Source organism: Paenibacillus thiaminolyticus (genome assembly GCF_007066085.1).
GTDB lineage: Bacteria > Bacillota > Bacilli > Paenibacillales > Paenibacillaceae > Paenibacillus_B > Paenibacillus_B thiaminolyticus.
Genome location: NZ_CP041405.1, coordinates 461374 through 576716 on the forward strand (window position 1 = coordinate 461374; position 115343 = coordinate 576716).

105 protein-coding genes, 5 pseudogenes and 1 other annotated feature (2 of these 111 only partly in view) are annotated in these 115343 nt (G+C 45.5%); of the genes and pseudogenes, 63 read left to right on the plus strand and 47 right to left on the minus strand.

Annotated features, from left to right (window positions below):
* Positions 1 to 492: the 3' portion of a 3-oxoacyl-ACP reductase FabG gene (fabG, locus tag FLT43_RS01950; RefSeq protein ID WP_087443586.1), read on the plus strand. It extends 288 nt beyond the left edge of the window; the window shows 492 of its 780 coding nt (coding positions 289-780); its start codon lies off the left edge, out of view; its stop codon occupies positions 490 to 492.
* Positions 493 to 685: 193 nt separating this feature from the next.
* On the opposite strand, the gene FLT43_RS01955 is transcribed toward fabG, so the two are convergent.
* Positions 686 to 1480 carry a helix-turn-helix transcriptional regulator gene (locus FLT43_RS01955; protein WP_164776609.1) on the minus strand — a complete coding sequence of 265 codons (795 nt, stop codon included), beginning with the start codon at positions 1478 to 1480 and terminating at the stop codon, positions 686 to 688.
* A gap of 308 nt (positions 1481 to 1788) precedes the next feature.
* On the opposite strand from FLT43_RS01955, the gene FLT43_RS01965 reads away from it, so the two are divergent.
* The 7 genes from FLT43_RS01965 (at position 1789) to FLT43_RS01995 (ending at position 8100) form a co-directional block, all read left to right on the plus strand.
* The gene (locus FLT43_RS01965) at positions 1789 to 2169 is read left to right on the plus strand and encodes a VOC family protein (protein WP_087443584.1); all 381 of its coding nucleotides are present in this window, start codon (positions 1789 to 1791) and stop codon (positions 2167 to 2169) included.
* Between the two features lie 208 nt (positions 2170 to 2377).
* Positions 2378 to 3967, plus strand: a complete 1590-nt coding sequence (locus FLT43_RS01970) for a multicopper oxidase family protein (protein ID WP_087443583.1) — start codon at positions 2378 to 2380, stop codon at positions 3965 to 3967.
* 115 nt (positions 3968 to 4082) lie between these two features.
* Complete coding sequence (locus FLT43_RS01975; protein WP_087443582.1) at positions 4083 to 4289, plus strand: hypothetical protein; 207 nt, start codon at positions 4083 to 4085, stop codon at positions 4287 to 4289.
* A 427-nt stretch (positions 4290 to 4716) separates the two neighbouring features.
* Complete coding sequence (locus FLT43_RS01980; protein ID WP_087443581.1) at positions 4717 to 5424, plus strand: response regulator transcription factor; 708 nt, start codon at positions 4717 to 4719, stop codon at positions 5422 to 5424.
* The gene (locus FLT43_RS01985) at positions 5421 to 6830 is read left to right on the plus strand and encodes a sensor histidine kinase (protein ID WP_087443580.1); all 1410 of its coding nucleotides are present in this window, start codon (positions 5421 to 5423) and stop codon (positions 6828 to 6830) included. The genes FLT43_RS01980 and FLT43_RS01985 overlap by 4 nt, the downstream gene beginning before the upstream one ends.
* 121 nt (positions 6831 to 6951) lie before the next feature.
* Complete coding sequence (locus tag FLT43_RS01990) at positions 6952 to 7461, plus strand: C40 family peptidase (RefSeq protein ID WP_244194264.1); 510 nt, start codon at positions 6952 to 6954, stop codon at positions 7459 to 7461.
* Positions 7462 to 7650: 189 nt separating this feature from the next.
* Positions 7651 to 8100, plus strand: coding sequence for a hypothetical protein (locus FLT43_RS01995; protein WP_087443578.1), 450 nt, complete (start codon positions 7651 to 7653; stop codon positions 8098 to 8100).
* A gap of 68 nt (positions 8101 to 8168) precedes the next feature.
* Here the strand turns inward: FLT43_RS01995 and FLT43_RS02000 are convergent, their stop codons facing one another.
* Positions 8169 to 9461: a hemolysin family protein gene (locus FLT43_RS02000; protein ID WP_087443577.1), complete on the minus strand. Its 1293-nt coding sequence runs from the start codon at positions 9459 to 9461 to the stop codon at positions 8169 to 8171.
* 209 nt (positions 9462 to 9670) lie between these two features.
* Positions 9671 to 9955 carry an endonuclease/exonuclease/phosphatase family protein gene (locus FLT43_RS30735; protein WP_115057888.1) on the minus strand — a complete coding sequence of 95 codons (285 nt, stop codon included), beginning with the start codon at positions 9953 to 9955 and terminating at the stop codon, positions 9671 to 9673.
* 169 nt (positions 9956 to 10124) lie between these two features.
* Between FLT43_RS30735 and FLT43_RS02015 the strand changes: the two genes are divergently transcribed.
* The 5 genes from FLT43_RS02015 to FLT43_RS02040 all read left to right on the plus strand — a co-directional run bounded on the left by FLT43_RS02015 (position 10125) and on the right by FLT43_RS02040 (position 16175).
* The gene (locus FLT43_RS02015) at positions 10125 to 10700 is read left to right on the plus strand and encodes a TetR/AcrR family transcriptional regulator (protein WP_087443576.1); all 576 of its coding nucleotides are present in this window, start codon (positions 10125 to 10127) and stop codon (positions 10698 to 10700) included.
* Positions 10701 to 10716: 16 nt separating this feature from the next.
* Positions 10717 to 12144, plus strand: coding sequence for a serine hydrolase domain-containing protein (locus FLT43_RS02020; protein WP_087443575.1), 1428 nt, complete (start codon positions 10717 to 10719; stop codon positions 12142 to 12144).
* A gap of 540 nt (positions 12145 to 12684) precedes the next feature.
* Positions 12685 to 13983 (plus strand): helix-turn-helix domain-containing protein, encoded by a 1299-nt coding sequence (locus FLT43_RS02030; RefSeq protein ID WP_087443574.1) that lies wholly within the window; start codon positions 12685 to 12687, stop codon positions 13981 to 13983.
* A 334-nt stretch (positions 13984 to 14317) separates the two neighbouring features.
* Positions 14318 to 15124, plus strand: coding sequence for a helix-turn-helix transcriptional regulator (locus tag FLT43_RS02035; protein WP_087443573.1), 807 nt, complete (start codon positions 14318 to 14320; stop codon positions 15122 to 15124).
* Between the two features lie 79 nt (positions 15125 to 15203).
* Positions 15204 to 16175: a proline dehydrogenase family protein gene (locus tag FLT43_RS02040; RefSeq protein ID WP_087443572.1), complete on the plus strand. Its 972-nt coding sequence runs from the start codon at positions 15204 to 15206 to the stop codon at positions 16173 to 16175.
* Between the two features lie 257 nt (positions 16176 to 16432).
* Here the strand turns inward: FLT43_RS02040 and FLT43_RS02045 are convergent, their stop codons facing one another.
* Entirely contained in the window at positions 16433 to 18751 is a 2319-nt protein-coding gene (locus tag FLT43_RS02045; protein ID WP_087443571.1) for a glycoside hydrolase, read from the minus strand.
* A 304-nt stretch (positions 18752 to 19055) separates the two neighbouring features.
* On the opposite strand from FLT43_RS02045, the gene FLT43_RS02050 reads away from it, so the two are divergent.
* From FLT43_RS02050 to FLT43_RS02100, 11 genes are all read left to right on the plus strand, one after another.
* Complete coding sequence (locus FLT43_RS02050) at positions 19056 to 20033, plus strand: polysaccharide biosynthesis protein (protein WP_087443570.1); 978 nt, start codon at positions 19056 to 19058, stop codon at positions 20031 to 20033.
* The gene (locus FLT43_RS02055; protein ID WP_087443569.1) at positions 20030 to 21139 is read left to right on the plus strand and encodes an undecaprenyldiphospho-muramoylpentapeptide beta-N-acetylglucosaminyltransferase; all 1110 of its coding nucleotides are present in this window, start codon (positions 20030 to 20032) and stop codon (positions 21137 to 21139) included. The genes FLT43_RS02050 and FLT43_RS02055 overlap by 4 nt, the downstream gene beginning before the upstream one ends.
* Positions 21123 to 21479, plus strand: coding sequence for a hypothetical protein (locus FLT43_RS02060; protein ID WP_087443568.1), 357 nt, complete (start codon positions 21123 to 21125; stop codon positions 21477 to 21479). The genes FLT43_RS02055 and FLT43_RS02060 overlap by 17 nt, the downstream gene beginning before the upstream one ends.
* A gap of 234 nt (positions 21480 to 21713) precedes the next feature.
* Positions 21714 to 22361, plus strand: coding sequence for a response regulator transcription factor (locus FLT43_RS02065; protein WP_087443567.1), 648 nt, complete (start codon positions 21714 to 21716; stop codon positions 22359 to 22361).
* Entirely contained in the window at positions 22354 to 23745 is a 1392-nt protein-coding gene (locus tag FLT43_RS02070) for a HAMP domain-containing sensor histidine kinase (protein WP_087443566.1), read from the plus strand. Before FLT43_RS02065 ends, FLT43_RS02070 begins: the two co-directional genes overlap by 8 nt.
* Positions 23746 to 24058: 313 nt before the next feature.
* Positions 24059 to 24730, plus strand: a complete 672-nt coding sequence (locus tag FLT43_RS02075) for a lipoprotein BA_5634 family protein (protein ID WP_087443565.1) — start codon at positions 24059 to 24061, stop codon at positions 24728 to 24730.
* An 18-nt stretch (positions 24731 to 24748) separates the two neighbouring features.
* Complete coding sequence (locus FLT43_RS02080) at positions 24749 to 25120, plus strand: hypothetical protein (RefSeq protein ID WP_087443564.1); 372 nt, start codon at positions 24749 to 24751, stop codon at positions 25118 to 25120.
* Positions 25121 to 25486: 366 nt separating this feature from the next.
* Positions 25487 to 26407, plus strand: coding sequence for a hypothetical protein (locus FLT43_RS02085; protein ID WP_115057887.1), 921 nt, complete (start codon positions 25487 to 25489; stop codon positions 26405 to 26407).
* Positions 26408 to 27238: 831 nt separating this feature from the next.
* Positions 27239 to 29140 (plus strand): putative thiazole-containing bacteriocin maturation protein, encoded by a 1902-nt coding sequence (locus FLT43_RS02090; RefSeq protein ID WP_087443561.1) that lies wholly within the window; start codon positions 27239 to 27241, stop codon positions 29138 to 29140.
* Positions 29137 to 31086: a TOMM precursor leader peptide-binding protein gene (locus FLT43_RS02095; protein ID WP_087443560.1), complete on the plus strand. Its 1950-nt coding sequence runs from the start codon at positions 29137 to 29139 to the stop codon at positions 31084 to 31086. Before FLT43_RS02090 ends, FLT43_RS02095 begins: the two co-directional genes overlap by 4 nt.
* A gap of 42 nt (positions 31087 to 31128) precedes the next feature.
* Complete coding sequence (locus FLT43_RS02100; RefSeq protein ID WP_087443559.1) at positions 31129 to 32721, plus strand: SagB family peptide dehydrogenase; 1593 nt, start codon at positions 31129 to 31131, stop codon at positions 32719 to 32721.
* A gap of 88 nt (positions 32722 to 32809) precedes the next feature.
* On the opposite strand, the gene FLT43_RS02105 is transcribed toward FLT43_RS02100, so the two are convergent.
* Positions 32810 to 33232: a hypothetical protein gene (locus FLT43_RS02105; RefSeq protein WP_115057886.1), complete on the minus strand. Its 423-nt coding sequence runs from the start codon at positions 33230 to 33232 to the stop codon at positions 32810 to 32812.
* A gap of 387 nt (positions 33233 to 33619) precedes the next feature.
* Between FLT43_RS02105 and FLT43_RS02110 the strand changes: the two genes are divergently transcribed.
* The 4 genes from FLT43_RS02110 to FLT43_RS02125 are packed head-to-tail and all read left to right on the plus strand — an operon-like array spanning position 33620 to position 36361.
* A complete protein-coding gene (locus FLT43_RS02110; RefSeq protein ID WP_174818236.1) occupies positions 33620 to 33952 on the plus strand; it encodes a GntR family transcriptional regulator in 333 nt (110 codons plus the stop codon).
* On the plus strand, positions 33949 to 34815 hold the full coding sequence (locus tag FLT43_RS02115; protein ID WP_087443555.1) for an ABC transporter ATP-binding protein: 867 nt from the start codon (positions 33949 to 33951) through the stop codon (positions 34813 to 34815). Before FLT43_RS02110 ends, FLT43_RS02115 begins: the two co-directional genes overlap by 4 nt.
* A complete protein-coding gene (locus tag FLT43_RS02120; protein WP_087443554.1) occupies positions 34808 to 35434 on the plus strand; it encodes an ABC-2 transporter permease in 627 nt (208 codons plus the stop codon). The genes FLT43_RS02115 and FLT43_RS02120 overlap by 8 nt, the downstream gene beginning before the upstream one ends.
* Positions 35435 to 35488: 54 nt before the next feature.
* A complete protein-coding gene (locus FLT43_RS02125; protein WP_087443553.1) occupies positions 35489 to 36361 on the plus strand; it encodes a CPBP family intramembrane glutamic endopeptidase in 873 nt (290 codons plus the stop codon).
* Between the two features lie 185 nt (positions 36362 to 36546).
* On the opposite strand, the gene FLT43_RS02130 is transcribed toward FLT43_RS02125, so the two are convergent.
* The 3 genes from FLT43_RS02130 to FLT43_RS02140 are packed head-to-tail and all read right to left on the minus strand — an operon-like array spanning position 36547 to position 38733.
* Positions 36547 to 37317, minus strand: a complete 771-nt coding sequence (locus FLT43_RS02130; protein ID WP_244194263.1) for an alpha/beta hydrolase family protein — start codon at positions 37315 to 37317, stop codon at positions 36547 to 36549.
* Positions 37318 to 37947 carry a GNAT family N-acetyltransferase gene (locus tag FLT43_RS02135; protein ID WP_087443552.1) on the minus strand — a complete coding sequence of 210 codons (630 nt, stop codon included), beginning with the start codon at positions 37945 to 37947 and terminating at the stop codon, positions 37318 to 37320.
* A 12-nt stretch (positions 37948 to 37959) separates the two neighbouring features.
* Complete coding sequence (locus FLT43_RS02140) at positions 37960 to 38733, minus strand: MerR family transcriptional regulator (protein WP_087443551.1); 774 nt, start codon at positions 38731 to 38733, stop codon at positions 37960 to 37962.
* A 175-nt stretch (positions 38734 to 38908) separates the two neighbouring features.
* Here FLT43_RS02140 and FLT43_RS02145 point away from each other — a divergent pair, with 175 nt between their 5' ends.
* The 5 genes from FLT43_RS02145 to FLT43_RS02165 all read left to right on the plus strand — a co-directional run bounded on the left by FLT43_RS02145 (position 38909) and on the right by FLT43_RS02165 (position 45395).
* The gene (locus FLT43_RS02145) at positions 38909 to 39307 is read left to right on the plus strand and encodes a BlaI/MecI/CopY family transcriptional regulator (protein ID WP_087443550.1); all 399 of its coding nucleotides are present in this window, start codon (positions 38909 to 38911) and stop codon (positions 39305 to 39307) included.
* 44 nt (positions 39308 to 39351) lie between these two features.
* Positions 39352 to 41601 carry a M56 family metallopeptidase gene (locus FLT43_RS02150; protein WP_087443549.1) on the plus strand — a complete coding sequence of 750 codons (2250 nt, stop codon included), beginning with the start codon at positions 39352 to 39354 and terminating at the stop codon, positions 41599 to 41601.
* 214 nt (positions 41602 to 41815) lie between these two features.
* A complete protein-coding gene (locus FLT43_RS02155) occupies positions 41816 to 42214 on the plus strand; it encodes an SRPBCC family protein (protein WP_087443548.1) in 399 nt (132 codons plus the stop codon).
* A 251-nt stretch (positions 42215 to 42465) separates the two neighbouring features.
* Positions 42466 to 44715 (plus strand): ATP-binding cassette domain-containing protein, encoded by a 2250-nt coding sequence (locus FLT43_RS02160; RefSeq protein ID WP_087443547.1) that lies wholly within the window; start codon positions 42466 to 42468, stop codon positions 44713 to 44715.
* A gap of 86 nt (positions 44716 to 44801) precedes the next feature.
* A complete protein-coding gene (locus tag FLT43_RS02165; protein ID WP_087443546.1) occupies positions 44802 to 45395 on the plus strand; it encodes a YdeI/OmpD-associated family protein in 594 nt (197 codons plus the stop codon).
* A 940-nt stretch (positions 45396 to 46335) separates the two neighbouring features.
* Here FLT43_RS02165 and FLT43_RS29630 read toward each other — a convergent pair.
* The 8 genes from FLT43_RS29630 to FLT43_RS02190 all read right to left on the minus strand — a co-directional run bounded on the left by FLT43_RS29630 (position 46336) and on the right by FLT43_RS02190 (position 53989).
* Positions 46336 to 46854 carry a hypothetical protein gene (locus FLT43_RS29630; protein WP_181823476.1) on the minus strand — a complete coding sequence of 173 codons (519 nt, stop codon included), beginning with the start codon at positions 46852 to 46854 and terminating at the stop codon, positions 46336 to 46338.
* A gap of 21 nt (positions 46855 to 46875) precedes the next feature.
* Positions 46876 to 47169: a hypothetical protein gene (locus FLT43_RS29635; RefSeq protein WP_181823475.1), complete on the minus strand. Its 294-nt coding sequence runs from the start codon at positions 47167 to 47169 to the stop codon at positions 46876 to 46878.
* Positions 47170 to 47190: 21 nt separating this feature from the next.
* The gene (locus FLT43_RS29640) at positions 47191 to 47475 is read right to left on the minus strand and encodes a hypothetical protein (RefSeq protein ID WP_181823474.1); all 285 of its coding nucleotides are present in this window, start codon (positions 47473 to 47475) and stop codon (positions 47191 to 47193) included.
* Positions 47476 to 47496: 21 nt separating this feature from the next.
* Positions 47497 to 48852, minus strand: coding sequence for a hypothetical protein (locus FLT43_RS29645; RefSeq protein WP_181823473.1), 1356 nt, complete (start codon positions 48850 to 48852; stop codon positions 47497 to 47499).
* Positions 48853 to 50473: 1621 nt separating this feature from the next.
* Positions 50474 to 51214 (minus strand): methyltransferase domain-containing protein, encoded by a 741-nt coding sequence (locus FLT43_RS02175; protein WP_087443544.1) that lies wholly within the window; start codon positions 51212 to 51214, stop codon positions 50474 to 50476.
* Positions 51215 to 51231: 17 nt separating this feature from the next.
* Entirely contained in the window at positions 51232 to 51873 is a 642-nt protein-coding gene (locus tag FLT43_RS02180; RefSeq protein WP_087443543.1) for an acetyltransferase, read from the minus strand.
* Complete coding sequence (locus tag FLT43_RS02185) at positions 51870 to 53009, minus strand: DegT/DnrJ/EryC1/StrS family aminotransferase (RefSeq protein ID WP_087443542.1); 1140 nt, start codon at positions 53007 to 53009, stop codon at positions 51870 to 51872. The genes FLT43_RS02180 and FLT43_RS02185 overlap by 4 nt, the downstream gene beginning before the upstream one ends.
* A gap of 113 nt (positions 53010 to 53122) precedes the next feature.
* Positions 53123 to 53989, minus strand: a complete 867-nt coding sequence (locus FLT43_RS02190) for a glycosyltransferase family 2 protein (protein WP_087443541.1) — start codon at positions 53987 to 53989, stop codon at positions 53123 to 53125.
* A gap of 219 nt (positions 53990 to 54208) precedes the next feature.
* Here FLT43_RS02190 and FLT43_RS02195 point away from each other — a divergent pair, with 219 nt between their 5' ends.
* The 6 genes and pseudogenes from FLT43_RS02195 to FLT43_RS02220 form a co-directional block, all read left to right on the plus strand.
* On the plus strand, positions 54209 to 55738 hold the full coding sequence (locus tag FLT43_RS02195) for a glycosyltransferase (RefSeq protein ID WP_087443540.1): 1530 nt from the start codon (positions 54209 to 54211) through the stop codon (positions 55736 to 55738).
* A 275-nt stretch (positions 55739 to 56013) separates the two neighbouring features.
* On the plus strand, positions 56014 to 57108 hold the full coding sequence (locus tag FLT43_RS02200) for a phosphotransferase enzyme family protein (protein ID WP_174818212.1): 1095 nt from the start codon (positions 56014 to 56016) through the stop codon (positions 57106 to 57108).
* A gap of 332 nt (positions 57109 to 57440) precedes the next feature.
* Entirely contained in the window at positions 57441 to 60029 is a 2589-nt protein-coding gene (ppsA, locus tag FLT43_RS02205) for a phosphoenolpyruvate synthase (RefSeq protein ID WP_087443539.1), read from the plus strand.
* A 249-nt stretch (positions 60030 to 60278) separates the two neighbouring features.
* A complete protein-coding gene (locus FLT43_RS02210) occupies positions 60279 to 60521 on the plus strand; it encodes a radical SAM family protein (RefSeq protein WP_244194262.1) in 243 nt (80 codons plus the stop codon).
* 75 nt (positions 60522 to 60596) lie between these two features.
* The gene (locus FLT43_RS02215; protein ID WP_087443538.1) at positions 60597 to 61340 is read left to right on the plus strand and encodes a YheC/YheD family protein; all 744 of its coding nucleotides are present in this window, start codon (positions 60597 to 60599) and stop codon (positions 61338 to 61340) included.
* A gap of 25 nt (positions 61341 to 61365) precedes the next feature.
* Positions 61366 to 61540 (plus strand): annotated as a pseudogene (locus FLT43_RS02220) (transposase); the annotation flags it as partial.
* A gap of 252 nt (positions 61541 to 61792) precedes the next feature.
* On the opposite strand, the gene FLT43_RS02225 reads toward FLT43_RS02220, so the two are convergent.
* The 7 genes from FLT43_RS02225 to FLT43_RS02255 all read right to left on the minus strand — a co-directional run bounded on the left by FLT43_RS02225 (position 61793) and on the right by FLT43_RS02255 (position 67220).
* Entirely contained in the window at positions 61793 to 62713 is a 921-nt protein-coding gene (locus FLT43_RS02225) for an MBL fold metallo-hydrolase (RefSeq protein ID WP_164776555.1), read from the minus strand.
* 35 nt (positions 62714 to 62748) lie between these two features.
* Positions 62749 to 63351, minus strand: coding sequence for a hypothetical protein (locus FLT43_RS02230; protein ID WP_087443536.1), 603 nt, complete (start codon positions 63349 to 63351; stop codon positions 62749 to 62751).
* Between the two features lie 18 nt (positions 63352 to 63369).
* Entirely contained in the window at positions 63370 to 63759 is a 390-nt protein-coding gene (locus FLT43_RS02235) for an alpha-helical endospore appendage domain-containing protein (protein ID WP_087443535.1), read from the minus strand.
* 64 nt (positions 63760 to 63823) lie between these two features.
* Complete coding sequence (locus tag FLT43_RS02240; protein WP_087443534.1) at positions 63824 to 64126, minus strand: alpha-helical endospore appendage domain-containing protein; 303 nt, start codon at positions 64124 to 64126, stop codon at positions 63824 to 63826.
* A gap of 296 nt (positions 64127 to 64422) precedes the next feature.
* Entirely contained in the window at positions 64423 to 64734 is a 312-nt protein-coding gene (locus tag FLT43_RS02245; protein WP_087443533.1) for an alpha-helical endospore appendage domain-containing protein, read from the minus strand.
* A gap of 261 nt (positions 64735 to 64995) precedes the next feature.
* Positions 64996 to 66108: a glycosyltransferase gene (locus FLT43_RS02250; RefSeq protein WP_244194261.1), complete on the minus strand. Its 1113-nt coding sequence runs from the start codon at positions 66106 to 66108 to the stop codon at positions 64996 to 64998.
* Positions 66105 to 67220 carry a glycosyltransferase gene (locus tag FLT43_RS02255; protein ID WP_244194260.1) on the minus strand — a complete coding sequence of 372 codons (1116 nt, stop codon included), beginning with the start codon at positions 67218 to 67220 and terminating at the stop codon, positions 66105 to 66107. The genes FLT43_RS02250 and FLT43_RS02255 overlap by 4 nt, the downstream gene beginning before the upstream one ends.
* A gap of 396 nt (positions 67221 to 67616) precedes the next feature.
* Between FLT43_RS02255 and FLT43_RS02260 the strand changes: the two genes are divergently transcribed.
* A complete protein-coding gene (locus tag FLT43_RS02260) occupies positions 67617 to 68444 on the plus strand; it encodes an alpha-helical endospore appendage domain-containing protein (RefSeq protein WP_176588898.1) in 828 nt (275 codons plus the stop codon).
* 34 nt (positions 68445 to 68478) lie between these two features.
* Here FLT43_RS02260 and FLT43_RS02265 read toward each other — a convergent pair whose 3' ends face one another.
* Together FLT43_RS02265 and FLT43_RS02270 are read right to left on the minus strand one after the other, a co-directional pair.
* Positions 68479 to 69942, minus strand: a complete 1464-nt coding sequence (locus FLT43_RS02265) for a glycosyltransferase (RefSeq protein WP_087443528.1) — start codon at positions 69940 to 69942, stop codon at positions 68479 to 68481.
* Between the two features lie 21 nt (positions 69943 to 69963).
* Complete coding sequence (locus FLT43_RS02270; RefSeq protein WP_164776559.1) at positions 69964 to 71448, minus strand: glycosyltransferase; 1485 nt, start codon at positions 71446 to 71448, stop codon at positions 69964 to 69966.
* Between the two features lie 228 nt (positions 71449 to 71676).
* On the opposite strand from FLT43_RS02270, the gene rfbH reads away from it, so the two are divergent.
* From rfbH to FLT43_RS02310, 9 genes and pseudogenes are all read left to right on the plus strand, one after another.
* Positions 71677 to 73002: a lipopolysaccharide biosynthesis protein RfbH gene (rfbH, locus tag FLT43_RS02275; protein ID WP_174818213.1), complete on the plus strand. Its 1326-nt coding sequence runs from the start codon at positions 71677 to 71679 to the stop codon at positions 73000 to 73002.
* The gene (rfbF, locus tag FLT43_RS02280) at positions 72999 to 73778 is read left to right on the plus strand and encodes a glucose-1-phosphate cytidylyltransferase (RefSeq protein ID WP_087443525.1); all 780 of its coding nucleotides are present in this window, start codon (positions 72999 to 73001) and stop codon (positions 73776 to 73778) included. Before rfbH ends, rfbF begins: the two co-directional genes overlap by 4 nt.
* 4 nt (positions 73779 to 73782) lie before the next feature.
* A complete protein-coding gene (gene rfbG / locus FLT43_RS02285) occupies positions 73783 to 74904 on the plus strand; it encodes a CDP-glucose 4,6-dehydratase (protein ID WP_087443934.1) in 1122 nt (373 codons plus the stop codon).
* On the plus strand, positions 74901 to 76685 hold the full coding sequence (locus FLT43_RS02290) for a thiamine pyrophosphate-binding protein (protein WP_087443524.1): 1785 nt from the start codon (positions 74901 to 74903) through the stop codon (positions 76683 to 76685). The genes rfbG and FLT43_RS02290 overlap by 4 nt, the downstream gene beginning before the upstream one ends.
* 112 nt (positions 76686 to 76797) lie before the next feature.
* Positions 76798 to 77985: a glycosyltransferase family 2 protein gene (locus tag FLT43_RS02295; protein WP_087443523.1), complete on the plus strand. Its 1188-nt coding sequence runs from the start codon at positions 76798 to 76800 to the stop codon at positions 77983 to 77985.
* Positions 77986 to 78004: 19 nt separating this feature from the next.
* A complete protein-coding gene (locus FLT43_RS02300; protein ID WP_087443522.1) occupies positions 78005 to 79099 on the plus strand; it encodes a glycosyltransferase family 2 protein in 1095 nt (364 codons plus the stop codon).
* 472 nt (positions 79100 to 79571) lie between these two features.
* Positions 79572 to 80030, plus strand: coding sequence for a cupin domain-containing protein (locus FLT43_RS02305; RefSeq protein ID WP_087443521.1), 459 nt, complete (start codon positions 79572 to 79574; stop codon positions 80028 to 80030).
* A gap of 18 nt (positions 80031 to 80048) precedes the next feature.
* Positions 80049 to 80170, plus strand: a pseudogene (locus FLT43_RS30740) (RHS repeat-associated core domain-containing protein); the annotation flags it as partial.
* Between the two features lie 662 nt (positions 80171 to 80832).
* Positions 80833 to 81195: pseudogene (locus FLT43_RS02310) on the plus strand (IS110 family transposase); the annotation flags it as partial.
* On the opposite strand, the pseudogene FLT43_RS02315 reads toward FLT43_RS02310, so the two are convergent.
* Positions 81187 to 81444, minus strand: a pseudogene (locus FLT43_RS02315) (IS1380 family transposase); the annotation flags it as partial. The pseudogenes FLT43_RS02310 and FLT43_RS02315 overlap by 9 nt on opposite strands.
* Positions 81445 to 81672: 228 nt before the next feature.
* On the opposite strand from FLT43_RS02315, the gene FLT43_RS02320 reads away from it, so the two are divergent.
* On the plus strand, positions 81673 to 82119 hold the full coding sequence (locus tag FLT43_RS02320) for a hypothetical protein (protein WP_087443933.1): 447 nt from the start codon (positions 81673 to 81675) through the stop codon (positions 82117 to 82119).
* 16 nt (positions 82120 to 82135) lie between these two features.
* Here the strand turns inward: FLT43_RS02320 and tnpB are convergent, their stop codons facing one another.
* The gene (tnpB, locus tag FLT43_RS30745; protein ID WP_369124654.1) at positions 82136 to 82291 is read right to left on the minus strand and encodes an IS66 family insertion sequence element accessory protein TnpB; all 156 of its coding nucleotides are present in this window, start codon (positions 82289 to 82291) and stop codon (positions 82136 to 82138) included.
* A 345-nt stretch (positions 82292 to 82636) separates the two neighbouring features.
* Here tnpB and FLT43_RS02330 point away from each other — a divergent pair, with 345 nt between their 5' ends.
* Both FLT43_RS02330 and FLT43_RS02335 read left to right on the plus strand, forming a co-directional pair.
* Complete coding sequence (locus FLT43_RS02330; RefSeq protein WP_087443519.1) at positions 82637 to 82873, plus strand: hypothetical protein; 237 nt, start codon at positions 82637 to 82639, stop codon at positions 82871 to 82873.
* Between the two features lie 15 nt (positions 82874 to 82888).
* The gene (locus FLT43_RS02335; RefSeq protein ID WP_127510956.1) at positions 82889 to 83194 is read left to right on the plus strand and encodes a hypothetical protein; all 306 of its coding nucleotides are present in this window, start codon (positions 82889 to 82891) and stop codon (positions 83192 to 83194) included.
* A gap of 305 nt (positions 83195 to 83499) precedes the next feature.
* Here the strand turns inward: FLT43_RS02335 and FLT43_RS29175 are convergent, their stop codons facing one another.
* Positions 83500 to 83751, minus strand: coding sequence for a hypothetical protein (locus FLT43_RS29175; protein ID WP_181823472.1), 252 nt, complete (start codon positions 83749 to 83751; stop codon positions 83500 to 83502).
* Positions 83752 to 83830: 79 nt separating this feature from the next.
* Between FLT43_RS29175 and FLT43_RS02345 the strand changes: the two genes are divergently transcribed.
* From FLT43_RS02345 to FLT43_RS02365, 5 genes are all read left to right on the plus strand, one after another.
* Positions 83831 to 84157, plus strand: a complete 327-nt coding sequence (locus tag FLT43_RS02345) for a hypothetical protein (protein ID WP_127510957.1) — start codon at positions 83831 to 83833, stop codon at positions 84155 to 84157.
* 486 nt (positions 84158 to 84643) lie between these two features.
* Positions 84644 to 84887: a binding site (T-box leader), on the plus strand.
* Positions 84888 to 84996: 109 nt separating this feature from the next.
* Positions 84997 to 86877, plus strand: coding sequence for an alanine--tRNA ligase (locus FLT43_RS02350; RefSeq protein WP_164776569.1), 1881 nt, complete (start codon positions 84997 to 84999; stop codon positions 86875 to 86877).
* Positions 86878 to 87324: 447 nt separating this feature from the next.
* Positions 87325 to 88677, plus strand: coding sequence for a tyrosine-type recombinase/integrase (locus FLT43_RS02355; RefSeq protein WP_087443515.1), 1353 nt, complete (start codon positions 87325 to 87327; stop codon positions 88675 to 88677).
* The gene (locus FLT43_RS02360) at positions 88677 to 90809 is read left to right on the plus strand and encodes a site-specific integrase (RefSeq protein ID WP_087443514.1); all 2133 of its coding nucleotides are present in this window, start codon (positions 88677 to 88679) and stop codon (positions 90807 to 90809) included. The genes FLT43_RS02355 and FLT43_RS02360 overlap by 1 nt, the downstream gene beginning before the upstream one ends.
* Positions 90748 to 91236: a hypothetical protein gene (locus tag FLT43_RS02365; RefSeq protein ID WP_127510985.1), complete on the plus strand. Its 489-nt coding sequence runs from the start codon at positions 90748 to 90750 to the stop codon at positions 91234 to 91236. The genes FLT43_RS02360 and FLT43_RS02365 overlap by 62 nt, the downstream gene beginning before the upstream one ends.
* Before the next feature lie 56 nt (positions 91237 to 91292).
* On the opposite strand, the gene FLT43_RS02370 is transcribed toward FLT43_RS02365, so the two are convergent.
* Complete coding sequence (locus FLT43_RS02370; RefSeq protein ID WP_087443512.1) at positions 91293 to 92288, minus strand: DGQHR domain-containing protein; 996 nt, start codon at positions 92286 to 92288, stop codon at positions 91293 to 91295.
* Positions 92289 to 92432: 144 nt separating this feature from the next.
* Between FLT43_RS02370 and FLT43_RS02375 the strand changes: the two genes are divergently transcribed.
* On the plus strand, positions 92433 to 92792 hold the full coding sequence (locus tag FLT43_RS02375) for a helix-turn-helix domain-containing protein (RefSeq protein ID WP_087443511.1): 360 nt from the start codon (positions 92433 to 92435) through the stop codon (positions 92790 to 92792).
* A gap of 511 nt (positions 92793 to 93303) precedes the next feature.
* Here the strand turns inward: FLT43_RS02375 and FLT43_RS02380 are convergent.
* The 4 genes from FLT43_RS02380 to arsD form a co-directional block, all read right to left on the minus strand.
* Entirely contained in the window at positions 93304 to 95877 is a 2574-nt protein-coding gene (locus FLT43_RS02380; protein WP_087443510.1) for an AAA family ATPase, read from the minus strand.
* Between the two features lie 335 nt (positions 95878 to 96212).
* Complete coding sequence (locus FLT43_RS02385) at positions 96213 to 96644, minus strand: protein-tyrosine phosphatase family protein (RefSeq protein WP_164776667.1); 432 nt, start codon at positions 96642 to 96644, stop codon at positions 96213 to 96215.
* 11 nt (positions 96645 to 96655) lie between these two features.
* Positions 96656 to 98416: an arsenical pump-driving ATPase gene (gene arsA, locus FLT43_RS02390; protein ID WP_087443509.1), complete on the minus strand. Its 1761-nt coding sequence runs from the start codon at positions 98414 to 98416 to the stop codon at positions 96656 to 96658.
* Between the two features lie 18 nt (positions 98417 to 98434).
* Entirely contained in the window at positions 98435 to 98830 is a 396-nt protein-coding gene (gene arsD / locus FLT43_RS02395) for an arsenite efflux transporter metallochaperone ArsD (protein ID WP_087443508.1), read from the minus strand.
* A gap of 156 nt (positions 98831 to 98986) precedes the next feature.
* Here arsD and FLT43_RS02400 point away from each other — a divergent pair, with 156 nt between their 5' ends.
* Genes FLT43_RS02400 through gshAB form a run of 5 tightly spaced genes read left to right on the plus strand, consistent with a single transcriptional unit; the run spans position 98987 to position 104591 of the window.
* A complete protein-coding gene (locus tag FLT43_RS02400; RefSeq protein WP_174818237.1) occupies positions 98987 to 99307 on the plus strand; it encodes an ArsR/SmtB family transcription factor in 321 nt (106 codons plus the stop codon).
* 14 nt (positions 99308 to 99321) lie between these two features.
* The gene (arsB, locus tag FLT43_RS02405; RefSeq protein ID WP_087443507.1) at positions 99322 to 100380 is read left to right on the plus strand and encodes an ACR3 family arsenite efflux transporter; all 1059 of its coding nucleotides are present in this window, start codon (positions 99322 to 99324) and stop codon (positions 100378 to 100380) included.
* 19 nt (positions 100381 to 100399) lie between these two features.
* Positions 100400 to 100822, plus strand: coding sequence for an arsenate reductase (thioredoxin) (gene arsC / locus FLT43_RS02410; protein WP_087443506.1), 423 nt, complete (start codon positions 100400 to 100402; stop codon positions 100820 to 100822).
* 59 nt (positions 100823 to 100881) lie between these two features.
* Positions 100882 to 102225, plus strand: a complete 1344-nt coding sequence (locus FLT43_RS02415; protein WP_087443505.1) for an MATE family efflux transporter — start codon at positions 100882 to 100884, stop codon at positions 102223 to 102225.
* A 26-nt stretch (positions 102226 to 102251) separates the two neighbouring features.
* On the plus strand, positions 102252 to 104591 hold the full coding sequence (gene gshAB / locus FLT43_RS02420) for a bifunctional glutamate--cysteine ligase GshA/glutathione synthetase GshB (RefSeq protein WP_087443504.1): 2340 nt from the start codon (positions 102252 to 102254) through the stop codon (positions 104589 to 104591).
* 863 nt (positions 104592 to 105454) lie between these two features.
* On the opposite strand, the gene FLT43_RS02425 is transcribed toward gshAB, so the two are convergent.
* The 14 genes and pseudogenes from FLT43_RS02425 to FLT43_RS02490 all read right to left on the minus strand — a co-directional run.
* Positions 105455 to 105742 carry a hypothetical protein gene (locus FLT43_RS02425; protein ID WP_087443503.1) on the minus strand — a complete coding sequence of 96 codons (288 nt, stop codon included), beginning with the start codon at positions 105740 to 105742 and terminating at the stop codon, positions 105455 to 105457.
* A 4-nt stretch (positions 105743 to 105746) separates the two neighbouring features.
* Positions 105747 to 106745 (minus strand): DMT family transporter, encoded by a 999-nt coding sequence (locus tag FLT43_RS02430; RefSeq protein ID WP_164776447.1) that lies wholly within the window; start codon positions 106743 to 106745, stop codon positions 105747 to 105749.
* Positions 106746 to 106970: 225 nt separating this feature from the next.
* The gene (locus FLT43_RS02435) at positions 106971 to 107726 is read right to left on the minus strand and encodes a response regulator transcription factor (RefSeq protein WP_087443502.1); all 756 of its coding nucleotides are present in this window, start codon (positions 107724 to 107726) and stop codon (positions 106971 to 106973) included.
* A 7-nt stretch (positions 107727 to 107733) separates the two neighbouring features.
* Positions 107734 to 109041 carry a histidine kinase gene (locus FLT43_RS02440; protein WP_244194258.1) on the minus strand — a complete coding sequence of 436 codons (1308 nt, stop codon included), beginning with the start codon at positions 109039 to 109041 and terminating at the stop codon, positions 107734 to 107736.
* Positions 109042 to 109151: 110 nt separating this feature from the next.
* Positions 109152 to 109433, minus strand: a complete 282-nt coding sequence (eutM, locus tag FLT43_RS02445; RefSeq protein WP_087443500.1) for an ethanolamine utilization microcompartment protein EutM — start codon at positions 109431 to 109433, stop codon at positions 109152 to 109154.
* Between the two features lie 105 nt (positions 109434 to 109538).
* The gene (locus FLT43_RS02450) at positions 109539 to 109820 is read right to left on the minus strand and encodes a BMC domain-containing protein (RefSeq protein ID WP_087443499.1); all 282 of its coding nucleotides are present in this window, start codon (positions 109818 to 109820) and stop codon (positions 109539 to 109541) included.
* A gap of 12 nt (positions 109821 to 109832) precedes the next feature.
* On the minus strand, positions 109833 to 110480 hold the full coding sequence (locus tag FLT43_RS02455; RefSeq protein WP_087443498.1) for a phosphate propanoyltransferase: 648 nt from the start codon (positions 110478 to 110480) through the stop codon (positions 109833 to 109835).
* Positions 110480 to 111952, minus strand: a complete 1473-nt coding sequence (locus FLT43_RS02460; RefSeq protein ID WP_087443497.1) for an acetaldehyde dehydrogenase (acetylating) — start codon at positions 111950 to 111952, stop codon at positions 110480 to 110482. Before FLT43_RS02460 ends, FLT43_RS02455 begins: the two co-directional genes overlap by 1 nt.
* Before the next feature lie 561 nt (positions 111953 to 112513).
* Positions 112514 to 112777, minus strand: a pseudogene (locus FLT43_RS30750) (BMC domain-containing protein); the annotation flags it as partial.
* Positions 112778 to 112791: 14 nt separating this feature from the next.
* Positions 112792 to 113448 (minus strand): cupin domain-containing protein, encoded by a 657-nt coding sequence (locus FLT43_RS02470; protein WP_087443495.1) that lies wholly within the window; start codon positions 113446 to 113448, stop codon positions 112792 to 112794.
* Between the two features lie 43 nt (positions 113449 to 113491).
* The gene (locus tag FLT43_RS02475) at positions 113492 to 113698 is read right to left on the minus strand and encodes a EutN/CcmL family microcompartment protein (RefSeq protein WP_240765062.1); all 207 of its coding nucleotides are present in this window, start codon (positions 113696 to 113698) and stop codon (positions 113492 to 113494) included.
* 43 nt (positions 113699 to 113741) lie between these two features.
* Entirely contained in the window at positions 113742 to 114062 is a 321-nt protein-coding gene (locus FLT43_RS02480) for a BMC domain-containing protein (RefSeq protein WP_087443494.1), read from the minus strand.
* Positions 114063 to 114902, minus strand: a complete 840-nt coding sequence (gene eutJ / locus FLT43_RS02485; RefSeq protein WP_087443493.1) for an ethanolamine utilization protein EutJ — start codon at positions 114900 to 114902, stop codon at positions 114063 to 114065.
* A protein-coding gene (locus FLT43_RS02490; protein WP_087443492.1) for a cobalamin adenosyltransferase crosses the window boundary here: on the minus strand, positions 114860 to 115343 show its 3' portion. The gene runs 221 nt beyond the window's last position; the window shows 484 of its 705 coding nt (coding positions 222-705); its start codon lies beyond the right edge, outside the window; the stop codon is at positions 114860 to 114862. The genes eutJ and FLT43_RS02490 overlap by 43 nt, the downstream gene beginning before the upstream one ends.

A 115343-nucleotide genomic window follows, 5' to 3' on the forward strand; every position in this document is an offset into this window, starting at 1 on the left:
AATGCGACGATCGAGGAGATGACCGGCGAGCATTGGGATCAGGTGATGAACACGAATGCACGCGGGACGCTGTTTTCCCTTCAAGCCTGCCTGCCCTTTCTGAAGAAAGCGGAATACGGCCGGATCATTGTTACCTCCTCGATTACGGGGCCGGCCACCGGCTATGCCGGATGGTCGCACTACGGCGCAAGCAAAGCCGCTCAGCTTGGATTCATGCGCAGTGCGGCGCTCGAGCTCGCGCGCTACAACATTACAATTAACGCCGTCATGCCCGGCAACATAATGACGGAAGGCTTGGAAGGCCTTGGAGATCATTATCTGCAGGCGATGACGGCGTCCATCCCGCTCAAGCGGCTTGGAAGCGTCGAAGATATCGCTTACGCCGCTCTTTTTTTGGCTTCGAAGGAGGCTGGTTTTATTACGGGCCAGACCATCATCGTGGATGGCGGTCAGATTATTCCAGAGAGTCTGGAAGCGATGGTGCATACCTGATTCGATTCCTATAGGATACCGTTCATCATGAGCCACTGCTGGCCGAGCTTAATGTAATCATCATATACCCTATGTATAAGTGGACATCCGTTTTAGAAAAACGGTTTATGTCCACTTTTTTTGTGAAGCTGAATTGGAGTAGGGGCCTTGGGAGGACCAAGTATCCTATATTACCGTGGATGCCTTGCTGTACTTAATCCACGCGAAATACCTGATATTGCTTCCGGTACTCTCCGGGCGTGAACGATGTATGGCGTTTGAACAGACGAGTAAAATAATTGTGATCCTGGAACCCGCATTGTTCACCGATTTTGCTGAGGGGCAGCTCCGAATGCGTCAGCAGCCGCTTGGCCCGATCAATCTGCACATGATGTCTGTATTGCAGCGGGCTCATCCCCGAATACTGCTTCAAGCATCGCGCCAAATAATCGAAATGATAGTGCAAGTCGCGCTCCATCTGTCCAGAGTCGAAGGGAAGCTCCAAGCGGTTCGCCAAGTAGGAAGCCACTTTTTCGCCAAGAAAATAGGATCGGGCTTGCGGACTGCTCTTTCTCATCCCAGTTTGCAACTGAATGAGAAGCTGGCCCAACAAAATATGCAGCTCGAAGGAACGGTACTGTGTAAGCACGCGGTGCAAGTTCAGCATTTCTGTCATTAAAGGCACGACCGTCCGCAAATCTATGGCCGCAAATTTAGGAATATCGATCATGGCCGGATGGGATTCTGTATCCTGATCCGTCCGCTTCAGCAACGGCTGCTGCCAGTTGATTTTCTCCGCCAGCATCGGCTGTGAGGGCTGCGGATATTGAAAATGAATCCAATATACCTCGGTTTCTGTCTCGGTCGGACGGTATCCCCGATGTACCTTTCCAGGCTCCAGAACCAGCAGCATGCCTTCCTCTACATCATATTTAATTCCGTTTTCAGATCCGACGATGGAGCTGAGATCGGCGGACTGGGTACTGGATAAAATCCATGAAGCGAACAATCATAACGTCTCATTCCTATTAAATGGAGCACCCAATCAGCAAGGCTTGTTGGACGTAAATGTTTTGGAGCGCTTTCAAGAAATCGGAGAACGATACCGGCAGCCTGCAGATCTCGATTCAATTCCGGAAAGCTGGTTAATTAGAAAGTGAGAACGAAAAAAAATCGAAGATTTATCTTGTTATTTGCCCATGATAATAGTACTCTACCAACGATTCAGATAAGCTACTATTGGGTATAAGAAACCTTGGCGATGGAAAGGATTAGGAGCATCGGGTTGGTCTTTACCTAGATAAGGGAGTGAAGTCTGTGGTTAGTAAGCTTGGCCAAGTTATGTTGTATGTGAGTAACCAAGATGAGGCAGTGGATTTTTGGACAGGCAAATTAGGCTTTCATGTTATTTCTGAAGAAAATAACGGTCAAGGTATGAGGTGGATTGAAATTGCCCCGACAAAGGATGCGGAAACAAGCATCATTTTGCACAATAAGGAATTCGTAGCGAAAATGTCACCTCGATTACATCTTGGTACACCGTCTTTAATGTTTTTTTCGGAGAATCTGGATGAATTACATCGTGACTTATCAACTAAAAATATCAAAGTCGGTGACATTGTAACGATGCCTTCCGGCAAAGTATTTAACTTTGCCGATAATGAAGATAATTACTTTGCGGTAATGGAAAGAAACTAAATGACTTAAGTCATTATAGAGTCCAGCGGAAAGCATAAGCGTCAAAGAGCATCTTCTCCCACGAGGAAGAGATGCTCTTGGCTTTTTCGGGAGCAAGATACATAGGCCGGTTTACACGTGATATTTAAAAATTTTGATATCTTCACCGTTTCCACATAATTTCTGGTTACAGTATGAAATATCAGAATATGAAGTGGAGGTATGTGTGATGAAAGGTAAAGTAAAAATAATCCTTGCCATCGGTGTGATTAGCATCGTGATGGCTGGCTGTGCTAGTTCTACTGATAAAGATGCGATGGAGGAATTGGATTCTTCCCAAATGAACGTGGAGAGCACCCAGACACAGGGCTCAAATAATACGGGCAACATCATGACGAATGAAACGACGAGGGTAGATGGCAAGGAGTATACCATCACGGCGCAAGCGAGCAATTTGAAGGTATCCGATGACAAGACTCTGCCTGTATGGACATTCAATAATTCTGTACCCGGTCCGGAGATTCGTGTCACCGTGGGAGACACGGTAAAGATCAACCTAAAGAATGAGCTCGAAGAACCCGTTTCCATTCATTGGCACGGTTACCCTGTACCGAATGATATGGATGGGATTCCAGGCGTTACCCAAGATGCTGTTGTTCCAGGCAAAACGTTTACGTATGAGTTTAAGGCTACCGTTCCCGGTACCTATTGGTATCATTCGCACCAAGATAGTGTCAATCAGCTTGATAAAGGGCTCTACGGTGCCCTGATCGTGGAAGATCCGAACGATAGCTACGATCGGGATTACACCCTTGTATTGGACGAATGGATAAGTTCAGGCAGCACGGATAGGGAAGGCATGGATCATGGCAAGATGGACATGGGAGATATGAAGGGCATGGATCACAGTCAGATGAATAGGAGTGGCATGGGAAGCATGGAAGGTCATGATATGAGCATGTACGACCTGTACACCATCAATGGAAAGACTGGCGATGCCATTGATAAGCTAATGGTTAAAGAAGGCGAGAAAGTTCGAATCCGCCTGATCAATGCTGGATATCTGACGCATACGATGCATTTGCATGGACATGAATTCAAGGTAGTTGCCTCAGATGGTCAACCTGTAAATAGCCCTGCGGTGATTACGGATCAAGGGATTGCCATCGCTCCAGGTGAACGTTACGATCTTGAATTTACGGCGAACAATCCTGGGTCTTGGCTGCTTGAAGAGCATGGCAGGGATGACAAAGTGAACAACATGAGAGCCGTTATTGCGTACGAAGGCTCTACGGTGCACACCGATGCTTCTAACGCATCCGAATCGTTGCCGCAATTCGATCTGATGAAATACGGTAAACAAGCCGAAACCAAGTTCTCATTGAATGAATCCTTTGATCAGGATGTTCTTCTGAATCTGAATACAGAAATGAAGAACGGAGAGATGGTCTATACCATAAACGGCAAGGTATTTCCTGATACTGATCCCATTAAAGTTAATAAAGAGGAAAAGGTAAAGGTCACCTTCGTGAACCAATCGAAGACCGATGATCATCCCATGCACCTGCACGGACATTTCTTCCAAGTGCTAAGTAAAAACGGACAACCTCTAGAAGGGGCACCTGTCATTAAGGATACCCTCAACGTGAAGCCAGGCGAGGAATATGTGGTTGCATTCGAAGCGGATAATCCGGGAGATTGGATGTTCCATTGCCATGAACTGCACCACGCGTCAGCAGGGATGGTTACGGATGTAAAGTATAGTGACTATCAAAGCAACTATACCCCTGACCCGAGTGTCGGCAATAAACCAGAATAATATGGACGGTCCATTTCAGCTACATCGATCCTTCGTGGTATCAACACGGAATCCACACATTTTTAATCTACAATTCAAGTATACAAATACTTTCTAGCATAGGGAGGCGTAAAAGATGGATTGGACATGGTTATTGCTACTGGCTTGTCCCATCATGATGGTTCTGATGATGTTCGGTATGATGCGTGGAGGTCACGGACACGGACATGGGGATCATGGAAAAGGGACTTCGGAGGATATGCAAAAGATGCAAAGAGAGCTGGACGAAGTAAAAGCTCAGAATGAGCGAATGAGAAAAGATATTCAAAACTTGACTCGATAAGATCGTCCGCCAAGGAGGAATGAACATTGAATTGTTGTGGAAATCATAATCATGGATACAGCAACGCCAAACATCCAACCCACGATGGACAGGGTTCAAAATCACATCATTGGATGATGACATTATGTTGTGTACTTCCAGTTGTGCTTGTTGTCATGACCGTCCTGATCAATGCATATCGGGGTGAACCAACAAATTATCTGCTTATGGGCATCCTGTTGATTTGTCCACTTTCCCATATGATTTTCATGCCATTAATGAACAAGATAAGTAATCGAAACACATCAGATTAACGATTGGAATGCCGTTTGCTTGATGCTGACGGCATTTCGTTTGCTGGGGATGATTTCATTCCCGCTTCATCTTGAATGCAGTGTCTGGATCGTTTACATTGGGGTTACCAGTAACACACGAAGCAGGTGAACAGATGGCTAAAATTCAGGTACTTGTCGTAGATGACGAATGGAATATGCGGAATCTGCTTCGCATTTATCTCATGAAAGAGGGCTTTGAAGTCAGGGACGCTTCGTCTGGTTATGAAGCCCTGTCGATGATGAAGCAGCATTCGTTCGATCTTCTGATATTGGATGTAATGATGCCAGGCATGGATGGTTGGCAGGTGTGCAAAGCTATTCGAGAAACGGAAACGATGCCGATCCTGATGCTTACGGCTCGATCGGAGACCAAAGATAAAGTCCATGGACTCGGGATAGGAGCCGATGATTATGTAACGAAACCATTTGAACCTGAAGAGCTATTAGCACGTGTCTTTTCGTTATTGAGACGTTCTATGATCAATGAAGCACACAAGCTTCAAGGATCGACCATCAAATTTCATAACCTCAGAATAAATGCAGAAGCTCGTGAAATTCACATTCATGAAGAAAACGTTGATTTTACGCCTAAAGAATTTGATTTACTTCTCTATCTAGGGCAACACAGTCAACGCACATTTTCACGAGAAGAACTGGTGGAACGATTATGGGGATATGAATATACGGGGGATGCCCGTGTCGTGGATACTCATATCAAAAATATTCGTGAAAAGCTTCAACGCGCTGGACTTGGCTATGATCCGATACAAACAGTGTGGGGTGTGGGCTATAAATTCTCGCCAGCCGGAGGGGACAGATGAGACGGAATCGAATTGGGATGAAACTCGGACTCGTCATCGCTTCGATCGTTTTTATCGTCCTCCTGTTTCTTGGCGTGAGCTTGTATCAAATGTTCTCCAACTTTTATCATGCCGAGATGAGAACGGAGGTCACAGAGTTGACCTCTCATTTCAGAACCATGGCGGAGACAACGGATGCATCATCCATGGAAGAAATGATACGGACATTTGCAGATTTTTCAAATGTAAGTATGTTCTATATCAACGCAGCAGGTGAGGTCACCCTTCATTCAGGCGGACATAGTGCTGCTGATCAGTCATTTATTCGGACAGAGGATGTACAGCAAATTTTTGCAGGGGAGTCCATTCATTTAGAACACGAAGATCCGCTAGGCAATCGTTACATGGTCATTGGACAACCGCTCTATCATGATAATCAGATTTCCTCGGCTATTTATGTGATGGCCTCCATGCACAGCATGGATAGATCTCTTATTACGGTGCGGAATCTGTTACTCCTGTCAGGAGTTGGAGCCTTCTTACTCGCGATTGGAATCACCTGGATTATGGCCCTGCTCTTTTCGCGGCCTCTCATTATGATGCAGCAAGCGACGAAGAAAATCGCTATCGGGGAGTTAGCAACTCGATTAGATATCCATAGTAAAGACGAAATTGGTGATCTGGCAGCAGCGATTAATAACTTGGCTGCCGATCTGCAGAGGTATCGAGATACACGGCAGGAATTCTTCGCTGCTATCTCTCATGAGCTAAGAACGCCAATCACTTACGTGGAAGGCTATGCCAAGGTCGTGAAGAACCGGTTATATGAGACGGAAGAAGAGAAGGATCGCTATCTGGACATTATTTATCAAGAAGGTGTGCGTATCCAGCACTTGGTGAATGATCTATTTGAACTGGCCAAGATGGAGGAGGGAAAGATCAGTCTGTCCATGGAATGGGTGGACTTGAAGGATGTTGTGGACCAAGCTGTACAGGCGGTCTCGCTACAAGCGAAGGAGAAAGAGATCGAACTTATCGTTCATCCTGTCGCATCTGTACCGTTAATCCGCGGCGATGGGAGGCGCATGGAGCAAATTGTACGCAACCTGTTGGAGAATGCAGTCCGTTATACCGAAGAGGGAAGAATTGAAGTCCATCTCCGGAGCACATCAGGCACACTCTCCCTGTCGATAGAGGACACGGGCATTGGGATTGCTGAGGAAGAGCTGCCCTATATTTTTGATCGCTTCTATCGGGTAGAGAAGTCAAGATCGCGGAAGACGGGCGGTACCGGTCTAGGGCTTTCCATCGTCAAGAAATTGGTGGAATTGCAAGGAGGGTCGATTCAAGTAAGCAGTCAGAGAGAAGTTGGTACTCGCTTTACGGTTACATTCACACTCCCGACCATGCAGGAGGAAAAAATATGAGAAAAGTTGACTGGCTCATTGCTGCGTGCTTTATCGCTAGCGGGTTGATGTGTTTAGCCATGTCAGCCTCATACTTTCAAAACAATTCGGCTTCGGGCGAAGGGAGTGTTTTCGAATCCGTGTGCATCTGGATGGCGATAATTGGGGCAGTCATCTATCTCATTTACCGATTCGTTCAGTTCAAACAACGGAAGGGAAAGAAAGAGTGACTTCGATAATGGGGTCACTTTTTTGTTCTCCACATTTTCTTCATCGTTTCTCTATATCTTTTTTTTACAATGAATCTATCTTAATGAGAAGGGAGATTCATTTTGAAGAAAATCATATTATCCATTGTTGCCGCTGCTTTAAAGGAGTGAAGCTGCCTCGAACTACAAAGGAACAAGCAAAAGAAGGAATCAAGGTGGAGAAAGAAGACCTGCGTGCAGGAGACATCGTCTTCTTTAACACGGATGGCAAGGGGATTTCGCATGCCGGAATTTATATGGGGGATGGTTTATTTGGACACGCCTCCGTAAATAAAGGGGCAGAGATCAGCGAACTATCAGAGACGTATTATGCGACACGGTATGTCACGGCTCGTCGTATCCTGTCTGATGATCAATATCGGACACGAACGATCAATCCCTAAGTTAGACCATGTGGAAGAAGTTGAATCCAATCAAACTAAAAACAGGAGATTACATCCTGATATCCACTCTGCTTCTTGTCGCAGTGCTGATATACGGAGTTTATGCTTTGCAGCCATTCCATGATGAAATGCCGGCAGGTGAAGCTCACGCCCAAATTCAGGTGGACCTATTGGGAAAGGAGACTTGCTTTGAAAAAATCGGTGATATGGATAGGGGCTTCATTGCTTTCTGTCGTCGTCATATTCGTAGTAATTAATGCTATTAACTTTCGCGCGGATGAGCCTGCAGAAGTACAAAGACTTCAATCTGCAACACCGCCTTCTCAAGTGGAGGAACGGTTCGGATTGGAAAAAGATTGGCAGCAAAATGGTAAAGATAATCTCTACACAACCAGATTACTTGAAGGAGAACTTGCCTCGGAGCGCACTGGGGTTATCCTAACCGATACGGACTGCGAGGCGGATGCGCAGGGAATCAGCCAATGTCACAATAAAATCGAGCTTGATCCTAACCATACCATTACCGTTATGAACATCCACAATATGATGAAATACGAATGCTTTAGCCCTGGGGAAAAGGTCAAGATCGTTCCATCCGAAGTTGGAGAGTGGATGGTTCTAAGTAAAATAGAATCTTAACTGATTGAATCCGCAAGAAGAGACTGTCTCCGTACAGTCTTTTTTTGTTGTAGGCAATTTATGTTTTGTCACTTCGGATTCATCTTTCTAATTTCCACTTTTCGGATTCGATGCCGGTCCTTCTCCCTAATAATAAAATGCAATGTATCGTATGTCCACGTTACATCTTTCTTTAGCGATGGATTTATAGTATAGAGCCATCCTCCTATCGTATCTAAGTCTTCGCTCTCTAGTTCTACATTTAAAATATTACTTATCGTATCCAGTGACACCTTGCCGTCAACTAAGATGTGATTCTCGTCGATGATTACGACATCGGGAGTTTCTTCGTCATCAAATTCATCTCGAATTTCTCCAACGATCTCTTCTAATATATCCTCGATCGTGATTAATCCGGATGTTCCACCATATTCGTCCACAAGTATTGCAATATGAACATGCTGCTGTTGCATCTTGTGAAGGAGATGTTTTACGGGCATGGCTTCTGAAATGCTGAGAACCGGTTGTATGAACTCGGATATGTCCACATCGCGATTGTCATTTAATTGCATAAAAAACTGTTTTGTATTTATGAAGCCGATGATCTGATCCTTATGCCCATCCATGACAGGAAAACGTGTATATTGTTCCGTTTTCATTAGGTCAATGATTTGGTTTTTGTCATCCTGAATATCAATACATACCATGTCTGTTCTGGGTACCATAATTGCGCGAGCAAGGAGTTCGTCGAATGTAAATATCTTGTTGACATATCCGTATTCAGATTGATTAATTTTTCCGCTTCGCAAACTCTCTGTTAAAATAATGCGCAGTTCTTCCTCAGAGTGGGCCTCTTCGTGCTCTTTAGCTGGTTTTACACCAAATAAGCGTACAAACCAGTTAGCAGAGCCATTTAAAGCCCAAATAAACGGATACATGACTTTATAAAAAAATATAAGTGGTTTTGCAGTAAGCCTACTGACTTGTTCCGCTTTCTGTATGGCAACCGTTTTGGGAGCAAGCTCACCGAGAACCACATGCAGAAATGTGATGAGAGCGAACGCGATCACAAACGATAAAATCGTACTTACTCCAACGGGCAGGCCAAAATGCTCAAAAAGAGGGTGCAGCATACGTTCAACTGTAGGTTCACCCAGCCAACCTAAGCCCAAAGCTGTGATGGTAATCCCTAATTGACAGGCTGACAGATAGCCATCTAAGTTGGACGTTACTCGCTTTACAGCCGTAGCATTCTTATTTCCTTCCATAACCATTTGATCTACCCTGCTGGAGCGTAAGCGAACAATCGCAAATTCAGCAGCAACAAAAAAAGCTGTGGCAATAATTAATATAGCTACAAGAAATAAATTAAGCGTGAACACTCACAGTCCTCTCTTTCCAGAAGCTTTTAAATTATTTTGGTTCGTTGCGGCAAAAAATATTCATCTTTCGAAGAGCGGATCCGAGCTCTGGAAGGAAAGAAGCCAATCTGAAATGTCATTTATAACTTGTTTATCTACATGTTGTGCAACCTTATACTCTTTTTTGGCTTCTAGTATCTCTCCATAAACAGAAGGCATGAACAAATGATTTAGGTTCGCATATAGTTTAAATGTTGCATTTGGGGTACCACCCAATATGTTTTTATAACCAAGACGATGGGGAAGCGGGACAAGACGGCGTTTCCATACTGTCCAGGAACAGAACCTGTCTTCGAAGAAAATGTAATGGCCGGGCCAAAAAAAGAATGGCGCATACATAAACGATCTGATAACCAAGTTAATTGGTCCGCATTATCGCTTCTCCGTGAAAAATATTTGTCCACTTCATTTAGAGCAATAATATCCGTTTGGCTTTCCTCTATGACTTGAGCCATTCGCTCCAGATTTAATTTCCCATCGATTCCTGTACCATGATGAATGTTGAACGCATGCTACAGCATCAGAGGACATGAACATACTCATTGCGAACACCGTTCAATTATTGACTTTATTTTATATGGTTAATATAATTAGGTTGGTCGACCAATAAAAAAGGAGGATCATATGAGTAAAGAGGATAAAAGAAAACGATTAATCGATGCGGCTTACAACGTATTTGTCAAAAAAGGATACGCTAATGCCTCTATCAAAGATATCGCAAATGAAGCCGATATGACATCGGGACTTGTTCATTATTATTTTAAAAATAAAGAAGAACTGTTGCTTTCCGTACAAGATGAAGTCCAAAAGCATTACCAAAGGCAATATGACGGACAGCCGGAAGACTCTGTAACTCCGGAAGAAGTATTGCTTGAAATCAAATCCAGAACAGAAAATAATCCCGACTGGTATCGGTGGAGATATGAAATTTACTCTTTGGGGATCAAAAACGAAAGCGGGCATCTTCAAAAGCAAGTCGCGTCTATTCTCAAGAATGGAAGAGATAGTCTTGCCAAGCCGTTGCAGCCCTTAGTCGGCAATTCCCATCATGCTTCTGCAGTTGCCAGTATACTATTGGCTTGCTTCGACGGATTAGCTCTTCAGCAAATTGTCGACGATGAATTTGATATTGACCAATCGTATCGATTATTGATCGAGCTCCTTGAGCTTTATGTATGTAAATCACAAGAACTAAGCTAACACGAAAGGTGATCATGTGAAAAAAATTGTAATCTGTTTTTTCATCTTTTTCCTCGTTGCTCCTTCTTTTTCTCTAGCCAATGAAGGTCGCGATACGGCTCAATCAATCACAACTTTTATGAAAGAAGTGCTGGAGGAATATCATATTCCGGGGGCTTCGCTGGCAGTCATACATAACGGTCAGACCATCTTTCAAGATAGCTGGGGGACAATGAGTGACGGATCAGCCGTAACGGAGGACACGACTTTTCTTATCGGTTCGGTAAGCAAACCTTTGACATCTCTTGCCGTTATGATGTTGGCGGAAGAGGGAAAAATAAAGCTGGATGAACCGATTGAAACGTACATCCCGTCGTTCAACTATCAAACCGATGGCACGAAATCAATCACCGTGCGTAATCTCTTAGAACAAACTAGCGGGATTAGCGCTTATGACGGAATGAAGGTGACCGATAAGCCAAGTCATGGTAAAGAGAATGGCATTACTCAAGCTGTTACAGAACTTAGCGGAGTAAAGTTAAGCCATCTTCCCGGTGAGATATACGAGTATAATTCAGCCAACTATTTACTGTTAGGAGCTATTATTGAGACGGTGTCCAAACAGTCATTTTCAACATTTATGGATACTCATATTTTCTCGCCTCTTGGCATGAACAACACTACTGCCGATTACGACAGCGCCATGGACAGAGGGTTGGTACCCGGCTTCCATTCATGGTTCGGCAGACCTGTTACAGGCGATGGATTGTATGATCAATCGGGAGCGCCTTATGGTTATATGACTTCAACCGCCAATGACCTTACCAAATTTATAACATTCATGCTCAACGGAGGGGATTTGTTATCAGAACAAAGTCGAAAACAATTACAGACTCCACCGGAAAGCGGTAATCGTTATGGTTTGGGTTGGCACTTTCCAAGATCGGGCACTAAATATCCTTACCACACGGGTGCAACGCCTGAATATAAAGCGGAAATATTCTTTATCCCCGAACAAAATCTGGGCGCCGTTCTTTTGATGAATAAATACCATGAGTTAGAAGCTGTTTCGTATTTAAGTATAATGGAGGGAATTCGATCCATTATGAGCGGCAAAAATCCGGAAATCGCACCATTAGATATTAGCACGCAATGGATTACGCTTGGTGTTGTATTTTTGGTTGCTATTCTAGCGCTACTAAGTTTAATCCGCTTAAAACGTAAAACCGCGATCAATAAAAAGGTTAGGGTGTTTACAGGGGGCCTCTCTATCATTTTCGCCGTCGGGCTGATTCCATTATTCACCTATACTATGGGTAGCTCATGGAGGACGATTGGCCTGTTCGTTCCGGACATCGAATTTCTTATACAATGTCTCATTGCGATATCGGCCGTTTACGGTCTTTTCACCTTCCTTCTTATTGTAATGAGACGAGAAAAGCGATATCTGAATATCGGCCGATAATATAACCTTGAACCGCACATAGAAGGCTTATTCCACTTGTTGAAAATGGAGTGAGCCTTTTGTGTATGCAGGGAGTCGCAGGGTTCCGCGAACCATGAACAATTGAGGAGATGAAATACGATGCTTTGTGACTGTAAATTGAACAAAATGAAATTCGTTTAAAATGAATGGTTCCACTTCAAGCGGTGCTCCCGGTTGGATGATGTTGTTCAACGCAATACACCGAAATTCAAATTGCGGATGGCTGGTTGAAAGCTCTCGGTGGTGACCGTTATGAGGTGAAAAGTGCAGGTCTGGAAGGTATTGATGCCGTACTCTTGAATCGTGCAGATTAAGCTGTCAAACCTCCAACATGCTGAATAACCGGTGATGTCCATAAGTAGCTAACCAAAAAGATGCGTCTAAGTGCGAAGGCCATCTTTCCATTTGGTCAATGAATAGAACGAAATATGAATTTGTTTGTTGGGTGTGTTCGCAAAAATCGAATTTTATGGTAATCTATAGGTGGTCAAGTACTTGCATTGCGAAAGGAGTGAGTCTGTGAGTGCCGTTGCTGCAAAGCCTAAGTGCTTGGGGGAGCTAATACAGCACTATCGACAGAGTAAGAAATTGACTCTGGCGAAGCTGCAGGAAGCGGTCGGCATCGATAAAGGCAGCCTGTCGAGAATTGAAAACAGCGAGGTTAAGCGCCCTGATTTTCAATCCATCTTGTCCATCGCTGCAGTATTAGACATTCCCCATAACGACGTCGTAGAGAAGTACATCGAAATTGGACATAAGTCGGAAGTCGTCTACACTATTTTACAGAACGAATTAACAACACTTGAATATCCTTCGCTGATACCGAAAATAGCCGCAAAATTTCTTCAAGCACCGAATGAAGACAGCTTGTACCTAGTAGGGAAATTGTATCGCGAAGCCGACTCCATCGATAACGACTCCATTAAACTTTCGTTGTATGACCTCATCCTTGATTACTCGCGTTCCCACGGAATTATGCCTTACATAGCTAAAAGCATGTATCAACGTTATCTTATTGAACGAAATGATTTCAGCAGATTGAAGGAAACATACTATAGCGGAAAGTACATTTTGCATTACATCGATTTCTTGCCGCAGGACGAGCAACTTGAGCTACACTACAAATTAGGGGTTCACGCTTACAACTTGAGGTTCTACAGCGAGAGTATCGACCATTGCAAAAAAGTACTGGCTGAAGAGGGCGGTCAAAGTCCTTACAAAATATATGCACTTGGTGTGCTTAGAGACGCGCACTTTGGTATTGGGGAATACAAAGAGGCTGAGATGTACTCTATACAGTACAAACAGTTTAACTATCCGCACACGCAAGAGCAAATTGTTCTGATGGAAGCCTTATTCAACGCTAAGAAGGGCAATACGGCTCAAGCCATTGAACAGTTGTGGTCATTCCTCGATACTTGTAGTGATATCTTTGTTCTTTCTGCAACAAGGCATCTCATTCAATTGTACTTGGAACAGAACAACACTGAAGGCGTTAAAGCCGTACTAGAAAACAGGAAAATAAGCTTATCCATCATAGATAAAAGAAATCCTTTGACTTATTCTGAGTACGCTGAATACCTTCGACTTCAAGGGGAGTACTATTTAGCCATAGGTGACCCTGACAGCGGCATTAGCCATTTGATGGAAGGGGCTTTATACTACTCAAAAGTTAACGACATAATCAAAGAGAAAGAATGTCTTAACACGATTGTACGTAATCATATAGAACAAAATATCCCTATGCATAAGCCTGCACTTGAAAAGTTGAGCACTTATTTTATAAAAAGCGCTAAAGAAATGGAGGATTTAGCATGAAAAACTTTGTCAAAAAACTGTATTTCAAATCCATTCTTTACTCAGTTGTATTTGTAACAATGGTGACGGTATTTGCTGGAGATACTACTGGAATCATTCATCCTTGGTAAAGCACCTTCATGGTGCTTTTTTTATTTTTGTTCATCTCTTTGGATAGATATGACGTTAGGCAAAATCAAAAGGATAACAAAGGTGGAAAAGAGGCTAATGTGGCAGGTGGTTATTACGTGTCACAGTGATCCCAATACGAACTGTAACTATTGTGTTAAACTGGTACGTACACGTCAGGCATTAGCCTGGCCTTATCCAGCAATTCAAATTTGGAGGCTTGTACATGGCGGATGTGACCTTTTACCGGGACGAAGCGCTGCCTTTTCTGGAGGCAAAGCGATGCCATAAGAATGACCTGGCGTATCAGAAGCATTTTCACGAGGAATATTCTATCGGTTTAATCGATGAAGGCGAGACGCAAGCATGGTGTGACGGCACCTTGTGGCGCGTAGAGACGGGACGAATGATCAGCTTTCCGCCGCTCATTCTCCACGCCTGTCAGCCTGCGGAAGAGGCGCAATGGAAATACAAAATGCTGTTCATTAAACCGGAATGGTTCGCTCAGCTTGAAATGCCCGATATCAACCGGCTTCATATTCCTTTTTTGCTCGAAAAGGGGAAGAATGAAGCCTGCAGCAACCTGCTCAACCGTACTATGGAGGCATTAACCCGGAGCGGGTCGCCGCTCGAAATCGAAACGGCGTTAATCGAACTGGTGCACAAGCTCGTAAACAAAGATGCCTCCGATCTGGCGCATGAGCCTTATGGCATGCTGGAACCGAAGTACGTCAATCTAATCAAGGAATATATCCATGCCCATTACACGGATCGGATCACACTCGACACGCTGGAGCAGGAAGCCGGGATCAGCCGATATCATCTCATTCGCATGTTCAAGAAAAGCACGCATATACCGCCTCATGCGTATCAAAATCTGCTGCGCATCAATCATGCCAAGAAGGAATTGAAGAACCGGCGGCCCATTGCTGAAATTGCGGTGGACACCGGCTTCTATGATCAGAGCCATTTTGCAAAAGCCTTTGCCAAAATCGTCGGGGCAACTCCTCAAACTTATGCCATGTCCGTTTAGATAAGCGCAATTTTTTACAATCCTCTCCTCCTGTCTTCTTGTACATTAGGATTCATAAGAGAAGAGGAGGGACCACTTGATGGTGACAATGACGAATTTGGAAGAAAAATTTGCCGAGGCGATGAAAACCATTGCCCGCCGAGCTGATTTGAAGACTTATGTCGAGCAGACGCCGGCCATCTACCAGCTGCTGCAGCGTGCGGCAGCAAAGTATGTGACGGGGGAGAAGCGGCAGGATGGTCTTGAGGCAGGACGGCAGCTCGCTGATAAAGGGTACGCCATCTCGCTTGAATATATCGGCGAAAATACGACAGATGTCCAAGCTTGCGAAGCGGCGGTACTGGAGTTGTCGCTGCTCATTCATGCGTTGGCAGAGCGTGGAATACCGGCTCGCGTGTCGTTCGATCTGTCCCACATCGGATTATCGCTAGACAGCGATCTTGCATTTAAGAATCTGACAGCACTTGCCGCTCTGGCCCGGCAGGCCGGCATCGAGCTGTTTGTCAGCATGGAAGAGTCGGCCAAGACCGACGCGATACTCACGATCTATAAAAGGGCCGCAGCCGCATATGAGAACATCGGCATTACGCTGCAGGCACAATTGAACAGGACGGCTCTGGACTTGACTAGCTTACAGCCCATCCCTGGCCGGGTCCGCATCGTGAAAGGGGCGTACCAGGAGCCGGAGCAGCTCGCGATGCCGCGTTCATCCGCCTTAAATGAAAAATATGTGCAGCTCGTGGAGCAAGCCATCCACTTAGGCCATCGCGTGTCGATCGCCACCCATGATGAGTCTATCGTTGACGAGATCATCAAGCGGGGATGGATCCATGAGCCGGGAGCTGAGTTTGAGCTGTTATATGGGATTCGACCGGATTTGAGCAGCCAATTGAAGAAGGCGGGTTATCCTGTTCGCATTTATGTAACGTATGGCCATGAATGGTATTTGTATCTATGCCACAGGATCGCTGAATATCCGCCTAATCTATTCCAAGCAATCGTCGACATCACGGGCGCCGGAAAGGCAGATCCTATGCTCGATTATGAATAACTCTGAGTCTAGCACATTCAAATTGGACAACGATTACAAAAAATGCTGCAGAGTACCGTTGCTGGATACCTTGAAAAAGAATCGCCTGCCATCCAACAATACAGGGTGACAGGCGATGATAATATCATACCACTGACAAGTAACGATAAAATGGTGTCAAAAAATAGCATCAGAGCGATGGCGTCGCATGTCTACTTGCAGCGGATAAAATGTAGGTGAAACATACATTTGATTCTCTACGCTTAATGCGATTGAGCTTACTTGTTCCCGTTAAACGTAACACGCTTCTTTCCATCATAGATTAAAGCAGACTTTGCCTTAATCGTATCACGGCCATGTTTCACGTTTTTATTCGAGAAGTTCACAACGACCTTCAAGTTGGGACCATACTCTGCGGATTGTACGAGCCGATCCGGTGTCAGTACCTTAAATGCCGTCATTTCCTGTGTTACGGCTTTGGCGTGGAACGGCGACCAGACTTTCAAATAGGAAGAAATCAGTTCCTTGTGGCTCTCCCATTCCTGACTGTCCAAATGGTAAAGCGGCGGAACATTATACAGCAACTCATAAAGCATACGTGAACCAACTTCATCCTTAATCTTCAGGCTGCCCCATTCCCAGTGATGGGTCGTAATGACGGAATCGTTGTACACGAGCTTGAATAGCGGCAGCGAGTAGGTTGGATTGAGGTACACATGTTGGTACAACTCTTTCACCGGCACCTGCTTCACATATCGTTCAGGTATGGTGCCTTGGGCAGCGCCATAACCGCCAACGTAGTACGGGCTTTCCTTGTTTTCGCGCATATCTTTATCGCCCCATTTGATCACGGGCGTCTCAATGCCGTGCGCAAATGCGATCGTGCTGCTCGCGGAGTCGTTACCGCCTTCCGAACCGATGACCATATGCTTCTCTTTCCCGATATAGTCCATTCGCTTCAAGCGTGCTGCAAGATCTTGCTCCTGTGTCGTGATATGGCCTGGCGTATAGTCATCGTAAATCTCTCCAGTTGCATCGCAATCGATGAACCAGGAGTTATAAAGGATGCCGTCCTGCAAAATATCCTCAACACGCTGCTTCACGCTTGGAAGAGAAAGGGTAGGATTCAGTTTCCGCCCCCGATTGAGGAACCCCCCGATCTTAACGCCTTTCTTATTTGAGATGGTTGCCTGTTCATACAATGTCGGGTCCGGGAAAAATGCCGTGTTCCATTCCTTATCTTCTTTCTTTTGAATCGAGTGGTACGAATCATAGGGCCCGATTAAGTATCCCTGCTCGTTCGCCTTCGCGACAAAAGCAGGGTTCAGAAGCCCATTCGACCAGTTCGGAAGGCCGATCCATGCCTTCTCGATGCCGAGCTGGTGCATTTCTTCCAACACAGCAGACTGGTCCCGTCCCCATTCCTCCGGATGATCGATAGCGTCCTGGAACACGCTCTTAAGCAGGTTTTTATTCAGCTCGTACAGCTTCTGCTCACTCAGCTTGTCCACGCCGTCAGCTACAGCTTGCTTGGCGGCAGCATCGAGCGCAGGGAAATACTCGGCCCGGTAGAGTTGCTTCAGCTTCAACGCCTGGTTCAGGGCATTTACAATAACCCGTTTCTGGTAGTTGTTTATGAACTGCTCCTGCTTTACTTCTTTCAATACGCTGTTCAGTTGATCGGCGCCATCCGCCGTGTATCGGTCCGCAAGCTCCGCGATCCAGGACCAGATGGGCTCATTCAACTTATTCTTCATCTTTTTCCAGCGAATATTGTCGGCCTCAAGCACCTGACTGTTCCACATATAAATATGCGGCGCCCCGAACAGCTTTTCGATTTCCGGATTATCCTTCGCTTTATCGGCCAGCGTCTTAAAGCCTTGCTGCTCCTTCACATATTCCTTGTACAGCTTCGCGACGGCCACGGGATCGTTGTCGGTAATGTACAGCCGGAAGCTATACTCCTTTTTCGGATTGATGGATGGAAATTCGTGTTGGAATGTCATATCGAGCTTAGGCTCTGCCCGGAACGCTACTTCATTATTGAACGGATTTTCTACGATATAGAGCAGGGAGTAATGCTTTTTGTTCAAGGCCATAAAGTTCATCGAGAAAGATTCGCCCCATGTCATCGTCTCCCCATTCAGGAACTGCTTCCAGTTGAGATCATTGGCGGGAATCCGCTTGCCTTCCCCAAGAGGCAGCATATAACTGTCGGCTTGCACGGTCGGCCAAGCAAATTGTTCTGCTCCGATGGATTCAATACGAATGTCCAGATATTTTTTGTTTTTTTTCTGAACGACCACTTTGACTTTGTCATCGGGGTACGTCCATTCAATTCGGTTCGCTGTTTTCTTCACATCGCGCACGGCTCGGGGCTTCAGCGGCACAGATGCATGTTCCTTCACGCCTCCTTTTTCAATCACGATATCGAAGGTGGCCGGATCCACCTTAAATTTGAAATCATGATACGCCACAGTTGAAGTGCTCTTCACTGGATGTCCTGCGCCCGCCTTTCCGGCCAGAGGCAGACTGCTTCCGGCGAATACACTGAAAGCCATTGCGATCGACAGTACGGTTAATAGCGTCTTTTTCATGTGCATACCTCCAAATATGAATTATTCATTCCTTGAGATAGGATGATTTTCAAGCTAGTACTTGCCATGCTGGAATCAACTCAGGAATGCATGAGTAATCATAGCCACCTTCTGTTACACCAGTGTTACATCACGTTCCTACTAATTTTCCGCCAAGTTTCTGGGATTGCATTAGATGAAGAAACTGCTGGCCCCGGGGGATTATAGCTGATTTTTATTTGTTTGCCCCTATATGTCACATTGGCGTAACACAACACACCTAAGATAGGGATGACAAATAGAAATATTAACGGAGGGATAACATTTGATAGATAGCACGATTTTAATTACAGGAGGTACTGGCTCTTGGGGAGTGGAACTTGTCAAGCAACTGCTTGTGAAAGAGCCAAAAGAGATCCGTATATTCTCCCGCAATGAATCACTGCAAGTTCAAATGCGCCATCAATTTGAGGATCCTAGATTGCGATTCGTGATTGGCGATATTCGAGATAAAGCGGAATTGGTCATGGCGTGCAGCGGTGTAGATGAGGTATATCATCTAGCGGCGCTGAAACATGTTCCGATCTGTGAGGAGCAGCCGGAGAGTGCGCTCAAAACAAACGTAATGGGAACGCAAAATGTGATCGAGGCGGCAATCGAAAATGGCGTCCGAAAAGTAATGTATGTTTCCACGGATAAAGCAGCCAACCCTGCAAATATCTATGGTATGACGAAAGCGATCGGAGAGAAGCTTATCTTATGCGCAAATGGAAGATCGGAAACAAGGTTTGTAAGTTTTAGAAGCGGCAATGTGCTCGGAACGGCGGGAAGCGTAGTGCCCTTATTCAACCAGCAACTCAAAGAGGGGAGGGATCTCAGTGTAACTGCTCCGGGAATGACGCGTTTCTTTCTCACTGTGGAGGACGCCGTCCAAATCTTGGTGACAGCGATGGAGAACAGCCTCGGAGGCGAAATATTCGTCCCGAAGATGGGAGCTTGCAGAATAACGGATCTTGCGCAAGCGTTAATCAATCATTCTAAGTCAAAACATGCCAAAATTCACTACGTAGGCATTCGTTCGGGAGAAAGGCTTCACGAGACGTTGATTACGGAATCGGAGAGCAGCCGGGTGAATGAAAGTCATGAACGATATTTTATGATCATGCCAGACTTCCAAAGTGACTTGTTGGCGGTGGACGAAGTGCATCGAGGCAATATGCGTAGAGGATATCATTCAGAGGATTGTATGATGTCACTCGATGAGATTGGACAACTGCTTCGGAAAGGCGGGTTTGTGGAATGAAACGGAGAATTGTATTGACGGGAGGCGGATCGGCTGGTCACGTTACAGCGAATCTAGTACTGATTTCCCGTTTGTTAGAGGAAGACTGGGATATCACTTACATCGGCTCCAAGCACGGGATTGAGCGCGAACTGGTTGCCGGACTCAAGGGCGTTCAGTACAACCCGATTAGTACGGGGAAGCTAAGACGATATTGGGCATGGGCGAACGTAACGGATCTGTTTAAGCTTATGATTGGAATTATACAGGCATTTCTGCTCATTTTTCGAGTCAAGCCAGGTGTTGTGTTTTCCTTGGGCGGCTTCGTCGCGGTACCGGTCGTGGTTGGTGCCGCTTTGAACCGAGTTCCCGTTATTATTCTGGAGCCCGATCTACATCCCGGGCTTGCGAATCGTATCTCCCGCAAGTTCGCTCGAGCAATGTGTACGACCTTCAGGGAAACGGTTGACAATGACGGTAACGCTGATGAGAAGTTGGTGTATGCCGGTCCGATCGTAAGGGAGGAACTGAAGCTGGGCAGCCGCGTTCGCGGCATGCGTCTCTGCAGCTTCTTCGAGGATAAGCCCATTCTTCTTGTCATGGGAGGGAGCCAAGGAGCGGAGCGAATCAACCGTGCCGTCAGGGAAGCACTCCGAGAGCTCTTAAAGAGCTATCAAGTGGTTCATATTTGCGGAACTGGAAAGACAAATGCTGCTTATCGGCGGTATGAAGGTTATAAACAGCTTGAGTATGCCCGCGAAGAGCTCCCGGATCTAATGGCAATGTCAGATCTTGTCGTGTCGAGGGCGGGTTCAAATGCGATCCATGAACTGGTGCTTCTGCGAAAGCCGATGCTTCTGATTCCACATTCTATCGGTGGAGCACGAACAGGACAAACCTTGAATGCGGAACATTTTAAGGATGCGGGCTATGCAGAGGTACTTTATGAAACAGCTCTCACGAAAGAAGCCTTACTGCAAGCCATAGATATGACTTATCGTAATCAGAAATCGTATGTGGATAGGATGAAGGCCAGCAAGACGGATGGGGCTGTAGACAAGGTAATGGCACTCATTGAGATGGCGGTTAAAGGAAAGGAGGGGCAGGGAGTTGAGGATTTTTCCTAAAGTTTTACTTGTTGCTTTCAGTCTACTCGTCCTGATTTTTCTTATGTTGGCTTATAATAATGAACTCGGAAGCGGGAAAAAGAGTCGTCAATTGGAATGCATCATGGATCAGAAAACAACGCAGCTTGGACATATCCGCAATTCGGAGTATGAAGACATCATCTTAATCGTAAACGATTCTACATTTAATCAGATTCAATTGCACGACAGATATATCGGAATTTTTGAGCTCAATAAAGTGTATGGGAATAATCATGGCATTGTTGATATGTACGATCCGCAATCCATTCAAGTCGAGCAGTCATTCGATGGTTACAATAGCGGCTGCCTTGGCATATAAGAAACAATTAAACATAACCACTTTATTTGCAGGAATGGCGTTTCCTGATATAATGACTCCCGTCTTTGTTTACATTTAAGCAAAGCACTTCCTTGAAAGTCATAAGATTGTTACGATGCAAGTTGCAAATTTGCTCGTTAACACAAGATAACTTATCAAAAAAAAGAACTATATTATGGTTAAAAATGAATTTTTAAGGAATTAAGAGGCAATTTAGCACAAAGGGAGATTGCTATGCGGATATTAATTGCGGACGATGAACAGGATATGCTCCGGATTTTAACGGCGTATTTCAAAAAGGAAGGATACGAGGTATTTACGGCCGAAAACGGCGAGGAAGCATTGGATGTTTTTTATCGCGAGAAGGTCGATCTTTCTATCCTGGATTGGATGATGCCGAAGCAGAGCGGGATAGAAGTTTGCCGGGAAATCAAGGCTCGGTCGGACAAAAAAGTGCTGATTTTAACAGCAAAAAGCGAGGAAGAAGATGAACTGAGGGCGCTCAGCATCGGTGCGGACGAATATATCCGTAAGCCGTTCCATCCGAAGATTCTCGTTCTCCGGGCGAAAAGGCTGCTGGGCGACGAAAAGGGACTGCACTATCAATCACTGCGAATCGATCCGGAAGGCAATAAAATATATAAAGACGGCACAGATCTGCACTTAACAAAAATGGAATTCGAGCTTATGTGTTGTTTTGTCCGCCATAGGGGCCAGATTCTGTCACGTCAGCAACTGCTGGACTTGGTGTGGGGACTCGATTATTTCGGCGATCCAAGAACGGTGGATACCCATGTACGCAGGCTGCGGGAGAAGGTGGGCGAAGACATGATCAAAACGCACCGGGGACTTGGATACAGTGTGGAGGCGGGCGATGAATAAGCTGGGGCGTAAGCTGTTTATAAGCATCTTAGTCTCCGTCTTGCTCATTTTCGTCATGTTTGTGTTGCTGGCGAACTTGTTTATGCCGAAATACTATATTTACAAAACGAAAGAACAGCTCAGGGAAGCGATAAATACGGTAAACGGGCTTTCGGAAGCGGAATGGATCGATGCAATCCCGCAGATTGAGCAACAATACCGCGTGACGATCGTGTATGATGATTTGCAGAAACAGGAAAATGACCTAAATGAGTCGCTCAAGCAGCAGCTTGCGAAAAAGAGGGTGACCCTAAACAAGTTCTGGATTACGGAAGAATCACTCTTGAAGGTTAAAGCAGGTACCCGGATAAATGCAATATACGATCAGGGCAAGCTCAAATCCAGCTTTTACGCAAGTTTTATCCCAAAGGACGAAACCATTGTCCTGATCGGGCTTTCGATGGCCTATATCAGCGATACGGTCGGGATGCTGAACGAGTTCATCTTGATCTTGGCCTTTTGTTCGGTGCTGATCATCGTATTTGTTGTCTGGCTCTTGTCATATCGGATGACCAAGCCGCTCAAAGAACTGGGACAGGTAGCGAAGGACATATCGGATCTCCGTTTCCGAAAAGCCCGGGTTGATACCCGGGATGAAATCGGTGAGCTGGCGGAAAGCATTAACACGATGAGCGACAAGCTGAGCGCAGCGCATGCCGAATTATCCAGGAAAAACCGGAGTCTGAAGCGGTTTATGTCGGATATGACACATGAGCTGAAAACGCCGCTTTCGCTCATTCAGGCTTATGCCGAGGGGATTCAGGATGGGTTAGACGATGGAAGTTACGCTGCCACCATTTTGCGTCACAATCAAAGCATGGCAAGGCTGATTAACGAGTTTTTGAATTTTGCGAAAATTGAAAGGGACGAACTTGAATGTAAGCCAGTTGCCGTGAAAGATTTGTTCCATGAATGTGCCGCAAAATTTGGCATTGAGCTCAAGTCAAGGCATTTGCAGTTAGTGATTCGCGATGAGCTGCCAGGTAATCCTCAGATTACAGCGGATCCGAACAAAATCCGGATGGTTTTTCAGAACCTGCTCGGCAATGCGGTGAAATATGCGGCCGGCGAACGGATCGATGTGGTTTTCGAGAAGCAGGATGCCGAAATGGTGCTGCATATGAGCAACAGCCTTCCGAGAGAGATCACTGATGCATCTCGATTGTGGGAGCCCTTTTACGTAGAGGAAAGCTCGCGGCATAAAGAAATGTCGGGAACGGGTCTCGGGCTTACGATTGTCAAAACAATTCTGGAAAGGCACGGCTTCCGCTGCCATGCGGAGACAAAAGGACAAACGATTCATTTTTATCTCTATTTCAAGGTGAACAGCCCCCGATCTGCGTAAACAGATGGAGGGCTTGATAAAATCCTATTTCACGAGCATGTTTTCATATTTCTTCGCTTCGTCGGACTTTTCATCGAATGGATGGTCTTGTGGGAAGGGACCGACCCATACGTAATTAGCGTTTTCGCCAATTTTTCGCCCATAGGTTCTCCATCTCGAGGAAATGTCTTATCATCGTACGCTCGGCAGCATGAAACAATGAGGCACAGATCTTACACCGCTGTCATTAAAATGTAAGCGAACTCGATAGGATAAATCATTTACAGATGCTAAATTAAAGTAAATAAACATGATCAACAAATGGAGCAAAAACATGCGGATAATAATTCATTTATGTACGATTGCAGCGCTTTTATTCGGTTTCTACTTCGCTTATACATTTAAGGAACCAAGAAACGGAATGCTAATGATAGGAGAGAAAGAAGCATTGCAAGATATCAAAAATCAACACAATGCTGACATCAATTCAGTGGACATCTCTAAAGTGAAAACAATGAAAAATGAAGGTCAATCGGTATTCATCATGGATCAAAAAACAGCGCAGGATGTGAGCAAAAAAGGGGTATTGCGAAAATCCGATAATGACCGGGGGGGTGCGTCTTCCGATCCAATCGATTCCTTACCTACAATGATCAATGATGAAGCCATCTTGTTCTCAGATAACAAGAATGAAAAGCTAAAGAAAATGGTACTGGGCGATAGAGAAATCCAAATCAGATACGACAGCAATACCTGGCTTGGTCATAGCCGTAATTCAGAGTATGAAGACATCATTTTAATCGTGAACCCCTCTACTTTTCATCAAATTCCATTGCAAGACACATATATCGGAATTTTTGAGCTCAATAAAGTGTATGGGAATAACCATGGCATTGTTGATATGTATGATCGCCAGTCGGTTCAACTAGAGGAAGAATTTACGAAACTTACGAAGAGCAAGACAAATAGTGCCCAGCTTCTAGAAGGACTATCGATACTAAAATAATTAAAATGGGGGTTGAATATGGCTGGAATTATAGGTCATACCATGGTTACAACAGCTGCCGCCTTGGCATATAAAAAACAATTAAACATCACAACTTTATTTGCAGGAATGGCCTTTCCTGATATTATGACTCACCTATTCGTGTACATTCCATTTATTCCTGGCGTAAGTGCAGGTGTCCTGGATGAAACTTTTTTAGGCGGTGTGGCCTGCGCCATCTTCTTGACTCTGCTGGTTATGCTGGGTCTGAAAACAATGCCGAAGGCAATGTATTTATTTTCTTATAAGCAAAGCACTTCGCTCAAAGTTATTTTGTTGTCTGCCCTCGCAGGTACTGAATTACATGTACTCATGGATAAGATTGCTATCAACGGTTGGATAACTTTCTGATTACATCTATATAGTTGAATATGAAACTCCCGCGGCTGCAGTATTTCGCGGGAGTTTTTCTTCGATATTATTTACCTGATATACAAATTACTTTCTATATTATTAATTCTTACCTTACAAAAGTGTAATAATTTTTTTGTTGACGCTCCTTAGTTGTTGTAACTATACTGGTTACAAGAGTTGGTATATATTAGTTTCTTGCTATAGGTATATGTCAGTTGATTCTTTTCGAATCAATGGTTTAATTAAGCAACTAGTATGCAGTAATTACACCAACTCACTATATTTCTCATTAAGCTAGGGCATATTCCCTTGATTCTAATATACTTACCAACTCTTAAAACTTACTTAGAGGTGACAACGTTGATGAAGAATAAACTTATTGCAGCAGGAATTGTTACAGGAGCCTTACTATTATCTCCATCTCATATTTTTGCAGACTCTCTTTCTAAAGTGAATACCACGTTCCAATATCAAATCGAAGAAAACTCTGTAGTCGGCGAAATAACCGATGCAGATACCTTCTATGCGGTTGTTGAGTATAAGGATTCTACAGGAAACATTCAAACGCTAGACATCGACTTTCCGAATGAAAGCAACAAGACTTTTGCAATAGGCGACAAAGTTAAAGTTACCAATAAAGACAAATGGGAAGTAAGGGATTTCGGTTACTTCAAAGCGACTATAGCCCCTGGAGATTTTGTGTCTAAGCTGACTGACGACTCAAAGTCTCAGAACACAAACACACAAGCGGAAGAAAACTATGTAATCGGCGAAATAACCGATGCAGATACCTTCTATGCGGTTGTTGAGTATAAGGATTCTACAGGAAACATTCAAAGACTAGACATCGACTTTCCGAATGAAAGCAACAAGACCTTTGCAATAGGCGACAAAGTTAAAGTTATCAATAAAGACAAATGGGAAGTAAGGGATTTCGGTTATTTCAAAGCGACTATAGCATCTGGAGATTTTGTGTCTAAGCTGTCTGACGACTCAAAGTCTCAGAACACAAACACACAAGCGGAAGAAAACTATGTAATCGGCGAAATAACCGATGCAGATACCTTCTTTGCGGTTGTTGAGTATAAGGATTCTACAGGAAACATTCAAAGACTAGACATCGACTTTCCGAATGAAAGCAACAAGACCTTTGCAATAGGCGACAAAGTTAAAGTTATCAATAAAGACAAATGGGAAGTAAGGGATTTCGGTTATTTCAAAGCGACTATAGCATCTGGAGATTTTGTGTCTAAGCTGTCTGACGACTCAAAAAACGGAAACTAAAAAGCAAACATACCGCATATTTCGCGGTATCAGCCTGTTGAGAAATCCTCAATGGCAAGAGCGAACTCCGTAGCATACGGCCATATACTAAAAAAGGGAAAGCTGTCGATTGATATTGGCTGCTTTTCCTTTTTTATATATACGATTCCGAAAGGACTTGAAATTCAGGACCGACAGCCCGAAACGTAACAGTGAAATTCAGTTATTAGGGCTCCCTGCCTTAACCGTTTTTTGGGTGGGCTGATGTCATAGGAACACTAGCGGAGCGAATTTCATAAGATATCTCGTCAAGATTGAGGATGAGCAGCTTGCCGGTCGGGCCCGGATCGGAACATTCTCATTTAACGAATCACATGCAGGGTCAGTGAAATGAATGATACGGAGGGTATAAAATGAGCGATTTTCAGAAGGATCTGCAAAACTTGAATGTCGGCCAGTTCAGTTCGACGGGGATGACGCCTGCGTCGGGGCAAAATCCAAGCGGCCCGGGTGATCCCCGCTTATGTGTTGGCGTTTGCTTTTTTTGCGCCGGCTTTTGCGGCGGATTTTGTTCCTGCGGCAACTGTTTCCGCTGCAGCAGCTGCTTCCGCTGCGGTGGCTGCGCGCGTTGCGGAAGCTGCGCTCGCTGCCGCTGAGTACCGATAAGCTCGCTTGGCGAACCGCAAAAACGGGATGCCCCTGCAGATGTATCGTCCTGCAGGGGCTGTTCCTATTTTTCGTTCCAGGCATGAAGGACAAAACGCTCTACATAACTTAAAAGCGGGGGGAAACCGAAGTCCTGCGTACGATGCGGTTTTTCCTCCGGCAAAACCTTAAGGAGGAATAAAAAACTTGAATCCTTCTGTGCGTCTGAAAGTGAAAGGGGATACGTTCTTTCTCCCCGATTCAAATGGCGGCGTCTACTTCCGCAACAATACGGGTTCGTTCCGAATGGAAGGCGACATGGTCGACCGGTGGATTGAAAAATTGATGCCCATGTTCAGCGGGGAATATTCCATGGCGGATCTGACGGACGGATTGCCGGAACCGTACAGGTTACGGGTTTATGAAATCGCAGAAGTACTGCTCAATAACGGCTTTGTCCGGGATGCCAGCCAAGACCGCCCGCACAGCCTCCCGGAAGCGGTAGAACGGCAATATGCAGCACAGATCGAATTCCTGGACAGCTTGGGCGGTTCGGGCGCTTACCGCTTCCAAACCTATCGCGAGGCTAATCCGATTGCGGTCGGTTCCGGTCCGATATTTGTCTCACTCGTTGCGGCCTTGTTGGAATCCGGGTTGCCCCGGTTTCGCATGCTGATCACGAACCGGGCGGCCACGGATCGCCAGCGGATCTCCGAGCTTACGGCGACTGCACGTCTATCGGACAGCGAGGTCGAGGTCGAGGAGATCTGTCCGTCGGATGACGGCTCCCTCGATTGGCCGGAAATCGTCCGGCTGGCGGATACCGTCCTATACGTCGCTCAGGATGACGATCCCGGAGAGCTTAGAGCACTGCACGCGGCCTGCAGGGACGCGAAGAAGCTGCTGGTACCTGCCATCTACATGCGACAGGCGGGCATAGCAGGGCCATTGGTGCACCCGGATTCGGACGTCTGCTTCGAATCCGCATGGCGCAGGATTCACCGAATCGCCCTGGGCGATGCAGATCACCCGACCGCCGTCTCTACTACGGCGGAAGCCATGCTCGCGAATGTGGTCGTATTCGAATGGCTTAAGACCGTGTCGGGGGCCACTTCGGAATTGAACGGACAACTGTTCCTGCTGAATCCGGAAACATTGGAAGGCGAGTGGCATTCGGTGCTTCCCCATCCGCTGGTCAGGGGTCTTCGTCCGGCCGAGCCTACGGATCCGTTCTGCCTTCCGGCCAATCAAGGTACGGCGCGGCAGGAAGCAGACCGTCTCCTCTCCTATTTCTACCGCTTGACTTCGGCGAAGACCGGCATTCTTCACCGATGGGAGGAAGGGGACTCGAAGCAGCTTCCGCTCTCGCAGTGTCGCGTCCAGGCAGTCGACCCGCTGTCGGAAGGCCCCGCCGAGCTGCTGCCGCAGATCGTCTGTATGGGAATGACTCACCATGAAGCAAGGAGAGAAGCGGGCTTGGCCGGCATCGAGGCGTACGTGTCGCGGCTGGCCGGGGAACTACAGGAATATGTAGGGATCGGAGCGGGAGAGACCGTAGCGGAAGCGATCCTCCGCGGACTGCGGAAATGTCTGTTCGAGGAGTTGAAAAGTCATTCCGATTCCGGCCTGCCCTCCGTGTATCGAATCACATTAAGCAAGGTAGAGGACGATTTTTGCCGCTATTGCTTACGCGCATTGGAGACGATGCAGGACGCCCCGGTAATCGGACTGGGACAAGAAGCGGCGGGCTTTCCGGTCGTCTGGGTCGGTACGAACGGTTACTGGTACGGCGGCGTCGGAGTCAACCGCACGATGGCGCTGCGGGAAGCGCTCCGGCAGGCGCTGATGACAATCCAAAACGATGCAGCGGACATCCAAGGTCACATACTGGAGCGCTCTTCGGTCAAGGTGGAAGATGCCTTGCCGCAAAGTCTGACGATCCCCGGCTTCGATGAGTCGGAATACGGGATGATGCTGCAGTCGGTCCGGCAGATCCTGCAAGGGAACCGTAAGCGAATCGCGGTCGTTGATTTGTCCACAGAACCGTTCATGAAAGAAGAGCTGGCAGGCGTGTTTGGCGTATCGCTGCGAGAGGAGGAGACGCATTGAGCGCGATCGTGACGGTCATCGGAGAAGGACAGCTCGCGGATTTTGTAATGAAGCTATTGTCTGCAGATGACCGCTATCGGCTGGTCTGGCAGAAGAGCATCGAATCCGGAGAAGCGGCAACGGGAGACTTGGCGCTCGTGTTAAATGATGCTTGGGATCCTTCCGTTCATCCTGCGGCGGAGGAGCGGTTCCGACAGTCGGGAACGCCCTGGCTGCGCGGCTTTGTTGCATTCGGAGAGGGGATTGTCGGTCCGCTGGTTCGTCCGGAGGAACAAGGATGCTCGCAATGCGCGGATACCCGGCTCCTGCTGGCGGGAAGCGACCGCAGGGAAGCGTGGGGCCTGCAGCAGAAGCTGGCTTCGCATGGGGGAATTGCCCGGGACGCTTGGGCGTCTCGCACGGGATTATTGCAGGTGGCGCACCTTGTCGCGGAAGAAGCCGTGAAGATTCTAGAGAGCGTGCGGCCGGAGACGGACAGCCGGATGTACTTGATCAATCTGCATACGCTGCAAAGCTCGTCTCACTTCTTCCTCCCCGATCCGCTGTGTCCGATCTGCGGCCGATTGCCGGAAGACGATGCGCAGTTGGCCCGCATTGCGCTGCAGCCTAGCCTGAAAATCAGCGCCGAGACGTATCGCAGCCAGTCGCTAGATGAGCTGAAGGATGTGTTGGCCAAAGACTACCTGGATGCCAGGACCGGTTTTCTGAACGGGCAAATGGTTGACCTTGTGTCTCCTTTCGCCGATGCGAGCATCAATTTGCCCTTGTTCGGCGGAGATGAGGCTTGCGCAGGCCGGACCCACTCCTATGCGGATAGCGAAATGACGGCCATCCTGGAGGGATTGGAGCGTTATTGCGGTCTGTCGCCCCGGGGCAAACGAACCGTCGTTCATGACAGTTTCCGCAATGTACAGAACCGGGCGCTCGATCCTCTCCGCGTAGGCGTCCATGCGAAGGAACAGTATGAACGATCCAGCTTCCCGTTCAAGCCCTTCGATCCCGAACGGCCGATCGATTGGGTATGGGGCTATTCGTTCCTGCAGGAGCGTCCGATTCTCGTACCGGAGCTGCTGGCCTATTACAGTGCGGGCTGCGGACACGGCTTCGTCTATGAAACGTCAAATGGCTGCGCGCTGGGCGGCAGTCTGGAGGAAGCGATCTTCTACGGGATGCTTGAAGTGATAGAGCGCGACTCCTTTCTCATGACCTGGTATGCGCGGCTGCCCCTGCCTCGCCTGGATCTCCGCTCGGTCCCGGACCGGGAATTGAGATGGATGACGGATCGTTTGGAGGCTGTGGCGGGCTATGACATGTATTTGTATAATTCGACAATGGAGCATGGCATACCAAGCGTGTGGGCGCTCGCGAAAAACAAGAAAGAGCGGGGCGTGAACCTCATTTGCGCGGCGGGCGCCCATCCGGATCCGATACGCGCGGCAAAGAGCGCGATTCACGAGGTGGCGGGCATGCTGCTCACGGTCAGCGAGAAATTCGAGGAGAACCGTCAGCAGTATGAACGGATGCTTCTCGATCCATACCAGGTCGTTCAGATGGAGGACCACTCCATGCTGTACGGGTTGAAGCAGGCGGAGGAACGGCTCGATTTTCTGTTGAATAACGATCGTCCGCTACAAACGTTCGCCGAAGCGTTTGAACCGAAGGGCTGGAACGCCGATCTGACCGATGATCTGAAGGCCATGCTGCATGTTTTTCGACAGTTGAATCTTGAAGTGATCGTGGTCGACCAGACGACTCCGGAGACGCGCCGCAACGGACTGTATTGCGTGAAAGTACTCATTCCCGGCATGCTGCCGATGACGTTCGGGCAGCATCTCATCCGTGTGACGGGACTGGATAGAGTGCTCAGGGTCCCTGCGGAGCTGTCTTATTCGCCGGAGCCCTTGTCGCCCGAGCAGCTTAATCCATATCCGCATCCGTTCCCATAATTACGCTATGGGGCGGGGCGGTTGAAGCCAGGGAGGAAAGCGATGAGTCTGATGAATCTGGACGATTTTCTTCACCGTTTGCAATATGATCCGGATAAGGTCAAGCCCTTGGATTGGGAGACGGACTGGGATGACGCGCCTCTTCCTTACAAGCTTTATCGCGGCTTGCCGATGTTTCCGCTATCCAGGGAAGTGCCGGCAACGCTCGAAGGCAGGGATACGCCCGGTGTGCCTAGCATCCGCGATATCGGACACTTCCTCTACTATGTATACGGGCTTGCGCAATTGACCCAATCCGTCATGGAACGGGATCCCTCGGAAGAATCGGGAGGCGTCTTGCAAATGTGCCGGCGCTTCGTTGCTTCCGGAGGCGGGCTATATCCGAGCGAACTGTATCTTTATCTTAAGCTTGGCGAATTGCCTGCCGGCGTATACCATTACGATGCGGCGCATCATCGGTTGGCGTTGCTGCGCGAAGGGAATTTCGAAGATTTTTTGGCGAGGTCGCTCGGTCATCGCAGCGACGTGAACGGTTGCTTCGGAGCCGCGTTCGTATCTACCGTTTACTGGAAAAACTTTTACAAATATAATAATATCGCCTACCGGTTGCAGGGACTGGACGCCGGCGTCTTGATCGGACAGCTGCTCGAAGTCGCAAAACGATTCGGATTTTCGTCCGGCGTGCATTTTCAATTTCTCGATCAAGCCATCAACCATCTGCTCGGACTACCGGAACAGGAGGAGAGCGTGTATGCGGTAATCCCGTTATCGACGGAACCCGCGATCCGGTGGATGGAAAGCGGGAGTGAGGGGGAGGACTCGGTTTCCGCCTCCGCTCTGTGCCGGGAGTTGTCGCCAATCAATCATGATCACTATGTCAGGTCGCGGCGGATTGCAGATTATCCGCTGCTGCTTCGGATGAGTGATGCGTCCCGACTGGATTCGACGCGATTGTTCCGACAGATCCGGCAAGATGAGCCAGCACTCCCGGATCAAGCGCTCACACTGCCTCTGCCGCCTGTAGACCGCTTGTCGTATGATCTGGCGGCGGTGTGCCGGAACCGGTTCTCGCCCGAGACGGAATTTGTTCTGAAGCCGATCGGTCTCTCCCGGCTTGCCGCTCTGCTTCGGGAAGCGACGGCTTCCTTCACGTATCGCAACGACCTGGATGGCCTGCAGGAGCGGCCGGAACCCCGTGTATGCCTTTATGGCTGCTTCTACGGGGTCGAAGACGTTCCGGATGGCGCCTATCGGTACGATGGTGCCATGCATTCGCTGCAGTCGGTGTGCCTTGGAGATCACCGGCAGCGGATGCAGGAGGGAATGCCGCTTCCCAATATCAATTTGTCTCAAGTCCCGCTCTGTTTGCATGTGGCAGGGAAGAGGGGGTTCTTCCAATCGCAGCTCGGCAAGCGGGGATACCGTATACAGCAAATGGAGGCGGGGATGCTCGTACACCGGTTATTGCTGGCAGCATCCGCCCTCGGGATGGGAGGGCGTCCGCTTCTCGCGTTTGACGCCAATTCCAGCGATGCGCTTTATCGAACAGCTTTCCGGGATGAGGCGGGGCTGATTTTTATACCGGTCGGTCCCTATCGTCAACGATGGCGCTTGACGGGCAGTTTGAGCCGTTAAAATAAATGAAACATCGCTAACAACATTGACGCAAACGGTCATGTTGTTAGCGATGCCCCCCATTCAAGCAAGGGAGACCGGAATTCTCTTACCAATGATGGGTATCCCACGAATGGGTATCCCACGAATGATGGCCATGCGCGTGGGGATGGTCCCATGGACATGGATGGAACCAATCATGATGGTAGTCGACCGGGCAGCAATCCCACCCTGAAGACAGATAAGGATCAAGGTCATCCATATGCGGATCCCATGGATGATGCATGAAGGGATGGATCATGGACGGATAATGAGCATGCTCCCAGGGGTGAACCATCACGTCCCCCCAAGGATGACACATCCCGGGATGGTGTTCGTGATGATGAGGAATATGGTGCCAGGTAGAATGGGACTCGTGAAACACGTCATCGCGAGGTCTAATTTGAATAATCGACTGCTCGAGTGCTTGCTCGGACGGCTCGGAACCCTGGAAGCCGGCCGGGTTCTGAACGAAAGGTTGATGGTACGTCATGGTTGGTTTTCCTCCTAATCTTGTGAGGGGCAAAGCATTGTTAACCCTCTTCTGGCAAATCTCGATTTGGAAGCCTTCGCTTGCATAATTTACAATATGCTGAAATTGAAAAAAGGGCACTTGACCCTATAAAATGGGCAGGTGCCCCAATGCCGCGTAATATGCGGCTTTTTGTATGATTAGGCCAATCAGAATTTCTGGCTGGTTTATTTTTTTAGGAATATAAAGATGGCGGTGAGCAATGGTTTCACATTTTTCAATTGACGCAAAAGTGAATAGTGTATATAGTATATATATACGGTATGCACCCCATTGACAGCAGCGAGGTGAGGGAACCTGAACATCATCATATCCAACGCGTCGAGCGACCCGATATACATACAGATCATGAACCAGATAAGACAGAGCATCCTGAGCGGTGAATTGCGAGCAGGAGACAGCCTTCCTTCCATTAGACAGCTTGCCAAGGATCTGCAGGTTAGTGTTATCACGACCAAGCGTGCCTATGAAGAGTTGGAGAAAGAGGAGCTAATCGACACTGTTGTAGGTAAGGGTTGTTTCGTATCAGGAGCAAATAAAGAGTTCATTCGGGAGCAGCGCATGAAAAGATTAGAAGAGAAAATGTTAGAAATCATTCAAGACAGCAGGGAATTAAGCATGAGTCAACAAGATTTAATCGAGCATCTGACTTTATTGTTCGAGGAGGAACAGTCACCATGAATGCAATAGAATTACGTAATTTAACGAAAACATACCCTGAATTTACAGTAGATCAAGTATCTTTGGATGTGAAGCAGGGCTACATTACCGGTCTCATTGGTCCGAATGGCGTTGGTAAAAGCACCTTGATCAAGATGATGATCGGCCTGATCCGTCCTGACTCCGGGAGTGTCAAAATACTAGGCTGCGATATGCCGAACCAAGAGATTGACATTAAGCAGCGCATCGGTATTGTATCGGATGATTGCTTCTATTATGAGCATCTTACGATTCGTGACACGAAGAGAATGATTGCGCCCTTCTATAAGAAATGGAACGAAAAGAAGTTCAACAGCTATCTTGAACAATTCGAGTTGTCTCCCAAGAAGAAGATCAAAGACTTATCCAAGGGGATGAAAGTCAAGCTATCCCTTGCTGTTGCGTTATCGCATGAGGCTGAGCTCCTCATCATGGATGAGCCTACCTCTGGACTTGATCCCGTGTTTAGAAGGGAATTACTCGACCTGCTTGCGGATATGATGCAGGATGAGAGAAATTCGATTATTTTCTCGACCCATATTACAACAGATTTAGATCGGATTGCCGACTACATTGCTTTCATCAATCGTGGCAAGCTCGTATTCAATGAGGCGAAAGATGAAGTGCTGGACAGATACGCCATTGTAAAAGGTGACTCACAACTGCTCGATTCAGATATTCGAAACAAATTTGTCGGAATTCGCGAGACTGCTGTTGGTTTTGAAGGCTTAGTAGATAATAGGCAGGAGGTCGCGCAGTTGTTCGGAAATTATGCGCTTCTAGATAAGCCCACCTTAGAAGACATCATGTATTTCACTGCCAAGGGAGGGCGCATTCATGCTTAACTTGCTTCGCAAAGACTTCATCGCATTGAAAAGCTCACTGTGGATAAGTATCCTGTATCTTGCTGTATTCGGTGCTTTTTTTATACCAAAGCTTTCTTCGTCTGTACACCTTGTGGGTATCTATACGGCTTTCTCCATGCTTAGTCTCGGTACGAACATCGATATTAAAAACCATAACCACAATTTTCTGATTACGCTGCCTGTTAAGCGCAAGCATATTATTCAAGCAAAATACATAACGGCCATCATTTACACACTTTTTGGAGTTCTTGCTTCTTATGGCATCCACTCGCTCGTTAAAATAGCTGTCCCAGAGCTTAACAAGCCAAACTTAACGGTTATGGACATACTAGGACCAGCAGCCATCGTGCTTGCCCTGGCTTCCATTTATTTGCCGCTGTTTTATACGCTTAGCAAGAAAGGAACCTCTATTATTAATGGTGTGTTCTTTATAGCCCTAATTGCTCTGGCGCAGCCTACGGCTATGTTTATGAATATGATCCACGTGAACGGCTTACATACTGACCCAATCTTATATTTGATTCTGATCGGCATCTTATTGCTGTTCATTGCTTCCTGCTTCTTAACTGCAGCTTTGTTTGCGAGAAAGGACTTATAGGAGGCCGCGCAGTTGTATGGCCAAGGTGATGAATAATAAGGAAGGGCTGGTCAAATGAAAAATAAAAAATGGATACTTTTGGTGCTCGCCGGATGGTCAACATTAGTCGTGAGTCTGTTCCTAGCTGGTCTTGCCGGTGAAGCTGCTAACCAGTTGCTCGGCCTATCAGGAAATTCTCGAACGTTCGTTCAGGGTATTGTAATGAGCGGGCTGGTTGTTCCGATAATTTTGTATTTGTATCCGCATGTCTATAAGATCACTGGTGTTAAATCCAAACCATCAGTATACTCCTGGAAAAGACTGCCTCACTTTATGACTGGGGTTCTCTTGGCAATTGCACTGGCTTCATTAGGGTTCATAATAGCCAGTTCTCAAGGGTGGGTTGTCATTGAAAAATGGCATACCCCCGATCAGTGGTTTGCTGCGCTGCTTACCAATGTTATCGTTGCTTTTCTATTTGAAGCTTTACCAGAGGAATTAGGATTGCGAGGCATGCTGTATGATCTCTTACGTCATCGATTCGCGGCTTGGCTTGCTGTTTTATTTCAAATTATTCTATTTATACTTGTCCCTATGACAGCTACCGGGCTTCAAGTGCTCTTTGGACTTGCTCCTGGAAACACCATTAACGTCTTTTATGTCACATTAATTCTAAGCTTTGGAACATGTTTGCAGCTGCTCCGTCTATGGACCGGGAGTCTCTGGGCATCGATTGGGTTTCACCTTGCCTACTTAGAAATCATCCGGTTTGTCTTCTCGCCGCATCAATATGGCGGACCAATCATAACCTTCCACGAATCAATGCCTGGACTTGTCGGCTCGATCACGATAAGTATGATTATTATTGGGGGCATCATTGTATCACTCGTTATACTCGGTGCGAAGCGTTTTATACGGAAAAGTGAAGGGCGACATACAACTGCTTGATTCAGACTGTCGGTGGTGCGGGCTTAGTAGATAATAGGCAGCAGGCCTCACCGTTGAATGGCCACAGCGAGAAATAAAAAAGGAGAGCTAGGTCAAATGATAGAGACAGAGAAACGCATCATTTAATCTCATAGGGAAGTATAAAAAGGATGGTCTTCGAAGTCGTGAAGAGCATCCTTTTCTGATTAAGTGTGTTTAGGAAGTTTCTTCAGAAATTGTTCGATTTCATCCATATAAGCCGGTATCGTAATTTGTCTGGGAGTGAAGAGACTAATGAAGAGTGCCCGCAGATTCGAATGCGCCGTTTGCTTGCTTAACATGGAATGATCGGCATCAGGGAAGACAGCTACGGTCAGCAGCTCAGGTTTTACGATATCGCGATATACCCGTTCCGTCTCCTTCACATCGACCTGCAAGTCTTCTTCGCCCAGAATCAATAACACAGGTGTATTGAAATTACGAAGATCATCAGTGGCATCCGATAAGAAATTTTTGCTGACAAATGTCCATCTGTCTTTTGACATGAGGCTATTTTCGCGAGCTATTTTTACATACTCTTCATAGGAAGCTTGTTTTTCCAAAAGCTTGCGCACTTGCCGGTCATACGCCTCTTTGTCTTGAATCTCCGCTTCGGAGTATCCATCGTTTTTCATTTCAATGCGTGTATAGTATTGTCCTTGACTTAACCAATTAATTGCGGGCGATAGAAGGAGGCTAAATGCGAGCGGTTCCTTCTTGGCCAGCTTGGGAATAACCCAACCCGCTTGGCTTGCTCCCCAAACCCCGATTCGCTTCTCGTCAATCATCGGCTGCTGTTGTGCCCATGCAATGGCCTGACGGGCTTCTTCCACACGATCATCTATACTCTGATGCAGCCAGTTGCCTTCCGACCCGTTAATTCCTCTTTTGTTCAGGGACAAAGAGGCGTAACCAAGGGATGCCAACCGCTTGCTCAACTATTTCAATCTCAGGATCATATAGTGCCATTTCCTTTCATTGAACAAAAAATGACGCATGATACTATTTCCTTGTGAATGAGTATAGAAGGATAACTGCTCGTACAGATGCTTGGCCCGCGGATTTTTACCCGAGACGTGCAGGCTTAGCATATTCAGGCTTGGCTCTGCGTGGACAAGCTGCTGTGCCCATTCCAATAGCATTTTTCCAATTCCCTTGCTTCGATGATCGGGATGGACAGCAACGTCAGCAATATAACATTCCCCAGCTTGCGGTTGATGGTCTAATAAAGAGAGCCCAATTAACAATTTAAGAAAGTCCCACGTTCCAATGCTGTGAAAACTCCTCCACGAAGGAAGCTTTCTATTTTCTTGCTTTTTTCCTGAATCCGCATTCCATTTGATAGACAGAGTTCCGATAACTTGCTCCTCTTGCAGAGCGACAATCCTTCGACTTGCCGCTTCAGCGGGAAATTGATCAAACAGCTTCTCGAAAAAAAGAGCAAGCTCTTCATCGCTCAGGCTCGTCAGGTGTTGGAATTTCCCGCGAAACCCGTGAACGATCAATCGGCTGACCTGTGGATTGTACTTGGCCTGCATCGGTTCAATCGTTATTCGTGAGGCAGTCATGATCATTCCCTCCTACGGATTTGTCACCGGTTCTATCAAGACTTGCAGTTCGTATTGAACCTTGTTGTTGATAAAGAGAGATAAATAAGATTTTTCAATGAGGACTAGGGGCCCTGATATAACATAAGATTGTGCAGCAGCATAGTCGTAAAACTGTTCAATAACTTGTTCAAGCTCATCCTCTTCCTGAATGGAGCACTGCATCGACAGGTAATCTCCCTCAGGCAAAGCAAAATCGCCAGGTTCTTGTACTTCCAGGCACAACGCGTTGATGTGTGAACCGTCATATATATAATGAATATCCATTTCGAACAAGTTCGGAATGCGCTTCGTGTGATCAGCTAATCGTGTGGCAGTAAGCTTCGTGTGGAAATCCATTTCCATCCAGCGCACAAAATAGGTGGTGTCTCGCCGCTTGATTTGATACGGGTTGGACTGTGCAGTTACGTTATGCTGTTCCTGCAGCACTTTGGTAATGAACTGTTGAAGCTCCATGAGACGCTGCAGCTCCATCTCTATCTCTCGCAGGGAAGAATGAAGAAGCTGTCGAAATTGATCCGCAGTAAAGGAAGTCATGCATTCCTTAATGGATGGAACAGGGACTCCCAGCTTGCGAAGCAATAGAATATGCGCCAGCTCGTATACTTGCTCGATGCCGTACATTCTATACTGATTGTTATCTGTGTAGCTGGGCTGAAGAACGCCTTTCTCTTCAAAATAACGAATTTGGTGAGCAGACACGTTCATAAGCTTCGCTAATTCACTAATTGTAATTTCACTTTTCATCTCGTTCACTCCTAAGGATAAAGCTTGGAATATCTCAACGATACACCTTAGGTCAGACCTAAGGTCAAGTGTTTAGATAAAAATGAATTTTTGAATTTACAGTTGTAATAGTTTCTTGCATCGGTTATATTTACATATGTAATAGTTAAGTTGAGATGAGAAGGGAGGACACACAATGGAGAAAATGCCCAAGATTTCGGAATCTGAGTGGGAAATCATGAAGGTCATTTGGCGGAAAAACCCGATGACAGCCGAGCAAATTGTGCAGCATTTGCCGGAGGGCACGGACTGGAGCGATCAGACGGTCCGAACCTTTATCAACCGGCTAATGAAGAAAAAAGCGCTGGGCTACCAGAAATCGGGCAGAAGCTATCTGTATTATCCGCTAATTTCGGAAAAAGAGTGCGTGCGCGCGGAAAGCCGTTCTTTTTTAAACCGAGTCTTCAATGGCGCAGCCGGATTAATGATGACCAATTTTTTGGAGGAGACCCAGCTGTCAGAACAGGAGATTGAGCGATTGCAGCAAATTTTGCTGGAGAAGCAAGGAAAAGAATCTAAAGATTCAAAAGACTGATCACAGCCTTACAAGCGTGAAATTTAACCAAATGAGGTTATACCATGGATATAGCTGAACGTCTCTTCAATTGGTTTGTTGCCTCGACGCTGATGGCAAGCGCAGTTGCAGTCGTGGTGCTGGCAGTTCAGCATCTGTTCCGCAGACGCATCCATGCGCGGGTGAGGCATGCACTATGGCTAATTGTACTGTTGAGGCTCATGCTGCCGGTGCTGCCCCAAAGTCCGGTAAGCTTGTTTAATGCAGTTCCTGCACTGACAGACATAAAAAATGCTGTCTTCGGGCTGTCGTACCAGCTGGGCAAGCCTGACACGATATCCGAACACAGCCAAATAGAAAACACATATCAACCTTATTATACAACGAATGAAGCTGAGACGAATACTGTTTTTCATCCGTTTGTGACCTTGAAGGATACGGAAGAACATGCCGAAGCGGGCATAGAGAGAGAAAGCCATCCGGCTTTTCGTGTGCTGGCTGTAGTGTGGCTGACGGGTGCGGCCGTCTTGCTCGGATATAACCTGACCTACTGGCTGCGATTCCGAAGAAAACAAAAACATCTCACACCTGTCGACAGTGCTGCGATATGGAAGATTGCGGAACAATGCCGACTCTTATTTTCCATTAAACGCCCTGTAGGGATTTACGCGGATCCATCCGCTCAGAGTCCCTATATTACGGGAGTTTTCCGTCCAGCCGTCTATTTGCCGCAATCGCTTATCTCGGAAGCAGTCAATGAACAACTGCTTAAGCACATCATCGCACATGAGCTGGCCCACTACAAACGAAAGGATACGATCTGGAATATGATCGGCAGTCTGGTGTTCGCTGTTCACTGGATGAATCCATTCGTATGGTTCATGCTGCGGCAGATGAAAGCCGACCGGGAGCTGGCCTGTGATGCCTGTGTTCTGGAGGCGCTTGGGGAAGAGGAGGCTGTGCCTTACGGCATGACGATTATCGGATTTCTGAGACGGTATGCTGCGGGAAGAGGCCAGGCGCATCTTCTTTATTTCAAAGGTTCGAACGATCAAAAAGAGATGATGAGGAGAATTAGAATGATTCAATCTTTTAAAAAGGGTTCTTATAAATTTTCAATGATGGCGGTCATTCTCGTGCTCTTGATCGGTACGGCAACGCTGACCAATGCGCGAGCATCCGAAGCGGGAGCTTCCGCTTGGGTTCATGCCGAAGACGGCGGGAATGAAATGCTATTTCCGAGTGAAGAAATTCGGTCATATGATAATCTTGAAAAAGGGGCGAAGGAGGCGCCGTTTACATTTAAAGTTCCCTCCTGGCTGCCAGAGGGCTATGGTTTTAGAGGGTTGAGCATTACGTTTAATGATTCGCCACCACGTGTCGGCCTATCGTTCACTGAAACGAAAAGCAAAAGCAGTGGCAACTTCGGCTTGAGTATCTGGCCAGGCGATGAGCTCCAGAAACAAAATGATCTAATTTTCAGCATAGAGCAAGACGAGGATAGCGGGAAAGTAATAGAGAAAGAAGCCCTATCCTTAGCCGGCATAGATGAAGGCTATAAAATTACGATTCGCATGACCACGTGGAAGGGACAGCCTGAAAGATATTATTATATCTGGAAGGATCAAGGCCTAAGCTATGAATTAAGCTCCCACATCTTGTCCAGCAATGAAATGGAGAAAATCATCGCTTCCATGAAATTTCCCGATGCAGAGCTGAACAAACTTCATGTAGATAATGATTATCACGATAAAATCTTGACCTATTTATATGATATTGAGGATATCCGGCGTGCTCAGGAGCTGGTTGGTTTTAAAGCCGCTTTTCCGCGCAAGCTGCCCGGGGATTTTGCCGCCAGCGATTCCTATGTTTCCCGTAAAGCGAATTTCAATCACGTAGAAAATGATGAGGATTCCATGCGCAAGATGTTTTCGGTCACTTATAGCCGAGGCGATCGCAATCAGAAAAATAAAGCTGACTCCGGTATCAAAGACGTCTCATTTAAGCAAATGTTGAACGGGGATATGTATCAGAAGATGAAAAAGAACGGCCGGGTTTCTTTCTCGATAATTAGCGGTGAACGGAATAGTATTAAGCTCAAAGCCTTAACTCTTCAGGGGCAGGAAGTGCTTCGTACAGAGCCTTATAATCTTGATGGCACACCTAAGGGCCCTGATGATCTTAGTCTAGTCAGCTACTTCTGGTTTGACGGCCAGGTTTGCTACCAAGTTGTATTCCAAGGCAAGGGAGCGTACCAAGGCAAGGGAGCGGAAGAACAAAAAATAGTGCAATATTTAATGAAACCGGACCGGTAAAATAAGCTGAAAAAATGGTTGCAGGATAAGGAAGCGCCCCTAGGTCAATGAACCTGTTGGGGCGCTTTTGCGTGAAGAAGCTTCTGGGGATAGTGGTTACTGCTTTCGCTACGTCCGAAGAGCCGCGTACTAATGAAGCGGTGAAATTTACGGCTGTCCTTTGGTAATAATATTTTGGAGTGGGTGAACCAACGATTTTGGAGGAGGAAGAAGAATGAGTTTAACTCTATCCTTGGATTTTCAGTTCACGGCATCGATCGAGAAGGTATGGTCCGCCTTAACTGATTCAAGCAAGCTTGCCAAGTGGATCATGGAAAATGATTTTAAGCCCGACGTAGGACACCGTTTTCAGTTTCGCACGCAGCCGACCGAATGGTGGAATGGAATTATTGAGGGCGAAGTGCTTATCGTGGACGCACCACACCGGTTGTCCTATACTTGGGCCAGCGGAGGGGAGAAGCACACCGTCACCTGGACGCTGCAGGATGTAGGGGACGGAAAGGTTAACCTTCATCTCGAACAAACCGGAATCTCAACTGCTCAAGGACTCGAAGGTGCTAAATATGGCTGGAGTGGATGGTGCGGCGAGCTTGAGAAAGTGTTGGAACAATAGCCGCATCCGGTACTGCCCATCTCCTTCCATAATGCTAAATTAGTGGGTAGGATAGTGAAATAGCCAACATCAGAAAACAGATCACTTCGCGGTATCTATTCCGATCAAGTGATCTGTTTTTACACGTATGTCGGCAGTATTTGACGCGGCTAATTCCTTGACTAGTTGTCATAAATTAGTAATTGACAAGAAATCATAACGTTTGGTAACGTGCTATAAACAACATAAAATTCTCTAAAGGAAGATATATTATGACCCAAGAATATATAGAAATCCGCGGTGCCCGGGAAAATAACCTTAAAGATGTATCTTTGCGCATTCCCAAGCGCAAAATCACCATTTTTACCGGTGTATCCGGTTCCGGCAAATCGTCGATCGTTTTCGATACTATCGCCGCGGAATCGCAGCGTCTGCTGAATGAAAACTTCAGTATGTTTGTCCGCACCTTTTTGCCGCGTATTCCGCAACCAGATGCAGACGCGATCGAAAATCTTAGCATGGCGGTTATCGTCGACCAAAAACGCCTAGGCGGCGGTGCTCACTCGACCATGGGGACGATTACCGATATTTCACCTATACTTCGGCTGTTATACTCACGTGTGGGTCAACCTTACGCAGGTGACGCCAATGCATTTTCCTTCAACGACCCTCAAGGCATGTGCCCGGAATGCAACGGCGTTGGCCGCAAGCTCGGAGTGGATTTGGAAAAAGCGCTGGACAAGTCCAAATCACTTAGGGAAGGAGCCATTTTGCTTCCAGATTACGGTGTTGACAGCTGGGATTGGAATATTTTAACCCAGTCAGGTTTGTATGATAACGACAAAAAGCTTGCCGATTATACCGAGCAAGAAATGGCACAGCTTCTGTACGGCAAACCGCACAAGGTTGAAATGCAAGTCGGAGGGAAACCTGTAAAATTCACCTTAGAGGGAATCATTGAGAAGTTCAGCGGCAAGTACATCAAGCGAGATGTCAAAACGAAATCGGAACGCACCCAGAAAATGGTGAAACCGTTTATAACTGATGGCCCATGCCACCTTTGCCGCGGCGCTCGGCTTAGCCAAGCGGCTCTTAACTGTAGAATCAACGGAAATAATATTGCCGAACTATCTTCCATGGAGGTAGGTCGGCTGATTGAGGTTATAAAGGAAATAAAAGATCCGATAGCGGAACCTATGGTTAAAGCCTTAACGGAAAGACTGCAGCACCTGGTTGATATTGGCCTGGAATATCTCAGCCTCGACCGCGAAACCGACACTTTATCAGGTGGAGAATCACAACGTGTCAAAATGGTCAAACATCTGAGCGGCAGTCTCGTGGATGCGGTATACATTTTTGATGAGCCGAGCGTTGGCTTGCATCCCCGCGATGTGCATCGGCTCAATGAATTGCTGCAAAAACTGCGCGATAAAGGCAATACGGTCATTGTCGTCGAACACGACCCCGATGTGATTGAAGTAGCCGATCATATCGTCGATGTCGGTCCTTTTGCCGGCAGCCGCGGCGGCACCATTGTTTATGAAGGCAGCTTTTCCGGTCTGCTGCAGGCCGATACGCTGACGGGCAATCATATGAAGCAGTCGATGCCGCTGAAGGACCATTTTCGCCCGGCAACGGGCCAACTATCCGTCGTGGGCGCCAATCTGCACAATTTGAACAATGTTAGCGTCGATATTCCAACGGGGGTATTCACCGTAGTGACAGGCGTTGCCGGCTCCGGCAAAAGCACGTTGATCAACGAGGTGTTTTTGCAACAGCATCCAGATGCGATTGTGATCGACCAGACGGCTATCGGTGTCTCGACCCGTTCGAATCCGGCCACGTACACGGGCATCATGGACGACGTGCGCAAGGCCTTTGCATCAGCCAACAAAGTGAAACCCGGTCTGTTCAGCTTTAATTCCAAAGGTGCGTGCGAGAACTGCCAAGGCCTTGGTGTCGTTTATACCGACTTGGCATTTTTGGAGGGCGTCAGAACACCTTGCGAAGCTTGCGGCGGCAAACGTTTCAAAGAAGAGGTGCTGGCCTACAAACTGGGCGATAAATCGATCGCCGATGTGCTGGAGATGACCATTGAACAAGCTCTCTCATTCTTTGACATCACAGAAGTTGTGCGTAAGCTGCAGGCCATGAGTGACGTGGGTCTGGATTATCTGACACTCGGCCAGCCGCTCAGCACACTGTCGGGCGGTGAGTGCCAACGCATCAAGCTGGCCAGCGAATTGCATAAAAAGGGAAGCATTTACGTCATGGACGAGCCCACGACCGGACTGCACATGTCAGATATCGCCCATCTGCTGGCTATCATGAATCGTCTGGTAGATGCCGGAAATACAGTTATTGTAATCGAACATAACCTGGATGTCATCAGAAACGCCGATTGGATCATAGATATGGGACCCGAAGGCGGCAGCAATGGCGGTAAAGTCATATTCGAAGGCACGCCAAAACAGCTTTTAAGCGCAAAACATTCACTGACAAGCAAGTATTTGAGCAGGTGATTGATATCGGCCTTTGCGGCATTCGTAGGAAGTACGATCGTTCTTGTCTGTCAGCTTGTCCAAAAATTGAAGAGGGGTGTTCCTTGATGACAAAGAGCAGAATGAATCCAAAGGTTGATGAATATTTAAGTAAAGCTACGAAGTGGAAAGAAGAATATGAGAAATTGAGAGATATCGTTCTTGAATGTGAGCTGACCGAAGAATTTAAGTGGATGCATCCTTGTTACACGTTTCAGAAAAAAAATATAGTTTTAATTCATGGATTTAAAGACTATTGTGCGCTTCTGTTTCACAAAGGTGCCTTGTTACAGGATGCCCATGGGATTCTAATCCAACAAACGGAGAATGTACAGGCGGCGCGCCAGATCCGGTTCACCAATCTTCAAGAAATCGTTGAAATGGAGACCATCCTGAAAGCCTATATTCATGAAGCGATTGAAGTTGAAAAAGCCGGTCTGGAAGTGAATTTTAAAAAGAATACAGAATTCATGATTCCTGAAGAATTTCAAAATAAACTCGATGAAATCCCTGCCTTGAAAACTGCTTTTGAAGCATTGACGCCGGGACGGCAAAGAGCATACATTCTTTATTTCTCTGAACCCAAGCAAGCCAAAACTCGAGAGTCAAGGGTTGAAAAATATATGCAGCAAATACTGAATGGAAAGGGATTAAGGGATTAAATGATTAGTATATTAAAAGAGAAAATAAATTAATCAAACATTACATTGAGGGCGTGTGTCCAGACTAACAATGTAATCGATAAGCTCTAGGAACTTAAAACACATCGATAACTTGAGGCGATGTGTTTCTTTTGTTATCTCGGCAAAGGTAACTTTATAATCTGAAGCCTGGGAAATTACACAGATCACTACGCTTCCAGCAATTGTATCGGATGAACTAAAAGAGCTCCCATGGAGCAGCAGATATTCATCCTTTTGCCGCTGAACTGGTATTGTTCGAAAACGCAGCCCATTATAGATGAAGTGTCCCATGTTGTTGCCGATATGTTCCAGCGCCCTCCGGCTGACGTACACCGGTTGGCGGCAGATTCATTTTGCCTCGGCGGAAGAACGTGTGGTTATGGCTCAGGTCGACTCCCGCGGGCAGCATCGCGGCAAAGAATTTGTCGATATTCTCGTCACCGTCTTGCAATATAGGGTAGAAGACGATGTGCCCTCGCTTTTTTACAGTTTCCAGCTATAGGTTAAAAAAGAAGCTGCCGAGAGAAGCCCTCGGCAGCCAGTTCATATTGGCGTAACTTATCTGTTGTAAATCAAGCTCATTACGGCGCGGGTACATCAGTTTCGCCTTAGAGCAGCCCTTGAGGTCCCTGAGGTCCTTGGTCGCCCTGAGGCCCTTGAGCGCCAGTTGCCCCTTGTGGTCCCTGATCGCCTTGTGGTCCTTGGTCTCCCTGAGGCCCTTGAGCCCCAGTTGTTCCTTGTGGTCCCTGATCGCCCTGTGGTCCTTGGTCGCCCTGAGGCCCTTGAGCGCCAGTTGCTCCTTGTGGTCCCTGATCGCCCTGTGGTCCTTGGTCTCCCTGAGGCCCTTGAGCGCCAGTTACTCCTTGTGGTCCCTGATCGCCCTGTGGTCCTTGGTCTCCCTGAGGCCCTTGAGCGCCAGTTACTCCTTGTGGTCCCTGATCGCCCTGTGGTCCTTGGTCTCCCTGAGGCCCTTGAGCGCCAGTTGCCCCTTGAGCTCCCTGATCGCCTTGTGGTCCTTGGTCGCCCTGAGGCCCTTGAGCGCCAGTTGCTCCTTGAGCTCCCTGATCGCCTTGTGGTCCTTGGTCACCCTGAGGCCCTTGAGCGCCAGTTGCTCCTTGAGCTCCCTGATCGCCTTGTGGTCCTTGGTCACCCTGAGGCCCTTGAGCGCCAGTTGCTCCTTGAGCTCCCTGATCGCCCTGTGGTCCTTGGTCACCTTGAGGTCCCTGATCGCCTTGTGGTCCTTGGTCACCCTGAGGCCCTTGGTCGCCAGTTGCTCCTTGTGGTCCCTGATCGCCTTGTGGTCCTTGGTCGCCTTGAGGCCCTTGAGCGCCAGTTGCTCCTTGAGCTCCCTGATCGCCTTGTGGTCCTTGGTCACCCTGAGGCCCTTGAGCGCCAGTTGCTCCTTGAGCTCCCTGATCGCCTTGTGGTCCTTGGTCACCCTGAGGCCCTTGAGCGCCAGTTACTCCTTGTGGTCCCTGATCGCCTTGTGGTCCTTGGTCGCCCTGAGGCCCTTGAGCGCCAGTTGCTCCTTGTGGTCCCTGATCGCCCTGTGGTCCTTGGTCGCCCTGAGGCCCTTGAGCGCCAGTTGCTCCTTGAGCTCCTTGATCGCCCTGTGGTCCTTGGTCTCCCTGAGGCCCTTGAGCGCCAGTTTCCCCTTGAGCTCCCTGATCGCCTTGTGGTCCTTGGTCACCCTGAGGCCCTTGAGCGCCAGTTGCTCCTTGAGCTCCCTGATCGCCTTGTGGTCCTTGGTCACCCTGAGGCCCTTGAGCGCCAGTTACTCCTTGTGGTCCCTGATCGCCTTGTGGTCCCTGATCGCCTTGAGGTCCCTGATCGCCTTGTGGTCCCTGATCGCCTTGTGGTCCTTGGTCACCCTGAGGCCCTTGGTCGCCAGTTGCTCCTTGTGGTCCCTGATCGCCTTGTGGTCCTTGGTCGCCTTGAGGCCCTTGAGCGCCAGTTGCTCCTTGAGCTCCCTGATCGCCTTGTGGTCCTTGGTCACCCTGAGGCCCTTGAGCGCCAGTTGCTCCTTGAGCTCCCTGATCGCCTTGTGGTCCTTGGTCACCCTGAGGCCCTTGAGCGCCAGTTACTCCTTGTGGTCCCTGATCGCCTTGTGGTCCTTGGTCGCCCTGAGGCCCTTGAGCGCCAGTTGCTCCTTGTGGTCCCTGATCGCCCTGTGGTCCTTGGTCGCCCTGAGGCCCTTGAGCGCCAGTTGCTCCTTGAGCTCCTTGATCGCCCTGTGGTCCTTGGTCTCCCTGAGGCCCTTGTTCGCCCTGAGGTCCTTGCGGCCCTTGATCACCTTGCGGTCCTTGTTCGCCTTGAGGTCCTTGTTCACCCTGAGGTCCTTGGTCTCCCTGAGGCCCTTGGTCGCCTTGAGGTCCTTGTTCACCTTGAGGCCCTTGGTCGCCTTGTGGCCCTTGTTCACCCTGAGGTCCTTGAGGCCCTTGAGCACCTTGAGGTCCTTGGTCGCCTTGTGGCCCTTGGTCGCCCTGAGGTCCTTGCGGCCCTTGTTCGCCCTGAGGTCCTTGAGGCCCTTGAGCACCTTGTGTTCCTTGATCACCCTGAGGCCCTTGGTCGCCCTGAGGTCCCTGCGGTCCTTGAGCACCTTGAGGCCCTTGATCACCCTGAGGCCCTTGGTCGCCCTGAGGCCCTTGTGGCCCTTGGCCGCCTTGAGGTCCTTGAGCGCCTTGAGGTCCTTGGTCGCCTTGAGGTCCTTGAGCGCCTTGAGGTCCTTGTGCGCCTTGAGGTCCTTGAGTGCCTTGAACACCTTGAGGTCCTTGAGCGCCTTGAGGCCCTTGAACGCCTTGAACGCCTCGAGGTCCTTGAGCGCCTTGAGGTCCTTGAGTGCCTTGAGGTCCTTGGAAGCCTTGCACGCCGCGCTGTCCTTGAGGTCCTTGCGGTCCTTGAGCGCCTTGAGCGCCCCGTGGTCCTTGAGTGCCTTGAGGTCCTTGGAAGCCTTGCACGCCGCGCTGTCCTTGAGGTCCTTGCGGTCCTTGAGCGCCTTGAGCGCCCCGAGGCCCTTGCGTGCCTTGAGGTCCTTGGAAGCCCTGAACGCCGCGCTGTCCTTGAGGTCCTTGCGGTCCTTGAGCGCCTTGAGCGCCCCGAGGCCCTTGCGTGCCTTGAGGTCCTTGGAAGCCCTGAACGCCGCGCTGTCCTTGAGGTCCTTGCGGTCCTTGAGCGCCTTGAGGCCCTTGCGTGCCTTGAGGTCCTTGGAAGCCCTGAACGCCGCGCTGTCCTTGAGGTCCTTGCGGTCCTTGAGGTCCTTGAGAGCCTTGAGGCCCTTGAGTGCCCTGAGGTCCTTGGAAGCCTTGAACGCCGCGCTGTCCTTGAGGCCCTTGAGGCCCTTGAGGCCCTTGAGTGCCTTGAGGTCCTTGGAAGCCCTGAACGCCCTGTCCTTGAGGTCCTTGAGGTCCTTGAGGTCCTGTCGGCCCAACTGCTCCATCTGTCCGTGCAGCTTCCAAATGAGTATAAACGGGATCGGCTACGACTCTAACCACTCCGGCGTTGGGTACAAGATTTACCCTCAGAGTGTCACCCGGATTGAAATTCATTTGGGCGGTATAGTTTACTGTGAAAGCCAGATCAGGTTGATCTAAATTTCGGATGAATAGAGTTCCAGAGTTGTTGGGGCCTTCCAGTACGAGTGCGATGAATTCCACTAGAGAGTTCGCCACTAGCAAAAGGCTGACGCTTATCGTATACACGCCACCCTCACTGGCGACGAAGGTAGAAGTCGCTGGGTTGTACTCGCCGTTCAAATCATAGTCAACGGATTGAAAGGATAAATAGAACGGTCCTGGTGGTGTGATAATTTGATCTGCACTCGCGCGAGCTCTAAATGCGGATTCGGCCAACTAGATGTCACCTCCATATACTGATGCGGCTCCACTTCTAAAAAAACTTAAGATAGTGAAGCCTTTAATATAGTATGTGATCATGCGCTGCGAGACTCGGCTTTTACAGAGGTGGAATCGTATATTTCTAAAATGGCCGTAAAAGCTTCATTTGCCGGGTAATCTGTTTTTAACGAGAAAAGTGCGCCGGCACGAAGATAACAAGCGGTCGGTCACAATGTCTGCAAAAGTGCTGTTCCTCCACAGAGACATGGTCATTTCGATGAGGGAGCTGATTCCGTTCATTCTGTCAGTTGAGCAAGGGGATGGACGTTGCCTTGAACCGACATTCCGGGTTACAAACCGGAACGATGTGTCGGGAAGCGACTCGCTATTCCCGACACCAGTACCGAGCTTGTTGGATCTTTCTGCCGCCAGATTGGCCGGATTTTAGTTAAAAATCGGGGGAGATATCAGACTGTTGAGAAAGTCCAAGGGCTTTTGTGGCACTTCATTTTTTATATGGTGGATCTCGCCTCTCAGTAGAAAAAAATCGATTTAAAACGCTATGGGTCCAAGTTTTGAGTAGGAAAATGGACAATCTCCACCCCTTCGTAAAAAATTTTCTAACGGCCTGAAAACTCCACCATTTCCCTAGACACGTCTATCCGGTAGGCGAATTCCGCAAAACGGCACGATTTCTCTAGACGCCTATTTGGTAAGCGAAATCCTGCGCTAATACAGCAATTCGATATGGACGACTTGACCAGAAAGGGAATCCTGCAAAACTACAGGAATTTCACCCGTTTCGCTTCGACTTGAAGCAAAAGGGCCTAAAATGATGTAGATTTGCAGCAATTCCTGGGATGTGGACTCATTGATCCGAAATTCCTGTAAAATAGCAGCAATTCCCTCCACACGTTCAAGCCCCAGGAGGCAACGATGCCTCCAGAAGACAATAATGCATCCAGAAGGCGATGATGCATCCTGAAGGCAACGATACCTCCTGAAGGCGATGATGCATCCTGAAGGCGATGATGCCCCCAGGATCCGACGCGGGCTCTTGGATCCCGTAAAATTAGGCCTTTGAGAAGTATATGGGATTTTCTCCACCGGGGAAGAAGACGACACGACGGGGAACCAAGACCTCGCCCGCTAACGCGCAAAAAAAGCCGTCTCCCAATCGGCAGCCGGCTTTTTGCTTCTAATCGCAAGTGGGGGACAGTCGATTCATGGTGCAGGAACAGTCTGCTTGGTCCCGATATACAGCGTGTCTTTCTCGGACAAACCATACAAATTTGCTTCCTCGACACCGTATTTTTCCGCCAAATTAAATAAAACGACATGAAATCCGGCCGCTTCCAATCGGCCAACGAATCCTTTCCGATTATAAATGCGTACATGATCGTCTTGGCCGAATTGTTCTTGTCTTGCCTGCGGCGAGGTCACCGCCGGGTCCTCTAGAATCTCCCCGAAGTTTAAAGCGATCGGCACTTGCAGAATGCTCCAGCCGTTCGGTTTCAATACGCGGTAGATTTCTCCCATCGCTTTGTGATCTTCGGTAACATGTTCCAGTACATGGCTGCAAATAACGGCATCGAATGTTTCGTCAGCGTAAGGCATGGCCGTTAAGTCCACCCGTTCCATTTCCGAATCCTGAGGGATTAAATCGCCGCAAATATAGGAAATGTTCGGATACCCCTTTAACCAATTTCTTAAATTTTTCTCGGGTGCAATGTGCAGTAATTTTTGCGGCCTTGCGAGCAGATCCGTTTCCCGTTCAATATAGAATTTATACAACCTTTCCCTGTCGAAAGAGGAGCACACGGGACACATGGCGGTCTGCTTGTTCCACATTTCATACTGGCACTTGGGAAAATCGTAAATATCCGGCCACGGGCGAAACCGTACAATCGTATTATTGCAATAAGGACAATAGTAAGGACCTTGGCGTTTGAGATGATCAACCAAATGATTTTACTCCTTTCCTATTTCTCATCAAGCCGTTTTTTGATGACGGCTGGCACCCCCGCAGCCATAGTAAAGTCAGGGATATCGCCTCTGACAAAGGCTCCGCCGCCAATCATAGACCAGGAGCCAATGCGGCATTTCTCCCGTACGGAGGAACCGATGCCGATGTAGGCTCCTTCGCCTACGGTCACATTGCCCGCCAGATTCACACCCGGGGCGATGGTGACATAATCGCCAATGACCGTATCATGACTGATGTTGGCGCTTCGATTGATGATCACATGGCATCCGATCCGGATATTATCGGTCAGGATGGCCCCTTCGCAGATAATGGTGCCTTGCCCCACGATATTTCTCCTCGACACACGGACACGCGGATGGATCAGCGGATCTGCGACGCGGAATCCCGACCGGATGGTATCGTAAGCGAATCGCTTCTTCAATGCCGGGTCTCCGACCCCGGCACAGACGATCTCGATCTCATGCCGCATCACTTCGATATCGTCAAGCGTTCCCAATACGGGAACTCCATTCACCAGTTGGCCTTTCATTTCAGGCCGTTCGTCCAGGAGCCCGAGCACACGCACTCCCATCTCTTCGCAAAGCCAGTTGACCTCGCGGGCGTGTCCGCCCGATCCCCAGATGACGATCTTTCTCATAGGGCATTTCCCCCGGTAATGCTTCCAAGCACCTTAACAATCCGCCCAACGGTGGCCTCATTCATTTCCTCCCAGAGCGGCAGACTGATAATACGATCTGCAATCCGTTCCGTCACCTGTAGATCGGAATGGGGGTAGATCTGAAACTGCTTCTGCTGATGGCATGCGGGGGAGAAGTAAGTCCGGGCTTCAATCGAGTGGGAGGCTAACCGCCGGATGACTTCCCGGTTGCCGGGAGGGTCCGGGCTCAGCATAGAGAAAAATTGCAGGGGCACCCGGCCTTGCATCTTTTGGACAGACCATCCCCGCTGCATTACATCCTGTTGCTGCAGTTCACGGCGATAATAGCCAATGATCGTTTTTCTTCTCTCCTGTGCTGCCTGGAACCCTTCAAGCGTGGCCAAAGCGATAGCGGCGGTGTATTCCGATATTTTGCTGTTTAAGCCTAACATTACGGATTCCCTGGAGCTGGAGAAGCCGAAGTTGCCGGCCCGGCGGATTCGCTGAATGAGATCCTGGTCCGCGCTGTACACCAGCCCGCCTTCTCCGACGCCAAACGTCTTAGTCGCGTGAAAGCTGAACACCACGGCTCCACCGAAGCCTTTGCCGAATTGTGCGGCATCCTCCGCAACGGTCGTTCCAAAGCTGGCAGCCGCATCGATGACGACCGGAATTCCTTCCTGCAGCAGTTTATCGTATATGGATAAATCGATAGCCGAACCGAAAGTGGCGTAAGGGACGATGACCGCGATCTGGTCGCCCAGCCGCTCCACCGTTTCCGCCACTTGCGCCCTGTTCATTTGCCAATCGTCCGGTTCAATATCCAGGAAATATGGTTCGAGCCCGCACCACTCGGCGGCAAGAGGGGTCGCTGCAAAAGTAAAGCTGGGCATCACCGCATATTTGCCCCGGGGCCGCTTGCTTTGCGAAATCGCAAGCATCAGCCCGAGAGTAGCGTTATGCACCGTCACGGCCGCACCGATGCCGCCGAACATTCGGGCAATCACGCGCGTTTCAAACAGATGATTTAAGGGTCCGTAATTGGAGTAAATCCGGCTAGCTTCTATTTTTTCAAAATAAGAAAGCAACCGCTCCTTTTTGACTAAATTCGGCCGCAAGAACGGAATTTCATACATAAGGCAACCTCTTCTCACTGGAATCCTTTTTCCAATCAATGTGTATACCTTAGAGTATGAAACCCATGAATGGGGGGAACGGCGAATACCTGACTCTCCAATTATCGCAAACCTCACTCTATCGTATTCAAGATTGTATCGATCCGCTCAATGTCTGCTGCAAATTGCGGATATCCCTGCACGCGTACGCGGTAAGCAAGAAGGGCGGTTTTGTACAACTCCTCCGTGTCCAGAAACCCCTCCTCTCTGGAGGCGATCGCGATATCGAGCCATTCGCTGAACGCTTTAAAGCCAAGCACGCTGTTGTTTTGGCTGGCATGTAATCGAAAATAGCTGAGCGCTTCCGGAATATAAACCGCTTTTCCTTTGGACAAGAGCGATAACCAGGCAGCCATATCGTTGATCAGCGAGTATTGCTTTCCCCGGTACACTCCGAACGGTTCGGTAAGGTCTGCTTTTTTAAACAATACGGTCGTCGGTTCGCCGATCACATTTAAGCAACGGGTTAATGCGATGTTCCCCAGCGTTTGTCCATCCATCACTCTTGTCTCTTCATAGAGTCTGACCGTTGCGGCGATAGGGGGAAGAAAGCTCCCCGATTCATTCATGGTTTGCCGGTAGGACGTAACTAGCGTGATGTTTTCGAATTCGTTAAAAAAGAAAAGCATTTTAGAGATCTTTTCTTTATGAAATACGTCGTCATCCATCAAGTAATTGATATATTCCCCCGAGGCCAGGTCGAAGCATTTGTGCCAGTTTTCAAGAAACAGGTTTTTCTCGTTTTTATGGTATTTAATCTGGGGATAAGACGGCAGATAAGCCGCTTCCAGCATTTGTTGCACTTCGTTATTGGAGCTGTCGTCGCAAATGACGATTTCGATATTCGGGTAGGTTTGTTCAAGTACGCTGTCGATGGCGATTTTTAACGTATGGGGCCGGTTATAAGCAGGAATCACGACACTAACCAACGGATGTTCCAAGATAACTCCACCTTTCTTAGAAATGAGTTGTGTCCGTCATTGTACGAAAGGATTGTTACCTCTCAAACTATGCGGTCTCAAGCGAATTGTGCGTTCATATAAGGCTTTTGGGTGGACAAATAGGAGAGCAGCGGAATACACTGCGTATGTGAAAGAAGAGAATAGATCGACACTTGGGCTCCAGCTTGTGTTCGACATGTGAGAAAGGGGAATCAACTCTTGTCATCGGACTTCATTCCTTTATTGACGGTTCATCTGTTTTTGACAGACAAGATTTCGAAAGATAAATTGAAAGAACCAATCTTGGGGTTGGAAGAAAACCACATCACCGTAAAAATGTATGGGCCTGATGATCCATTAGTCGGTGCCGGCCCCCGGAAGCCGCGTGTCTATGTGTCCATCGGAGATGATTGGGAGCCTTTTGCAACCCTAAGATCGCTGCCTATTCAGGAAAAAAAACGTTGGCTGCACTTCCATTCTCCGGACGAATTGGAATCGCATAAATTGTTTTACTGCTGGATCAGAGCGACGGATCCTCTCCCCGAAAACAAAGCCGTTCCTCCTGCCCGTTTTTCTTCCGATACGCCTCTCATATCCGTGTTCACGGCCAGCTACAGGTCAAAAGAAAGAATTCAACGTCCTTATCGATCGCTTGTAAATCAAACTTACCCGAACTGGGAATGGGTCATTGTGGACGATTCCGGAGATAACGAGGAGACTTACAAGAATGACTTGCTTCCTTTAAAAGACCCTCGCGTGCGCAGATATCGCCAGGATTCCCGCAATGGCTATATTGGGGCGCTCAAAAGGTATGCCGCAGGTCTTTGTACAGGGGAAATCTTAGTAGAGGTGGATCATGACGACGACCTGATGCCCGATTGCCTGGAGAAGATCGTTCGAACATTTCAGGAAAATCCCGAATGCGGCTTTGTGTACGGGGATTGCACCGAGGTGTACGCAGAGAACCTTCATGCGCATTGGTACGGCTGGGATTGCGGTTTTGGATACAGCGTATCTTATCGGGTATGGCTGCGTGAAATGAACCGCTGGCAAAATGCGCAGAGGCATACGACGATCAACGGCAATACCGTACGCCACTTGGTCGGGCTGCCGAATCATCCCCGCGCATGGTCCCGGGATTGTTATCATCTGGTCGGGGGTCATCGCGATGAGTTGCTGGTGGCCGATGATTACGACATGCTGATTCGGACGTTTCTTTGTTCCAAGTTCGCGGCCGTTCCCGATTTACTCTATATCCAATATCGGAACGAACGAGGAAACAACACCACTTTCCTAAGAAATAAGCAGATTCAGATCTTGGTCAGAGAACTGGAACGGGTATACCACGATAGAATTCATTCGAGGCTGACCGAGCTGGAGCTGCCGGAGCATCTGCCGTACTGCCGCATATGGGAGACCTCCGTACACGATCCCGCCCGCAAAACGGCTCATGTCATTCATGAAGATACTTCCCGAGTTGCGATATTGTTCCCGATTCCTTACTCTCATCCGGAAACGGAGCATACTCAATTAAGAAAAGTCTTCCAAAGGGGGATGGAGTTGGGCTTTAAGAACACCGAGGTTATCGTTGTGGGCCGTATCCCCAAGGAAGTGGAGTTTTTCGCTTCCCAAGCGCCTGCAGGGGCGATCCGCTGGTGGCCGATGGAACCGGACGATTCATTGGAGACTTGTATCCAATATGCGAAGTATTGCGCATCCTGTAAAGAGAAAGTGGTTGTGATGCCTTAAAAGGCCGGGCAATATATGAAGTATACCCCTTAGAATGGACATTGGATAAGCCCCCTGGTTAATCCGATGATTTCTAAGGGGTGCTATTTTTATGGCGAGAAAAGGACTGAAGTATCTACATGAGATGCAGGTGTGTCATAAAGACAGTTACCCTAGAATTTGGATGCATTATACGGTAAAATACAAGGTGGAAAAAGCTGAGAGGAGTGAATGATCAATGCTAAACAAGGTGGTTATCATTTAAATCTCTAGTAGAAGGACGGTGCACAGAGAGATTGCAAACCAAAGAAAATATTTTGACTTATAACGAAGTTGTTTCAATCAGCGAGACCTATTTACTTGCAGTAGTATCAGAATTGTTCGGGTTAGAAGGATATGAAATTCAGCGGATTCCGGCACATGACGGAGGACGGAATGTCGTTTATACCTGCGAAAAAGAGGGCGCCGAGGCATATATTCTCAGAATCTCCTTCTTACCTGACAGAAGCCGGGAAGATTTTCTGGCCGAAGTGGAGTATATCAGGTATTTATTTGAGCATGGCGGCAGTGTCCCGGATGTGATCAGTTCCCGGAAGGGGAATTTGCTGGAAGAATTCACTCATAATGATCACACCTTTTTTGTCAGTCTGTTCGAAAAGGCACGGGGAAAAAAGCTGGTGGAAAATAATTATCGGTATCGGGAAGGAGTTCCTATTACCGAATATTATTATAACTGCGGTAAAGCCCTGGGGAAACTGCACCAGATATCAAAAGGGTATACTCCTATCCATCGCCGTTATAGTTTTTTTGATAAATACAATGCCGAATATATCGATAAACTGATTCCCGACTCTTTATCTCCGCTTAAGAAGAAGCTGGCAGATCTTCTTAACACCTTAGAAGAATTGGACAGAAACCGTGAGACTTACGGTATGATCCATTTTGATTACAACGATGGGAATTATTCGATAGATTTTGATACCGGGAAACTAACTGTATATGATTTCGATAATTCATGTTTCGGTTGGTATATGTATGACCTGGCAGACCTCTGGAGAAGCGGGGTGGGCTGGACACGATTCGAACCCGACGCTGGTAAACGTAAAACGTTTATGGATGATTATTTTGAAACCGTTCTCGCGGGTTACAGATCCGAGACCAATCTCGAAGATTCGATGTTGGATCAGTTGCCTTTATTTATTCAGATATGTGTCATGGAAAATATCGTTGCCTCCTTCGAGGATATGCAGAACAGCGGTGAAGAGCCTGAGTGTGATGAGGAGCTGTCGTATCTTATAAAATGCATGGAAGACGATATCCCGTATTATGGATTTTTCCATGAGATTTACTCATGTGAAGAGCCTTTTGAATACGAGGAACGAAATAGGTAGTCTTTTTGTGAGGATTGCAAAAGCACACAGCCGACTCATTGGGCCGGCTGTGTTTTGTTATACCGTATGACACGAAATAAAATAGAGTATGAAATTTCTACAGCACCAAATGTCGGAGGACATGGACATACATCGTTATCCTTAGTCAGAATTGAAATAATGGGCCAGCAGCTCTTGCTTCTCCAGTCTGCGCAGCAAGGGGTACAAGGATCGATGGCGATTCCTTATGAAATCAAAAAAGAACCTGGATAGTTTCATCTGGTTCTTCTTTTTTGCATATAAACATACATATCAAATGTTTGTCTCAATTATATGGTTAGGAGAGATATGGAATGAGTTCTTTGGTTCTCGGTTTTCAGGAAATGAAAAACACGCAGCTATTGCACGTTGGCGGAAAAGGGTTGAATTTAGGGGAGTTATCAAAAATTGAAGGAATACAAGTACCAGAAGGATTTTGTGTTACAACAGTGGGATATCAAAAAGCAATCGAGCAGAACGAAACGTATCATGCTTTGCTCAATCGACTAACTATGCTAAACGTAGAAGATCGAGATCAAATTGATGAAATCAGCAGGAAGATTCGACAAATCATTTTGGAAGTAGAAATTCCTTCTGATGTTGTGAAAGCAGTAACTCAATATCTCTCCCAGTTTGGCGAGGAACATGCTTATGCCGTGCGTTCTAGTGCGACTGCTGAAGATTTGCCATATGCCTCTTTTGCTGGTCAACAAGACACCTATTTAAATATTATCGGCAAAGAAGCCATCCTGCAGCATATCAGCAAATGTTGGGCCTCCCTATTTACGGATCGCGCAGTAATCTACCGTATGCAAAATGGATTCGACCACAGTCACGTTTATTTAGCCGTTATCGTTCAAAGGATGGTATTCCCACAAGCTTCGGGGATTTTATTTACCGCTGATCCGATTACTTCTAACCGAAAGGTGATATCGATCGATGCCAGTTTTGGACTTGGAGAAGCACTGGTCTCTGGCCTGGTATCTGCCGATTGTTATAAAGTAAAGGAAGGGGAGATCGTCGATAAGAGGATCGCGGCCAAAAAATTGGCGGTCTATGGACGAAAAGAAGGGGGAACAGAGACACTACAGATCGATCCTGAGCAGCAAAAGACTCAAACCCTAACTGAACAACAAATTTTACAATTAGCACGCATCGGAAGGCATATCGAAGCATATTTTGGTTGCCCGCAAGATATCGAATGGTGTCTGGTTGATGATACCTTTTATATTATCCAGAGTCGGCCAATCACGACGTTATACCCGATTCCTGAAGCGAATGATCAGGAAGATCGCGTTTATGTATCTGTCGGTCACCAACAAATGATGACCGATCCCATGAAACCGCTGGGATTGTCTTTTTTCCAGCTAACAAATCCAGCACCCATGCGTAAAGCCGGTGGCAGGTTGTTTGTTGATGTGACACCAATGCTGGCTAGCAGAGATAATACATTACATTACCTGGGACGATCCGATCCGCTTATCAAAGACGCATTGATGACCGTAATAGAGCGAGATTTTATAAAAACGTTACCAGATGATAACACAGCACCAACTCCGATCAAGAGATATGCTGATACGATGCGTGAACTTGAAAACAATCCGTCAATCGTTCCCGATTTGATTAAGCGTAGTCAAGCATCGATCGAAGCGTTGAAACAAAATATCCAAACGAAATCAGGATCGGATTTGTTTGATTTTATTCTTGAAGATCTCCAGCAATTAAAGGAGTTTGTATTTGATCCGCAAAGTTTAAGCGTGATTCTGGCTGCAATGGATGCTGCAACATGGATCAATGAAACTATGAACGAGTGGTTAGGTGAAAAACACGCAGCAGATACACTTTCTCAATCTGTACCGGACAATATTACTTCGGAAATGGGACTGGCGCTATTGGATGTCGCAGATGTGATCCGTCCTTATCCGGAGATCATTGCGTATTTACAGCATGCAAAAGCGGATAACTTTTTGGATGAACTGCTTACGTTAGATGGCGGGCAGGAAACCCGAGACGCGATCTATGCTTATCTCGACAAATACGGAATGCGATGTGCCGGAGAAATCGATCTTACCAGAACGCGCTGGATCGAAAAACCAATTACGCTTGTCCCGTTGATTCTTGGTAACATCAAAAACTTTGAGCCTAATGCGAGCAAGCGAAAATTTGAGCAAGGGCAGCAAGAAGCTTTAAAAAAAGAACAAGAGTTGTTGGAACGATTAAAGCAATTGCCTGATGGTGAACAAAAAGCGAAAGAAACAAAACAAGCGATCGACTTCATCCGGAATTACAGCGGGTATAGGGAATATCCGAAATACGGCATGGTTAATCGCTACTTCGTGTATAAGCAGGCTTTACTGAAAGAAGCCGAACAACTCGTACAAGCGGACATCATTCATGAAAAAGAAGATATCTTCTATCTCACTTTGGAGGAACTTCACGAGGTTATACGGACAAATAAACTGGATTACCACATCATCAGCAAACGGAAAGATGAGTACAACTATTATGAAAAACTAACTCCGCCACGTGTTATTACTTCAGAAGGCGAAATCATTTCAGGGGAGTACAAACGAGAGAATCTCCCGTCTGAAGCATTAGTAGGTCTGCCCGTGTCTGCCGGAGTTATAGAGGGACGCGCACGTGTCATCTTGAACATGGAAGATGCTGATCTAGAAGATGGAGATATATTAGTCACCGCCTTTACGGATCCTAGCTGGACACCATTGTTTGTATCTATAAAAGGCCTAGTCACCGAAGTTGGCGGACTGATGACCCACGGGACAGTTATCGCACGTGAATATGGCCTGCCCGCAGTTGTCGGAGTGGAGAGCGCCACCAACCGGATAAAAGATGGACAACGAATTCGTGTGCATGGAACAGAAGGGTATGTCGAAATATTGTAATGGTTGAGTACACCAAATCTGACTCTGGACAATTTCGAACTAGCCGAGAACGAAACCGGTTCCTTCCGGTTGACCCGGTTCACAAAAAAATAAATCTGTTGCCGGAGGTTTACCAATCTATCGACAGATGCACGTAGCGATTATGTCCGCAAGCGCATCGTGTTTATTCCTGCGTAGTTGGTTAATGACGCATTAAAGCGCCGTTCGACGGTTGCTTTTTTGCATTTTCTCCGGCGGTAAGGAGAACATATGAAACCAACCTCGAAATATGAAACGATTGGGCAGATCTTGTCCGACTTCAAGCAGCCTGCGTACCGGTATAGACAAATTATGGACGCTATTTTCAAACAAAAAATTGCTGAATACGAACGGATCACCATACTGCCGAAATTTTTGCAAGAAGAGTTGGCCCGAACGCTGGGCCCGGACGTCGCCAGCGTTGTTCCGGTAAAGGAAGTCACATCGCAGATAAAGGTATTGCCATTTTTCTGATCAGCTATGCGTAATATGGGTATAAGCCGGTATCCAGATAAAGGGGCTAGAATAATGTAGGATAGAGGTGAGTACATGAGACATAAATTCATCAATAGCAAAATGCTAAAAGGAAAGCCCTTGTCACAGGATCACGTCCTATCTCGTCACGTTCCGGAAACCCATTGGTATCATGCTGCGACTCTTACCAAGATGCTCAAATCCTTCCCTGTGTTATATATCAAACCCGATAAAGGTTCCTCAGGAACGGGGATTATCCGGGTCAAGAGGCTTAATAACTCCGAAAGCCTGGTTTCATTCAAGGCATCGTCCAAAAAGTACCCCCATACAAAAATCGCATCCGAAGTAGCAAAGAGAATGCACCGCGGAAAAAAGTACATTATCCAGCAAGGGATTCCACTAGCGACCTATCGAAAGAAACCTTTTGATCTGCGGATTGTGCTACAGAAACCATCCAACCAGTGGTTGCTTACCTGGATGAGCGCCAAAGTCGCGCCTAGATCCAATTCCATCGTCACGAATGTGGCAAAAGGAGCTCGCGATGCAAAGATAAAGGAAATCCTTCGAGGAGCCGACCAACGGCTAAACGTACCCACAGTCCTAAAAAAGTTAAGCGGTGTTTCCTACAAAATCGCACGTAAATTGGGTTCTCGTTTCCCCCTTCGAATTGTCGGATTGGATATGGGGATCGACAAGAAAGGAAAGGTATGGTTTATCGAGGCGAACACGAGACCTAACTTTCACGGATTAAACAAGTTCGATCCCGTGCAATACCGAAGATATCTTCGTGCAAAGAAGCAGACAGAAGCAAATAGCTGAAAGTTGAGTTCGTACCTACAGCGAGAAAGCAGAGCGAGCCATGGGGTATATTGGAGCAAGGTTTCGACGATGCTACGGCGGTAATGTCGATTCCAGAGAAGTTCCGCAAACGTCTGCGTACGACGAACAGCCAGGAGCGTTTAAACGAGGAAGTACGGCGTCGCGAGCGTGTGATTCGTATCTTTCCAAACCGCGATTCTGCATACTGGGACTTGACCATGGTAAAAACGGAACTGTATCAATTTATGGTTGCCCGTGGTTTGAATGATTCGTTGCTTCTCTGGATCTGCTGCCGCAAGCGTACATGTCGGTTTCGTATAGCTCAGTCCTTAGCGTTGATGTGCCGATCAAGTTCAAATTGATGCCTTGATAGCTTTCCGGTTCAATATGCTAATCCATGGCGTTTCCCCACTTTGTCCGTGTCTTTATCTGTTTCTTATTTGACAAATGATTTACGTATTACTTTTATAAAAAAGTAGGCCGTTTTTGATTTTCTGGGAAACTTTCCCCTCATTCAACAATAACCTAACATAAGAGAGTGTGATGGTGTAGGCTAAATAGTATTGCTTTTCCTTATTCTCCAAATCGTATTTACTCATTATGTGTTGCGTAATGCTTTCTAGAGTGTGCCATTGCTGTTCGATCAACGTCAGCACATCATTATAAGCACCTTCTAGACGGGCTACATTTTCTTTAATTATTTTAGATATATCATTATAAATACCGCCGTGATAAAGAACATAATGTTTAGCTTGGAGTGATTTCAATTTTTCCAAAGATTGCATGGCTTCTTTAGGTTCCGTAAAAAAAAGTAATTTTTGTTGCGATAGTGTGGACGTGCCAAATAAAGCGTCTGCGCAGTAGAGTACCTGATCAGGTGTTTCTATACCAATCATCCCTGGAAAGTGCCCCGGCAGCGTGTAAATTGTTAAGGGGATGCCATTGATTTCAAAAACGCCATCCCGAAATGGAATTGTGCCGGTAATGATCGAAGCCGAATCGGAGGACTCCGGTAGTTCCGAAATGTCCAATTTTCTAGTTGGGGAAATCGGAATGATAGGCGCAAGAAAGCCCGGATAGTCAATATATGGCGCAGACAAATGGGAGGCATAACACTGTAGTTCAGGATAATATTCCCTGAAATAAGAGGTGCCACCCGTATTCAAGATATGACCATGGGTGTGAATAATAGCGGCGATGGTATATCCTTGATTATTGATCTGAAGATCGAGCATTTCCGCAGTTCTGTTATTTGGACCACTATCGAACAAAATGGCTTTTTTGGTTTCCTCATGAAGATAAACGCCTACGGCATATTTTCCCGACCACGCATAACTACTGCCTGAAACGTGTAAAAGTTCGCCATTTGTCATGTGCACTTTCTCCTTCGTTTTCATGTTCATAATCGTTATTCGACTGTATACATTTGGGTGCCGATTTGGATTTTAAGAGTATTCACCGCTTTCCTGGCCTTTTTTTTAGATGTGACTTGTGTTGTTTTAGATTTCTCTTTCGTCCAGTGCAGAATGGGGTTAACCACGCTCTTTGTGATCTTTTCCCTTTCAACATATACTTCAGGAGATTTTTTTGAAGGAACAGAAAGAGCGTTAGCAGCAGGACTCACGCCAGGAATCACAGAAGAAGGAATCAATTTATTCCGCAATCGCTCCAGTGATAAGATATACGGTTGCTTGGGCAATTCCCCTATATCGCTCAAGTTAAGAAGCTCTATAAGTAATTCACTTATCCAAGCTTCCAAGACTTTCATTTCTTTTATTTCGGAATCAGAAGGCGTAAGCTGACCACAACCGAACAAAGTACCTATTCGCAAGTGAATGATTTCATATAGTTGGTTTAGCAATTCTATTTGTTTGGTTCTATGGTACGCCAGCAGATCTCTTTCTCGTTTAAATCGTTGGTCCAAATGGAGTGCTGTTATGATTAATTGTAAAACGGCGCCGGTAAGCAGCAGCAAGCCTTGTCTAATTTTTGTGAATTCTCCATAAGGCATAATCAATTGTCACCTCAATCAGTAATCAATATCGTCATTGGGATCATGTTCATCCTCGAAAAAACCGGAATCTTTCCCTGGATGACCCTCTTTTTTGTGGGATGGTTTGTGGGATGGTTGGTAGAGATACTGAAATTGTTTGACGGAGTCAATTTTTTTTGCCAACATCCATTCGACCATCAATATAGAGTCTAGAATTTTTGTTACGGTTTGATTAAATTGGATAAATTCCGAACTGGAAGGCTGCGTAGGAAGGTCCCGATCTTTTCCTACGAAAGCAAGTGTCTTATTTGCTTCTGCTTGCATAAGGGTAGCTAGCGCTTCTTCCTCTACCGCAATGGATTTGACTAATTGAGTTAACGTATCATCCAAGGAATCGGAGTTCTTTCGGTAATTCTCATAAGGCATTATTCTGCCTCCTAGGGATCATATTTGTAAATTAAAAAGGATTCTATTCCTCGAATCATTCTTCTTACTCGCATTCTTCTTGCTCGCATTCTTCCAGTCTAAGGATATCTTCAAGTTTAAATTGCAGTAGCATCTGTTTTTTAATGACATTACGCAGCATGATTTCAACGCTGCGGTTAATCGATAAAATATCGTCTAACTCGGTATGGTGGTCTTTGACAAAACGTTGAATTTTCTCGCCTTCTGCATTAATAATATGGGACAATCCGATTTCCTCCAGAGCGATAGAGGTAAGAAGCAAGTTAATGGCTTCTTTTCGGTTTAGTGTAATCTCAGGCGTAATATCGGGAACCTTAGGCATGGACATCAGATTTCACCTCTTTCTTTAATTTCATCCTATGTTTACATGGACACGATTATGTAGATTAGTTTGCCTTTTTGATCCTATGTGTGTGCATAAGCCTTATGAAGGATGTAATGCTCCCCGTGCGATTCTCTTGTCATTATGGGCGTAAAAGTGCACGGGGCGCCCTTCGCCAAGTGACGGTGAGGACGCCCTCCTTGTAAAATTGGACATATCGAGACCCCATGACGTAACGTATCTAAGCAAGCAGGAGGGGGGCGGCAAATCTTGCCGATTTGCCGCTGCTTAAGAGAAAAAAATTACAAGGTAACGCCGGGTAAGCTAAGTATATTTCCTAATTTTAACTGAAGCAGAATCTCTTTTTTGATGACATCCTGCAGCGTGGTTCTTACACTGTTGTTAATGGCAAGGATATTCGAGATGGTTGGTGGAGTACTAGGCGTAACGCCTGGCAGCGTTCCCAGAACGAACTGAAGTTTCTCTGCTTCGGAATTCAAGATGTGGGCTAGAGCGAGTTCTTCTAACGCGATCGAAGCAAGCAATAAGGATACGGTTTGCCCAGGAGTAATGGAAATCGTCGGTGTAATATTAGGAATGGATGCTTGGGACATGTTGATCACCTCTTTTTTTTTTGACCAAGCGCTGTCATTGAATAATCCAATAAACGATCAGGCTAACTTTAGCTTGACGCCATGCAGTCACCTCCTGACAGGATGTCAGTTGTTCATTGCTCAGCGCTGTGCCCATGTAATCATATGAGAATTGAGGTCAATTATGACAAAATGATCATGGGGGATGACTGCATCTATGAAAGAGGCAGTTCAAAACGTCCGCTTTTGATCACGAAGTGTACCGGCCTTTTGAATACGCACTTAAAAGGGGGGGCTTGCGGATAGTGCGGTTTCGATTATTTTCTGTGCAAAATACTTTCGGTTATTCAGTAATAAAGGATGCTCGGGGTTATGGAAGGAAGCGATTTCATTGTGCAGTTGGGCTTTCGTCCATTGTCCCATCTTATCGTAACAGATACTTAGTTGAAAGTGGGGGATCCATGTCCAGTACTCACGAGCAACCGGACCCAGATAGTGATCCGGCTGGCCAAGCCGAGTAGCTGTATGGTACCAGTAGATGGCTTTTTCCAGATGATTCGATTCCAGAAAAAATGAACCAAGCCGGCAGCACATTTCCGCTCTAGGGGTATCATACGATAGGGAGTGGAGCAGAGCTTTTACAGACTCCGTATCTTTCCCCAGACTACTGTAGCAATCCGACAAGTTCATGCATGCATGGAAGCAATCCTCTACCCATCCTTGCTTCGTCGCAAGAAATTGCTTATAGGCAGCAACTGCTTCTTCGTAGAAGCCATGATCTCTAAGCTCGATGGCAAAATAGTACAAGTCCCTCGGGCTGAATTCTGCGTTGGCTTGCTTTCGCTTACGGAAAATGAGTAAATTGCGATCGGTTGGCTTTTTTTCTTTGCGGTGTGTAATGGCGATATCGCTCTGGATCACTGTACCGCTGACGATGAGCGCTTCGTGAACAGCTCCTTCCCATCGGAACCCGCGATCACGTCTTACCAGTCTGTTGCGCCGTAATGTGCATGTAGGTTTGCCATCCACGTCAAGGGCAAGATGATAAGGCATCATTACCCTGTCTATGTCAACATCCAGTTGTTGCTTAAACACAATGAATTTCTGAAGATCTTCCTCTTCCAATACATCATCAGCGTCCATCCATAGAATATAATCCTGTGTCGCTTGATCGAAGGAGAAATTGCGCGCTGCAGCGAAATCGTCGATCCACTCGAAATCATAAATATGCTGCGTATACTTGCGCGCGATTTGCTTCGTGTTGTCCTTAGAACCTGTATCGACGATAATGATTTCGTTCACGATATCCTGAACAGATGACAAGCAGCGTTCCAATGTATCCTGCTCATCCTTGACGATCATGCACAGACTTATGGTAACCACCGTTTTACTCACTCCTTCGTTCCTGAGTGTTGTCCGGATTTTTCTAGCCTAGTCAGGGCTTCTGCCGCATGGAAATAATTCGGATACAGTCTCAATGCTTCCTTATACGCTTCTACTGCTGCCTCAAATTTGCCGAGCTTTTCCAGACAGAGTCCTTTATAATACCAGGCATGAAAGCTGCCAGCGCCTTTCAGCGTCAAGTGCTGGATGTTGTCTTCCCCCAGAAGGAGACATTGTTCGAATACATCCAGGGCCAATGAATGCAGGTTGCTTAGATATAACGCTACGCCTTTATAAAAATACAGGTCGACATAATCAGGATACATTATGATTGCTTTGTCGATAGCGGCAGGAATTCCGTCTATACTCCCCAAAGAAATAAGGCATGAGTATTTCAACTTGTATAACAAGGAAGGAGGAAGTTTATCTTTCCTCAAAAAGCGGGCGATGGATAAATTCACAAACTCATAGGCTTGTTTATATTTTTCAAGTCTGTAATATTCGCTAGCCAGATGGTATTCTGTCCAAGGATTATTGTTATCCAGCGTTAACTCGTGCAGCAGCATATGCAGATTGCGTTCACTCTTTTGCTTGGCTATCGTGTGTGATTGGAGGTATCCGTAATGGTGGATGGTCAGACCATCATGCTGCTTGATCTTCTTGAGTGCACGCTCACCCGCGAAAATCTCTTCAACATTCAACGCTTCATGAATATGATACAGAAACCGCAAGCCTATCCCGTTACGGAACAAACGGGGATGGGCTATATGGTACGTCTCGTTCGGATCGGGTGATTCCCCCATATAGTTAACCAGATGAACGTTTAATATATGTTCAGTTTCTTCGGCTAACTTTTCTTTCCAACAGGATTCTGCAGACACCTCCAGTACTTCATCTCCATCCATCCACAGAATCCATTCGCCGCTGGCTTGATCAAGACTATAATTGCGCGCCTCTGCAAAATGGTTATTCCATTGAAATGGATACACTTTGGCTCCTGCGGCTTTACATATGCTAATCGTTTGATCCGTCGAGCCCGTATCAACAACAATCATTTCATCTACGAATGGTTGTACGCTTGCCAGACAGCGCTCGATGTTCTCTTCCTCATTTTTGACAATCATACATAGGGAAACCTTAGGCAATATAAACATCTCCTTCTATGTGCAATTGGAAAAAAAGCAATTGATGTCTCATTATGTATTCTGAAAATGATTCAATTATGATCATTATGATAAAAGAACTGTTTCCTTTCCCTGCTGTTCTTACATATGGCGTAGAGGTCTTGCCAACGATTATACCTATCGAAAGGGTACTGGCTATGATTCTAAGTAGAAGAAAGAAGAAGTGTAATCCACTCATGACTGAAGTCACGAGTGTTTTCTTACATAAGATAAGAAAGGGTTAAGGTATTATAAGCATTTGTATTATTTTTCATCATTACAATGGACAAAGTTTTTGTCGCAGCATATGGTATACCGTAGCAAGTTAGCACTGAAAATTGAGGAGGAATGAATACGATGTCACAAGCAAATATCCCTAATATTACGCCTATTGTTACCCTTTCAAGGGAAGAAGCCCTCAATCTTTTATTGGCCTCGGTAGCCATTGAAGAGTTAGGGCTTGCACACATTATCAATGCCGAAGCGGAAAAACTCCAGTTTGCGATCGGTACGCTGCCAGGACTTTCGGTTCCTGCGACCATCAGTGATTTGCTTGCTGTTAATTCAAGTGTAAATACCACCATGCAAAGTCTAATTCGAAATGAACTGCTCCTCCAAACGAAACTGGAAAACATTTTAGCCACTCCTTCTGTAACAGCTGCAACCGGACTGACCGGTCCGACAGGCCCAACGGGAGCTACAGGTGCCACAGGAGCTATAGGTGCCACAGGAGCTACGGGTGCCACAGGAGTCTCAGGCCCCGTGCTTACAGCCAACAACATAAAGGTAGGAAGCTTCATTCAGCGAGTAATTACACCAGGGTCGCCCTATATATTTGATACAATTATAGTTAGCAATGGGGCCGGTATTACATTCATACCTGGAACAGCGGATATCAATCTGAGACCGAACAGCATCTATTGGATCGAAAGCTATCTAGAAGGGGCTGAGACGCCAACTGGTGGTATCGGATATGCACTTCGCCTGAACGGGGTTTCTCTCTTTGGGAGTCATGTCGGCAATGCGGGCGCTGTTGGGGTCGATGAACAGCTCTCCGGAGCATACATTCTGAACACAGGAGCAGGCGTCAATGTGCTTCAGATGTTCAATGATAATAATACAAGTACTACGACGGCTAGTAACGGTACAATCGGCGCTTCATTGACAATTATGCAGATTGGCTAGCCAAATCAGCTTTGTTGATCGAGTAAAGAACAGTTTATGAGTTTGCCCGAGCTGCTTTTAGGGCGCGAATTTCGCTCAAAACCGCTTCATAATATAACTCATCGTGATAATGCTCGCTGAAAATCTCCTCGAACCGTTCTGTATCGGTACTGTAACGATAGGTCATAATCCCTCTGTACCAAGGGAGAATGTAATTGAAGAGCGACCGTTTTTTCTCTGCGCGGACATCGTCCTCTGTCAGTCCCTTTCCGATAAAAAAAGTGAGAATCGACTGGTAGCTGCGAAATACGATTTCACCAAAATTGTAACCGCTCGGCTGGTTATTTCCAAACTGGAATATACTCCTGTTCACGATGCAAAACTTGGGGTTGTTCATTAATATCGCATATTGCAAATACGCTTGGTTAAAGCAGGAGTCGATAAATTTAGTCGGCTCCTCAACGCGCTCCAAATCCTCTTTGCGCACAATCATACCTGAAATAAAGGTGGACATGATGGACGATGCATTGAGAAACGCTGACGCACCTTCAGCTGTATAAACACGACGATCATTGTTATGAACATGAATATGAATAATTCCACAATCACGATGGTTGTTTACGACCTCGATCAGAGGCATCAGCGTACCTTCCAGATAATAATCGTCATCACCCTGCATCTTGATGAACGTTCCTTGAGCTTGACGCATAACGTGGTAAATATTTCGGTCAGCGCCTATATTTTCACTATTACGAGAATACTTCAAACAAGGGTAGAGGGCAGCATAACGGTTAATAACCTGTGGTGTATCGTCAGTGGAGGCATTATCCGAGACAATGACCTCCACGGGGGCATCTTTCGTTAATTGGGAGAATATTGATTTCAGACAACAGTCTAAATCGGACGCCCGGTTATAGGTAGGGATGCATATGGATAGGAGGGGAGAAAGCTGCTGCTCCGGCATTGCTACATCGACCCATTTATCCAGTGCTGGTTCATAAATCTGCATGATACGAGCGGGTGCGCCGCCGACCACACACTGCTCCGGGACATCATGCTTAACCACACTGCCTGGCTGCACGATACTATCACGGCCTATCCGAATGTTGCCGACAATGACGGTCCCAGTGCCAATACGGACGCGTTCCCCGATAGAAACCTCGCCTCTCGCTTCGATCAGTCCTTGCGCAGCGACTGGTTTTCCTGTTTGACGATATTCATGGTCTGTATCCGATATAAACACACGATGCCCGATGATTACACCCTTTTCAAGTTCAATCCGGTTTAAGGCGGATATAATAAGGCCCTCATCGCATTGGCAGCCGTCGCCAATGATGATTTTAGGCTTCTGTCCCACCCCTGGAGAGATAATATTCAACCAGTAATTCCCGCGAATAGATACATCTCTGCCAATGGATATTTCTTCGGGATAGTAGAACTGTCCGCCAACTTCAAGACATGAATTCTCCCCATAGCTATAGAAGGTAGAAGTGGTTTGCGTATCGATTGATAACGACATGGAACTTCTCCTCTCTTAAACTTAAGGTTGCAGTTTTCGAATGGACGTAATAATGGCCAAAGCTTCTTCATAATAAGGCTCATCATGATAATGCTCCTTATAAATTTCCTCGAAATGATCCGTATTCGCGATCATCTTTGTCTCGTTAATTTGTTTGAACCACGGGATCGCATACTCGTAGAGAGTTCGTCTTTTCTCTTTCCGAATGTCATCAAGCGTCAAACCCCTACCCAGAAAATGTTGCAGAATGGACTGGTAGCTGCGGAATACTACTTCGCCAAAATTATAATCATCCGAAGAAAGACCTGCATAAGTGAACATGCTGCAGTTCATGATACAGAATAGTGGATTCTTCTCCAGAATCGCATATTGGAGGTAAAGCTGATTGAAAGAGGAGTGAAGAAACAAAGCGGGCTCTTCAATTTGATTAAGATCAACACGGCGCATAATGATAGAGGTGATGAAGGTCGCATAGATGGATGTTGCATCGAGGTATGCGCTCATACCGACATCTGTCCATATCCTTCCGTCGCCATTTCTTACGAAGATTTGAACGATTCCGCAATCTGCATGGCTGTGCAGAACATGAAGCAGTGGCAGCAAGGTGCCGTCTACATAGAAATCATCATCTCCCTGTAATTTAATAAATTTACCTTGGGCGAGAGTCATAACCTGAAATATATTGGGATCTGCACCGATGTTCTTGTCGTTGCGCACGATCCTCATATTTGAATAGCGAGAAGCATAACGATTGGCAACTTCAGCTGTTTCATCGGTTGAGGCATTGTCCGACACGATGACTTCAATTAATTCGTTGTTCCCGATTTGCGAGTAGATCGATTCCAGGCAGTGTTCGAGATGAGGTGCGCGGTTAAACGTCGGAATGCATATGGATAGCAGCGGATGATAGCGGCGCGCGGTGAGGATTTCTCGTACCTGCTCCTCTCCCGAGACAGGGACCCAACGGCCTGAAGACACTTCATATGCCTCCGCTACAACAGCTGGATTCCCCGCTACGACGCAATAATCTGGCACATCATTCAAGACAACACTATTCGGTCTTACCACACTGCCGAAGCCAATGCGTACATCACCCAGAACCATGGCATTCGCACCAATCCAAGCACCTTCACAAATAATAACCCGGCCTTCTTGAGGGGAGGCATCCTTATTCGGAATAGGGAACCCTGTTGCCGGATGTACATCCATATTGATCTGGTCGCTGATATAAACGTAGGGACCGATTAGCACGTTTCGGTCCAATATAACGCTGTTCTTAGCATTGATCGTCAATCCAGGGTTGATCTGGCAGCCATCCCCGATCATAATGGCAGGGGAATGAGGCGGGCAGGCAGCAGCATTAAAAATGTAAGGCCGACGAATAAAAACATGGTGTCCCACAGCCATACACTCAGGCGTATCGAAGATGCCTCCACTTTGAATATACGTATGGCTCCCGAACTGTTGAAATCGAGCGGCCAGTTCAGACGTGATGTACATCGTCATTACGCCTTCCTTCCTAATCATAAAATAAAAAATCCGAGTTCAAAAGGTCGGTTTTCTTTGCCTCCATATATCCATCATAATAAGGCGCAATCTCAAATATGTATCCATGTTCTCAAAACAGGTTAATTATTAACAAATCGAGCATATATCTAAATTATGAACTTGCCTGTGATGACATAGGCTGATCAGTTCAAGGCAGCAAGGTAAGGATTGGAGGGTTCTATAACGATGACATTGTCTGAGCATATGCTTAGGGAACAAATTTTGCAGTTATCGGCAGCTTTTTATGCGGAAAAGTGGAAAAAGAAGCCACACCGCCCTGGTATAGATTACATTCACGTCAGCGGTAAGGTGTTTGATCATGAGGAGGTCGCGAATTTAGTTGATGCTTCCCTTGACTTCTGTTTAACTACCGACCATTATGCGCGTCAGTTCGAGCGCGAGTTCGCCAAGTTTATGGGTTCAAGATATGCACTGCTGACGAATTCGGGTTCAAGCGCTAACCTGCTGGCCTTAGCTTCACTCACTTCTCCCCAGCTTGGCGAGCGCCGGCTTCAACCTGGAGATGAGGTGATTACGGTAGCTGCCGGATTTCCTACCACGGTGAATCCGATTCTTCAATATGGGTTGGTGCCCGTTTTTCTGGATGTGCACATTCCCACGTATAATATCGATACGACGCATCTGGAAGCAGCGATCAGCCGTAAAACCAAAGCGATTGTCATCGCGCATACGCTTGGCAATTCATTTCGCCTCGATGAAGTCAAACGGCTCGCCGATGCATTTGGCTTGTGGCTGATAGAAGATATATGCGATGCCATTGGTACTATGTATAACGGGAAACCGGTTGGATCATTCGGGGATTTGGCGACAGTCAGCTTCTATCCGGCGCATCATATTACGATGGGCGAGGGGGGAGCTGTGTTGACCTCTTCTCCGAGACTGAAGAAAATTGTTGAATCGTTCCGCGATTGGGGAAGAGATTGCTGGTGTGAGCCCGGAAAAGATAACACTTGCGGCAAACGATTCGATTGGAAGCTCGGGGAGCTCCCGGAAGGCTACGATCATAAATATACGTACAGCCATATTGGTTACAACTTAAAAGCTACGGACATGCAAGCGGCGGTTGGAGTCGCACAATTGAAGAAGCTGCCAGGGTTCATTGCCAAACGGAAGCAAAATTTCACTTTTCTGAAAAAGGCGTTGAAGCCTTTGGAGGATATGCTAATCCTACCCGAGGCTACCGAAGGAAGCGACCCGAGCTGGTTCGGTTTTCCGATTACGTTACGTGAAGAGGCGCCTATATCGCGGGGCGAGCTTGTTCAGGGGTTAGAGAAGAATCGTATCGGCACCCGGCTGTTATTTGCCGGGAACTTGTTGCGTCAGCCTGCTTACGCTAACATACACTGCCGTATCGTCGGCGAACTGCGAAATACGGATCGGATCATGAATCAAACATTTTGGGTTGGTGTGTATCCAGGACTTACCGAGGAAATGCTGCAACATACGGCTAATGTGCTTCATCAGCTTCTAAGGAGGAGTTGTCCGTCATGAAAGTGGTTATTTTGGCCGGAGGTTACGGAACAAGGATCAGTGAAGAGACGCATTTGAAGCCGAAACCGATGGTAGAGATTGGTGACAAACCTATTTTGTGGCATATTATGGATATATACTCGCGGTATGGATTTCATGAATTTATCATTTGCCTGGGATATAAGGGAAATGTGATTAAGAAGTATTTTGCTCATTATTATTTATTCAGCTCGGATGTGACATTCGATTTCGGCGGACAAACGAATGAGTTCACCGTCCATAATCGGTATTTTGACCCGTGGAAAGTGACTTTAGTGGATACAGGTCAAGATACGATGACAGGCGGGAGATTGAAGAGGGTTCAGAAATACTTGGATAATAAACCATTTATGCTCACTTATGGCGATGGGCTTGCTGATTTGGACATCGGTAAACTGGTCGAATTTCATCAATCTCACGGGAAATGGGCGACGATTACGGCAACACAGCCGATGGGGCGGTTCGGAGCTTTGCAAATGATGGACGATCATCAGGTGCTTGGCTTCAAAGAAAAACCCCAAGGGGATGGCGGTTGGATCAACAGCGGTTTTTTTGTTTTGCAGCCGGAGGTGTTGGCCTTTATTGAAGGGGACTCAACGGCTTGGGAGAAAGAGCCGCTAGAATCATTGGCTAAGTCCGGTCAGCTGATGGCTTACAGGCACACAGGTTTCTGGCATCCTATGGATACGCTTCGCGACCAAAACTATTTGGAGAACCTATGGAAAACGGGCGAAGCTCCTTGGAAAGGGAAGGGATGAATTGATGAGAAGCACATCATTTTGGTCAAATCGAAAGGTCTTGATTACAGGACATACCGGATTCAAAGGAACCTGGCTTGCTTTATGGCTTCATACGTTGGGGGCTGATGTGACGGGGTATGCGCTGCTGCCTTCCGGCGAGCCGAATTTATTTCGTTTATGTGGGCTTGATCATTTGATTCGCTCCGTCATAGCGGATATCAGGGAGCAAGAAGCACTTCTTTGCACCATTCAAGAGGTACAGCCTGAAGTTATTATCCATCTGGCCGCTCAACCATTAGTTCGATATTCTTACTTAGAACCTGTCCACACCTATGAGGTGAATGTCCTGGGGACCGTTCATTTGCTCGAAGCGGTGAGAATTGCTACAGCTGCCAAAACACCGATCAAGGCAGTGCTTAATGTAACGTCGGACAAATGCTATGAGGATCAGGAATGGTTTTGGGGATACCGTGAAATTGACAAACTGGGCGGGTATGACCCTTATTCTAGCAGTAAAGCATGCGCTGAGCTCGTCACAGCATCCTATCGGAACAGTTACTTTAACAGGAAGGACTATGATGTTCACGGTGTCAGTATTGCCACGGCAAGAGCAGGCAATGTGATTGGGGGAGGAGATGGGTCGGAGGATCGAATTGTTCCGGATTGTATGCGGGCTATACTTGCAGAAAGCAAGTTGTTGATACGTAACCCTGCAGCTACACGGCCATGGCAGCATGTGCTTGAACCGCTGCAAGGCTATTTGCTGCTTGCGCAAAAGATGGTGGAGCGTGGACCCGAAGTTGCGGAAGCATGGAATTTCGGACCTATGGAAGAGAGCGTGAAAAGTGTCGAATGGCTGGTGAAGAGAATCGGGAAGCTTTACGGAAATGATGACTTCTATGAGTTGGCAGCAGGAGAGCATCCCCACGAAACGGCCAATCTCGGGCTCGACAGCTCGAAATCCAGGCGTGTTCTAGGCTGGAAGCCGGTATGGAACGTGGAGCAGGCGCTGGAAAAAGCAGTAGAGTGGTTCACGGCCTATCAGAACAAAAAGGATATGAAATCTGTATGCTTGCAGCAACTAGCAGCCTACACCATTGCACGAGAGCGGGAGATGATTAGCTGTGAAGGGGGAGAAATGTGAAGCTATCTGACTATGTGATCGATTTCATTAAAAAACAGGGAGTTTCTCACATATTTGAGCTTACGGGAGGAGCTATCGTTCATTTGCTTGACTCTACCTATGATCGAAAGGATATCGACTCTGTATCTGTTCATCACGAGCAAGCGGCGGCATTCGCTGCGGAAGGATACAGTCGGATCAACGGTAAGCTTGGCGTTGCTATGGGTACGAGCGGACCCGGGGCGCTCAATATGTTGACGGGTATCGGAAGCTGCTATTTCGATTCGATTCCTTGTCTATTCATTACGGGGCAGGTAAATACGTATGAATACAAATTTGATCAACCCGTTCGGCAAATTGGTTTTCAGGAAACCGACATCGTAAGCATCGTAAAGCCGATTGTGAAGTTTACGGAGATGATAACAGATGCAAAGCAAATCCGCTATAGCCTTGAGAAAGCAGTATTTATTGCACAACACGGCCGTCCCGGTCCAGTATTATTGGATATACCTATGAATATTCAGCGTGCTCAGATCGATCCGGATATACTTGGCAGCTTCTTCGACAGCGAGGAATTTCGCAGCTACACAGACTTTAAGAAGCCTTGTGCGGCTAGCGACATAGCGGAAGTCATTCGACTGCTCGATAACTCGGACCGGCCAATCATTCTCATCGGAGGCGGTGTTCGGGCTGCGGATGCGGTTAAGGAACTTAGCGAGCTGGTCGTGCATACACGCATACCGGTTGTAAGCTCACTAATGGGGCTCGATGCGCTGCCCTGGGCACATCCGATGAGTACGGGACTTATTGGCTCCTACGGTAATAGGTTCAGCAATCTTGCTTTGGCCAACTGTGATTTCCTGCTTATTCTAGGCTCACGGCTCGATACGCGTCAGACCGGGACACGGCCGGAAACGTTTGCAAGAGCGGCGAAGAAAATCCATGTGGATGTCGAGGAGGTGGAGCGATACGGAAAGGTACGTGCGGACTTGTCGATCCGTGCCGATGTAAAGCAATTTCTCCGCGATCTGAATAAGGCGCTGGCGTTACGGTCCGCTGCCGATTACTCTCCATGGTACGAAGTCATTCAACGTTATAAGGATCTCTATCCAAGCGGGGGGAAGACTTCGAATCCGGAACATATCGATCCGAACCGCTTTATGGAGCTGTTATCGGCGCACAGCGGCGAAGGCGACATTATTGTATTGGATGTCGGTCAACATCAGATGTGGGCTAGCCAATCGTTTCGGCTTAAGGAAGGCCAGCGTCTCTTGAATGCGGGAGGCATGGGAGCGATGGGATTCGCGCTTCCCGCCGCGATCGGAGCGGCAATGTCAGCTCCGGGGCGGCAGGTTATTGTTATAGCAGGCGATGGCGGCATTCAGGTGAATATCCAAGAGCTTCATACGATTGTTAAGAACGGGCTCCCAATCAAAATATTCGTGATGAATAATCATAATTTGGGCATGGTGCGGCAATTCCAGGATTTATATTTTGACGGTCGGCAGCAGTCCACGGTTCAAGGATACGGTTGTCCCGATTTGGTGAAAATAGCAACGGCGTATGGGATTCCAGCTACAAAAATTGAAGCGAATGAAGAGGCAGCAGTCAAGATCAATATCGCTTTGCAAGCGAAAGGATGCTACTTCGTGGAAGTCAATTTGGAAATTCATACAACAGTGAGTCCCAAGCTCGTCGTGGGCAGGCCGATTGAAGATATGTTCCCGTTCCTCTCCCAGGAACAATTACGTGCCGCAATGCTTATACAACCACTTTCATCATCAAATGATGAGGCAGAATGAGAGGTTCAGTGCTGAAAATCGGCCTTTTTGATCACGCAGAATGAAGAATGAAGTGGATTTAGGCGCCAGTGCAGGCTTGCACCTTGGATCCTGCCAAATATGAGGTGATGTCGTGACCACCAGTATTATAATTTTGACCCACAATCAGCTTCCTTTAACGTACCAGTGTTTGCAGAGCATTCGTTTGCATACCCAGGATTATGAACTTATTGTTATCGATAATGGATCGACGGACGGCACGGTTGCTTATTTGGACGCACAACCCGATGTAATCGTTCATGCAAATAACAAAAATCTTGGTTTTGCCAAAGGTTGCAACCAGGGAATTGAACTATCGAAGGGGGAGACGATTCTTTTTCTAAATAACGATACGGTCGTTACGGAGCATTGGCTGGAAAATATGCTGAGTGTTCTGTATGAAAACGAAAGAGTTGGAATGGTTGGACCTGTTACGAACTATTCGAGCGGACACCAGCAAATTCCAGTACCTTACACCGATTTAAGTGGACTAGACTCGTTCGCACGGCGGCACTGTGAAGAGAACGCAGGCTGTTATTCGGATGTAAGACGTTTGGTCGGTTTTTGTCTATTAGTCAAGCGATCTGTTCTGGATGAAATCGGATATTTTGATGAAACGTTCGGTCTGGGCAATTTCGAGGACGATGATCTTTGTTTGCGAGCTTTGCGCAGTGGATATTTGCTAAGAGTGGTTCATAATTCCTATATTCACCATATTGGTCATGCGACGATGAGCCAACTTCAGGAAAGCAATCTGGCCCTATTGTTGCAGCAAAATCGCCTTAAAGCATCGGAGAAGTGGGGAAAGGACATCCATCAGCTTATTTATAAGCCACTGACGAAGGTTAGCCTGTGCATGATTACGCTGGATGCCGAGAAGACGCTTTGTCGATCATTGGAATCGATTCTCGACGAGGTAGATGAAATCATTATTGTTGATTTGGGATCAACAGACAACACGGTCGAAATCGCTAGTAACTATACCCCTCATGTATTTAGCTTACCCGTTCAGAAAGATGATGAAGCTCCATACCGCTATGCGTTTGGGCAAGCAACAAAGCCGTATGTCATTTGGCTGGATCAAGGCCAGGTGTTTACCAGCAATCTCATTAAAAAGCTATGCAGCTTGAAATTCACGCTGGATGATGATCAGGATAAGATTGCTTTGTTCGATGACAAAGTGATTTCTTCGGATGAAGAAACCCATGGAGAGGACGTCCAGGCACCAAAGCGCCCTTTCTTATTTAGAAGAGCGGCTGGATTTCAAATGCCGATACACTAGAGAAGGGGGAGTAGACACCTTGATCACGATTAGTTTATGTATGATTGTTAGGAATGAAGAGGAATCACTCGCGAAGTGTTTGTCATCCGTTAAGGGAATTGCCGAAGAAATTATTATTGTGGATACAGGCTCAACTGATCGAACGAAGGAAATTGCGAGGCAATTTACGGACCGAATTTTCGATTTCGAGTGGATTGATGATTTCTCTGCCGCCCGCAACTATGCTTTTAGCAAAGCTACGAAAAAATATATATTATGGCTGGACGCGGACGATATCATTAAGGAGAAAGATCGGCTTCTGTTTATCCAACTAAAGAAAAAGCTATCCCTCGATGTGGATAGCGTGACCATGCATTATTATCTTGCAGTCGACGAGGCGGGCAATGTAACTTGCAGCTTGAAGCGAAACCGCTTGGTTCGAAGAGACCGCAACTTCCAATGGATTGGTGCAGTTCATGAATTCTTGGCTGTCAACGGAAATATACAGAGCAGCGAGATCGGTATCACGCACTGTAAAAACAAAGTGTATACAGACCGTAACTTGCAAATATATCTCAAGCGGGAGCGGGAGGGCAAGCCGTTTACGCCAAGGGATTTATACTATTTTGCCAATGAACTGCGCGATCATGCCCATTATAGAAAGGCTATCCTGTATTACGAACAATTCCTGGATGGCAAGCAAGGGTGGATTGAAGACAATATCCAGGCGTGCCTGAAGATGGGGGATTGTTATGCAAAACTGGAAGACAAGGAAAAGTTTATTGAATCGATATGCCTGACATTGATTTACGATAAGCCAAGAGCTGAGTTTTGCTGCACGATGGGAAATTATTTTTTGGAGAATCAGCAATATCAATCTGCGATATACTGGTTTACAACAGCAACTGACTACAAACCCGACAGCAATCACATGGGTATGGATAATCCGAGTTATTATACATGGCTTCCGCATCTGCAGCTATGCTTTTGCTACGATCGACTAGGGCAACATGAGAAAGCAAATGAGCATAACGAGAGAGCTCTGTCCTATCATTCGCAGCATCCAAGCATGCTGTATAATACAGAATATTTCCGGAAACTGTTTGCGGAACGCACGAAGGAAATAGAAAACTAATAATGCAAGCCGAATGACAATTACACATATCTAGCCGCTAGAAATGGCTGTGGTATGGCATCTATTGGCATCAACGTTGAAGAATGTTCACAAAAAGTTTAGGTTTATCTATTGTAAATAGCTATGTAGAGGATAAACTAAAAGGGAGCATGCATTTGAATCTACAGCGTGTGGAACAACAGTTTCATTCACGTTTAAAATGGAATAAAGGACTACAAAGGCGTAGTCTTACTAAAGCAAAGAGGCTTAAGGTTATGGTATTCCTATTTGATAGGAAGCGATATAACTTTAAGCCTCTTTGTGTTTATTCTCTGGTATGGGAACATTAACAACACAACTTGTCCTATCCAAACTTTATATCCAGAATATGGCGTCATCGTTCAAAAGTGTATCACAGCTGTAATGGTTGCTATGCTCATTGCAAGTAAAATGGTTCCAAAAAACTGCACCTAAGAAGTAGAGGAGGGTACCCATGAGTATCGATAAAAAGATGATTGAAGAGATGGTTCGTAAAATCATCATGGAAAAAGTAGGGGCTGATGCTATTGAACAGAACGTTCATAGAGGTCCTGGAGGGATTACTTCTGTTAAAGTGCCAAATATGAAAGTAACAGAAGAGGATCGTCTCGATACAGGCAACCCTAATGATATCGTCTATTGTAAAGATCTTTTTTCGCTAAAGGAAAGTCCAAGACTTGGCTGCGGTATCATGGAGATGAAAGAAACAACCTTTGACTGGACACTTAACTATGATGAAATTGATTATGTGATTGAGGGACATCTGGATGTTATCATTGATGGCACAAAGGTGTCAGCTGGTCCAGGAGAAGTGATCCTGATTCCAAATGGAAGTAAGATTCAATTTTCTGTGCCAGAATATGCACGATTTATCTATGTAACATATCCGGCTAACTGGGCAGAACAAGCGTAACATTCTAATTTCTACTCGCCGGAGGAAAAGCGGTTTATATCGGAGGATATGTATGAAGGGGAACTGACGAACCCGCTGAGTTTGAATCGGTATACGTATGTGAGAATAATCCGCTGAAATATATTGACCCAAGTGGACATGCAGAATGTGGAGGGGATACGAACTGCAATCCGAAACCCAAACCGCCGCAACATTTGTGTCATTAATGTAGGCCATTTGTATGCTCAAGGGTTTCTCAGTGCATTTGCCAAGCAACAATCAACAAGGTTGATTAAATCGTCAGAACTACATCAAATGTTTGTCAAAGTGCCTGTAATTCATACGGGCACTTTTTTTGTTACTTTTTGTTACATAGAATAGGAATGTCCTCAAGTTCTTGTCATTCATGTCCCAAAGTTCTTGAATCGACAATAATTCAAAAACCAATTATGAACAAGAAAAAAAGCTAGCTGCATTAAGGGCGCTGGCTTATGTAGAAGACAAGATGATAATCGGGATCGGAAGCGGAAGCACGGCAAGCCACTTTATCCAACTTCTCGGAGAGAAAGTGCGAGAAGGGCTTCAAGTAATCGGCGTGCCTACGTCCAAAGAGACGGAGCGCCTCATCCCACTATGACACTCTATATCCCCCAAAAAGATAATCTCATCGATGTACGGCAATCTCATCGTCGTGGTGATAGGAAGGTATAAATATAATATGTGTAACAATTATAAAACACAGAACGAACAGAAGCTTGGCTGTTTCACAAAACCCGTATTACTTTAAGTTAGTTATAATATCTAAGATCAAGCATTACAAAAACACCATGGTTTCACTAAACTTGTAGGGTGGATGAAGGAGCTCCAGGAACAACATCACAAGACGGATATCGTCTTTGGGATCGAGCCCACCGGACACTACTGGTTCCCGTTAGCTGAATTTCTTGGGCGAGAAGGAGTCAAAGTCGTCTTAGTTAATCCGCATCATGTCAACAAAAGCAAAGAGCTCGAGGACAACTCGCCAACGAAGAACGATTATAAAGACGCCAAGGTAATCGCCGACCTGGTGCGCAATGGGAAATACAGCGAGCCTAAACTGCGGTCCAACGTCTATGCAGACCTTCGGATCCTGATGAATCTTCGAGAGAAGGTCATGGCGAACTTTGGGCAAGTCGAACGCATCATTGCCAGCATCCATGCGCACGAGCAGCGGCGAATCGGTGATTCGGCGGGCATAGTCCAGACTGTGCGATAGAAACGCAGCCGCTTCTTTTTGCACATGCATGCTGCCTTCGCGCAGATTGACGTTGATGCCATAGCCTTCCTGCCCTAGATAGGCAAAAAACGGCGCATAGCCGTCCACCTTTTTGTACGTCGGGGACACGCCTTCTTTCCGGGTATGACTATTGTCGAACGGCGAGACGTCCAGGTCCAGGGCACCTCCCAGGTGAATTCAAGACAAACGGGAATTCTTCCCTTTTCGCTAGTTTACTTCACCGGGGGCTGTTTTTCTAACCTTTTCAGTTTTTTGTTTCACGGATTCAGGGATACTTCGAAGTCCCAATCTTTAACAATATCGTAACATATTATGTATTTCTCCTATTTTATTTCGTGGTAAGATTTACCTGAAAGAAGGATTACATCCAAATTGGGAGGGATAGTTTTGAAAACAAAAAGACCAAAATCGCTAGTGAAAAAATGTACAGGAATTGCGTTAGCAAGTGTAATTGGAATTAGTAGTCTTGGTGTATTCGCAACGAGTGTAAGTGCCGCTGAAAATAAGAACCAGGTGAATGTGAACCAATCACTTAAAGCAGAAGAAATAACGATTACTCAGTTACGGGTTACTATCCAGCATAAAGATGATCCCTTTATTAATCATGTTAAAATATTCATTGATAAACACCTGGAAGAATCGGAATTTTTATGGGGGAAAGTTAGTAATTCGTTAAAAAGAGATATCGTAGATCTACTTACAGGAGATAAAAAAGACTACTCTTACAAAGTTAGTAGAGCTCTTATTGTACACTTTTTAGAGGTCCCGTCCTTATTAAAATCATCAAGTGCAGAATTTAAAAAAGAAATCCTTCAATTACTCAAATACTTATAGATATATGTAATAAGGTCTACTCATCTAATGGAGTAGACCTTATTATATTCTTGGATAGGCGAAGTTTCCGGGAAAACCAGAATATCCGTAAGCAGGTACAAAACACGAACAGGGCCGAGGAAAACGGATTGAGCTCAAATTGTTCCTGTACAATCGCGGCCAGTCCATCGATCTAAAATACTGTATTTTCATATAGTGTTACACACCATATGTGGACATCCGTTTCATTGAAACGGAAATGTCCTTTTTTTGTGTAAATGAAGGTGGAGGTTGTGGAGGAAATGGCTTCGTTTTTTCATGCATATTGTCCTGAAGGAGTGAACAGTAAATACCGTCTCATTGTTTTTGACGATAAGAAGGAAGCGTTCATTCCTCTTACAGAGTTTTATCACGATCAGGTCAACAGAATCAGTGAGAGTTCCGTAATCGCATACAGGGGCGAGAATATCTGAGATATTAGAACTTACCGTTAAATGCCGGGATAAAACTAAATCCACATAAAGCAAGGCACTGGTTTGTGACCTCCATGTTGCGCGGCATTTATGAGCAATCTGAAACAACTGCCCAAATCGAAGACAAGAAGAAGCAGCTTATTGAATATATGAAATGGCGAGACCCAGAGACATTATTAAGCGTGTATGAGCATTATTACGATGAACAGAAATTCCGAGATTTGCATGAGAAGCTTCAGGAAAGCTACATGCAACGCGAGAAAGAGTACTTCAAATCAGCTAAGAAGCGCTCAGTGATCTGAAGGGATGGAACCGTAGTGTCTACAGCAGTGCAATTACAAGAGGAAATCCAAGACAAAACCTGGGGAGCCCTTCTTAGCGGTAAAGTATCGGAGGAACTGTTACTTTTGTCTGATCCAAACGGAGATTACTACTGGGATAAAGTTAAGGAGAAAAATATCAAATATTTTGTTCGGCAATGTGCAGGTCATCCGTGGGCAAACCATTTTGCATTAGCGCTTATATGTTTGTCCGACCGAAATTTAACACCACAATCGATTATGAATATCACGAGTTCTCTGAATGCTCGATTTCGGGATTTGTTCAATCATTTTTCCTTATGACAATAGAGATTTTAGCGTTCGTACAAAGGCCATTACTAATGCAAAAACCAAGCGAAAAGAAGACACTTCGGCTGTAACTCCGTTATTACCTGAAATAAGGGCAGAGGGGCATCTTAGATGGAATCAAGTGCCGGCTGCGTGAAGCTTACCGTACGGCCATTATGAACGTTAGAGAGCAGCGATTGGCACTTCCAATAGAATTTCATTACCAGAGGTCGAGTATGATGTTGATAGCAGAAAACATCTATTGCCACCGAAGAGATATATTTTTCAGTACCAGTCGAGACACGTTAACGTTATAACACTTAATGCGATCCTTCGTTTTCTTTTGCATGGTATTGTGATTCAATCTGCAGAAGGCAATCAAGTTGTTTTGAAAGCTCATCTGTTGAGACATGCATTTGCGACACATGCGGTTCAAACGGAAAAAATACCGGTCGACATTGTGAAAACGCTGCTCCATCAAAAGGACATTGAGGTGACTTCATACTATTCTGCACCCACAGCTCAACAGGTTTCCGAATCAATAAACTCGCTTCACGAAAACTGGATTTCATATTTCGATATCCAAAAGGGGATTCTTAGGGGACCGGAAGAGCTTAAAGAGATTTATGAAGATTACCGCGAAAAGGTACCATGTCAAAGGTAGTGGGAGGTATATGTACTATTGACTCTGTATGCCCGACTAAAATGGCTTGTGTCGGATGTGGAGCAAAAGTTCCGCGTCCGGAATTTAAAGACGAAATAGCCGCCTTTTATAATTGGGCGGAGGAGAGTGAAAAACGATTTGAGCAGTTGGGTCTACTCCTTGAAGCAAAGAAAATGAAGATCGCAAAAAATAGAGCTAAAAACGAACTTAAGGAAATACAACTGATAGAGAAATCTCAAAGGGATGAGACATATGCGCCGGAAATCCGTATCACCTCCTTACCGAACTGTTTCGGACAAATCAAAGGTTATTGATCCAGAAGGAATAGGTATCCACCAAAACACAATTCGTAAGAACCAAGAACTTCATAATCATTTTCTTCAGTATAGAACAACCAAGGTTTATAATCCGCGTAAAAGGTCATCTAAGCCCTTAGATAATGATCTGGATGCTTTCAAGCACATAAAACAGGATCGCGACATAGATCGAGTCAGACAGCGTTATATGCAGTTAACAAAGCCAGAATTGGTTGATCTACTGATTCTGATGGAACAGTATATTGCATATCAGAATCAGCATTGGCTGAAAAGTCAATTTGAGAAGTTTATCAACGAATGAATCCTATCTCTATCTCTTTAACAAGCAATAGCCTTCAAAATAATTTGGCTAAAGTCAGAGGATGCGAAGCAACCGAATTGCCAAAGCTGATGGTAGAATCGACAGACTTATACCTTATAAAAAACAGTGGAATTAAATTGACGGAGCAAGTTGAGTGTGATAACATTGGTTTAACTTAAAACGAAAAGGCTATGATGAGAAATAGTAGGTATTAGGGATCTCACAGAGAGAAGATGGTTGGTGCGAATCTTCATTGATCTAATAGTGAAGCAGTCTCGGAGCTGTGAACCGAACAGAGGAATCTTAGTAGGCTTCAACGGAGTTCCACCGTTATTCAGGAAACAATATCGGAGATATCCCGTATTGATAGAGTGCAGAGAAATCTGAAATTAGGTGGTAACACGGACATAATAGTTCGCCCTAAGTTGACAAGAAATATGTCAGCTTAGGGCTTTTTTGTTTTATTTCTTCTCGTTTGAATATCTGCAAAATAATTTTCCGAGAATAAATAATAATTGAAATGGAGGTATTGAGCATGGTGAAAATGACACCAGATGAGTTAAGAAAATCATATATTGATTTTATGAAAGGAATAGGGGCTAGCCAAGTGCCCTCTTCTAGCTTGTTACCAGAAAATGATCCCTCAACGTTGTTTACAGGAAGTGGAATGCAACCTATGGTTCCATATTTATTGGGGGAAAAGCATCCGATAGGTAATGAGATTGCTAATATTCAGAAGTGTTTAAGGACAGTGGATATTGATGAAGTAGGAGATACGTCGCATCTGACATTTTTTGAAATGATAGGTCGATGGGAGTTTAAAGCAAATGAAAATAACTATAAGAAAAAGCAAATCGATGCCATTTGGAATTGGCATATTATCGAATTAGGAATTGATCCTGGCAGGCTGTATATCAGTGCTTTTATAGGAAGTGATGATTTGAATATACAGAAAGATACGGAAGCCATTCAAATCTGGTCAGAAAAATTTAAATCAGTTGGTATAGAACCTATCATTGAAGATGATCCCTATCAATATGGAGCATCCAGGGGTGGAAAAATATTTCTATACGATGAAAAAGAAAATTGGTGGAGTCGAGCCGGAAGTCCATTGGATATGCCTGTTGGTGAACCGGGTGGGCCTGATAGTGAAATGTTCTATGATCTTGAACCAGGCGGTGATTCACTGGATCATCCTGCTTCTGTAAGCGAGAGGTTTTTAGAAATTGGGAACAACGTATTTATGTGTTACAAAAAAGAAGACACAGGATTTGTAAAAATGCAAAATCCCAATATTGATTATGGAGGCGGATTAGAAAGGGTTGCAACAGCCCTTAATGGTGACAAGGATATTTATAATACGGTTTTCTTCCTTAATCCCAAGAAAAAATTGATGGAGTTAAGTGGTAAACAATATACTGACGATTTAAAGTCATTTAGAATCATACTTGATCATGTGAGAGCGGCTACTTTTCTAATTAATGATGGTGCGGAGCCAGCTAATAGTGATGCAGGGTATATAACAAGAAGGTTATTAAGAAGGGCGATTCGTGCAGGTAAAAAAATAGGTATACAAGGAAGTTTTGTGGGTGAGTTGTCTGAAGTTTATATAGATGAAGCAACAGCTTATGAAGATTTGATCGGTAATAAAAAGAAAGTTATCGAAATAGTAAATAAGGAAGAAAATCTTTTCTATAGAACTTTACAGCAAGGAGAATTTGAAATACAAAAACATCTTAAGAATAAGGGTAAAGTTACAGGTGCAGATGCCTTTTATTTTTACGAAACATATGGGTTTCCCTTGGAGTTGACGGAAGAGTTTCTAACTGAAAGTGGATATAGCATGGAGGACAAGGCGTCTTATATAGAGGCGGCAAAGAAACATGCTGAAAAGAGCAGAACTGCTTCTGCGGGTAAATTTAAAGGTGGATTAGCTGAACATTCAACAGAAACAACAGCGCTGCACACGGTATCTCATTTATTACTTGCTGGTTTAAGGGAAGTTTTAGGTGATCATGTTCATCAACAAGGAAGTAATATTACTTCAGAACGATTACGGTTTGACTTCAACCATGATGAAAAACTTACGCCAGAGCAAATAGCTGAGGTGGAAAAGTATGTGAATGATGCGATTTCATCAAAAGCAGTTACCTATATTTCAGAGATGCCGAAAATTGAAGCGAAAGAAAGTAATGTTGAAGGGAATTTTTGGGATAAATATCCGGATATCGTTAAGGTGTATACAATCAAAGATAACGAAGGGAAAGTTTGGAGTCGAGAAGTATGTGGAGGACCTCATGTAGAAGATACAACAAACTTAGGAAAGTTCAGTATTAAAAAAGAACAATCTTCTGCTGCTGGAGTTAGAAGGATTAAAGGAGTAATTAATAAATATTTCCAGAACGCGGAACAATAGCTGATGTTTTAGGATTGCCATTTGTAACAACGTTATGAGTTGCCGGGAATCCAGGGTGAATGATAAATCCGGCAATCGAAGAGGGTTTGACATCGCTTGGCCTTTCCGTTGGCGGTACCGGAGCACAGTATTCAAAGAAAAAGCAATTCGGATTAAATCCGAATTGCTTTTTTACTGCAAGAAAGGGGAACTTATAAAAAAACAGAACGAAAATCGAGCTATATGGTGTATGACAGTAAATGAAAATTCAGTAGTTACTAGGCATTAAATCGATTTATATACATATGTACAAAATACTATATAATATTAAATTACAAGTTTTGTTGACGGTACCATGATTTTCTTATAGTTTTATATAATGTGTCACATAATATTAAGGACACTCGTTTTGATTCTACGAGAACGTCCTTTTTTTATGAAAATAAAGATGGGGGCAGGGGGGGGCGAATGGGGTCATTTTTTCATATTTATTGTCCAGAAGGAGTACAGAGTAAATATCGTCTAATTGTATTTGATGATGAAAAGAAGCCATTTATTCCATTGATTGAATATTATCATGATCAGATTAAGAGAATAAGCGAAAGCTCTGTAATTGCATACTTAAACACATTAGAACCTTTTTTCTTATGGCTTAAATATAAAAGCCATTATAAAGGAACACTCGTTTCATGGGATCATAAACCTGAAGCCATAAAAGAAGCAGTAAGACAATATCTAATACAAGAAATGCACTGTAAGATTCGAGGGCGTGAGCATCATGAAGGTATTTATCTTACTAAGAAGAGTACGAAAACAGTGCAATTGTTTTTGTCAGCTATAAAAGGGTTCTATAAGACAATGATTCGATTAGGAACTTATGCTGACACTAATCCACTAATTGATATTGAATTTGATACCAATTTACCTGAGCGAGCTGGTGAAAGACCGAATAGACCACGCCTACATCAAGCTGCTGGCACTGAGGAACCGATATCTTATCGAAAACAAACAGACTCATATTTCAAGATTATTAATGAAGAATGGGTTCCAGAAATAATCGGTGATTGGGATCTCCCATACCGTATATATCAAGCTGGAAGTAACCAAAATTGGCGATTAAGAGATGAAGTTATAACGAGGTTTATGTTTGAAACAGGTGCAAGAATATCGGAAATATTAGAACTGACGATTGGTGATTATCGATCACGTTCCGATCTTCATGAATTTGCTGCAAGTAACAAAGGGAGTTTTAAACGAAGAATTAAATTCATTCGTATCTCACCAGAAACATTAAAGCTACTAATTAAATACGTTAACTCAGAACGTAGAGAATCCGCTAATTCTCGAGAAAAGTTTAATGAGTTATCTGAGCATGAGTCATTATTTTTATCAACTAGAGGAACCATTTATACCTATTCAGCGTTCTACGCAAATTGGTCACGTATAACAAACAATGCTGGTATAAAATTGAATCCTCACAAGGCGAGGCACTGGTTTGTAACATCTATGCTACGCGGAATCTACGAAAGCTCTGAAACCCAGGGGCAAATTGAGGATAAAAAGAAACAGTTAATTGAATATATGAAGTGGCGAGACCCAGAGACATTAAACGTATACGAGCATTATTACGATGAACAAAAGTTTAAGGAACTGCATGAGAAATTACAAAAAAATTATGCAGACCGAGAAAAAGAATACTTTAAGTCATTAAAGAAGAAAAAACAAAGTGCTTTTAACCCCCAAGAACCATCTATGGAAGTTGAAATTAGTGTTGGCAAACCAGATTGGCTAAACGATTTTTACAGAGGGATGGATGAATAATGTCGGTTAAAACAGAACAAATGAATGATTTACAAGAGAAAGTTTGGTTTCAAATGCTTTACAATAAGTTGCCCAATGATCTTCTTGAATTGAGAGATTCACAAAGCAGATATTATTGGGATCAAGTAGATGAAAAAAACCTTAAATATCATATCAAACAATGTATCGGACGTCCATGGGCAAACCATTTTGCTTTGGTACTACTTTGTATAACGGATCGGAATTTGTCACCACAATCCATATTCAATATGATCAGCGTATTAAACGCACGTTTTCGTGATCTTTTCGGATATTTTAATTTATCGAATGTAAATGATTTGAACGTTATCCACGTTGAACAATATGTTACAGGACAGATATTTGAAGGACATTCGGATCGTCAAAGACATTCATTCCTAACAAACTATAATACCTTTTTGTTCAATCTAAATAAATGGGTTGGGACACAATTCACTGAATCAGAACAGCAATGTCTATTGCAATACATGCTTCCAAATTTACCGTTTGACAACCGCGACTTTAATGCTCGTACTAAGGCTGTAAATAGTGCAAAGACCAAACGTAAAGAGGATACATCAGCTATAACGCCCTTATTGCCTGATATTAGAGCTGAAGGGCATCTAAGATGGAATCAGGTTAGCAGACTACGAGAAGCGTATAGAGAAGCGGTAAGAGCTGTTAGAGAGGATGGGCTATCGCTTCCAATTGAATTTAACTATGAAGAATCGGAATACGTGAATGAACGATGGTACTTTAAATTATGGGATATTTCTAGTTTTGATCTCGAAATCTTAGATAAAGAGATAAGTAATTACGATAACAGTGAAAAAGATTACTTTTTGGAGTTTGTAAAAGCAGAGAATATAGATGATGGTTCTGAAGGTGATGGTCCTTGGTTTCTAGATATCCTTCGTTTACGTATTCTTGGAAACTGGCAGGGTAATCATCCAACTGCTGAAAAGCGAGCAAAAGTAGTAAACTATCTTAGACATTGGGGTTATGAAGTAGACGAATCCTCAAAGTCGTCATCTCCATTTTCTCCACGAAACTCGGGGCTTTTGATCCAAGGATTTCAAATTACGAGAAGGCAGCGACTTACGGATAAGCTATTGATTAACATCGAACCCATTTACGTAGCATGTATGTTCGCACGTTTTGCACTAGATGTCATAACTTCATCTGGTGCACGGATCAATGAAGTATTGCAAATTAGTTATGACAAGGATTGTTGCGTAGTTACCTTTGACAGAAATACTAGTCCACCACAAGCAAACTATATTTTGCGACTTACACCAAAGGGCAGGGAAGAACCTGAGAATTATTATTTACCAGAAGACGTATTCAAATTTATGACTGAAATAATTAAAATGTTAAAGGAATCATACAAATCTGATACTCTTCCAGAAGTAGAATTCGATGTTGATAGTAGAAAGCATCTAATGGCATCCAAGAAATATATTTTTCAGTATGAATCACGACATATTAACCATTTTTCTCTTAATGCAATCCTAAGATTTTTGTTACATGGAATCATAATTCAAGCAGCCGATGGATCTCAAGTTATTGTTCAATCTCATAAGCTAAGACACGCATTCGCAACGCATGCGGTTCAAAATGAAAAGCTACCTGTGGATATTGTAATGTCCCTACTCCATCAAAAAGATATTGAAGTAACGAATTATTATTCAATGCCAACAACAAAGCAAATTTCGGATTCTGTCAATGATCTGCATGAAAACTGGGTTTCGTATATAGACATTCAAAAGGGCTTATTAAGAAAACCTCAAGAATTAAAGGAAATATACGATGATTATCGTGAAAAAGTAGGAACGTTATCAAAAGTAGTAGGAGGGATATGTACAATCGACACCGTTTGTCCTACAAAGATGGCGTGTGTTGGTTGTGCCGCGAAAGTCCCTAGGCCTGAATTTAAAGATGAAATAACGGAATATTATAATTGGGCTAATGAGAGTGAAAAACGATTTGAAAAGCTTGGACTACCACTCGAAGCTAGAAAAATGAAAATATCCAAAAATCGGGCACGAAATGAGTTAAGGGAGATTCAACTAATTGAAAAATATCAAGAAGATCAAAAATTCGAAGTTGAAGTCCGAATCAACAAACGAAATTAAGTGGCTTAATGGTTACTATTCTAGTAATAAAGAGCGCGCATTCAAATTAGGTGTAAGTGCCATTGATTCGTTACTTAAAGAGGGAAAAAGAATATCTTATCGTTCTGTGGCATTGAGAGCAAAGGAAATAGATCCTGAAGGAAAGGGGATCCACGCAAATACTCTAAAAACCAATGAGGATCTTTACTTATATTATCTGAAACATTGTAACTCTACTAACTACAATGACCGTATAGATAAAAGTAAGATCATGTTGGATGATTCAATTTATAGGAACATTAAGCTAGATAGGGACATTGAAAGTGTAAAGAAAAGATACTCAAGATTGAGTAAAAGTGAACTCATAGCATTGCTAATTAATGCTGAGCAGTACATTGCAGAACAAAATCAAATTTGGTTAAAGCAAGAATTTGAAAAATTCTCATGATCAAGTCACAGAACAAAAGCAACATCACTTAGATGTTGCTTTTGTGTATTAATTATCTATTTAGATGCCATTATCTCATATAGATCTTTCGAAAGAGTCTTAGATCCATTTATCCCTTTCAAATACTTGAAAGGACCTTCTATAGACCAGTCGATTTTCCGCAAACGTTTAATAGCCCTAACAAACCCTTGATAATCAACATGAGTATTTTCGTCTTTCTTATAGTCATTTAAAAGCCGAGAGCCGGCCATCGCTAATGCATCTAGACACACAATATGAGTTAATCTATGCTCTTTATAATTTGACCATTCATCAGGATAGAGCTCACGTAATTGATTGAAGTACGTAAGAATTAGACCTAACTTTTCATCTTTAATTACCGTACCGAATTTACTATCTTTTAGAAAATAATTAGCAATGCGATAAAGGTTTTGTAGTGTTACATGCCTTCCTTTTGTACGTTTCCCAGTTATGCTACCTAGATTATAAAAAGGGCTATCGCTTCGTGTAACAAGCTCTGTTGCCATCCAACTCAATTCATCTGACTCTCGCTTGAGGAATTTACTTAATGATGAACTAATTCCTTTTGCTTTTGTATTTATTGTATCGAACAACTTGATTTCCTCATCATCATCCAGGTAATGAAATGCCATAAAAGGAATATTTATTTCTGAATTTGTTTCCTCAACATAACGCTTTATTCCTCCAATTCGATGCTGTCCATCCATTAATGATGCTTTACTTTTGCATATCAATCTGCCAAAGGAAGGTCTTTCTTTGCTATAGGCGGAAAATTCCCAATTGCCTGCACAATTTATTAATATAGGCGTGAAAAGCGCATCCTCACCTTTAGATAAATATGATGCGAAGTCGTCGACACGTTTAGTATCTGCTGGACGTTGATAACCCTTACCAGAAGAGTGATCATAAGGTTTTACATAAGTTATCTGTAACGCTATAAATGCGGGTAAGTAGCTTTGATATGCTACTTTACCTCTCATTTTATATTGTAATACATTTTCGATAACATACTGTTTTGCTAAATGAATCATATATCAATCTCACTCCTGAAAATATTTAGAATTGATTGAATAAATATATATCATATATTATATATTTAACAATGGTAATATATAGTTTAGGTATCTTTAATAAAAAGGTATGTACACCTACTCTAATTAGAGAGGTGACTACCTGTGATAAAAATTAATAGTTATATTGGAGATAAAATTCGTTCTTTTCGTAAATCAAGAGGCCTTACTCAGGAAGAATTAGGAGAGATGGTTGCATTACCGCAGCCATATATAGGTGGAATTGAACGGGGGGAGAGGAATATATCTTTAGACACCTTGCAAAAATTATTAGAAGCACTAGATGTAACTCCCAAAGAAGCATTTAGAGATTATCAAAACAATTTGATTTCAAAAGAAATGATAGAGGCTATTGATCGCATCGATTTAATGTTACTGAGTAGAAGCTTGCAAGAAGTTGAGTTGATTGAAAAACTTATTGTAGGAGTTATCAGTACAGTCGATGGTTTAGGGGAAATAAAGTAATCAAGTATCGATCATGATTGATCATTTATTTATCGAAGCCTATCAAAGGCGACTATCTGATGTTGGATCTAAATATGTAATAGAAAATAATCCTTGTGCGTGAATAAAACTACAGTCTATTCAATACGGGTAAACAATTAGCAAATCCGAAAGCATCGGTCAAGCAGCTCTGGACAACACGTACGGAGCTACTGTGCTCTATTGCTGGGCTGATTAAGTGATTACCTTCTGTGAGCACGCTGATAAGAATTGCCCGGTAATCTCTAAAAAGTACGTGTGGTTTCAATGACCCTCCACAGAAAGCAAAGACGAGATCATAACCGAGTTCCGTCAAGTCCGCGATGATATTAAGGCTCGTATTTAACAGTTTCTAAAAACAGGTATGAAAACTAACTAAGTCATAGTTATTTACGGTAGGACTGACTATCGTAAAACAAAAGTTAAATTACAGACAAAAACAGTCCGATACTGTATTGGACTGTTTTTGTGTTAATTAATATATATTTTGTACTCATTTCTTACGTTTATCAAAATCCTTTAACCAAACTATTATCTTCTCCATGTCCGCTCTTAACTCATCTGGCTCTGGTAACATGACAGGTGTCTCATATGGTTGAGAATGTTCATATGTAGAGTATTTTGTCATGTATTCCTCAAACATTTTACAATCATCTGCTGTGATATAAGCAAGTTTTTGGATTTTTCCCAAAGTATGTACCGAGCGCCTAAATCGTTGAACTACATCAGAAAGTAGGTCAATCTCAATGAATCGTTCAATTAAGATTCTGAAGTCGCTACATATACCTTTTGCCAATATATCGTATTCTATTCTTCCATGTTCATTCAAAACTTTCTGAGCTCTATTGAGTCTTTCATTCATGAGAGAATTTAGAGCACTTTTTGGATTTTTAGCATATACAGGAGTCCCTCCAGGTTCACCAGAACCCCATGATTCTGACCTTAGCCAAGTAACATTACATTTTACTCCTAGTTCACTTGCAACTCCTTCAAGTAGAGTCAGGAATGAAAGCCGATGAGTAAAGACAATAACTTGTCGAGATTGACTTAGTTTAGCAATCCTTTTAACAGTTGCTTCTTCAAACAATTGATCTAAGGAAGATATCGGATCGTCAAAAACAAAGGGGGCATTATTCGAGCTACCCTCAACGTCTGCAAGAAATCCTGCAAGCGACACTATACGAAACTCACCTTCACTTAATACCTCGGATGTGCGGATATTTGATGAACAGTTTGCAAGACGTATTTGATGATAGATATGTCCTCTTTCAGCTTTCGTCTTTTCTAGATTAACGTTAATTCTAGCGCCCCCGAGTTCTTTTAGTTCTTTCTGAAACCTTTTGATATACTCGGCTGTAATAAGCTCATCCGACAAGGAAGATTTCTTTGTTGAGAGAGATCTTGTATTTGTCAGTGACTGAGCAATCTTAAATTTAGAAATTCGCTTTAGACTATCAACATAATCAGAAATAGCACTCTTATTCTGATGTAACCATTTACGAGCTTCGAGCTCAATAATTTTATTTTTCAATTCATTTCTATTATCCATTTTGGACAACTTCTCATAGTCAGATGCCAGTTGCTCTTTAGCTATTGCAACTTCATCAAAGGCAGATAATATGTCTTTGGAAGGTAAGGGTGAGATTTGGTCAAGTGAAGTTGCTTCCTTTAGACTATCACTTCGCTTTTGTAGGACAGAACAAAAAGATACTACTCTCCTTTTTTCTTCATAAGATGTTATGCCAATTGAATTAAAATGCAATTCTAATAATGAATCGTTTGGCACTTCTTTAATCTTACTGAGCAAAGATTTTAAATGATCCTCTGCATCATCAGCCTGTTTGTTGAGCGCAGCTTTTACATATGATTCAAAAGAATTTAATCTTTCTCTGGCTTCGGATGAGAGGGGTTGATGGCAAAGTACACAATTAGAATTTATTGATGTATACGGAAATGTTTCATTTGGATAAGCGTGTTGCTCAGAAAATGACTTTGCATGTTCCCAGAGTAATTTCCAGCTATCAGTACCAACACCCTCAAGTGGTAGACCCTCAAAAACCTTAATAGCATCTTCGTCTGCAGCTTTCTTCTTTTTCAAATAATCTGATTTTGCATTGATTATCTCAGTACATAATTCTACACTCATGGAATCATTAACATCAGAGAGTAGAGAATGGAGCTTTTTAATGTTTTTTGAGCTGTTTCTATACTGTTTCATCTTTTCAATTGGATCTGTCTCAGTTAGTTGTTGTCTTATATTGTTAAGTTCGTGTTCATCAGCTTCTAGCCATGTACAGTAAGTATCAATATCTTTAATGGAGGTATTCTCATTGATATTGTTAAGCCACAAGATTGAAACTGTTTTTGAGCTTCCTTCAGGGGCGGATAACTTTGTTAGAGAAATACTGTCCATTTCCTGTTTAATGGCTTGTCCAACATTAATACACGTATTGGTCAATTGACTAAAAAACTGGAGGAGCCAAGGTTCATAGGCTACCTCATTTTCATCATTAACATATACATTGGCACAACTGGTATCATAAAGTTGAACGGGACTTAACTCGCTAAGTGAACCCATCTCAGGTGTCCACATTATTTCTTTTGTATTCCCATTGGAGGTATATGTTAATGAACATTCCTGAGACTGCTGATCTTGCACAAAAACATTCCCTATTAACTTACCAGGTTTTTTAGCTCCAGAGATGTGTTTTAATAAGCGAACATAGCTAGATTTACCTGAACCATTATGACCATATACAATGGATAATGAACCATCAAAATTAAGTGGATTCCTAGGTTTTAGGGCACTTATTCCTCTAACATTCTTTATTGCATCAATTCTTAAATGAGACGATGAATCTTTTGCCGAAAGACTATTGGGTATAATACTCATAAACTCGATATCTGAATCTAATATTTGTGCTTCTGCCTTGCAAAGTTCAATTAACTCTTGATGGTCTGTCTCATTTAGTGAGTTATCATTTTTAATAAGACGTGAAGCTGCATCTTGAAGCCAACGGGGACGTTCCCGTAGCCATTCTTCAACATCAGTATAAATCTGAGTCATAGGTAAATCCTCCTAAATTAGCAGATTATAGTTACATGTTACCATATGCTCATTTATTACCATAGTAAAGAACAGGATAGATTCGTATAGTTTTATAATTAAATTATGTCTGATAGATTAGAGAATAAGGTTTTAATTGATAGGGAATATGAGTTTGAATAATTGAAGAAAAGCGTAAACACTATTTTAGTGGGATGTGCGCAGTATTTTAATGAGTAAGCGAATGCATTCGGCTTTGTTTACAGTGTCATCTCTTGTACTAGTCTCATCATGGTAATTAATGAATAGGAGACACCCCGAATTATGAGGGTGTCTCCTTATTGTATTCAGCTTAACTATGGGTAAAGGCGCATTAAAGTTGCACGTTGAGCCTCATTCATCTTCAGAATAGAACGTGCTTCTCTAGCTTTAGATAAAGCTTCATCAATGTCGGATGCCAATTTTAATTCCATTAGCGTTCCAACGGCGACAGCTCCAGTACGTCCTCGACCAGCTCCGCAGTGGAAAGCGACCTTTTTTCCAGCTTGGTGATGGGTAACAACAGCATGAATTGCTTCTTTCATTTGCGATTCTTCTGTACCCTCCGCATGATCCTCTAATGGGGCATGAACTCTTGTAATGTTGAGTGGTGTAAGCTCGGAAGGGTCTACCTCTGCTCGTAGATCAACAACCACATCAATACCTTGCTCTTGGATCAGTTGATTTACATCTTTTGCTCCACACATATATAGATTTGGTATCAACTCGTGGTAAGGTTTTTCGTTCATTTCAGGCTCCTTTAGTGTTGAGTAAGTATTTCTAGCTGCCTCCATCCTGTTGGTTCGGTTGCTTTCCAAGGGACGAGAGCGGTGTGATTGGATAACACCGTGACTTTTTGAATCCATTTATTTTCTGCAAGAGCACGGTTTTGTAAGACAGGTTCTGTAGTCTTTATATCTTGCCAGCTTTGATTGACAACCCACCAATCGGGCTCGATCTCTGCACGTTGTAGATCCTTCTGAAGGCGTTCCGCTTCCATTACTGGTGTTGCCTCTGGTAATGTGACGATTACAACGTGGGTCTCCTCAGGATTGCGAAGGCGTGGGAGAAGGTTGCGTACGGAATCAGGAATATTCCCTGTCGATCGCTGAACTTCTCGATGATACGCCTCTGCTGCATCTAATAAGAGAAGGGTATGGCCGGTTGGTGCTGTATCCATCACTACAAATCCATGATCGGCTTCCTCTACGATGCGTGCAAATGCACGGAAGACCGCGATCTCCTCTGTACAAGGGGAGGCAAGGTCTTCTTTTAGTAGTTCCAGTCCATCCTGATCCAGATGGTCTACATTCATACCAATGATTTCACTGGAGTAACGAGTAGTCTCCAATTTAGGATCAATTCGACTGACCTGAAGGAGTGGGTATTTCTCCTCTATATCATCTCCAAGGGCGAGCGAGAGGTGTGCTGCTGGGTCTGTTGTCGTGAGATGAACACGATGCCCACGGCTTGCTAAACCTATTGCCAGAGAAGCAGCAACTGTTGTCTTTCCTACACCGCCTTTACCCATCGTCATGATTACACCGCTTGGTTTAGCCGTTAGGCTATCAAGAAGCGACGATAGGTTTTGGAGATTCAATTCCTCGACTTGCTCGGTGTTGTGGCTCAACACTGTGTCCTCATTCGGATCAAGAAACTCCTGCAAGAGATTTAATCCTGTTAGGTTATAAGGCTTCAACGAAACTTCATACTGTGGTAACGAGTTCAGCTCACTCGGCATATTGGCGAGAGCTGCATCTTGCCGGTCCGAAAATGCTTGGGCATTAGGGTCATCAGTTTGCCGTTTAAGCACGCCATTAATGATGAGGTGCTGATTGGTAATGCCAAGCGCTTGAAGCTCGACAGATGCTCGTGCAGCCTCCTGTAAAGCGGTACGTTCTGGACGGGCGACTAAGATTAGGATGGTCTGACTCGAATCGGATAATGCTTCTACTGTCTTGGAATACATCTCTTGTTTTGCGCTGATCCCCGAAAGCGGTCCAAGACAAGAAGCCCCATGGATGTTGGTATCCATAAACCCAGTCCAAGCTTTAGGAAGCTGCAAGAGTCGTAATGTATGACCTGTTGGAGCTGTATCAAAAACGATATGGTCGTATTCATTTTCGTTTGCAGATAATAGCTTGGTGAATTCATCAAAGGCGGCAATTTCAACCGTACATGCTCCTGAGAGTTGCTCTTCAATTTGTTGAATCGCTTCCTGAGGAAGAATGTCGCGATAAGGTCCAACCACTTGGTCCCGATAATCGCTTGCAGCTTGTTCAGGATCTAAGTTAGCTGCGTAGAGTCCAGAAACACCACTTATAGGCATGGGTTCACTATGGATCCTTGTCTCAAATAAATCATCCAAGTTCGAGGCTGGATCAGTACTGATCAAAAGGACTTTCTTTCCTTGGTTAGCTAATGCGATAGCGGTGGAGCAAGCAACAGATGTTTTACCCACGCCACCTTTACCAGTGAAAAAGATATAGCGATGATGTAGATCGGTAGGTACGTATTTCATGGGTAACGCCTCCTTTGCTTAGCAGCATCCACTACCTGGCTCACAACAACTTTGTGATTTAGGCTGCACCTTGATCGTTTTAATCGGTTTCTTTCCGAAGTTTACTGGTTCAAATGTAATCCCTGTCCAAGCTGTCAACTCCTCACGCGTTGGATAACGATTTTCCGTCTTTAGTTCGCCATCCACGATGGTGATCGGGAATGCATCAGGACCATGCTGTTGAAGGTGAGCGAGTGCAACCTGATTTATCGTGAATGCTTGAATGTCCTGAGACAGGTTGTAGCGTTGTACATCAAATCCATGTTTGCGTATTGCATCCAGATCGGCATCAATGCGAATGAGTTCAGGATCGACACTTGGTCCACAAACACCCGTGGAACAGCATAATGCAGGATCAAAGATTTCAATTTTCATTTGAGACATCTCCTTGCGTGTGATATTCTCGGATACGTGAGTAATTATATAATTATGTACTTATATTATCAACGGTTTCGGCAAATTAAATAATTAGTTGCTTATATAAGTGGATGATTATATAATAGGCATGAAATCAAGGAGGTGCACCGACATATGATGATCTCAATAGAGGAAATGGCGGAACAATTTAAGTTGTTAGGTGATAAAACTCGACTTAGAATTGTCTCACTTTTATCCCAACAACAAATGTGCGTTTGTCATTTAGTTGAGCTATTGCAATCGACTCAACCGAATATTAGCCAGCATCTTCGCAAATTAAAAGACGCAGGTTTAGTGGTAGAGGAGCGAAGAGGACAGTGGATTTTTTATTCTCTATCGATTGAGGGTAAACCTCATTTAAAAGAAGCAATTGAATATTTGCCGAAGGTAGGGGAAGAAGAGCAAGAAAAAATCAACGCAATGATGTGTGAATAAGGAGTGTGGATGTCTTGAGTCAAGGTAACACAAAGAGACTCTCTTTTCTGGATCGCTATCTCACCTTTTGGATCTTTGGGGCAATGGCCATTGGATTAGGGTTAGGGTATCTGGTGCCTAATTTCTCCGAAGTGCTTTCTAGCATGCAAATTGGAACGACTTCGGTACTGCTTGCTATAGGTCTGATTGTGATGATGTATCCGCCGCTTGCAAAAGTGAAGTATGAAAAGCTTGGACGGGTGTTTAAGGATTGGAAGGTACTCCTTCTGTCCTTAGTGCAGAACTGGATTATCGGTCCGATTCTGATGTTCTTCTTAGCTATTTTGTTTCTAAGTGATATGCCTGAATACATGATCGGATTGATCATGATTGGGCTAGCAAGATGTATTGCGATGGTCTTGGTATGGAGTGATCTGGCTAAGGGAGATCCTGAATACACAGCAGGTCTTGTTGCATTCAACTCGATCTTTCAGATCTTGTTTTATTCCGTTTTTACGTATGTGTTTATTACAGTGCTACCAGGCTGGTTTGGGGTTGAAGGCGCTGTTGTTGATGTCTCCATGGGACAGATTGCAGAGAGCGTATTGATCTATTTAGGGATTCCGTTTGCAGCAGGGTTACTGACACGTGTTATTGGAATCAAACTGAAGGGTCAACAGTGGTACGAACAAGTGTTGATTCCGAAGATTAGTCCACTTGCCCTGATTGCACTATTATTTACGATCGTCTTGATGTTCACACTTAAAGCAGAATTGATTGTCAAGTTACCGCTTGATGTAGTGCGTATTGCGATTCCCATGATCATCTACTTTGTCGTGATGTTCTTAGTATCCTTCTTCTTATCGAAAAAGTCAGGAACCTCATACCCAGTGGCTTCATCTTTATCTTTCACGGCTGCAAGCAATAACTTTGAACTAGCGATAGCCGTAGCGATTGGTGTGTTCGGCCTGGAATCAGGAGTTGCATTCGCCGCGGTAATTGGACCACTCGTTGAAGTACCCGTATTGATTGGACTTGTAAATGTATCGCTTTGGATCAAGCGGAAGTACTTTGAGCCTGCACTAAATAAGTAAGAACCAGGAGAGATTAAGGATGAGTAAACCATTGATGTATTTTCTATGTACAGGAAACTCTTGTCGGAGTCAGATAGCAGATGGATGGCTGAAAGCGTTAGGAAGCGATCAATACGAAGTCAAGAGTGCAGGGTTAGAGGCGCATGGTTTGAATCCAAGAGCGGTTCAAGTGATGAGCGAAGAAGGGATTGATATATCGAACCATACATCTGATGTGATCGATCCTGAGATTCTCAATCGTGCTGACTATGTCGTAACCCTCTGTGGGCATGCGGATGAGCACTGTCCTGTGATCTCGAATCCAAGAGTAGTGAAATGGCATTGGGGATTTGATGACCCTGCGAAAGCCGTTGGAACCGAAGAGGAAATCATGGCTCAATTCCGTGAGGTGCGCGATGCAATCAAAGCCAGAATCGAGTATTTCCTAGCAGAAGGAAAATAATCAGCGCTTTGAACCGACCCTTGTGGTCGGTTTTTACTTAGGGCATGAAGGAGTACAACATGAAAGGCACAACTGATTTAACCAAAGGTAAGATTATGCCGACTTTGATGAAACTATCCCTTCCGATCATAGCAACCAACTTTATTTCTACGACTTATGGACTTGTCGATATGATGTGGGTTGGCCGGCTCGGAAGTGGTCCTGTTGCAGCCATTGGGACGGCAAGCTTCTTTATTAATCTAGCCATCGCTTTGGCCACGATGATTACGATCGGAACGGGGATAAAGGTGTCCCATTGTATGGGAGCAGGCGAGGGTCATAAAGCTAAGACCTATATCAAAAATGGATTCATCATGTCAGTCTTACTAGGTCTTCTTTATATGGCATTCGTCTTTTTGACAAAGGATCATCTTATCGGGTTCTTTGATTTAGGTAGTGGTGAAATTGAGTTGATGGCGAAGCAGTTCTTATTGATCTCCATCTTGGGCACTGTCTTTTCCGTCGTAAATATCTTGTTCGCGACCATATTGAATGCGATGGGAAACAGCAAGCAGCCGTTTCATATCTTCACGGTTGGTCTTATTCTTAATATCATTCTCGATCCCTTTCTGATTTTTGGCGTAGGACCATTTGAAGGGTTGGGCGTTGTAGGGGCAGCTATTGCGACTTTGATGGCAAACCTTCTTGTGACGGTATTATTTATCATTCAAACAAGACATTCCGAGCTGATTACCAAGTCATCCTCATGGAATAGCCGCCTTATGAAAGAAGTCATCCGAATGGGACTACCGATCACCATTCAACGGGTGACCTTCACATTGATTTCCATCATCATAGCAAAGATCATTGTGCGCTTTGGTTCAGATGCAATTGCGGTTCAAAAAGTCGGCATTCAGATTGAATCAATCTCTTACATGACGATAGGTGGACTACAAGGCGCTATCGCTGCGTTCTTCGGACAAAATTATGGAGCGCGTCGATTAGATCGTATACACCAGGGATACCAACAGGCTTTACTGTTGACTTCGGGATTCGGTATCTTTATATCGTTCATTTTCATTCTCTTCCCTGGGCAGCTCTTCTCCGTATTTTTATCTGATGAGGCGAGTTTAGCGTTAGGTACGGATTATATGCGGATCATTGGTTATTCCCAACTGTTTATGTGCATGGAGCTCATGACGGTAGGTGCCTTTAACGGAATCGGGAAAACCCATATCCCACCGATTTTCAGTATTACCTTTACAGCGTTACGAATACCACTGGCCCTGATTCTATCTGAACCATTCGGCTTGAATGGGGTGTGGATGTCTATAGCATTAAGCAGTGTGTTTAAAGGAATTGTTTTGGTCTTCTGGTTTAGGAGAACGCTACGTAAAATGAAAGTTCCACAGACCGTGGTTTAACATAAGTAAGAAGGAAGGTCCAACATGTGAATTTGTTAAATCGTGAAACCATACAACACATAATCGATAATTCGTTAAATAAGGATTTGTTTCGAGGTCAATTTGGCTTAGAGAAAGAGAATGTTAGGGTAGATCATGAGGGTAAATTGGCGCTGACCCCACATCCTAAGGCGTTTGGGAGTAAGACGGAGAATCCCTATATCCAAACCGACTTTTCGGAGAGTCAGATCGAGATGATTACTCCATCCTTCGACTCGATTGAAGAGACATATCGGTTCATGGAAGCCCTCCAGGATATTGTGTCATTAGAGCTTGATGGTGAGTACTTGTGGCCAAGCAGTAATCCGCCAATCTTACCTGATGAAGAAGAGATTCCTATTGCTAAAATGAATGATCCAGTTGCGGATGAGTACCGCCATGAATTAGCAGATAAGTATGGTCGCAAAAGACAATTGCTAAGTGGGATCCATTATAATTTCTCATTTGATGAACGGTTCTTACGAAGGCTACATGAAACGTTAGGGCAAGGTGAAGCCTTCAAGGACTTCAAGGATGCAATTTACTTTAAGATTGCACGCAACTTGCTTCGGTACCGTTGGTTACTCATCTATTTAACAGGGGCCAGTCCAGTCTTTGATAAGACCTATATCAACAAGTGTGTGTCATTAGGACATTCAGATGATAACAAGAGCTACTACTTCCCGAATATGAATTCGCTGCGGAATAGTGTATGTGGCTATCGGAATGAAAAACCGTTCTATGTATCCTTTGATTCAACACATGATTACGTACAGGATTTGAATACGTTAGTTCAACAGGGCGAATTGCTAAATGCCAAGGAATTCTACAGCCCTGTGCGCTTGAAAACAGCCAAAGGGTTGAATCCCGTGCAAGAACTTGTGGAGGACGGAGTAGCTTACTTAGAGCTGCGCTTAATTGATCTCAATCCGCTACATAAGATTGGGATCAGTAAAGATACGATGTATTTTATCCATCTATTCATTCTCTTTATGCTGCTCAAAGAAGATGAGCCTTTCGGTACGGAAGACCAGAAGATGGCGGACCTCAATCATGATCAGGTGATCACGGGAGGCATTGAAGGGATCTTACATGATTCTAGAGGCGCCCTAGGCTCGATGAAGGAGATGGCACTTGCTTGTATCCGTGAGATGCAAGAAATGGTGCGGCTCTTGAATCCTGACGGGGAAGATTTGATCCAAATCCTTGATGGGGAGATGCAAAAAATCCTTCATCCCGAGTTGGGCTTTGCCTACAAAATTAAGTCGGATATTCAGAAATCCACTTATATGAAATATCATCTGGCTAAAGCCAAAGCGTATGCCGAAGAGAGCGAGAAAAGTGGGTACCGCTTTGTTGGATATGAAGATTTAGAATTATCTACTCAACTGCTTCTAAAGGCAGCCGTGAAACGTGGGATTACGTTCAAATTAATTGACCGTGATGAGAACTTCGTCCTACTTACTAAGGGAGACCACAAAGAATATGTAAAGCAGGCTACCAAGACGTCGCTAGACTCCTACAGTACGGTATTGATCATGGAGAATAAAATAGTGACGAAAGAAGTACTTAAGGAGCGTGGTATTCGAGTACCAAATGGAGATGCCTTCCGTAGTCAGGAAGAGGCATTCGCTGCCTATGAGGCGTACCGTGACAAAGCTATCGTCATTAAACCGAAGTCCACCAACTTTGGATTGGGTATCACCATCTTTAATCGTGCGTTCTCGAAAGAGGACTATCAAAAAGCATTTGAGATGGCGTTTAAACACGATCAGACCGTTCTGCTTGAAGAATTCATAACAGGTAAAGAATATCGTTTCCTGGTTATGGGCGATGAAATTGTAGGGGTACTGCATCGCGTACCAGCCAATGTCGTGGGTGATGGAATTCACACGATTGAGCAGCTCGTCCATGAAAAGAATAAAAATCCTCTTCGGGGTCGCGGTTATAAGACACCTTTAGAGAAAATCCAGCTAGGTGAAACAGAAACCATGTTCTTAAAGAATCATAACCATCTATGGAGTGAAATCCCTTCCTTAGGTCAAGTCGTCTATTTACGGGAAAACTCCAATATCAGTACAGGTGGAGACAGTCTTGACTTTACCGATGAAATTCCGGAGAGCTATAAAACATTAGCTATTGAATCAGCAAAGGCTGCAGGTGCTACTTTTTGTGGGGTAGACATGATGATTGATGATATTACATCTGAAGCATCCGATACAAATTACAGTATTATTGAGATCAACTTTAACCCGGCCATTCATATCCATTGCTATCCATACAAGGGGAAGAACCGTAAGGCGGATGAGAAAATTCTCGACTTGCTGTTTGGGGAAGTGGAAGATTAATTACGAATAGCTAATCTGCTTATATACGAAGGTATCGGTCAATCAGCTCTGGACATCATGTCCAGAGCTGATTTGTTTTTCATTGTATCTTTTAGGAAAGGGATTGTGATCAAACTGTGGAGTGACAAGAACATATATGCTTAAAAGTCGCAACTACGCGACTTTTTTTGTTTTAACGATATATGTTCTTGTCAGCCGACAATAGAGGAAAATATTCAAGAGTTCAACAAAAATAATGCACTAAAGTATTGGTTATATGATGTGTCACATCATATCTTATTTTTTTGTACTAATCGAATGGGGTATATAATGTGTCACATCATATAGAAACCTTTGGCAGACAAGAGCTAAAGGCACTTTTTAGACATATGTACAAAATACGGGTTTTGTGAAACAGTCAGTCCAAAAAATGCCGGAGACATCGACCACGATAATTCTTTACCTTCTAAGTTTTAGCTAACCAAGTTGGTTCAATATTTTTTTCGGTGTGCACCACCGGCTCATAGGACTCATCCTTTAATTAGTTCAATCTCTTTAAGCTCATTTCTAGCTCTATTCATTGCAATTTTCATCGTATCCTTACTTCGGAGTCTTCATCTTTACTGGGACGGTCGGCCTGAAAATAAAGCAAACTGTGGCAGCCATTTATCGATGCTCCCCCACATCCATTTTGATTTACGTCTAAATGGAATTAAAAGCAGTCTGAATATAAACGGCAGCAATTTTGAGGAATAATCAAGGATGCGAAATCCGTTCTTCTTGCAATAGACCATAAATCATAAAGAACTCCCGCGGTACAGTTGTTCACGGGAGTTCGTCTTCAATCTGAACCCGGCCTAAGGCCGGGTTGTATGAGATTGTTCTTAGTTTTGCGTCCACTTTTTAGGCAAATATTTATTGATCGTTTGGATTCCCTCATTGTTGATTGCATAGTACATACATAATTCCCCGTTAGCATCCAGCTCGTAATGGACCTCGTCAATCAGTCCGTTTGCCTGCAAGGACAGCATATGATCCAGAAAGTTTGCTCTTGTAAATTGACGTTCTCCACCGTATTCGCTTTTCAAAGCGTCCATTGCATCATCAATATTTGCTTGCTGCACAGTGGACATGAAAAGCAGCACCCGGGAGCGAATCGGCAACAATGGCATTTGCTTACGCCTCCTTCTTTTTGAACAGATCCATTGGATTCATTGAAACTAAAAGCGCTCCAAGCGTAATAATAACTGCGCCGGCAATTATTGTAGGAGTCAACGAACTACCGAGGAAGATAGCGGCAAAGACAACCCCCCACAGTACATAGGTAATGTTGAGCGACATGCCGACAGCAACGCCAACCATACTATTGGCCATATACCATGTCAGGAAAGAGATTGCCGTAAACAGGGCCGCAGCCGCGATAATGAGCATAGGCGACACGGAGCCAAGTACGGAAGTAAAGAGATCTGTCGCGCTGAAGATAGGTATCAGCACAGCAATATATACGAGTCCGGAAACGCCCTCGCGAATGGTAATGGCGATATTGGAATCAAGCATAGACATCCCGAAAGTAGCAAATACGCCTTCCAATCCCCAGCCAAGTGCGGCCACCAGAGCAAAAATAATGCCTAGTGTGAAATTATCCACTCCACCTTCAGGCTTGACATAAGAAATGAGCGCCGCTCCGATAACACAGATGAACATGCCGACGGCCACCCGTTTATCAATCTTCTGCTTCAGGAACATTCGCGCGAAAATAGCACCAAACATAGGACAAAGCGCCGAAATAGGAATAGCCGCCGCTCCAGCCATATCAATTCCAACTAGATAGGCCCCGTTGGCGATTGGACCGCCAAACACCGCGGCAATTGCCACCATCAACCCCGGTATTGTTACCAGACTGCGGCCGATTTCTTTGATCATCCCTTTCTTGAAGTTCCAGATCAAAAGCCAGATTGCCGCCAAAGCATCATTGATCGCCGATGCCACTATAGGCGCCGCAAACGCTCCTACGACCCCCAGAAAAGGCTCTCTCACCATAGCGAGGGCAACAACAGTACTGTAAAGGCCGAACGTTAACCCGGAAATCAGTCCGTAAGCGATTCCATTTCTTCGGAAACGACTGTTCATCTTTTGTTTCAGCATGCCGGCCGAAGCCACTGCTTCCTTCATCATCCATACACCTCTGTTAAGTAGATTTGTCTTCGTAGATGTATCTTCATTGTATAGCAAAGCGGCCATTGCGCCTGTTACTAACCGTACCTCTTGTTGGACTTCCTGAATCACTTTTTTCTCCAATCTGGTACTATTCGTACTTTTAGGACGACATAGAAAATAAAAAAACTCCCACCCGACATTAGTCGGGGGAAGTTTCCTTGATTCTATCTATAGAGCGTTTTTTTAAACTCGAGCTAGAACGCTTTTTTTGTATTCCTTCGGCGTCATATTCATTTGCTTGTAGAATACCCGGTTGAAATAAGACGGATCGGTAAAGCCGCATTCTGTGGAGATGCGATAGGCGGGATACCCGGTAGTCTCAAGAAGCTTGCAGGCATGTGCAATCTTGAGCTTGTTCACATAATCCGTATAAGTAACGCCGAGCTCCCTTTTGAATATGCGGCTAAAATATTGGGCATTCATGTACACATGACTCGCCACCATTTGCAGGGTCAGCTTATCTTTGTAATTTTGCTGAATATAATCGATGGCTTCTTGAATAAAGCGCTGACATTCTTGAGCCGATTCTATCTGATAAGTTTCGGTTGCACCATTTTCTTCTGATTGAGCAGCCTTCTCGAGCCCCTTACGAATCATTTGCCGCAATTTTTCCGGCTTGACCGGCTTAAGCAGATATTCGTGTACCTGCAGACTGATTGCCGCCTGTGCATAGGAGAAATCCGAGCTGGCCGACAAAATCGTCACGCAGGCGTTAGGGAGAAAGCGGCGAATTTCCTGTAACGAGGATATTCCATCCATTTCAGGCAGCATGATATCCATAAAAATAATATCCGGCCGATATTGCTTGGCGAGCTTAATCGCTTGCATACCGGTATCGCAAAGAAGAAGCTTATCTTCAGCACCTAGCATTTCCTGCGCGATGGATTGAAGAAATTCCTGTTCTATCGGTTCATCTTCAACAAACATAACTATGCTCATTGCATCATCACCTCGCATTTGGTTGGGTGGGGATGCGGATGTTAATCGTGCTCCCGCTGTAATCAGATTTCACGATCGATAACCCATACTCTTCTCCGAAATAACGCTTCAAACGGCTATCGGTACTCCGGAAGCCCACCCCGATCTTGCTGTCCGGCTGATGAATGAGCTTTAGTACCTCCGGCGAGAACCCGTTGCCATTGTCGATAACAGAAATGGTGATATCATTTTTGTACTTTTCGGCTATCAGACGAACGGTTCCTCCATCCCGCTTAGGGGTAATTCCATGAATTACTGCATTTTCCACAATAGGCTGAATCACCATATTCGGAATGCGATAAGCCTTTAATTCATTAGGAACAATGATTTCATACTGGAGACGGTTCTTGAAACGCGCCTTTTGTATATACAAATACTTCTCAATATTATCCACTTCAGATGCGATGGTATGAAGCTGATTATCCTGCTTCACATTGTATCGCAGCAAGTCGGACAGGCAATAGATCAATTCCTCCGTCGTATGGGAGTGTTCGAAATAAGCGATGCGGGCAATGGAATTCAACGTATTGAACAGGAAATGCGGATTGATGACGAGAGACATATTTTTGGCTTCTAAGTCAATCACTTTCTTCTCCAGTATTTCCTTTTCCGCAGACAGACGATTGATAATCCCGGTGTTCTCCTGCGCGCTTTCAACGATGTCGAGCGCAATATTCCTAGCGATATGATGGCAAAGCTGCTCGTGAATATCTGCTTTATCCTTGTCAATGGTTGGAAAAGCCGATATCGCCTTCGCGACAAACTCCAAATCCAGCCCCTTCATTTCGGCCAATTCCGCCGTGTTAATCAGATACTTCTGAAATTCCCTCTCCTGGGAATACGCTTGCATCCCCGATATGAAGCCAACAACCTCATCTTTGACCATAATGGGAAGCAAAATATTCTCCATGCCGTAACAGCAAACAAATCGCCCCTGTTCGCCTGAATTAAAGCGCTTCAAATAATCTGCGCAAGGCCGCGTAGGATTCTCCCAACAAATATGCCTGCAGAAATCAGGGGAAGGATTGAACTCCAGCAACACGTCTCCATTGTTATCGTGCAGCAGCAGCGAGAACTTGGAAAGAGACAGGATGCCGCTGTATCGTGCGTATACTTTGGTTGCGATCGGACTATTGGTTTTCAGCATAATCTCGTTGCACCCTTTCACCGAAAATGAACGGGAAAATAGATGTTTCATGCTAAATTTTTCACAATATATCATCTCTATTATAGCAATTTTCAACCTGTTTGGAAATAGTACATCCCTCCTCCTCAAAACCCTATTTAGAGAAATGCACCACTAGTACAAGCGGGATATCGCAGACAAAATAAAAAGGCCAAAACCCGTTTAATGAGTTTTGGCCTGTTGCAGAGCATCGAAATAAATTATTGCTTAGCAGCGGGAAGAATGTGTTCCACTTCACTGTGAGGACGAGGAATCACATGTACGGATATCAGTTCCCCTACGCGCTGTGCGGCTGCGGCACCAGCGTCCGTTGCCGCCTTCACAGCACCTACATCGCCCCGTACCATTACGGTAACAAGGCCGCCGCCTACCATCTCTTTGCCAATCAGGGTGACATTGGCCGCTTTGACCATTGCATCTGCTGCTTCGATAGAACCTACCAAACCTTTTGTTTCAATTAAACCCAATGCTTCCGATTTCATGTTACATTCCTCCTAAAAGTTGTTAAAAGTTTTGTAAGATTATAGCGCTAGCTTACCGAACAAAACTTGCTTCGGAAGCATAGGCTTATTTTATAGCTTTTTTAATTATTCCTTAGTAGTCGGAAGGATGTTCTCCACTTCGCTGTGGGGACGAGGAATCACATGTACCGACACGAGTTCCCCTACATTCTTCGCGGCCGCGGCGCCAGCATCCGTTGCCGCCTTCACAGCACCTACATCGCCTCGTACCATCACGGTAACAAGGCCGCCGCCTGCCATCTCTTTGCCAATCAAGGTGACATTGGCCGCTTTGACCATAGCGTCCGCTGCTTCGATAGAACCTACCAATCCTTTTGTTTCAACCAAACCAAGGGCTTCCGATCTCATGTTCATTTCCTCCTAAAGATTTTTTATGATTTTGACAACAGACGCCGATGTCAGATCCATCGCGTTAGCCTCTTCAACGTCGATATGACAGTCGAGAGCGGCGTCACTGCTAACTCGGATTGCGACCTGATTGTACCCTCCGCCCCGGAGACCATCAAATTGAATACTGACCATTTCTCCGTTGGTTACACCAAAGTAAAGGGCATCATCAGGCGTCATATGAATGTGGCGCTGTGCAACCATCAAGCCGCTGGTAATATATACGCTTCCCTTAGGCCCGACCAACGTGATGCCCGGTGTGCCTTCAAGCTCCCCGGATAAGCGCAATGGAGCTTTCACGCCCAGCTTAAAACAGTCACCCCGCATAATTTCTACCTGGCTCTGTTTCCGCACTGGGCCAAGAACACGCACTTTTTCGATGGCCCCCTTGGGACCGCAGACCGTAACGGTCTCATTACATGCATACTGACCAGGTTGGGACAAATCACGCATTTTGGAAAGCGTATATCCGGCTCCGAAGAGCGTCTCCACATCAGCCTGGGAAAGATGCACATGGCGGTTTGAAATTCCTAAAGGGATGGAGCGCGGCTCCTTTTCCGCCTTCCCAGCACCGGATACAACCTCCATTAACAAGGACAGCACTTGATCATAGTTCCCCATTAGCTGTCACCGCTTTTCTGCAAAATAGACATCAGCTCATCGACCAGATTCAACAGCAACGCATCCTCCTGTTGCTTCGGCGGTTGTGGAGAGGAAACAGAATCAGGGCTTTGTGCCGTACAGTCCTTAATGCCATAAGCCACACGCTTGATATTAATCAAGTGCTGTGGTCCCACATTATCTGAAGTGGCGCTGCCGCCCCAGGTTCCACATCCCAAAGTGAAGGCCGGAGCAAGCCCAGTGCTTGCGCCCACGCCGCCCTGAGTGGAGCCTGTATTTACCAAAATGCGAAATACAGGTTTTTGCGCAAATTCCATGACCATATCGTGATTCTGTGTATGGATGGAGAAGCTATGGCCTATTCCTCCATTACGCAGCAGCCCAACACTTAGATCACAAGCCTCACGCCAGTCCTGTACAGTGTAAAATGCCAATACAGTAGTAAGCTTTTCATAGGACAGCGGGAATTTCTCTCCCACGCCCTGCTGTTCGCCCAACAGCACCTTGACCCCGGCTGGAATTTGAATGCCGGCCGCTTCTGCAATCACCTGAGGCGAACGTCCCACCAGTCTTGAATTCATGGCATGGCCTTTTACAAACAGCTTGGACGCGACTTTGGCAGTCTCCTCCTGATTCATAAAGTAACCGCCCTGACGCTCAAACTCCGCGATCACCTGAGGACGGATGCATTCCTCTACGATAACAGCCTGTTCAGAGGCGCAGATTGTACCGTAATCGAAGGTTTTGCTGGCAATGATATTTGCTACTGCCTTTGGAATATCCGCGGTGCGCTCAATATAGGCCGGTACATTGCCCGGTCCTACCCCCAGCGCCGGCTTACCCGCACTATAGGCGGATTTCACCATCGCCGAGCCGCCTGTGGCGATAATCATGGCGATTTCATCGCACTTCATCAGTTCCTGCGTCGCTGGCATAGAAGGCTTGGTAACGCAGCCAATGATTCCTTCGGGAGCCCCTGCCTCGACAGCGGCTGCGTGCATGAGTTCTGCGGCCCGCATGATGGATTTCTTAGCCGAAGGATGCGGCGAAAAGATGATTCCATTACGAGCCTTTATCGCAATGATCGATTTGAAAATCGTCGTGGATGTCGGATTGGTCGATGGAATAATGCCCATGAGCAGTCCAACAGGCTCGGCAATCTCTATTAATTGATTTGTCTTATCCTCGCGGATAACCCCAATCGTTTTCGTATCCCGAATGGATTCATACAGCTCCGTGGAAGCCAGACGGTTTTTGAAGATTTTATCCTGGGTTTTGCCAAATCCGGTTTCCTCCACGGCCAGCGCAGCCAGTTCCGCGGCATTGACCTCCGCGGTCCGCACCATGTTTTGTACAATTTTGTCAATCTGTTCAGCATTGTACCCTGCAAGGATATCGGTGGCGGCTTTTCCTGCACGGGCCAATTCCCGGGTTTCCTGAATCGATTGCAAGTCATAATCAAAATTTTCCAAGTGAAATATCCTCCTCTCGAATCCTGCTTACGGTTGATAATAATGGCGGAACCGCTTGAGCAGTTTCACCTTGTTGGCCTTGGAAATGGTCGTCATGCTCATCCCATACGCAGGACCGCACTCTCTGGCCAGTCGGCGCAGCTTCACGGCTGTCATCGATTCCAGTTGCTCCATTGCTTTGTCAAGCCCGGCTTCCTTTACCAGCACGTCAATCTGGTGTTTGAATGGACTGTCCAGCACTGCCTGCTCTCCATCTGCCGGATTTTCATCATTGTCCGTTTCCGGACTGGCGTCTTCAGACGCAAGATCCTGAGCGGGATCGGCCGCCAGTAGAGGTAAGCCTTCTTCACTACCACGATGGATTGAGACATCGGGCGGCGTGTTCAATGGAATATCGAGAGCCGTATCCAGTGGAACATCAGACGCTGCATCCGGTTCCGGAGTCTGCTTCGTCGTTGGCTCGGGCATCTGCTCCGCAAACTGTTCTGCTGCCTGATTATGCTGCACTGGCAGCGCCGGCTCGTCCTTCTCCTTGGCAAGGTTCGGAACGCTGCGCCGGCCGATGATGCTCTCAATGTCGTTGTGGGGTCTTGGAATGACATGCCGGCTGACCAGCACATCACTGCCCAATTGTTGCGCCGCGGAGGCCCCTGCTTCCACGGATGCTTGAACAGCGCCGACATCGCCGGTTACCATGATCGTCACTAGCCCGCCGCCCACTTTGCACTTTTCTATCAATTCTACCTGAGCTGATTTGAGCATGATGTCCAGACATTCAATCGCCGGAAGAAGGCCCCGCGTTTCAATTAATCCAAGCGCCTGCATGCTATCACCTCCTGTTACTGCAGCGTCCGATCAGGCTCGCCCGCCGGATACGTCATATAAAACACCCTCGCGCAGGCCGACGATCCCTTGGTCGCTTTCACCCCTTTGGGGATGAAGAGCACATCCCCCTCATGAGCGGTGAACGTTCTCTCGTTCAAAGTGACATCAAGCGTGCCTTCCAACACGATATAAGTTTCTTCGCGGGCCGTCTTCTGCTCGAAGCTATCGTGATCGACCGTCAGAAACCCTGCGCTCATGGAACAATCCGGCCTCCCGATTACTTCTTGACGATATACCTTGGCACCAGATGTTCCCGTTTCGTAAGCTTCCATTTTTACTGTCCGGCCCCGCACAAGTTTCAAGCCAGTCGGATCCGTCTCCGCCTGATAAGGTGGCTCAAGAGCCGTTCCCAACAGCTTTTCAACCAGTCCTTTTTCCGATAACATCTTGAAAAATTTAAAAATGGCATTCATGTCGAGATCATCCTGAGTTTGGCAGCCTGTGGCCTCGGAACGCAAAGTCCCGCATGGCTCATCGGTAAACTCCATCCCCAGCTCCCTTGCCTTATCTCGGGCCGCCGGTGTCACAATCGTGTTACTGTCAATGCAGCACCGCTTCTGTCCGGAAGCCACCCATTCCTCCACATCCGCAGCGCATATCAGTTTTTTCACAGTTCTCGCCCCTTCTCGCTGCATTCGATTGCTGTTCGAATATTTATTCGAACACGCAGTCTGCGTCAATGATGCCGACGACGACGGCATCCACAGGAACATCGTCTGTATGCAGCATTTTGCGGGCCGAAGAGCCGGTGCAGACAATCACTCGATCGCCTATTCCAGCGCCGATCGTATCGACTACAATCAAGCGGCGCCCGTCGTCGCTTCCGCCAATCACCTCGGCCAGCATCAGTTTCATTCCCACAAGGGAATCTGCTTTACGGGTAGACCAGATATTGTGAATCAATTCAGCCGCAATCATAGCAGTCCTTCCTCCCCGCTTTTCCGCTCCTCCGCTTAATCTCGGCGATGGCGTCCTCTACGGAAGCCGTGTCACCAAAAATGGCGAGAAGAATCATGTTCTGCGGGCAGCTGCCACGAATATCCTCCACTGTTACGCCCGCCACTTTTTCAGCTGCATCAGCAGCCCATACCATATCAATCAGCCTTCCCTGCACCAGTCCGACTGCGTCGCATTGGGGAACTTCCCGACTACTGGGCGCTCCTCTGCGACGCAGCAAAATGTCCAGCGTCCCCTTAGAAGGAGATTTAATAATCCGACATTCCACTCACATCGCCTCCTGTGTACAATTCAGAGCAATGCCCAGCGGAGTGACAAACAGGGGGTTGCTAGGCTTATAGGTAGCAATGCCGGTCTTTTGCTCCATGATCGTCTCCATACCGGACAGGCAGCAGGTGCCCCCTACCAAGTACAATTCCTTGACCTCATGGCCCGCAACATGGCGGTTGACGATGGAGGCAACCTTATCGATGACCGGCCGGAGCAGCGGCAGCAATTCTTGGTGATGGGCAGGGTCGCGCTTAAAGCAGTCTGCTTCTGAAAAACTCATCTGGTATGCCCCGGCAATGACTAAAGAAAAGTGGGTGCCGCCCGTTGCTTCGTCGGCGACATAGACAACCTTGCCATCCTTCAGAATCGAAATGCCCGTCGTACCGCCGCCAATGTCTACAATGGCTCCATCGGATATTTGCAGCACGGCATTAGCCGCCGTAGGTTCATCCAGTAAAGCCGTAACTTCAAAACCCGCACCCTGGAGCACATGCTTGATGGCGCCAGCATCCAGTAAATCGGTTCCCGGAGGAATCGCCGAAGCCGCATATTCAAGTTCTACACCCAATTGCTGCTCCAACTGTGCTTTAAGCTCCCTTACGATCTGTATCGCTCCCAAGTAGTCCACCACCATTCCGTCGCGGACGACATCGGCGTAGCGGTAAGCTCCCGCCACCGGCTTCCGGGTGTCATCTAACACCGTAAGCACCACACAGGCCGTTCCCAGATCCACACCGGTATAGTAGAACGAAGACCGTCCTGGAATCGGTTTCTGGATGACTGCTTCAAATTGCTTTAGGAGTTGATCGCAGTATGCAAAGGGTTTTGTCTCTGGCATGTTCTACCTCCTGTAGTTCTGCAAATAAGCGAGCTCAATGCGTTAATCATATAGTTAATTCCAGGAATAACAGGCTTCTCCGGCTTTTCTTGGGGACTGCCTGCTGCGGCTTCCAACACCGCAAACCCAAGCTCCCGCAGAGCGCAGCGCAAACGGTGGAGCAAAGCAATTTCTCTGCCCTTTGCCAACTGAATGTGAAACTCGGTTACCTCAAAGCAATCTCCCGCATCCTCAAAAAGAACATCGGCAGGAATGCCGGTACAACCCTGGAAAAATAAATCGGCAGTGAATGCGCCGCCTCCTTCCCCTTTCTGGAGGGCCGAAAACAGCCTCGACAGCTCTAGCACCTTCTGGGCGAGCAGCACATCCCGCTCCAGCAGCTCCTGCCCGGTTAACAAGAACAGGGCTGAGACGGATTGCATCTGACAGAGCAAGATTCCA

What these genes read in the sequence shown, in the direction of transcription:
- FLT43_RS02265 (WP_087443528.1), bottom strand. Translation starts at nt 69,942, where the DNA reads ATGTCGTTATCAATCGATACGCAAACCACTTCTACCTTCTATAGCTAT.
- rfbG (WP_087443934.1), top strand. Translation starts at nt 73,783, where the DNA reads ATGAGAAGCACATCATTTTGGTCAAATCGAAAGGTCTTGATTACAGGA.
- FLT43_RS02120 (WP_087443554.1), top strand. Translation starts at nt 34,808, where the DNA reads ATGCTTAACTTGCTTCGCAAAGACTTCATCGCATTGAAAAGCTCACTG.
- FLT43_RS02400 (WP_174818237.1), top strand. Translation starts at nt 98,987, where the DNA reads ATGATGATCTCAATAGAGGAAATGGCGGAACAATTTAAGTTGTTAGGT.
- FLT43_RS02160 (WP_087443547.1), top strand. Translation starts at nt 42,466, where the DNA reads ATGACCCAAGAATATATAGAAATCCGCGGTGCCCGGGAAAATAACCTT.
- FLT43_RS02230 (WP_087443536.1), bottom strand. Translation starts at nt 63,351, where the DNA reads ATGCCTTATGGAGAATTCACAAAAATTAGACAAGGCTTGCTGCTGCTT.
- FLT43_RS02040 (WP_087443572.1), top strand. Translation starts at nt 15,204, where the DNA reads ATGGTGACAATGACGAATTTGGAAGAAAAATTTGCCGAGGCGATGAAA.
- FLT43_RS29175 (WP_181823472.1), bottom strand. Translation starts at nt 83,751, where the DNA reads ATGAAATCCAGTTTTCGTGAAGCGAGTTTATTGATTCGGAAACCTGTT.
- FLT43_RS02245 (WP_087443533.1), bottom strand. Translation starts at nt 64,734, where the DNA reads ATGTCCCAAGCATCCATTCCTAATATTACACCGACGATTTCCATTACT.
- arsD (WP_087443508.1), bottom strand. Translation starts at nt 98,830, where the DNA reads ATGAAAATTGAAATCTTTGATCCTGCATTATGCTGTTCCACGGGTGTT.
- FLT43_RS01980 (WP_087443581.1), top strand. Translation starts at nt 4,717, where the DNA reads ATGGCTAAAATTCAGGTACTTGTCGTAGATGACGAATGGAATATGCGG.
- FLT43_RS02345 (WP_127510957.1), top strand. Translation starts at nt 83,831, where the DNA reads ATGTCAAAGGTAGTGGGAGGTATATGTACTATTGACTCTGTATGCCCG.
- FLT43_RS02305 (WP_087443521.1), top strand. Translation starts at nt 79,572, where the DNA reads ATGAGTATCGATAAAAAGATGATTGAAGAGATGGTTCGTAAAATCATC.
- FLT43_RS02350 (WP_164776569.1), top strand. Translation starts at nt 84,997, where the DNA reads ATGGTGAAAATGACACCAGATGAGTTAAGAAAATCATATATTGATTTT.
- FLT43_RS02255 (WP_244194260.1), bottom strand. Translation starts at nt 67,220, where the DNA reads ATGATTGTCAAAAATGAGGAAGAGAACATCGAGCGCTGTCTGGCAAGC.
- rfbH (WP_174818213.1), top strand. Translation starts at nt 71,677, where the DNA reads ATGACATTGTCTGAGCATATGCTTAGGGAACAAATTTTGCAGTTATCG.
- FLT43_RS02150 (WP_087443549.1), top strand. Translation starts at nt 39,352, where the DNA reads ATGGATATAGCTGAACGTCTCTTCAATTGGTTTGTTGCCTCGACGCTG.
- FLT43_RS02425 (WP_087443503.1), bottom strand. Translation starts at nt 105,742, where the DNA reads ATGCCATTGTTGCCGATTCGCTCCCGGGTGCTGCTTTTCATGTCCACT.
- FLT43_RS02035 (WP_087443573.1), top strand. Translation starts at nt 14,318, where the DNA reads ATGGCGGATGTGACCTTTTACCGGGACGAAGCGCTGCCTTTTCTGGAG.
- eutJ (WP_087443493.1), bottom strand. Translation starts at nt 114,902, where the DNA reads ATGCCAGAGACAAAACCCTTTGCATACTGCGATCAACTCCTAAAGCAA.
- FLT43_RS02355 (WP_087443515.1), top strand. Translation starts at nt 87,325, where the DNA reads ATGGGGTCATTTTTTCATATTTATTGTCCAGAAGGAGTACAGAGTAAA.
- FLT43_RS02165 (WP_087443546.1), top strand. Translation starts at nt 44,802, where the DNA reads ATGACAAAGAGCAGAATGAATCCAAAGGTTGATGAATATTTAAGTAAA.
- FLT43_RS02225 (WP_164776555.1), bottom strand. Translation starts at nt 62,713, where the DNA reads ATGACAAATGGCGAACTTTTACACGTTTCAGGCAGTAGTTATGCGTGG.
- FLT43_RS02360 (WP_087443514.1), top strand. Translation starts at nt 88,677, where the DNA reads ATGTCGGTTAAAACAGAACAAATGAATGATTTACAAGAGAAAGTTTGG.
- FLT43_RS02080 (WP_087443564.1), top strand. Translation starts at nt 24,749, where the DNA reads ATGGCTGGAATTATAGGTCATACCATGGTTACAACAGCTGCCGCCTTG.
- FLT43_RS02185 (WP_087443542.1), bottom strand. Translation starts at nt 53,009, where the DNA reads ATGTATGAAATTCCGTTCTTGCGGCCGAATTTAGTCAAAAAGGAGCGG.
- arsA (WP_087443509.1), bottom strand. Translation starts at nt 98,416, where the DNA reads ATGAAATACGTACCTACCGATCTACATCATCGCTATATCTTTTTCACT.
- FLT43_RS02155 (WP_087443548.1), top strand. Translation starts at nt 41,816, where the DNA reads ATGAGTTTAACTCTATCCTTGGATTTTCAGTTCACGGCATCGATCGAG.
- FLT43_RS02100 (WP_087443559.1), top strand. Translation starts at nt 31,129, where the DNA reads ATGAGTCTGATGAATCTGGACGATTTTCTTCACCGTTTGCAATATGAT.
- FLT43_RS02180 (WP_087443543.1), bottom strand. Translation starts at nt 51,873, where the DNA reads ATGAGAAAGATCGTCATCTGGGGATCGGGCGGACACGCCCGCGAGGTC.
- rfbF (WP_087443525.1), top strand. Translation starts at nt 72,999, where the DNA reads ATGAAAGTGGTTATTTTGGCCGGAGGTTACGGAACAAGGATCAGTGAA.
- FLT43_RS02045 (WP_087443571.1), bottom strand. Translation starts at nt 18,751, where the DNA reads ATGAAAAAGACGCTATTAACCGTACTGTCGATCGCAATGGCTTTCAGT.
- FLT43_RS01975 (WP_087443582.1), top strand. Translation starts at nt 4,083, where the DNA reads ATGGATTGGACATGGTTATTGCTACTGGCTTGTCCCATCATGATGGTT.
- FLT43_RS02065 (WP_087443567.1), top strand. Translation starts at nt 21,714, where the DNA reads ATGCGGATATTAATTGCGGACGATGAACAGGATATGCTCCGGATTTTA.
- FLT43_RS02215 (WP_087443538.1), top strand. Translation starts at nt 60,597, where the DNA reads ATGAGACATAAATTCATCAATAGCAAAATGCTAAAAGGAAAGCCCTTG.
- FLT43_RS02115 (WP_087443555.1), top strand. Translation starts at nt 33,949, where the DNA reads ATGAATGCAATAGAATTACGTAATTTAACGAAAACATACCCTGAATTT.
- FLT43_RS02015 (WP_087443576.1), top strand. Translation starts at nt 10,125, where the DNA reads ATGAGTAAAGAGGATAAAAGAAAACGATTAATCGATGCGGCTTACAAC.
- eutM (WP_087443500.1), bottom strand. Translation starts at nt 109,433, where the DNA reads ATGAAATCGGAAGCATTGGGTTTAATTGAAACAAAAGGTTTGGTAGGT.
- ppsA (WP_087443539.1), top strand. Translation starts at nt 57,441, where the DNA reads ATGAGTTCTTTGGTTCTCGGTTTTCAGGAAATGAAAAACACGCAGCTA.
- FLT43_RS02210 (WP_244194262.1), top strand. Translation starts at nt 60,279, where the DNA reads ATGAAACCAACCTCGAAATATGAAACGATTGGGCAGATCTTGTCCGAC.
- FLT43_RS01985 (WP_087443580.1), top strand. Translation starts at nt 5,421, where the DNA reads ATGAGACGGAATCGAATTGGGATGAAACTCGGACTCGTCATCGCTTCG.
- FLT43_RS02105 (WP_115057886.1), bottom strand. Translation starts at nt 33,232, where the DNA reads ATGACGTACCATCAACCTTTCGTTCAGAACCCGGCCGGCTTCCAGGGT.
- FLT43_RS02415 (WP_087443505.1), top strand. Translation starts at nt 100,882, where the DNA reads ATGAAAGGCACAACTGATTTAACCAAAGGTAAGATTATGCCGACTTTG.
- FLT43_RS01970 (WP_087443583.1), top strand. Translation starts at nt 2,378, where the DNA reads ATGAAAGGTAAAGTAAAAATAATCCTTGCCATCGGTGTGATTAGCATC.
- FLT43_RS02450 (WP_087443499.1), bottom strand. Translation starts at nt 109,820, where the DNA reads ATGAGATCGGAAGCCCTTGGTTTGGTTGAAACAAAAGGATTGGTAGGT.
- arsC (WP_087443506.1), top strand. Translation starts at nt 100,400, where the DNA reads ATGAGTAAACCATTGATGTATTTTCTATGTACAGGAAACTCTTGTCGG.
- FLT43_RS02430 (WP_164776447.1), bottom strand. Translation starts at nt 106,745, where the DNA reads ATGATGAAGGAAGCAGTGGCTTCGGCCGGCATGCTGAAACAAAAGATG.
- FLT43_RS02075 (WP_087443565.1), top strand. Translation starts at nt 24,059, where the DNA reads ATGCGGATAATAATTCATTTATGTACGATTGCAGCGCTTTTATTCGGT.
- FLT43_RS29645 (WP_181823473.1), bottom strand. Translation starts at nt 48,852, where the DNA reads ATGGAGCAGTTGGGCCGACAGGACCTCAAGGACCTCAAGGACCTCAAG.
- FLT43_RS02145 (WP_087443550.1), top strand. Translation starts at nt 38,909, where the DNA reads ATGGAGAAAATGCCCAAGATTTCGGAATCTGAGTGGGAAATCATGAAG.
- FLT43_RS02385 (WP_164776667.1), bottom strand. Translation starts at nt 96,644, where the DNA reads ATGAACGAAAAACCTTACCACGAGTTGATACCAAATCTATATATGTGT.
- FLT43_RS02240 (WP_087443534.1), bottom strand. Translation starts at nt 64,126, where the DNA reads ATGTCCATGCCTAAGGTTCCCGATATTACGCCTGAGATTACACTAAAC.
- FLT43_RS02070 (WP_087443566.1), top strand. Translation starts at nt 22,354, where the DNA reads ATGAATAAGCTGGGGCGTAAGCTGTTTATAAGCATCTTAGTCTCCGTC.
- FLT43_RS02235 (WP_087443535.1), bottom strand. Translation starts at nt 63,759, where the DNA reads ATGCCTTATGAGAATTACCGAAAGAACTCCGATTCCTTGGATGATACG.
- FLT43_RS02380 (WP_087443510.1), bottom strand. Translation starts at nt 95,877, where the DNA reads ATGACTCAGATTTATACTGATGTTGAAGAATGGCTACGGGAACGTCCC.
- FLT43_RS02260 (WP_176588898.1), top strand. Translation starts at nt 67,617, where the DNA reads ATGTCACAAGCAAATATCCCTAATATTACGCCTATTGTTACCCTTTCA.
- FLT43_RS02110 (WP_174818236.1), top strand. Translation starts at nt 33,620, where the DNA reads ATGAACCAGATAAGACAGAGCATCCTGAGCGGTGAATTGCGAGCAGGA.
- FLT43_RS30735 (WP_115057888.1), bottom strand. Translation starts at nt 9,955, where the DNA reads ATGGCTCAAGTCATAGAGGAAAGCCAAACGGATATTATTGCTCTAAAT.
- FLT43_RS02455 (WP_087443498.1), bottom strand. Translation starts at nt 110,480, where the DNA reads ATGGGGAACTATGATCAAGTGCTGTCCTTGTTAATGGAGGTTGTATCC.
- FLT43_RS02135 (WP_087443552.1), bottom strand. Translation starts at nt 37,947, where the DNA reads ATGACTGCCTCACGAATAACGATTGAACCGATGCAGGCCAAGTACAAT.
- FLT43_RS02270 (WP_164776559.1), bottom strand. Translation starts at nt 71,448, where the DNA reads ATGACGATGTACATCACGTCTGAACTGGCCGCTCGATTTCAACAGTTC.
- FLT43_RS02085 (WP_115057887.1), top strand. Translation starts at nt 25,487, where the DNA reads ATGAAGAATAAACTTATTGCAGCAGGAATTGTTACAGGAGCCTTACTA.
- FLT43_RS02125 (WP_087443553.1), top strand. Translation starts at nt 35,489, where the DNA reads ATGAAAAATAAAAAATGGATACTTTTGGTGCTCGCCGGATGGTCAACA.
- FLT43_RS02435 (WP_087443502.1), bottom strand. Translation starts at nt 107,726, where the DNA reads ATGAGCATAGTTATGTTTGTTGAAGATGAACCGATAGAACAGGAATTT.
- FLT43_RS02370 (WP_087443512.1), bottom strand. Translation starts at nt 92,288, where the DNA reads ATGATTCATTTAGCAAAACAGTATGTTATCGAAAATGTATTACAATAT.
- FLT43_RS02140 (WP_087443551.1), bottom strand. Translation starts at nt 38,733, where the DNA reads ATGAAAAGTGAAATTACAATTAGTGAATTAGCGAAGCTTATGAACGTG.
- FLT43_RS02055 (WP_087443569.1), top strand. Translation starts at nt 20,030, where the DNA reads ATGAAACGGAGAATTGTATTGACGGGAGGCGGATCGGCTGGTCACGTT.